This is a genomic window from Acetobacter tropicalis, from assembly GCF_001580915.1.
Lineage (GTDB): Bacteria > Pseudomonadota > Alphaproteobacteria > Acetobacterales > Acetobacteraceae > Acetobacter > Acetobacter tropicalis.
Genome location: NZ_LHZQ01000215.1, coordinates 1 through 84250, shown reverse-complemented (window position 1 = coordinate 84250; position 84250 = coordinate 1). Strand labels below are relative to the sequence as shown.

Annotated in this window: 75 protein-coding genes and 1 tRNA gene; 56 read left to right on the top strand and 20 right to left on the bottom strand. The window is 57.0% G+C overall.

The window, feature by feature from the left end; genetic code table 11:
* Positions 1–112 precede the first annotated feature (112 nt).
* From AD944_RS11895 to AD944_RS11825, 15 genes are all read left to right on the top strand, one after another.
* Positions 113–1480 (top strand): replication-associated recombination protein A, encoded by a 1368-nt coding sequence (locus AD944_RS11895; RefSeq protein WP_045542249.1) that lies wholly within the window; start codon positions 113–115, stop codon positions 1478–1480.
* Positions 1481–1490: 10 nt separating this feature from the next.
* On the top strand, positions 1491–2474 hold the full coding sequence (locus AD944_RS11890) for an RluA family pseudouridine synthase (RefSeq protein ID WP_006557539.1): 984 nt from the start codon (positions 1491–1493) through the stop codon (positions 2472–2474).
* Positions 2475–2507: 33 nt separating this feature from the next.
* Entirely contained in the window at positions 2508–4670 is a 2163-nt protein-coding gene (locus AD944_RS11885; RefSeq protein ID WP_045542248.1) for an AsmA family protein, read from the top strand.
* Positions 4667–5416, top strand: a complete 750-nt coding sequence (locus tag AD944_RS11880) for an ATP12 family chaperone protein (protein ID WP_045542247.1) — start codon at positions 4667–4669, stop codon at positions 5414–5416. The genes AD944_RS11885 and AD944_RS11880 overlap by 4 nt, the downstream gene beginning before the upstream one ends.
* A 144-nt stretch (positions 5417–5560) precedes the next feature.
* The gene (locus AD944_RS11875; protein WP_156105420.1) at positions 5561–5731 is read left to right on the top strand and encodes a hypothetical protein; all 171 of its coding nucleotides are present in this window, start codon (positions 5561–5563) and stop codon (positions 5729–5731) included.
* Positions 5732–5834: 103 nt separating this feature from the next.
* Positions 5835–6350, top strand: coding sequence for a Spy/CpxP family protein refolding chaperone (locus tag AD944_RS11870; protein ID WP_006557534.1), 516 nt, complete (start codon positions 5835–5837; stop codon positions 6348–6350).
* A gap of 115 nt (positions 6351–6465) precedes the next feature.
* Entirely contained in the window at positions 6466–7860 is a 1395-nt protein-coding gene (gene ffh / locus AD944_RS11865; RefSeq protein WP_035381070.1) for a signal recognition particle protein, read from the top strand.
* A gap of 46 nt (positions 7861–7906) precedes the next feature.
* Positions 7907–8257, top strand: a complete 351-nt coding sequence (gene rpsP, locus AD944_RS11860; RefSeq protein WP_006557532.1) for a 30S ribosomal protein S16 — start codon at positions 7907–7909, stop codon at positions 8255–8257.
* A gap of 28 nt (positions 8258–8285) precedes the next feature.
* Positions 8286–8828, top strand: coding sequence for a ribosome maturation factor RimM (rimM, locus tag AD944_RS11855; protein WP_045542246.1), 543 nt, complete (start codon positions 8286–8288; stop codon positions 8826–8828).
* Positions 8825–9574, top strand: a complete 750-nt coding sequence (gene trmD, locus AD944_RS11850; protein ID WP_045542245.1) for a tRNA (guanosine(37)-N1)-methyltransferase TrmD — start codon at positions 8825–8827, stop codon at positions 9572–9574. The genes rimM and trmD overlap by 4 nt, the downstream gene beginning before the upstream one ends.
* A gap of 14 nt (positions 9575–9588) precedes the next feature.
* Positions 9589–9978 carry a 50S ribosomal protein L19 gene (gene rplS / locus AD944_RS11845; RefSeq protein ID WP_006557529.1) on the top strand — a complete coding sequence of 130 codons (390 nt, stop codon included), beginning with the start codon at positions 9589–9591 and terminating at the stop codon, positions 9976–9978.
* A 252-nt stretch (positions 9979–10230) separates the two neighbouring features.
* On the top strand, positions 10231–11634 hold the full coding sequence (gene leuC, locus AD944_RS11840; protein ID WP_006557528.1) for a 3-isopropylmalate dehydratase large subunit: 1404 nt from the start codon (positions 10231–10233) through the stop codon (positions 11632–11634).
* Positions 11634–12257 (top strand): 3-isopropylmalate dehydratase small subunit, encoded by a 624-nt coding sequence (gene leuD / locus AD944_RS11835; RefSeq protein WP_006557527.1) that lies wholly within the window; start codon positions 11634–11636, stop codon positions 12255–12257. The genes leuC and leuD overlap by 1 nt, the downstream gene beginning before the upstream one ends.
* Positions 12258–12274: 17 nt before the next feature.
* Positions 12275–13393, top strand: coding sequence for a 3-isopropylmalate dehydrogenase (gene leuB, locus AD944_RS11830; protein ID WP_045542259.1), 1119 nt, complete (start codon positions 12275–12277; stop codon positions 13391–13393).
* A gap of 195 nt (positions 13394–13588) precedes the next feature.
* The gene (locus AD944_RS11825; protein ID WP_236709196.1) at positions 13589–15706 is read left to right on the top strand and encodes a prolyl oligopeptidase family serine peptidase; all 2118 of its coding nucleotides are present in this window, start codon (positions 13589–13591) and stop codon (positions 15704–15706) included.
* Positions 15707–15838: 132 nt separating this feature from the next.
* Here AD944_RS11825 and rpsU read toward each other — a convergent pair whose 3' ends face one another.
* Positions 15839–16042 carry a 30S ribosomal protein S21 gene (gene rpsU / locus AD944_RS11820; RefSeq protein ID WP_006557524.1) on the bottom strand — a complete coding sequence of 68 codons (204 nt, stop codon included), beginning with the start codon at positions 16040–16042 and terminating at the stop codon, positions 15839–15841.
* A 201-nt stretch (positions 16043–16243) separates the two neighbouring features.
* Between rpsU and def the strand changes: the two genes are divergently transcribed.
* Genes def through AD944_RS11795 form a run of 5 tightly spaced genes read left to right on the top strand, consistent with a single transcriptional unit; the run spans position 16244 to position 20109 of the window.
* A complete protein-coding gene (gene def / locus AD944_RS11815; RefSeq protein ID WP_035380931.1) occupies positions 16244–16774 on the top strand; it encodes a peptide deformylase in 531 nt (176 codons plus the stop codon).
* Positions 16771–17451 (top strand): ubiquinone biosynthesis protein COQ9, encoded by a 681-nt coding sequence (locus tag AD944_RS11810; RefSeq protein WP_045542244.1) that lies wholly within the window; start codon positions 16771–16773, stop codon positions 17449–17451. Before def ends, AD944_RS11810 begins: the two co-directional genes overlap by 4 nt.
* A 21-nt stretch (positions 17452–17472) precedes the next feature.
* Positions 17473–18000, top strand: a complete 528-nt coding sequence (locus AD944_RS11805; protein WP_045542243.1) for a MarR family winged helix-turn-helix transcriptional regulator — start codon at positions 17473–17475, stop codon at positions 17998–18000.
* Positions 17990–18724, top strand: a complete 735-nt coding sequence (locus AD944_RS11800) for a response regulator (RefSeq protein ID WP_035380925.1) — start codon at positions 17990–17992, stop codon at positions 18722–18724. The genes AD944_RS11805 and AD944_RS11800 overlap by 11 nt, the downstream gene beginning before the upstream one ends.
* A 5-nt stretch (positions 18725–18729) precedes the next feature.
* Entirely contained in the window at positions 18730–20109 is a 1380-nt protein-coding gene (locus AD944_RS11795; protein WP_035380923.1) for an ATP-binding protein, read from the top strand.
* 150 nt (positions 20110–20259) lie between these two features.
* On the opposite strand, the gene AD944_RS11790 is transcribed toward AD944_RS11795, so the two are convergent.
* The gene (locus AD944_RS11790; RefSeq protein ID WP_035380921.1) at positions 20260–20817 is read right to left on the bottom strand and encodes an outer membrane protein assembly factor BamE; all 558 of its coding nucleotides are present in this window, start codon (positions 20815–20817) and stop codon (positions 20260–20262) included.
* A gap of 281 nt (positions 20818–21098) precedes the next feature.
* Here AD944_RS11790 and AD944_RS11785 point away from each other — a divergent pair, with 281 nt between their 5' ends.
* The 7 genes from AD944_RS11785 (at position 21099) to AD944_RS11755 (ending at position 25718) form a co-directional block, all read left to right on the top strand.
* Entirely contained in the window at positions 21099–21653 is a 555-nt protein-coding gene (locus AD944_RS11785) for a YceD family protein (RefSeq protein WP_035380919.1), read from the top strand.
* Between the two features lie 162 nt (positions 21654–21815).
* On the top strand, positions 21816–22019 hold the full coding sequence (rpmF, locus tag AD944_RS11780; protein WP_035380917.1) for a 50S ribosomal protein L32: 204 nt from the start codon (positions 21816–21818) through the stop codon (positions 22017–22019).
* 81 nt (positions 22020–22100) lie between these two features.
* Positions 22101–23207: a phosphate acyltransferase PlsX gene (gene plsX / locus AD944_RS11775; protein WP_006557515.1), complete on the top strand. Its 1107-nt coding sequence runs from the start codon at positions 22101–22103 to the stop codon at positions 23205–23207.
* 65 nt (positions 23208–23272) lie between these two features.
* The gene (locus AD944_RS11770; protein ID WP_045542242.1) at positions 23273–24238 is read left to right on the top strand and encodes a beta-ketoacyl-ACP synthase III; all 966 of its coding nucleotides are present in this window, start codon (positions 23273–23275) and stop codon (positions 24236–24238) included.
* Positions 24239–24276: 38 nt separating this feature from the next.
* Positions 24277–24633 carry an integration host factor subunit alpha gene (locus tag AD944_RS11765; RefSeq protein WP_254906989.1) on the top strand — a complete coding sequence of 119 codons (357 nt, stop codon included), beginning with the start codon at positions 24277–24279 and terminating at the stop codon, positions 24631–24633.
* The gene (locus AD944_RS17490) at positions 24626–25582 is read left to right on the top strand and encodes a MerR family transcriptional regulator (protein ID WP_045542241.1); all 957 of its coding nucleotides are present in this window, start codon (positions 24626–24628) and stop codon (positions 25580–25582) included. The genes AD944_RS11765 and AD944_RS17490 overlap by 8 nt, the downstream gene beginning before the upstream one ends.
* A gap of 62 nt (positions 25583–25644) precedes the next feature.
* Positions 25645–25718: transfer RNA gene (locus AD944_RS11755), tRNA-Pro, on the top strand.
* 226 nt (positions 25719–25944) lie between these two features.
* Here AD944_RS11755 and AD944_RS11750 read toward each other — a convergent pair.
* On the bottom strand, positions 25945–27081 hold the full coding sequence (locus tag AD944_RS11750) for an AI-2E family transporter (protein ID WP_045542240.1): 1137 nt from the start codon (positions 27079–27081) through the stop codon (positions 25945–25947).
* A gap of 198 nt (positions 27082–27279) precedes the next feature.
* Here AD944_RS11750 and murJ point away from each other — a divergent pair, with 198 nt between their 5' ends.
* Both murJ and AD944_RS17270 read left to right on the top strand, forming a co-directional pair.
* On the top strand, positions 27280–28830 hold the full coding sequence (gene murJ, locus AD944_RS11745) for a murein biosynthesis integral membrane protein MurJ (protein WP_045542239.1): 1551 nt from the start codon (positions 27280–27282) through the stop codon (positions 28828–28830).
* Positions 28831–28858: 28 nt separating this feature from the next.
* The gene (locus AD944_RS17270; RefSeq protein WP_045542238.1) at positions 28859–30157 is read left to right on the top strand and encodes a UdgX family uracil-DNA binding protein; all 1299 of its coding nucleotides are present in this window, start codon (positions 28859–28861) and stop codon (positions 30155–30157) included.
* Here the strand turns inward: AD944_RS17270 and AD944_RS11735 are convergent.
* Together AD944_RS11735 and AD944_RS11730 are read right to left on the bottom strand one after the other, a co-directional pair.
* The gene (locus AD944_RS11735) at positions 30154–30444 is read right to left on the bottom strand and encodes an integration host factor subunit beta (RefSeq protein ID WP_035380904.1); all 291 of its coding nucleotides are present in this window, start codon (positions 30442–30444) and stop codon (positions 30154–30156) included. The two genes, AD944_RS17270 and AD944_RS11735, sit on opposite strands and share 4 nt — an antisense overlap.
* Positions 30445–30666: 222 nt before the next feature.
* Entirely contained in the window at positions 30667–31128 is a 462-nt protein-coding gene (locus AD944_RS11730) for a MucR family transcriptional regulator (protein ID WP_035380902.1), read from the bottom strand.
* Positions 31129–31528: 400 nt separating this feature from the next.
* Between AD944_RS11730 and AD944_RS11725 the strand changes: the two genes are divergently transcribed.
* On the top strand, positions 31529–32968 hold the full coding sequence (locus AD944_RS11725; protein WP_045542237.1) for a mannose-1-phosphate guanylyltransferase/mannose-6-phosphate isomerase: 1440 nt from the start codon (positions 31529–31531) through the stop codon (positions 32966–32968).
* Between the two features lie 79 nt (positions 32969–33047).
* Here AD944_RS11725 and AD944_RS11720 read toward each other — a convergent pair whose 3' ends face one another.
* Entirely contained in the window at positions 33048–33929 is an 882-nt protein-coding gene (locus tag AD944_RS11720; protein WP_045542236.1) for a LysR family transcriptional regulator, read from the bottom strand.
* A 104-nt stretch (positions 33930–34033) separates the two neighbouring features.
* Complete coding sequence (trxB, locus tag AD944_RS11715) at positions 34034–34984, bottom strand: thioredoxin-disulfide reductase (RefSeq protein WP_045542235.1); 951 nt, start codon at positions 34982–34984, stop codon at positions 34034–34036.
* A gap of 255 nt (positions 34985–35239) precedes the next feature.
* Here trxB and AD944_RS11710 point away from each other — a divergent pair, with 255 nt between their 5' ends.
* The 4 genes from AD944_RS11710 (at position 35240) to gshB (ending at position 39369) form a co-directional block, all read left to right on the top strand.
* Positions 35240–35665 (top strand): Lrp/AsnC family transcriptional regulator, encoded by a 426-nt coding sequence (locus AD944_RS11710; protein ID WP_262411384.1) that lies wholly within the window; start codon positions 35240–35242, stop codon positions 35663–35665.
* Complete coding sequence (locus AD944_RS11705; protein WP_082741207.1) at positions 35662–36783, top strand: glycosyltransferase; 1122 nt, start codon at positions 35662–35664, stop codon at positions 36781–36783. The genes AD944_RS11710 and AD944_RS11705 overlap by 4 nt, the downstream gene beginning before the upstream one ends.
* On the top strand, positions 36741–38264 hold the full coding sequence (locus AD944_RS11700) for a glycosyltransferase family 39 protein (protein ID WP_236709195.1): 1524 nt from the start codon (positions 36741–36743) through the stop codon (positions 38262–38264). The genes AD944_RS11705 and AD944_RS11700 overlap by 43 nt, the downstream gene beginning before the upstream one ends.
* A gap of 106 nt (positions 38265–38370) precedes the next feature.
* Positions 38371–39369, top strand: a complete 999-nt coding sequence (gshB, locus tag AD944_RS11695; protein WP_045542234.1) for a glutathione synthase — start codon at positions 38371–38373, stop codon at positions 39367–39369.
* Positions 39370–39376: 7 nt separating this feature from the next.
* Here gshB and AD944_RS11690 read toward each other — a convergent pair whose 3' ends face one another.
* Complete coding sequence (locus AD944_RS11690; RefSeq protein ID WP_045542233.1) at positions 39377–39595, bottom strand: hypothetical protein; 219 nt, start codon at positions 39593–39595, stop codon at positions 39377–39379.
* Positions 39596–39748: 153 nt separating this feature from the next.
* Here AD944_RS11690 and AD944_RS11685 point away from each other — a divergent pair, with 153 nt between their 5' ends.
* From AD944_RS11685 to AD944_RS17105, 4 genes are all read left to right on the top strand, one after another.
* On the top strand, positions 39749–40432 hold the full coding sequence (locus AD944_RS11685; RefSeq protein ID WP_035381063.1) for a class I SAM-dependent methyltransferase: 684 nt from the start codon (positions 39749–39751) through the stop codon (positions 40430–40432).
* A 203-nt stretch (positions 40433–40635) separates the two neighbouring features.
* Positions 40636–41883, top strand: a complete 1248-nt coding sequence (locus tag AD944_RS11680) for a heme-copper oxidase family protein (RefSeq protein ID WP_052427158.1) — start codon at positions 40636–40638, stop codon at positions 41881–41883.
* Positions 41880–42836 (top strand): heme o synthase, encoded by a 957-nt coding sequence (locus AD944_RS11675; RefSeq protein WP_045542232.1) that lies wholly within the window; start codon positions 41880–41882, stop codon positions 42834–42836. The genes AD944_RS11680 and AD944_RS11675 overlap by 4 nt, the downstream gene beginning before the upstream one ends.
* Positions 42836–42976: a hypothetical protein gene (locus AD944_RS17105; protein ID WP_169794918.1), complete on the top strand. Its 141-nt coding sequence runs from the start codon at positions 42836–42838 to the stop codon at positions 42974–42976. The genes AD944_RS11675 and AD944_RS17105 overlap by 1 nt, the downstream gene beginning before the upstream one ends.
* A 199-nt stretch (positions 42977–43175) precedes the next feature.
* Here the strand turns inward: AD944_RS17105 and AD944_RS11670 are convergent, their stop codons facing one another.
* From AD944_RS11670 to AD944_RS11640, 7 genes are all read right to left on the bottom strand, one after another.
* The gene (locus AD944_RS11670) at positions 43176–43373 is read right to left on the bottom strand and encodes a hypothetical protein (RefSeq protein ID WP_035380885.1); all 198 of its coding nucleotides are present in this window, start codon (positions 43371–43373) and stop codon (positions 43176–43178) included.
* A 100-nt stretch (positions 43374–43473) separates the two neighbouring features.
* Positions 43474–44436, bottom strand: coding sequence for a Tim44 domain-containing protein (locus tag AD944_RS11665; RefSeq protein ID WP_045542254.1), 963 nt, complete (start codon positions 44434–44436; stop codon positions 43474–43476).
* Positions 44437–44461: 25 nt separating this feature from the next.
* On the bottom strand, positions 44462–45802 hold the full coding sequence (locus AD944_RS11660; protein ID WP_045542231.1) for a TldD/PmbA family protein: 1341 nt from the start codon (positions 45800–45802) through the stop codon (positions 44462–44464).
* On the bottom strand, positions 45799–47064 hold the full coding sequence (locus tag AD944_RS11655; RefSeq protein WP_006559744.1) for a M16 family metallopeptidase: 1266 nt from the start codon (positions 47062–47064) through the stop codon (positions 45799–45801). Before AD944_RS11655 ends, AD944_RS11660 begins: the two co-directional genes overlap by 4 nt.
* 51 nt (positions 47065–47115) lie before the next feature.
* Positions 47116–48516, bottom strand: coding sequence for a threonine synthase (gene thrC, locus AD944_RS11650; protein ID WP_045542230.1), 1401 nt, complete (start codon positions 48514–48516; stop codon positions 47116–47118).
* A gap of 161 nt (positions 48517–48677) precedes the next feature.
* Positions 48678–49865, bottom strand: a complete 1188-nt coding sequence (locus AD944_RS11645) for an L-dopachrome tautomerase-related protein (RefSeq protein WP_082741206.1) — start codon at positions 49863–49865, stop codon at positions 48678–48680.
* Between the two features lie 95 nt (positions 49866–49960).
* Positions 49961–51466: a carboxypeptidase M32 gene (locus tag AD944_RS11640; RefSeq protein WP_045542229.1), complete on the bottom strand. Its 1506-nt coding sequence runs from the start codon at positions 51464–51466 to the stop codon at positions 49961–49963.
* A gap of 150 nt (positions 51467–51616) precedes the next feature.
* On the opposite strand from AD944_RS11640, the gene AD944_RS11635 reads away from it, so the two are divergent.
* Genes AD944_RS11635 through AD944_RS11625 form a run of 3 tightly spaced genes read left to right on the top strand, consistent with a single transcriptional unit; the run spans position 51617 to position 59216 of the window.
* Entirely contained in the window at positions 51617–53539 is a 1923-nt protein-coding gene (locus AD944_RS11635) for a tetratricopeptide repeat protein (protein WP_045542252.1), read from the top strand.
* A 7-nt stretch (positions 53540–53546) separates the two neighbouring features.
* Entirely contained in the window at positions 53547–56213 is a 2667-nt protein-coding gene (gene mutS / locus AD944_RS11630) for a DNA mismatch repair protein MutS (protein ID WP_045542228.1), read from the top strand.
* 51 nt (positions 56214–56264) lie between these two features.
* Positions 56265–59216 (top strand): [protein-PII] uridylyltransferase, encoded by a 2952-nt coding sequence (locus tag AD944_RS11625; protein WP_045542227.1) that lies wholly within the window; start codon positions 56265–56267, stop codon positions 59214–59216.
* A gap of 82 nt (positions 59217–59298) precedes the next feature.
* Here the strand turns inward: AD944_RS11625 and AD944_RS11620 are convergent, their stop codons facing one another.
* A complete protein-coding gene (locus AD944_RS11620; protein WP_045542226.1) occupies positions 59299–60177 on the bottom strand; it encodes an NUDIX hydrolase in 879 nt (292 codons plus the stop codon).
* A gap of 122 nt (positions 60178–60299) precedes the next feature.
* On the opposite strand from AD944_RS11620, the gene AD944_RS11615 reads away from it, so the two are divergent.
* The 5 genes from AD944_RS11615 (at position 60300) to AD944_RS11595 (ending at position 66692) form a co-directional block, all read left to right on the top strand.
* The gene (locus AD944_RS11615) at positions 60300–62138 is read left to right on the top strand and encodes an ABCB family ABC transporter ATP-binding protein/permease (protein WP_145912822.1); all 1839 of its coding nucleotides are present in this window, start codon (positions 60300–60302) and stop codon (positions 62136–62138) included.
* An 84-nt stretch (positions 62139–62222) separates the two neighbouring features.
* Complete coding sequence (locus AD944_RS11610) at positions 62223–62516, top strand: hypothetical protein (protein ID WP_035380876.1); 294 nt, start codon at positions 62223–62225, stop codon at positions 62514–62516.
* A gap of 113 nt (positions 62517–62629) precedes the next feature.
* Positions 62630–62935, top strand: coding sequence for a 50S ribosomal protein L28 (rpmB, locus tag AD944_RS11605; RefSeq protein WP_006558293.1), 306 nt, complete (start codon positions 62630–62632; stop codon positions 62933–62935).
* Positions 62936–63154: 219 nt separating this feature from the next.
* Positions 63155–65242, top strand: coding sequence for an elongation factor G (fusA, locus tag AD944_RS11600; RefSeq protein WP_035381054.1), 2088 nt, complete (start codon positions 63155–63157; stop codon positions 65240–65242).
* A gap of 169 nt (positions 65243–65411) precedes the next feature.
* Positions 65412–66692, top strand: coding sequence for a hypothetical protein (locus tag AD944_RS11595; RefSeq protein WP_145912821.1), 1281 nt, complete (start codon positions 65412–65414; stop codon positions 66690–66692).
* Positions 66693–66936: 244 nt separating this feature from the next.
* Here the strand turns inward: AD944_RS11595 and AD944_RS11590 are convergent, their stop codons facing one another.
* On the bottom strand, positions 66937–69081 hold the full coding sequence (locus tag AD944_RS11590) for an AsmA family protein (RefSeq protein WP_045542223.1): 2145 nt from the start codon (positions 69079–69081) through the stop codon (positions 66937–66939).
* A gap of 267 nt (positions 69082–69348) precedes the next feature.
* On the opposite strand from AD944_RS11590, the gene AD944_RS11585 reads away from it, so the two are divergent.
* Positions 69349–70404 carry an alpha/beta fold hydrolase gene (locus tag AD944_RS11585; RefSeq protein ID WP_052427157.1) on the top strand — a complete coding sequence of 352 codons (1056 nt, stop codon included), beginning with the start codon at positions 69349–69351 and terminating at the stop codon, positions 70402–70404.
* A gap of 89 nt (positions 70405–70493) precedes the next feature.
* Here AD944_RS11585 and AD944_RS11580 read toward each other — a convergent pair whose 3' ends face one another.
* A complete protein-coding gene (locus tag AD944_RS11580; RefSeq protein WP_045542222.1) occupies positions 70494–73268 on the bottom strand; it encodes a phosphoenolpyruvate carboxylase in 2775 nt (924 codons plus the stop codon).
* Positions 73269–73398: 130 nt separating this feature from the next.
* Between AD944_RS11580 and AD944_RS11575 the strand changes: the two genes are divergently transcribed.
* The 9 genes from AD944_RS11575 (at position 73399) to AD944_RS11535 (ending at position 81404) form a co-directional block, all read left to right on the top strand.
* Positions 73399–74697 carry a DUF445 domain-containing protein gene (locus AD944_RS11575; RefSeq protein ID WP_045542221.1) on the top strand — a complete coding sequence of 433 codons (1299 nt, stop codon included), beginning with the start codon at positions 73399–73401 and terminating at the stop codon, positions 74695–74697.
* 129 nt (positions 74698–74826) lie between these two features.
* Entirely contained in the window at positions 74827–75291 is a 465-nt protein-coding gene (locus tag AD944_RS11570) for an SUF system Fe-S cluster assembly regulator (protein WP_006558285.1), read from the top strand.
* 3 nt (positions 75292–75294) lie between these two features.
* Complete coding sequence (gene sufB, locus AD944_RS11565) at positions 75295–76785, top strand: Fe-S cluster assembly protein SufB (RefSeq protein WP_006558284.1); 1491 nt, start codon at positions 75295–75297, stop codon at positions 76783–76785.
* Between the two features lie 13 nt (positions 76786–76798).
* Entirely contained in the window at positions 76799–77569 is a 771-nt protein-coding gene (gene sufC / locus AD944_RS11560; protein WP_006558283.1) for a Fe-S cluster assembly ATPase SufC, read from the top strand.
* Positions 77566–78840, top strand: coding sequence for a Fe-S cluster assembly protein SufD (gene sufD, locus AD944_RS11555; RefSeq protein WP_045542220.1), 1275 nt, complete (start codon positions 77566–77568; stop codon positions 78838–78840). The genes sufC and sufD overlap by 4 nt, the downstream gene beginning before the upstream one ends.
* Positions 78841–78842: 2 nt before the next feature.
* Positions 78843–80093 (top strand): cysteine desulfurase, encoded by a 1251-nt coding sequence (locus AD944_RS11550; protein WP_045542219.1) that lies wholly within the window; start codon positions 78843–78845, stop codon positions 80091–80093.
* Between the two features lie 2 nt (positions 80094–80095).
* Positions 80096–80551 carry a Fe-S cluster assembly sulfur transfer protein SufU gene (gene sufU, locus AD944_RS11545; protein WP_035380863.1) on the top strand — a complete coding sequence of 152 codons (456 nt, stop codon included), beginning with the start codon at positions 80096–80098 and terminating at the stop codon, positions 80549–80551.
* A complete protein-coding gene (locus tag AD944_RS11540) occupies positions 80538–81017 on the top strand; it encodes an SUF system Fe-S cluster assembly protein (protein ID WP_006558279.1) in 480 nt (159 codons plus the stop codon). The genes sufU and AD944_RS11540 overlap by 14 nt, the downstream gene beginning before the upstream one ends.
* A gap of 18 nt (positions 81018–81035) precedes the next feature.
* On the top strand, positions 81036–81404 hold the full coding sequence (locus AD944_RS11535) for a HesB/IscA family protein (RefSeq protein WP_045542218.1): 369 nt from the start codon (positions 81036–81038) through the stop codon (positions 81402–81404).
* Here AD944_RS11535 and AD944_RS11530 read toward each other — a convergent pair.
* Together AD944_RS11530 and AD944_RS11525 are read right to left on the bottom strand one after the other, a co-directional pair.
* Positions 81352–82683, bottom strand: coding sequence for a class I SAM-dependent RNA methyltransferase (locus AD944_RS11530; protein WP_045542217.1), 1332 nt, complete (start codon positions 82681–82683; stop codon positions 81352–81354). The genes AD944_RS11535 and AD944_RS11530 overlap by 53 nt on opposite strands.
* 3 nt (positions 82684–82686) lie before the next feature.
* Positions 82687–84189, bottom strand: coding sequence for a DEAD/DEAH box helicase (locus AD944_RS11525; RefSeq protein WP_248845819.1), 1503 nt, complete (start codon positions 84187–84189; stop codon positions 82687–82689).
* Positions 84190–84250: the final 61 nt, after the last annotated feature.

Sequence of the window (84250 nt, the reverse complement as noted above, 5' to 3'; positions counted from 1 at the left end):
TCTCATTCAACGCCCGACTAAAAATGGGGGGATTACCGAATGACAAACTGCGTCGGCTGTTTGCAAAGCAGGGGCAGTAACGCGGACCAGGACAGAACAAGGCGATAAGGGTATGGCGGCACGGCGGACAACGCCCATGGCGGGAGATCTTTTTGGGGAAGATGCACCTCCGCCGAATTTTGATGCTGCCATGTCTGCCTCGGCACGTCCTGCCCCTAACCAACCGCTGGCGGACAGGCTTCGGCCCAACCGGCTGGAAGATGTGGTGGGGCAGGGCCATTTGCTGGGGCCGGATGGCAGCCTTACCCGCATGTTGGAACGAGGCTCTCTGGCCAGTCTGATTCTGTGGGGCGGCCCGGGTGTGGGGAAAACCACCATTGCCCGCCTTCTTGCACAGGCGGCAGGTTTGAAGTTTGTACAGCTTTCAGCCGTGTTTTCCGGCGTGGCAGACCTGAAAAAAGCGTTTGAAAATGCGCGGCGGCAGGCGGAATCCGGTGGCGGTACACTGCTGTTTGTAGATGAAATTCATCGTTTCAACCGTGCCCAGCAGGACGGGTTTCTGCCCGTGGTGGAAGACGGCACCATTGTGCTGGTCGGGGCGACAACCGAGAATCCGTCCTTTGCATTGAACTCGGCACTTTTGTCGCGCTGTCAGGTAATGGTGCTGAACCGGCTGGACGATTCCGCTATGGAAGCCCTGCTGGTGCGCGCAGAAGAGGAAACGGGTCGGCCGCTCCCCCTTACGGAAGAAGGCCGCGCCACATTGCGTGCCATGGCGGACGGGGATGGCCGTTATCTGCTGAACATGGTTGAGCAGCTTCTCAGCCTGAAAACGGAACAGCCGCTGGATGCGCAGGCACTCGCCCGGCTGCTGGCCAAGCGGGCCGTGTTGTATGACCGGGACCGTGAAGAACATTACAACCTGATTTCCGCCCTGCACAAATCTCTACGTGGGTCAGACCCCGATGCGGCGTTGTACTGGTTCGCCCGGATGCTGGAAGGCGGGGAGGACCCCCGTTATCTGGCCCGCCGGTTGACACGCTTTGCTGCGGAAGATGTTGGGATGGCAGACCCGCACGCCCTGCCATTGGCTATTGCCGCATGGGAAACGTACGAACGGCTTGGTTCGCCGGAGGGGGAACTGGCGCTGGCCCAGCTTGTGGTGCATCTGGCCACGGCCCCCAAATCAAACGCCGTTTATAAAGCTTATGGTGCGGTGCGCCGTGCCGCCAAGGCGACAGGCAGCCTGATGCCGCCAGCCCATATTCTGAATGCACCCACACGGCTGATGCAGGATATCGGCTACGGCAAGGGGTATGAATATGATCATGACGCGGAAGAAGGCTTCTCCGGCCAGAATTATTTTCCGGACGGGATGAAGCGTCAGACCTTCTATAATCCTACCGGCAGGGGGTATGAACGGGAGGTTCGGCACCGGCTTGAAACATGGGCCCGCTTGCGGGATCGGCGTCAGTCGTGAATATCGTGCCATGAGTGTTGTGATTCTGACCGTAAGCGAGGACGAGGCGGACATTCGCCTTGATCGCTATTTCCGCCGCCATTACCCGCATTTAACGCAGGGCGCGCTCCAGAAACTGTGCCGTACAGGGCAGATTCGGGTGGAGGGCAAACGTGTGGAGGCTTCTACACGCCTGCAACCGGGGCAGTCCGTGCGGGTGCCGCCTATCCCCAAGGCTGTTAAACCAGCGCCAGATACGCCTCGTCAGCTTGATGAACGACTGGTGCGTGAAATCAAGGGTATGGTCCTGTATCAGGACAAGCAGGTGATTGTGCTGAACAAGCCTGCCGGTCTGGCTGTGCAGGGTGGCCCCGGCATTACCAAGCATGTGGATATGATGCTGGATGGCCTGCGGGCGGAAGCGGATGATCCGCGCCCCCGGCTTGTGCATCGCATCGACAGGGATACCTCTGGCCTGCTGCTGCTGGCCCGGACTCCGGGTGTGGCCGCAAAGCTGGCGGAGGCGTTCCGTGGGCGCGATGTGAAAAAAACTTATTGGGCCGTTGTGGTCGGCCGTCCTGATCCGCTGGCTGGTGAAATTGATCAGCCTCTGGCCCGGCTGGGCGCGGGTGCCAATGCTATTATGGTGGCGGCAGACCGCAAGGATGAGGATGCGCAATATGCGCGCTCCACATACGAGGTGGTGGATGCCGCGGCGCGAAAGTTCTCGTGGCTGGCTCTTTCGCCGCTTACGGGCCGTACGCATCAGTTGCGCGTTCATTGCGAGTCCCTTGGCACGCCCATTCTGGGTGACCCGAAATATGGCGGTGCAACCGCGCATGTGGACGGGTTCAAGGATCAGCTTCATCTGCATGCCCGTGAACTGGACATGCCGCACCCTGCGGGAGGACGCCTGGTGGTCACAGCCGAATTGCCGCCGCATATGCGTGAGACCTTCCGTGCTCTGGGCTTTACGCCGGGTTCAACGCCCAAGCCTGTCCGCCGGGGCGGGTAAAGGGGCAGGGCTTCGCTATCAGGAGAGACGTCTATGCGGCTGAAATGGAAGCTGGGTCTGCTGGCCGGTGCTGCTGTGCTTCTGGTGGGGGGCGGCAGCGTTGTGTCCTCCATGCAGGATGCAAACTGGATGCGTGTCAGGCTGACCGAGGCAGTAGAAGCCCGGACGGGCCGCCATCTGGCCATTGACCATCTGCATGTCTGGATTTTGCCATTCCCTTGGGTGGAAGCCCGAGGTGTTCGGTTTTCCGGCGTGGAAGAGGGCGGGCCGGATATGCTCACCGCAGGCGAAATCCGCGCCCGGCTGGCGCTCATGCCGCTCTTTCATCATCGGATCGTGCTGAATGATGTAAGCATTATTGAGCCGCATATTTCTGTGCGGCGTTTGATGGATGGCCGGGCTGACTGGCATTTTACCCCCAGACCCGAGACCACGCAGGATACAACACCCGGCAAGCCGTCTTCTGGTTCCATGCACTGGAATCTGGGCGTGACAGGTGTGCATATCACCAAGGCTGATGTGCAATGGCAGGATATGCTGCGGCATCGGTCAGGATGGTTACCGCTTGATGTGGTTCGGGCCAGCAATCTTGAAGGCAGCAAGCCCGAGTTCGAGGTCAAGGCAAGCAAGGGCAAGGGGCAGTTCCTGCTGACCGCCCAAACAGGCCAGCTTCTGCCTGATGCAGCGCAGACTCTGCCAGTGCAGGCCAGAATGACCTTTACTGTAGATGGGCATCCTGCCGGGCTTGCGCATCTGGATGGCACTATTGCCGACCCTGATGGAAAGCGGACCTACACGCTGAACTTTGGCAGTTCGGTGGGGCAGCTTCAAACGCTGGAAACCTTCTTCCCGCACGCCGCGCTGCCAGACGGACAGAATATCTCCATTGATGCCATAATTGGTGGTCAGGGCGATCAGCCACAGGTGCAGGGACTGCATGTGCGCACGGGGCCGGTTGATGCCAGCCGTCTTGTGCCGGGGGCTGCGATAAGCCGCATGACCCTGGATGCCACCCGCCCGGAAGATCGGCTGGCCGTGCTGGTCGATGGCAAGCTGGGTGCGCAGGCGCTGGGCCTGCGGGGCACGGTTGGCACACTGGCGCAGATCACGGCGCTGGCGCTCAACCCAGAGCAGACCGATATGCCTGCGGATCTGATGATCATGGATGGGGCCTCCAGCCTTCGGGTGGCGGGTACCTTGGGCGGAGGTCGGTCCACGTTGGATGGCCATGGTGTGCTGGATCATCTGGCGTTGGGAGATGGCCGCCCCACCGTGGAAAATCTGAAGGTAGACGGCCATGTAGAGGCTGCGAATACCCTGGCGCTGGTGCATGAGCATGACGTGCAACAGGTTATCCGTGGGGTGACGGCGGCAGTGGATGTGCAGGCCCCGCAGGTGGTGTGGCGAGGGCTGACATGGACCCAGGTTTCCGCCCATGTCACCGTGCAGAACGGTAAACTGACGGCGGACCCGATCAAGGCAGAAGGCTCTGGCGTTCAGCAGTCAGGCCGATTTGCCTATGATGCCTCGGGCGCTGTGCCGCAGATTGATATGGCGGCGCACCCGGTGATGTTGCCGGTTGAATTTGTGCAGGAATGGACTGGTGCACCCGCGCTTCTGCAAGGCGTTATGACAGTGGTGGGGGCTGTATCTGTTCAGGGAACAGATGCCTCTACCCAGCGCCGGACAATCACGGGGCACATCGGCGCATCTGTTGTAGATGGTAGCATTGGTGGGCCGGCGTTGCGCACGCTTCTGGGGCCTAATGTGCCGCTTAAAGGAAAAATGCCCGTGCGCTGCTTTGGCACCCACATGCAGGTGGGTGATGGGGTGGCCCGAGTGGATATGCTGGGGCTGGAGAGTGATTTTCTCTCTCTGCATGGCCACGGGACTGTGGGGTTGGAAAATCAGGCGCTTGATCTGCATCTCTCGCCCCGCGTGGCGCTGGGGGGCGCATCCGCCGCATCTGACGTGCGGGTGACAGGTACATTTGCTGCCCCCGTGCCGCAGATGGACCCCACTTATGGCGGCCGTTATGGCATCAATATCGGTGGGGATGACGGCGGCGGGGATAATTGCCCAGCCCTGCTTTCCTCCGCACGGGAAGGGGGCGCAGGCCCGGCCCCTTCTGCGCCAAAGGCGGGGAAGGAAGGGAAGGTTATGAACATGTTGCGCGGGCTGGGATTGTTCAAGTGAGTGAAAATGCAAAGGCCGTAGCGGCATCGGCTGGGCGCAAGCGCTTCTGGAAGCAGGCCAGTGTGGTGCCCGATGGGACAGGCTACGCCGTGCAGCTTGACGGCAGGCCCGTAAGGTTGCCGGAGCGCACGCCGTTGCGGGTAGAAAGCCGGGCGCTGGCAGACGCGCTGGCAGAGGAATGGCAGGCAGCAGGTAAGGAAGCGGGGGGGCTCTTTCGGCCGGAAGATCTGCCGCTTACCGGTATCGTGGGGTCCATGCTTGAACGTATTCCCGCCCAACGGGAAGGGGTGGTGGAAAGCCTGCTCGCATACGCCGGGAGTGACCTGCTGTGCTATCGGGCCGAAAACTGGTCCGATCTGGCGCGGTTGCAGAAGGAGCAATGGACGCCGTGGCTGGACTGGTGCTGCAAGAGGTTTGATGCACCGCTTGAGGTTTCCGAGGGCATCATGCCCATCGCTCAGCCGGCAGAAACATTTAATGCACTGCGGCGCGTGCTTGAGCAGGCAACGCCAGCACAGCTTGCTGCGTTAAGTGTAGCCGTGCCGGCACTTGGCAGCCTTGTGCTGGGTCTGGCGTTGGTAGAACAGCAGGCCGATCCGGAAACACTGGTGGCATGCGCAACGCTTGATGAGCGTGCGCAGATGCAACGGTGGGGAGAAGATACGGAAATAACGGACCGTATCGCAGCGTTGGTACGTGAAGTGTCAGATGCAGCCCGGTTTCTGGCGTTGTCGCGCCAGAACTAACGGGGCAAAGCAGAGAGGCTTCGGCAATTTGTCGGTATTGCCATGAATTTGCCGCGGTGTGTTTCTAGATCGCATTAGGTCATGCAGCAGGAAGAATGAACGACCTGCAACTATGCTGTCATGTTGCCAGATAAGGAGAACGTGATGCGATCTGACTCTGATACAGACGATATGCTACGTCAGCGTATGTCATCATCCGGTGGAAAAGCGCGCGTGCAGGCGCGTGCCGCTCATCTTTTTGCAACCTGCGCCATGGGATCATGGTTTCTGCTTGGTATTATCCCGATAGTGGTTATTCTTTATTCCATGACGTAAAAAGCCTTTTGCTGGTTTATGATCGCTCGGCAAAGGGTATGCGCAGAACAATAGGCCTGCGGATGCGTGACGAACGGGATTTTCAGGAAAGGTTTGCAACCAGATGTCATACAAAAATGGATTTCTCGCTGCGGCTGCCGTGACAGGGCTTCTCTGCGCCGTGCTGCCTGCCTCCGCCAATGCCCGACCGCCCCATCCGCCCAAGGGTGCTCATGGTGGATCTTCGTTGTGGAGCGCGCAGGGTGGTCCTGACATGCTGGAAGGGATCAGCCTGACCAAGCAGCAGCGCAAGAAGATCGACGCCATTCTGAGCGATGCGCACGATCAGGATCAGACGGACAGCATCCGTAATGACATGGGGAAGCTCCATGAGCAGATCCAGGATCAGTTGACAACGCCGGGCCCGATCAACAAGGACCAGATCAACACCCTGCTTCAGCAGCAGGCCTCTTTGCGGGCCCAGCAGGAAGCCCGTCATCTTGATGTGGCCGAGCGTATTCATGATGTGCTGACAGATGATCAACTTGCGCAGATCAAGGCCCGTCAGACCAAAATCCGGGATCTGATGGAGCAGTTGCGAGAAGTGCAGCATCCGGAACCGACTGACGCCAGCAAGTAACAGACAGAAGTTTCTTGACTCATGGGAAGGGGTGGCTTAACCCCTTCCCCAATTCAGGACCGCCACCCCGCGAGTGTTCGCGCAGTGGCGCGTTTTCTTATGGGGTGGTACGCTATTGTTCGAGGCTCTCTCAGGCAGGCTTTCCGGAGTTTTTGATGGACTCGCCAAACGTGGCGCGCTGTCAGAAGCTGACGTTATGGAGGCAATGCGCGAGGTCCGTCTGGCTATGCTGGACGCAGACGTTGCGCTGCCTGTGGTCAAGGATTTCGTCAACAAGGTTAAAGAGCGTGCAGTGGGTGCGGAGGTGCTGGAAAGCATTTCCCCCGGTCAGGCCGTTGCCAAGATTGTCAATGATGCCCTGATTGATGCGCTGGGCGGCGCTGGTGCCGTCCCGCTCAATCTGAATGCCGTGCCGCCCGTGCCCATTTTGATGGTGGGTTTGCAGGGCTCTGGTAAAACCACCACATCCGGCAAGATCGCGCTGCGCCTGAAAACGCGTGAACGCAAGAAAGTGCTTCTGGCCTCTCTTGATACGCAGCGTCCTGCTGCGCAGTTGCAGTTGGCGCAGTTGGCAGAGCAGGCCGGTGTGCCGTCTCTGCCGATTGTCGCGGGCCAGACACCGGTTGAAATTGCGCATCGCGCGTTGGATACCGCCCGGCGTGAAGGGTTTGACGTTGTCATTCTCGACACCGCAGGCCGTCTGTCCATTGATGAAGCGCTGATGGAAGAAGTGCGGCAGGTTCGTGCTGTAACCCATCCCGCCGAAACGCTGCTGGTTGTGGATGCCATGACCGGGCAGGATGCCGTGAACACTGCCAAGGCCTTTAATGAGGCTGTTGGTGTGACCGGCGTTGTCATGACCCGTATGGATGGTGATGCGCGCGGTGGTGCCGCCCTGTCCATGAAGGCCATTACCGGCGCGCCAATCAAACTGACTGGCTCTGGCGAAAAGCTGGATGCGCTGGAAGAATTCCATCCCGAACGTGTTGCTGGCCGTATCCTCGGTCTGGGTGACATTGCCGGGTTGGTGGAAAAAGCGGCTGATACGCTGGATCATGAAGAAGGCGAACGCCTGGCCAAGAAGATGATGGCCGGCAAGTTCGATCTTGATGACTATGCGTCCCAGATTCGGCAGATCAACAAGCTGGGGTCTATCTCCGGCATTGTTGGCATGCTGCCCGGAATGGGAAAGCTGAAAGAGGCGCTGGGGGACAAGGATCTGGATACGTCCGTCCTCAAGAAGCACCTCGCCATTATTTCATCCATGACCAAGGGCGAGCGGAAGAAGCCTGCCATTATCAAGGCATCCCGCAAGAAGCGTATTGCCGCCGGGTCTGGAACCACGGTTCAGGAAGTCAACAAGCTGCTCAAGCAGTTTGATATGATGTCCGACATGATGAAGCGCTTTAACAAGCTGGGCGTGAAAGGTCTCATGCGCCAGGGAATGTCCGCGCTCATGCCTAAAGGAATGGGAGGAGGGCCGCCGGGTGGTGGCCGTCCCTTCCGCTAAGCGGCCTGTTTCTCTTTCAAGTTTTTCTGGGTTTGGAGTGATCTGAATGAGTGTTAAAATTCGTCTTGCCCGCGCAGGTGCAAAAAAGCGTCCGTACTACCACATTGTTGTGGCAGACAGCCGTTCCCCGCGTGATGGCCGTTTTATTGAAAAGGTTGGCGCGTACAACCCGATGCTGCCGTCTGACCACGCAGACCGCGTGCGTCTGGTGAACGAACGCATCACGCATTGGCTGTCTCAGGGCGCACAGCCTACGGACCGTGTGGCCCGCTTCCTGGGTAACGCTGGTCTGGCTCCGAAGCCTGCTTATGCAGAACAGCCCAAGCAGTCTGCGCCGAAGAAGAAGGCACAGGCTCGCGCAGAAGCTGCTGCCAAAGCTGCTGAAGCCGCTGCCTGAGTCTGAAAAGCACTGAGCAGACCGGATCATGCGTCCTGACCTTATCCTGATAGGTGTTGTAGGAAGACCCCATGGTGTGCGCGGCCTTGTGCGCGTGCACAGCTATGCGGATGATCCTGCGGCACTTGAGGGGTTCAAGGCTCTGGTGGATGATCAAGGCCGTAATTGGTCTTTGCGGTGGCGTGGGGCTGATGGTGTGGCCGAACTGCGTGATGCGCAGGGGCAGGCACTGGCGGACCGTACGGCAGCGCAAGGGGTGGTGAACACGCGTCTTTACGTTCCGCGCGATGCTCTGCCCGAGCCGGAAGAGGAAGAATTCTACCATGCTGATCTGATTGGCATGGAGGCACGGGAAAACGGACAGTCTCTGGGGCAGGTGGTCATGGTGCATGATTACGGTGCCGGAGCCAGTCTGGAGCTTGCCGGGGGGATGCTGGTTCCGTTTACGCGGGCTTGCGTGCCGGAGATTGATCAGGCCAACCGTGTTCTGACCGTTATCCGCCCTGTAGAGGTTGCGGGTGAAGAAGGACGTGGTGTCGGTAGCCCCAAAACGCCGGAGCCTTCAGCGTGAGCTGGCAGGCAACAATCCTGACACTGTTTCCGGAAATGTTTCCGGGGCCGTTGGGGTTGTCTCTGGCCGGGCGGGCGCTGGGTGGTGGTGTGTGGTCATGCCAGACGCATGATCTGCGCCAGCATGGTCTGGGGCGGCATCGTGCTGTTGATGATACGCCGTTTGGCGGTGGAGCAGGCATGGTGATCCGGGCGGATGTGGTTGATGCCGCACTGTCTGCCATTCAGGCTCCGGAAGGTGCGCCGCGCGTGTTTTTAACGCCCCGTGGCCGCCCTCTGCGTCAGCAGGACGTCAGTCGTTACGCGCAGGGGCCCGGTGTGGTGTTGCTGTGCGGGCGGTTTGAAGGCGTGGACGAGCGTGTGCTTGAAGCCCGGGGTATCGAACAGGTCTCCATCGGAGACTATGTTCTTTCCGGGGGTGAGACGGCTGCTCTGGTGTTGCTGGACGCATGTGTCCGGCTGTTGCCCGGTGTTATGGGAAGTGATGAAAGCGGCGTGGAGGAAAGTTTTTCCGACGGGCTGCTGGAATATCCCCATTACACCCGCCCTGCATCATGGGACGGGCGAGACGTGCCGGAAGTCCTGCTCTCTGGCAATCATGCGGCAATTGCGGCATGGCGGCAGAAACAGGCTGAAGAAATAACGCGGGAAAGACGGCCGGACCTGTGGTCTGCCTGGCTGGATCGCAGGGAAAGAAATGAGGCTGCTGCCGGAAGGTCCGGACAGTCAGGCCGAACTGGGGTTTGAGGAAGGATACGGATATGAACATTATTCAGCAGTATGAAGCTGCCGAAATCGCGCGTCTGACAGCTCAGCGCGCCGTGCCGGAATTTGCTGCGGGTGACACCGTTCGCGTTTCCGTTCGCGTTGTTGAAGGTGAACGCCAGCGTCTGCAGGCTTTTGAAGGTGTGGTGATTGCCCGCTCCAACAAGGGTCTGAACAGCAACTTCACCGTGCGCAAGATCTCCAATGGTGAAGGTGTGGAACGTGTGTTCCCGCTGTATGCGCCGACCATTGCTGAAATCAAGGTTGTGCGTCGCGGTAAAGTGCGTCGCGCGAAGCTGTACTACCTGCGTGGCCGTAGCGGTAAGTCTGCCCGTATTGCTGAACGTCCGCGTGACGTTGTGGCACCGGCTGCTGCTGCCAACTAAAAACAGGCTGACCAGCCTGCTGGCTGGTCTGACTTTTCAAAACCCGGTCGGGCCTGTGCCCGCCGGGTCTTTGCGATGCTGAGAAGATGAAGGCGCGGTTCTTTTCGTCTGTCAGATAGCTGTTTTGCCTTCCGTCCAGCATGCCGCATCATGGCTGGATGAACACCGCAGAAGCATAAGCCTTGCTCTGCTGGTTGTGGTATTGCAGATGCCTCTGCGCGAATCCGCACTGTTTCACGAAAGGGGAGGGCCATGGCGCCGCGTACGTTGTTCGACAAGATCTGGGACCACCATGTTGTCGAGACTCTGCCGGATGGCACCTCTATCCTTTATATTGACCGTCACCTCCTCCATGAAGTGACAAGCCCGCAGGCGTTTGAAGGCCTGCGTCTTGCTGGCCGCCGTCTGCGTCACCCGGAAATGACAGTTGCCGTTGTGGACCACAACGTGCCGACATCTGACCGCACGCAGCCGATTGAAGAGCCGGAAAGCCGCAATCAGATTGAAACGCTGGAACGGAACGTCAAGGAATTTGGCGTGCCGTATATTCCGCTGCTGTCCGCCAATCAGGGCATTGTGCACGTGGTCGGGCCGGAGCAGGGCATTTCCCTGCCGGGTATGACCATTGTGTGTGGGGACTCTCATACCTCAACCCACGGCGCCATGGGGGCGTTGGCCTTCGGCATCGGTACGTCCGAAGTTGAGCATGTCATGGCCACGCAGACCATTCTGCAGCGTCCCGCCAAGAACATGCGCGTGACTGTGGAAGGAACGCTGGGGGCTGGGGTTTCCGCCAAGGATGTTATGCTGGCCATTATCGGGCATATCGGCACGGCAGGCGGCACCGGGCATGTGATCGAGTTTGCCGGGTCTGCCATCCGCGGGCTGGATATGGCTGGCCGTATGACCATTTGCAACATGTCCATCGAGGCAGGGGCACGTGCTGGTCTGGTTGCGCCTGACGATGTGACGTTCGAATATGTGCGCGGTCGTCCGTTTGCCCCCAAAGGGGACGATTTTGAAAAGGCCGTGGCGTATTGGCGCACGCTTTCTTCAGATGAAGGCGCGCATTTTGATACGGAAGTGACGCTGCGGGCGGAAGATATCGCACCCAGCCTGACATGGGGCACCAGCCCGGAAACCGTGCTGCCCATTACCGCCACTGTGCCTGACCCTGCTCAGGAACCAGACGAAGCCAAGCGTGTCCAGATGCAGCGCATGCTGGACTATATGGGGCTGGAAGCTGGGCAGAAAATTGCCGGAACACCGGTTGATGTTGTTTTCATCGGCTCCTGCACCAACAGCCGGATTGAAGATCTGCGCGCAGCCGCTGAAGTGGCTGCAGGCCGCAAGGTGGCAGACGGTGTGCGGGCCATGATTGTGCCCGGCTCTGGTCTGGTGAAGCGGCAGGCGGAAGAGGAAGGTCTGGACAAGATCTTCCTTGATGCCGGGTTTGAATGGCGTGAGGCAGGATGCTCCATGTGTCTGGGTATGAACCCTGACCGGCTGACGCCGGGCCAGCGGTGTGCCTCCACCTCCAACCGTAATTTTGAAGGGCGTCAGGGACCCGGTGGGCGGACGCATCTGCTCTCTCCCGCCATGGCCGCGGCCGCGGCTGTTACAGGCTGCCTGACGGATGTAAGGGAGCTGGCATAATGGATAAGTTCACGGTTCTGTCTGCTGTGGCTGCGGCGCTGCCGGAAGCCAATATTGATACAGACAAGATCATCCCGGCCCGCTTCCTGAAAACCACGCGCCGCACGGGCCTTGGCAAACATGCGTTTGACAGCATGCGTTACCTGCCGGATGGCTCTGAAAATCCTGATTTTGTGTTGAACAAGCAGCCGTGGCGTCAGGCTGAAATTCTTGTCACGTATGACAATTTGGGTTGTGGTTCTTCACGCGAGCATGCGCCGTGGGCTCTGCTTGATTTTGGTATCCGTTGCGTTATTGCGCCCTCTTTCGCGGACATCTTTTTCAACAACTGCTTCAAGAACGGCATTCTGCCCATTCGCCTGCCGCGTGAGGTGTGTGATGCGCTGATGGCGGATGCCGCCATGGGCAGCAATGCAAAGCTGACGGTTGATCTGCCGCGTCAGGTTGTTATCCGTCCCGATGGGCAGGAAGTGCCGTTTGAGATTGATCCGTTCCGCAAGCATATGTTGCTGGAGGGGCTGGATGATATTGGTCAGACGCTTAAACATGAGGGTGAGATTGAAACCTTTGAAAGCAGCGTAGCCAAGGAACTGCCCTGGATGCCCAAAATTTCCTTCGATTGATGAGCTTGGAGAACCCCATGACTGCTCAGCCAGCCAAAAAGCTGCTTGTTCTGCCCGGAGACGGGATTGGCCCGGAAGTAATGCGCGAAGTCGGGCGTATCATCACATGGCTGGAAGAAAAGCGGGGGCTCTCTTTCGAGATTACAGAAGATCTGGTGGGTGGGGCTTCTCTGGCCGAATACGGTGAGCCCATCCGTGATGAAGTGATTGAAAAGGCACGCGCTGCGGATGCCGTGCTGTTCGGTTCCGTGGGTGACCCGCGCTGGAACCATGTGGGTTTTGAAAAGCGCCCTGAACTGGCGATCCTCAAGCTGCGTCAGGAACTGGCCCTGTTCGCCAATCTGCGCCCCGCCAAGGTGTTTGATGCTCTGGTGGACGCCAGTACCCTCAAACCCGATGTGGTGCGCGGGCTGGACATTATGATCGTGCGTGAAACCGTGGGGGGTATTTACTTCGGTAACCCGCGCGGGATTGAAACCCTGCCTGATGGCAGCAAGCGTGGGATCAATACGGAAGTTTATACCACATCAGAAATTGAGCGCGTTGCCCGTGTAGCCTTTGATCTGGCCCGCAAGCGCTCTGGCCGTGTCTGTTCCGTTGAAAAATGCAACGTGATGGAAAGCGGCCTGTTGTGGAAAGAGGTTGTGACAGACCTGCACACACGTGAATATCAGGATGTGGAGCTTTCCCACATGCTGGCTGATAACTGCGCCATGCAGTTGGTGCGTAACCCGCGCCAGTTTGATGTCATTGTTACCGGCAACCTGTTTGGGGATCTGCTGTCTGATCTGGCTTCCATGCTAACCGGCAGCCTGGGCATGCTGCCCTCCGCCACGCTGGGCGCGCCGGGCGCTAATGGCAAAACACCCGCACTGTATGAACCTATCCACGGCAGTGCGCCGGATATTGCCGGGCAGGGCATTGCCAACCCGATTGCGCAGATCCTCTCCTTCGCCATGTTGCTGCGTTATTCCTTTGATTTGCAGGAAGAAGGGCAGTTGATTGAAGATGCCGTCTCCAACGTACTGGCCAGTGGCCTGCGTACGGCGGACATCATGAGCGAAGGTATGGCCCGCGTTGGCACGTCCGTTATGGGTGAAGCCATTGTGCGTGAACTGGACAAGTTCCAGAAATAAAAGCGTTTGCTTTCCGGATATCACTCTGGAAGCATGAAAAACGGAAGGATAAAATGCCTTCCGTTTTCTATTCTCCCCTCTTTGTGTCATGGCCACAAGGAGGGTGCAGAACGGGAAGGCCAAGACAAATTGTCTTCTTTCCGATACAAAATAAAACCCGTTGAAATGTGACAGCAGAATAAGAGGACAGTCTTGATGCGTCTTGGACGTTGGATACTGACATGCGCGGCATCAGCGCTTGTTATGGCAGGGGCAGCAAGTCACGGGGTTGCTCAAACTGACGGGATGGGAAAAGACGCCTCTTTTCTGAATGACATTCACGGAGCAAAAGCGCTGGCCTGGGTCAGGGCGCAGAACCATCATACAACGTCAACTCTTGAAAAAGACAAGCGTTATCAAGGGTTCTATAAAAATACGCTATCAGTTCTTCAGGCGTCAGACCGCCTTGCCATGCCGGAGATTCTGGGCGGAGATATCTGGAATTTCTGGCAGGACGCACATCATCCTCATGGATTGTGGCGGATGACCAATCGGTCTTCCTATCTGACAAAGCAGCCAAAATGGCAGACCCGGTTGGATGTGGATGCTCTGGCAGCCAAGGAGCACATGAACTGGGTTTTTGAAGGGGCTGACTGCCTCGCCCCGGAAGATGAGCATTGTCTGGTAACGCTCTCTAACGGGGGCGAGGATGCCAACACCCTGCGCGAGTTCGATACAAAGACAGGGCAGTTTGTGCCCAACGGCTTTGTTTTTTCACGTTCCAAGCAGACGGCGGCGTGGGTTGATCAGGATACGATCCTGCTGGCGCGGGATTGGGATGGAAAAGGCACGACCCTCACGCCATCCGGTTATCCGTTTGTTGTGAAGAAGATGGTGCGCGGTGGCCCAGAAGGGCAGGCTGTTGAACTGTACCGGGGTGAGAAATCAGACATGATTGTCTCCCCCATGGTGCTGACGGATGGAGACGGCCATAAACTGGTTATAATCCAGCGCAACGTGACGTTTTTTGAAACTCATTATGCGGTGGTTGAAGGCGATAAACTGCGTTGGCTCGCCGTGCCCGCCAAAAGTGAAATTCATGGTCTGCTGAAGGGGCGTCTTGTTTTGTCCGTTCAGGAAGACTGGCATCCTCAGGGCTTGCCCGTGGTGCCAGCGGGCAGTCTGGTCTCCATAGACCCGGCAGCACCGGAGAACGGTGTGGAAGTTATTTTTACCCCCGGGCCGTCCCAATCCATTGATGAAGTGGGGGTGACCAAAAATACGGTTCTGGTCAGTCTGTTTGATAACGTGCGCGGTCGCGCCATGCGCTTTACGGAAATGCAGCCGGGGCGTCCATGGAATGGTGAGGCGCTGGATCTGCCAGACATGACCTCCATTCATATCGTGACGACAGATCACGCCTCAGATACCGCGTATCTGAGCGTGGAGGGATATCTTGAGCCCCAACAACTCTGGCTGGTGGATGAGACAACGGTTCCCCGTAAGGTGAAGGCAGCACCTGCGCGCTTCAATACGGCGGGCCTGACCACGGAGCAGTTCTGGGCGAAGTCCACAGATGGAACACGTATTCCTTATTTTGTGGTGCACAGAAAGAACATGAAACTGAGTGGGGCCAACCCCACGCTGCTGACAGCATATGGTGGTTTTCAGGTATCTTATACGCCCACCTATGCGCCGGAAATCGGCAAGCTGTGGCTGGAGCGCGGCGGTGTGTATGTTGTCGCCAATATCCGTGGCGGGGGGGAGTTTGGACCTGCTTGGCATGAAGCTGGCCGTAAATCAGGCAGACAGAGCGTTTATGATGATTTTGCCGCAGTGGGGCAGGATCTGGTTTCACGGAAAATAACCACGCCGCGTCACCTCGGTATTCGGGGGCGTTCTAATGGTGGTTTGCTGGCGGGTGTGCAGATGGTGCAGCATCCGGATATGTGGAACGCGGTGATTATTGGTGTGCCGCTGCTGGATATGGAACATTTTGAAACCATGTCTGCCGGGGCATCGTGGGCGGATGAATATGGGTCCATGTCCGTTCCTGCAGAGGCAGCTTTTCTTAAAAAGATATCACCCGTGCAGCATCTCAAGGCTGAGGTGACTTACCCCACACCATTTATTTTTACGGCCACGAGTGATGACAGGGTGGGGCCGGTTCATGCCCGCCGATTTGCGGCACGGCTGGAAGCTCTGGGCAAGCCGTTCTTCTATTATGAAGATATTGAGGGAGGTCATTCCGGTACAGTCAATGCGCCGGAAGTGGCCCATGAGCGTGCGTTGGAAGCCGTCTATCTGTCTCATCGGCTGATGGATGCACACTGAATGATCTGACAACTGGCCCCTGTCTTCCAAGGGGCCGGTTTGAGACAGTGGGGCAGAGAGGGTTTGCTCCATAAAGAAAAGGCCGGGCACCTTGCGGTGCACCGGCCTTTTTCTGGCGTATGAAGCGGAAGCTTAGAAGCCTTCGCGTTCCAGACGCTTGCGTTCCATTTTGCGAGCGCGGCGCACGGCCTCAGCAGACTCACGGGCTTTACGCTCGGACGGCTTTTCAAAATGACGACGCAGCTTCATTTCACGGAAGATCCCTTCGCGCTGCATTTTCTTTTTGAGTGCCTTGAGAGCCTGATCGACATTGTTGTCACGGACGAGAACGTGCACTTGGCCACTAACCCCTGTTTCAGAAAACCCGGATAACCCCGGTTTTGAAGTGATATGAAAAAAGAACCGATCCAGCACCAGCGCGCTGCCGATTCCTCTATTGGCGGCGTCTATAGCACGGGCTGATGTAAATACACAATTCGTTCTTGCTTCTTGCCAACAAACTCTTGTGACACAGTTCTTTCAGAAAGGGAGTGTGGAATGGCTGTACTGAAAATTGCCCGGATGGGGCATCCTGTGTTGCTGAAAAAGGCGGAGGAGGTGGAAGATGGCACCGCGCCAGATATTCAGCGCCTTATTGATGATATGATAGAAACATTGGCTGATGCTGGCGGTGTAGGGCTGGCCGCGCCACAAGTTCATGTTTCGAAAAGGCTTTTTCTCTATTCTGTTCCGGAAAGTCGGAGCGAAGGAGTGGACGATCCTGCCCTGGATGTGCAGGTGATCATCAATCCTGAGCTTGAACCGGTGGATGAAGAGATGATTCCGCGGTTTGAAGGATGCCTGTCCATTCCCGGATGGCGGGGCGAAGTGCCGCGTTACAAGCGGGTCCGCTATGCTGGTTACGACAGAACAGGAAATCGCGTGGAGGGTGTGGCCTCCGGATTCCGGGCGCATGTCATGCAGCATGAAATGGACCATCTGAACGGGATTCTCTATCCCATGCGGATGACGGATCTTGGCAAGTTGGGTTTTGAGGCCGAAATGGCGCGATATGGAGTGCGGGCATGAGCGGGTGGAGCGGGAAAGTGCAGCAGGCAGTGTCTCTGGCGGTAGCCGGGCTTGCAACGAGCAGCATGCCAGCTGCGATAGAACGGGACCCTGTGCGTGATACGGCCCTGAAAAAACTTGCCTCCGTTGCCGGAGAGCGGGGCTGGAGTCTCGCGGTACTGCGGGATGTCGCCGGGCCTGAGGCTGACCTGCTTTTTCCCGGCGGGCCTGTGGAAATGGTAGAGGCTTGGTCTGACCTGTGTGACCGGGACATGATTGCCGCCATGGCGGATACCGAGGAGCCTCGCCTCAGTCAGCGTGTCAAACAGGCGCTTCTGCTGCGGTTACCCGTTGATCCGGCCATGCGGAGTGGGGCGAAAACAGGTTTTGGCGTTCTGGCTGCGCCATGCGGTCGGGGTGCGCTTCGCCGTTCCCTGATGCGTACCGTGAATGCCATCTGGCAGGCGGCGCAGGACGATTCGTCGGGCATGACTTACATGACCAAGCGGCTCACTCTGGGCACGGTATATGGCGCGACGCTTCTCTACTGGCTCTCCCGTGGACAAAATGAGGCCGATCTGGCGGCGTTTGTTGAACGGCGTCTGGCCGGTGTGCTGCGGCTGGGCCGCCTTAAGGCGCGTCTGACCGGGGGCCTTCAGCCCGTCAGACAGCCCGAGCCTTATGCGACATCAGCCTGACAGACGCGCAGGAACAGCGGGATGAGTGGGTATCGTCCGAGTGATGACGCCGGGGCAGGACTCCTTTTTCTCAGGGAAGAACAGATTCGGCTGGCCCAGACCATGATGCTGTTGGCAGGGCGGGACATGGCGGAAGCCATGGAGCCGATTCTGGCGGAGCGGTCTCTGGGGCGGGCGCATTATCGGGTGTTGCAGGTGTTGGCTTTTAGCCCCGGTCTTTCTGTCAGCCGTCTGCAGGAGATTCTTGGCGTGACCAAGCAAAGCCTCGGGCGCACGCTGGGGGAGTTGACCGAACGGGGATATCTGGAAAGCGAGTCCTGCATGCGAGACCGGCGGCAGAGGCTTTTAAGGCTGAGCAAAGAAGGCCAGAGTGTTGAGGCGTGTTTGTTTGCCGTGGTGCGGCACCGGCTGGTTGCTGCGTATCGGGAAGCTGGTGGTGCTGCGGTGGAAGGGTTCCGCCGTGTGATGTGGGGCATGCTCTCTGAAAGCAGCCGCACATTGGTGGCTGAGGATGCCGCCGGACGAAAGAAGGGACGCCATGGTTCATAATCTGCGCGATGATATCATGCAGGAAGAAGGAATGGCGCCGCATGTGATTGTTGTGGATGATGATCCGCGACTGCGACGTTTGCTCCAACGTTACCTGTCCGAGCATGGATTTCGGATCAGCGTGGCGGCCAGTGCAGCAGAGGCACGCCAGGCGTTGGGGGGAATTCAGCCGGATGCCATGGTGTTGGACGTGACAATGCCGGGAGAAAACGGGCTCGAACTCACGCGGGCCTTGCGCGATACAGGGCAAGAATTTCCCATCCTGCTGCTGACAGCACGAGGTGAGCCGGCAGACCGTATTTCCGGGCTTGAAGCCGGTGCGGATGATTATTTAGGAAAGCCGTTTGAGCCTCGGGAACTTCTTTTGCGGCTCAAGGCCCATCTGCGGCGTCTGGCACCTGCGCCCGCCACCGATAATCTGCGGATTATCCGGCTGGGTGAACTGGAGTTTGATCCGGTGCGGGCGCTGCTTTCCGGCCCGGAAGGAAACATTCATCTCACGGGGGGAGAGGCTGCTCTGCTGTCCGTGCTTGCGCGTCGTCCCAACGAGGTTTTTACGCGAGACGAAATTGCCAGAGCACTTGATATGGCTGAAATTGGCGAACGGGCTGTAGATGTGCAGGTCACCCGTTTGCGTCGCCGTATCGAACCAGACCCACGTGAACCGCGCTTTCTGCATACCATTCGTGGGCGTGGCTATGTGTTGAAACCGGGTGTGCAATAAGGCTGATGAGCCGGAGAGCGCTCAGGCTGTTTCCGTCACGGATATGGAAATCCCGTCGGGTGGAGAAATCCATGCGGCGGGTTCTACCGCGTTCCCTGCTTGGCCGGTCGCTCCTGATTGTGTTCATTCCGCTGCTGGTAACGCAGGCAATTTCTCTGGAGCTGTTTTACGGAAACTTTCTCAAGGTTGTATCGCGCCGTCTGTCAGACAGTGTGAGTTCCGAAATTGTGCTTTCGCTCAATGCGTTGGAGCGGTTGCACAAACAAAGCGACAAGGAATGGTTTGTCGAACAGGCGCGTGACCACCTGCAACTGGTGGAAACCTGGCACGCGGGAGCCAAGCTGCGACGCATTGGTTTCAATCACGTACTGGGCCCGATGGATGAGGATCTGGCTCATGCGCTGGAAAGCGCCATCGACCATCCATTTTTTGTGAATTGGCGGAGTGATCCTCATACCGTGAAAATTTCCATCCAACTGAGTGATGGGGTGCTTGAGGTGGAAGCGCCCCGCAAACGGCTGGATATGGGGCAGATCTGGCTGTTTGTGGCATGGGCTTTAGGCAGTTCTCTGTTGCTGTTTATCATTGCCAGCCTGTTCATGCGTAATCAGGTGCGGGCTATCAGGCGGCTGGCGCATGCGGCCGAACAATTTGGTCTGGGACGGGATATCGGGCCCATCAAACCGGAAGGGGCGCAGGAAGTGCGTAAGGCTTCTGTAGCCTTCAACCGCATGCAGGACCGGATCTTCCGATTTGTGTCTCAACGGACAGGCGTTCTGGCTGGTGTATCGCACGATCTGCGCACACCGTTGACGCGCATTCGTCTCTCATTGGCCATGATGCCACGCACAGGGGTGGTGAAGGCGGAAGATCTGCGCGGGGATGTCGATGACATGATCGGTGATGTGGTTGAAATGGAACACATGATCGACAGTTATCTGGCGTTCGCACGCGGCGAGGGCGCTGAAACACCTCTGATGGTGGAATTTGCACCGTTTGTAGAAGACGTTGTGGCGGCGGCGCGGAGAGCGGGGGCACGGGTGCGGGCGGTGAGCGTGCAGAAAGGGCTGCACGTCATGATACGTCCGGACGCAGTGAGGCGTGCATTAACCAACCTGCTGGATAATGCACGCAGGCATGGCGGTGCGATAACAATAACAGCGCGCTCTGTAGCGGAAGGGGCGTGTATTCTGGTGGATGATGATGGTCCGGGCATCAGTCCGGAGCGGCGCGAAGCAGTTTTCCGGGCCTTTGAAAGCGGCCGGGGTGGCGGCACAGGTTTGGGCCTGACCATCTCCCGTGACATTGTCCGCGCCCATGGTGGAGAGATGGAACTGGATGTCTCCCCCTCAGGCGGACTGCGCGTGCGCATTCTCTTGCCATAAAAGGTGCAGGATATTTTGAGAGGCTGGGTGCTGACGGCTGAATAGGTCAGGCGTTCAGATTCACCGCTTTTGGAACTTCAGAATAATCCGGCAGCAGGGCGTTCTGTTTAGGAGAGCCCAAAAGACCCTCCTGTTAAACAGCCACTACTCTTAAAGCGTATTGCCGGAGCCAAAGTGGCCGGGGCCACTGTTGTTGCCCATCATGCCGTTGCCGGATGTGCTGCCGCCGCCCATCATGTTCTGCATAGGGTTGTAACGGCCCACGTTACCCAGAATCTGCTGAAGGATGTTGATGCTGGTGCCCGGGGTTGGCGTTACCTGGCTGATCATCGCCACGGGACGCGCATCCCGGCGGCTGAGGGTCCGCAGGCTTTCCAATGTACCGTTGCCACCAAACTTGAGAACAACAACCTGCTGTTTCTTGATGCCCGGAAAATCTATGGGGCGCAGATAGGTGGCCATGGAAATATAAATCCATGTGTTGTCGTCAAAGGCCCCCTTGGTCGTGGCGGAGCCGAGAAGATCGACCGCATCAGCCCGTGTGCTCGTGCCGGGAATAAGCTGATTGTAGTCATCAGCTTCAATCAGGGAGCCACGGGGGATAGGGGTGGGGCGGAACACATTGCAGCCAGAAAGAACGCACAGGGCTGCCAATAACCCGCACTTTGCGCGGACATTGGCAATTTTTCTTGAGCGTTGCGGCATCATGTCAGTAAAGCACCCCGGTTTGTGCAGTCACTCTAACGTGTCGAGATAAAAAAAGACAGGGCTGCCCACACGTAGGCACCTGCTTCTGTCGGATGCCCGAACAGGCGGAGGGCGTCAATTCCTGAATTCCATCATAGGGGTGTTTTACAGGAAAGCCCATGTTCCGCCCTTACGGAACGCAGGCTTTGTGATAGGGCTGTCAGTGTCTGTTCCCTGCAAATACAGCGGTGGCAGCGTGTTTGAATTAAACATCAGAGATGTCTTTGTTTCAGGAGGCTCCCATGGCCGCTAAACCGGAATTTTCCCGCCTGACGGCCGTACGCCGAATCGCGCCGGGAGGGCTGGATGTGACTGTTGAGGCAACACCTGAGGAATGCGAGCAGATTGCCGTGCGCCTCGGGTTGCCTGAAGTCAGCATGGTGCGGTGCAAATATCACCTGACCGCTACGGGGCGGGACTGCGTTACCGCGCACGGCGCACTGGCAGCCCGGTTCAAGCAGACCTGTGTAGTCACCCTTGAACCGTTTGAAGATGTTCTGGCAGGATCTTTTGTGGTGCAGTTTGTGCCTGCGGAAGATTTTGAAGAAAGTGCCGAGCCTGATCTGGAAGCGATTGATGAAATTCCTTATGAAGGAGACTCCATTGATCTTGGAGAAGCGGCTGTAGAGCAGTTTGCTCTGGATCTGGAGCCTTATCCTCACGCGCCGGATGCGGTTTTGCCCCCCGGACTTGTGATGACCGAGGAAGAGGCGGAGAAACGGGCGCAGGAAGAGGCGCGTGCCAGAGGAAACACGCCATTTTCCGCGCTTGAACAGTTGCGCCGTAAAGATAGCTGACCTGTTGGGGGCGGATTTCTTGCAGTGTTGCTTGCGAAAGGGGCAGCTCTCTGCTAGAGCCCGCCCTCAATCTGGTGATTAACCTGTTTTGTCTTGCTGGCGGCATGGCCTGAGTGTTGTGGCGCCGGTGGTCTTTAGATCTGTTTGGAGGGGCTCGGGCCCATGGCTGTACCCAAAAGAAAAACCTCGCCTTCACGTCGTGGCATGCGTCGCAGCCATGAAGCCCTGCGTGTGGAGGCCTATGCTGAATGCTCCAACTGTGGTGAGCTGAAGCGTCCGCACAACATTTGCAGCCACTGTGGTCATTATGATGGCCGTGAAGTGATTGCTGCGGGCAAAGCGCTGAAAGTCGCTGTGCGCGCCTGAAAATGAAAGTGCTCGTCTCTCCCTGAGGAGAGAGGGCACAATGCGAGGGTAAGGCATCTGCAGCATGGCAGAGAAGCAGGCATGAGCAAGAAAGAGAGTCCAGATATTTCCATTTCAGAACAGAGTGAGGTGTTCAGCCTTGCTGTTGATGGAATGGGAGGCGATGGAGCTCCTGATGTGGTTGTCGCTGGGCTTGCTATAGCTGCTGATCGTCATCCCGGCATGCGGGTGCTGCTAACAGGAGATGAAGCAAAGCTTCGTCCACTTTTGGCCAAGCACCCAAAGGCTGAGTCCATCTGCACCATCTGGCATACGGATGAGGCCGTGCCGATGGACATGAAGCCAACCGCCGCCCTGCGCGTGCGGAAATCTTCCATGCGTCTTGGCATGGATGCTGTGGCAAGCGGTCGGGCCAGAGGCGTTGTTTCCGCTGGTAACAGCGGGGCCATGCTGGCATTGGCCAAGATTGTGGTCAAAACCATGCCCGGCATTTCCCGTCCTGCCATGGCGGCCATCAGCCCCACAATCAAAGGCGACGTGGTCATGCTTGACCTCGGTGCCAATGTGGCGTGCGATTGGCGCAATCTGGTGGAATTTGCGGTGATGGGGGAAGCCTTTGCAAAGGCTGTTCTTGGTCTTCCCGCTCCACGGATCGGTCTCCTCAATATCGGTTCAGAGGAACTTAAAGGCGACGAGAAGCTGCGTATCGCTTCTGAAGTCCTGCGGGAAAGCCCGCTGGCGTCCCAGTTCCATGGCTTTATTGAAGGCCACGATATTACAGCCGGCACTACGGATGTTGTGGTGACGGACGGCTTTACAGGAAATGTCGCGCTGAAAACGGGGGAAGGGGTGCTGAAAATGGCAACCTCTCTTCTGCGTCAGGTTTTCAGTCGCGGTATTATCGCCAAGATTGGTTATCTTCTGGTTCGGCCCGGCCTTGAGCGGATGAAAGAGTGGCTTGATCCCCGCCGCTATAACGGAGCCGTGTTTGTTGGTCTGAACGGCGTGGTTGTAAAATCCCACGGCGGCACAGATGCGGAAGGCTTCGCCGCCGCAGTTGATGTTGCCATGGATATGGTCACCCACGGCTTCAATGATGGTATTCGCGAGCGTCTGACCCATATGGGGGCGCTTCTATCCCACCAGCAGGCTTCCATGGAACGTGAACCCGCCGTGACGGCGTCCTGACAGGATAGAATAGCACAGCATTGATGCCCGTGTGGTAGCCGGTGCTGGATAATGAAAGAGCAGAGATGGCGAGACGTTCGCTTCTGGTAGGGTTTGGTGGGTTCCTGCCAGATCGTGTCGTGACTAACGATGAACTGGCAGCCCAGCTTGATACATCCGATGACTGGATCAAAACCCGCACTGGCATAACCCAGCGTCATATTGCAGGGCCGAATGATACGGCAACCAGCATGGGTGCTCAGGCGGCCCGTCGTGCTTTGGATTATGCAGGCCTGACTCCGGCAGATATTGATGCGGTCATTGTTGGAACGTCCACGCCTGATCAGGCTTTCCCGGCTACGGCGGTCAGAATTCAGGCCGAACTGGGCATGCAGCAGGGATTCGGGTTTGACCTCGCGGCGGCCTGCTCCGGATTTATTTTTGCTCTTTCAACAGCAGATGCGTTTATACGCAGCGGCCAGGCCCGAAATGTGCTGGTGATTGGCAGCGAGGTTTATTCCCGTATTGTTGATTGGTCAGACCGCGGAACGTGTGTGCTGTTTGGCGATGGCGCCGGAGCTGTCGTTTTGTCTGGCACTGATGAGCCTGGTGAGGCTGGTCTCCTTTCCACCCATCTGCATTGTGATGGGACCGCAGGTGATCTGTTGTATGTGGACGGCGCCGTGGGTCGCCGGGAAATGAGCGGGCATCTAAAAATGAGCGGACGGGATGTGTTCCGCCACGCCGTGGCCAAGCTTTCTTCTTCCGTGGATGAAGCATTGAAAGCCGAAGGGCTGGAATATGGCGATGTCTCCTGGTTGGTGCCGCACCAGGCCAATATCCGTATCATCGAAGGGGTGGCGAAAAAGCTGAACCTTCCGCCAGAACGGGTGGTGATCACGGTTGACCGTCATGCTAATACGTCCGCGGCCTCGATTCCGCTGGCGCTGGATGAAGCCGTGAGGGACGGACGTATCCAGAAAGGCGATCTGGTGTTGATGGAAGCCTTGGGTGGCGGCCTCACATGGGGGTCTGCTCTGGCTCGTTTCTAGTTTTTGATCAGGGAAGGAGGAGTCGTCGTTCAGTTTGAATTGACGAGGTCCGCCAACATGTTACCTTCTCTTTTATGGAAACTGTCACGCGTGCATCTCTGGTAGAGCAGATCTATCAGCAGGTTGGGCTGTCCCGAAAAGAATCCGCTGTTCTTCTGGAAGATATTCTGGAAACGGTAATGGTAGCGCTTGAACAAGGTGAAAGCGTGAAAATTAGCGGCTTTGGCACTTTTTCTGTCAGACAGAAAGGCCAGCGCAGCGGGCGTAATCCCAAAACGGGTGAGGAAGTCCCAATTCTTCCACGTTCGGTTCTGGTCTTCCGCCCCAGCCAGCTTTTGCGGGCAGAAGTGAATCACGAATCTCTTGATGCAGGTGTGGATGACGATAATGACTGAAGGCACGTTTTCTTCACCGGAAGACTCGATTCCCACACAGTCTGAAGAAGACACTTTCTCCCGGTCAGAAAAAGGGCCTCTGGCGTTCCGGACAATCAGTGAAGTGGCAGATGAACTGCACGTTCCGCAGCATGTGCTTCGCTTCTGGGAAACACGGTTCGAACAGGTTCGTCCCCTCAAGCGCGGCGGGGGGCGTCGGTATTATCGTCCCGCAGATATTGAACTGCTGCGCTACATTGCAGATCTGCTTTACAGCAAAGGTTACACTGTAAAGGGTGTTCAGCGCCTTCTGCGCGAAGGGGCTCATACGGCGGCAGATGTGGCGGACGCCCCGCCGACAGAACCGACGCCCCAACCAGAAACGGTGCAGCCTGCTGCTGAAGAAGCGCCAGTGCTTCCAGTTTCCGCAGGTACAGACCTTTCGCAACAGGCTGAGCCAGTCTCTGTTGAGGTCGTGCTTGTCGAGGTCGTTGATGCTGCAGACGGTAGCGCAATAGCCGAAGAAGCTGAGGCCCCTGCCAGTGTGTCTGAACCCGAGAGGGATGAAACACCGCAGGATGCGATTGGCGTGGTCGAGACCAATGTGGATGATGCCGTTTCTGCTGAAGCTCTCCCTGCATTAGTTCCAGAACCCATATCAGACGAGATTGCCCTGCAGCATGATGTTTCGGCTTTAGAAAGCTTGGAAGGCGGTTCTGCTCAGGACCAGTCTGCTGGTGTGACGGAAGAAGACGTGGTGGCAGCGTTCGGTGCTGAAGAGCCTGCCTCGGTTGAACAAGGTGATGATGCAGTAGACACTACAGAAGCCTTGCCTGAGCCGGATGAAGTGTCCGTGCAGGGTGAGGGTCATAATGTTGTGCAACTGAAAAAGCAGAATACACGGCTGCGTAATGATCTGGCCGATATCCTGCTTGAACTGCAAGCATTGCGCAGTCGCCTTTCTGCATAAAAAACAGATCAGGTGGCTTGTGCGGATAGCATGAGGCTGCTAAAGACCTCACGCCAAGCAAACGGGCAGTAGCGCAGTCTGGTAGCGCATCAGTCTGGGGGACTGGGGGTCGTGGGTTCGAATCCCGCCTGCCCGATATCTTGTTTGCTGAAGGTTTTCTTAAAAATCAAAAAGCAATGCCGGGTGTTCAGTTAGTGGACACCCTTTTTTGTTGTCTACATAATCCTGTTGAAAACACGGGTACTATAGGCAGCGGTTGCTTTAATGCTCTGTTCTGCCTGTGCGGGCCTTTCTTTCGACCCGCTGTACCGCACGCATAGTATGTAACCTTCTTTGGCGATATGCGCTTGTTCACTGAGCCTTTATGCTGGCGGTAGGGGAGGCTCAGGCCGTTCGCTCCCAGTGGTCCAGCGCCGCCACAACAGGTCCAGAGCAGCCATGGCAGCGGGGCCGACGAACAACCCAAGAAGCCCCCACGTTTCGGCTCCTCCCAAAATACCCAACAGAACCCACAGAAACGGAAGTTTTGTGCTCCCGCCAATCAGAACGGGGCGCACAAAGTGGTCAGCAACAAAAATAACCACGGCACCTATGCAGAACGTGGCAATACCGGCCACGGAAGCGCCTTGTGCCAGAATAAGAAGAGACACCAACCCAACGGCAATCATGGCACAGAAGGGGATCATGGCAGCCACGGCGGTTATAACGCCGAACAACGCCGGGTGGGGGGCGCCACAAAGAAAATAGACAACGCCCATCAACAGCCCTTCGGCCATGCCGACCAGCACCAATCCCTGCACGGTGCCATGGATGGAGGCTACAATCTGGCGGGCTATGGTTTCTCCACGCTTGCCAAAGGCACGGCGAGAGGCAACGCGACATTGCCGGATAACGGAGACGCCATCTTTATAAAGAAAGAAAAGCGTGACGATGGAAAAACAGAACAGGGTGCCGCGGTGAGCAATCTGCGACCCTACGGCTTTGGTCAGGGCAACGCCTTTGCTGTCCAAAGCACCCGTCAGGCCGGAAACATCTTGCGGATTGGCAAGATGAGCCTGCCACCAGGAGGTAAGTGTCTGGCTTCCAAATGGTAGGTGAGAAACGGCCTGTGGCACCGGAACGCCAGATTGACGGGCCTTTTCCAGCCATGCCAGTGCGCTCTGTGCTTCTCCCACGGCTTCCAGCGTGATGAGCATCATGGGAATGACAAAAATCAGTGCCATGGCTGCTGTGAAAATAAACGGTAGCAAAAGCCCTTTTGCTGCCTGCGGCCATGCCCTGCGCGCCCGGGTGTAAAGTGGCCAGGTGGCGATGGCAAACACACAGCCCCAAACCAGCGCAGGCAGAAAACCGTGAATGGTGTAAAGAGCAATGGCTAGAATGAAAAACGCCAGAACAGCCCGCGCCACTTCCTGTCCTCGCCGAGACCGCTGACTGGGCTTGACGAGAACACAACGCGGCGACCCGGAAAGAGAGGGCAGGTTGTGATGATCTGGCATGAAGGGCGCGTCTCCTCGGGTAGCAAAAAAATCATGTTGCGCTGGGCAGATGGCGCGGTCGAGTAAGAATATAGGTATGCTCAGTGATCTGAGTAACATAATTGCTGCTTTTTGGTGCCGTATTGCGCTGAATATTTTGGCTTTGCCGCTTTAACTCCTCTATCTCTCTGCAACAGGCTCCTCTTATAAGCGGCAATCATGCTCAGAAATTTTCTTACAGTCGGCGGCTGGACCATGCTCAGCCGTATCCTAGGTCTGGTGCGCGACCAGCTTCTGGCTGCCTTCATGGGGGCCGGTGCCTTGCAGGATGCGTATCAGGTGGCATTCCGCCTGCCCAACATGTTTCGGCGGCTATTTGGGGAAGGCGCTTTTAACGCGGCCTTTGTTCCCCTGTTTTCCTCAGTTCTGGCGCAGGAAGGGGAAGAACCAGCACGTAATTTTGCACGGCGTGCGCTGGGGGTGATGCTGGCATGGCTGATTTTTCTGTGTGTGGTGGGGGAAGTCTTCATGCCGCAGGTTTTGCGGCTTATTGCTCCAGGTTTTTTGCAGACGGGTGATCGTTACGCTCTTGGTGTTAGCCTGAGCCGTATTACCTTTCCCTATCTGGTATTGATCTGTGCTGCGGCACTTGTGGCCGGGGTGCTGAATGGCCTGCATAAGTTCAGCATGGCTGCGGCGGCTTATCTGGCCTTCAATGTGGTCGGCATTGCCGCCATTCTGTTTGTTTCTCCATTTATGCCGAATGTGGCGTATGCCGCCGCGTGGGGCGTTACCGCTTCCGGGGTGGTGCAGTTAGGGTTGCTGCTTTGGTCGTGCCATCGGGCCGACTTTGGGCTTATGCCACTGTGGCCGCAACTTACACCGCGTATTCGGTTGCTGGTACGCCGTATGGTGCCGGGATTGGTAGGGAGCGGGGTAGGGCAGATCAATCTGACAATCGATACGATCATTGCCACCTTGTTGCCCGCTGGCAGCGTTTCTTTGATGTATTTTGCAGATCGTATCAATCAGTTACCCTTGGGGGTACTCGGGGCTGCGGCGGGCACCACACTTCTGCCAGTTCTCACCCGTCATCTTGCAGCGGGGGATCATGAAGCCGCCCGTGCCGCACAAAACCGTTCCATTGAATATGTCTTGCTGCTGACTCTTCCTGCGGTGGCAGGATTACTGGTTTTGGCAGGGCCAATTATGGTTGTGCTGTTTGGTCATGGTTCTTTCACGGAACATGATGCCCTACTTTCAGCGCAGGCGTTGCGGGCTTATGCCATTGGTCTGCCTGCGTTTGTGATGGTGAAAGTACTATCGCCTGCCTTTTTCGCGCGGGGAGACACGCGGACGCCAGTTTATGTGGGCATCAGCATTCTGGTCTTCAATTTTATTCTGAACCTGCTGTTCATGAAACCTCTTCTGCATGTCGGACCGCCGCTTGCCAGCAGTGTTGCAGCTTTTCTGAACGTAGCTTTTCTCTCGATTCTTCTGCTGCGACGCGATGCTTTGCAACTGGAGCCGAAAACTGGCCGCAATATGGTTCTGACAATCGGTGCTTCTGCATTAATGGCGGGTGGTCTGCTGTGCCTGAAGGTCGTTGTGGGTTTTCCATCTGGCTTACTGCTGCGCATGATCTGGCTGGGCAGCATGATTGTTCTGGGTGCAGTCCTTTACGGGGTGCTGATGCATGCCTTTGGTATTATTGATGGGGCAAGTGTTCTGGCACGTCTTCGGCGTCGTTTTGGGAAGAAGGGCGTTTAAAAGGGTGTCAGTATAGGAAAGGAAGAGCGTGACCCAAATTCTTCTGGCGCATCAGGTTGATCTGGCAACATGGCGGCGGGCTACGCGGTATCACGTGTTTGCAGGAACACGCCCAGAAGATATCACATGGCTGGTGCAGCCTTCGGAGGCGCTGTTTCATCCTTCCTCTACGGACCCACAGACACTCTTCTCCACACCTGATGAGGGTAAGGGAGGGCTTCTTCGTCTTCCGCGTCGTTTGGTCGAGCGGTTGGTGCTGGCAATTCAGGCACATGAGTCCGAGCGGTTTTCGTTGCTTTATCGGCTTGTTTTCCGTGTTGTGCATGAACAGTTGGATATTCGCGCTGCGGTGGGTGATCCTGATGTGGAACAACTGGACGCGCTGGCTGAGGTCGTTACTGAGGAAACTCATAGGTTCCGTGCTGATTTTGCGGCCACCTTTCGCCATGATAGGCGGGGTGCGTGGGCGTGCGAGCCCGCCCATTATATTATTGAGGCCAATGCCGCCTATTGTCTGGAGCGTGTTGCAGAGCCTTGGGCTGTGCAGGCGGGATATAGGCGAATGCAATGGGATGGGCGTATTATCCAGTTCGGCCCCGGTAGTGAAGAAGGGCAGAATGCTCCTCTTTCCTGGCAAAGAGATGGGGCGGGTGTGTGGCAAGGATATCCCAAAACTGTATTGCCTCCCACGGCAGATGAGGTCGCCAAAACGCGTACGCTGGACCAACTGGGTAGCGAAGCTATGGACTGCCGTGCCTGTGCTTTGTGGGAGCCTGCAACGCGAACAGTGTTTGGAGAGGGGCCGGTAACCGCGCGTGTCATGCTGGTAGGCGAGCAACCGGGAGATCAGGAAGATCTGGCTGGGCATCCTTTTGTAGGGCCAGCAGGGCAGGTGCTTGATCGGGCTTTACGAGAAGCAGAGATTGAACGGCCAGACGTGTATGTAACAAATGCCGTCAAGCATTTCCGGTTTGTATGGAGAAATACCCGGCGTCTGCATCAAAAACCTGACCAAGAGGCTGTTGACGCCTGTCGCATATGGTTGAACGCAGAACGACGTCTCATTCAGCCTATATTGGTTGTGATGATGGGCGTTACGGCGGCCCAAAGCCTGCTCAAACGTCCTGTCACGATTTCTCGTGAGCGATCACGTATTTTTCCGCTGGAAGATGGCAGCCATGGATTGGTAACCGTGCACCCATCCTATCTGCTTCGTTTACCGAATGAGGCAGACAAACAGCGCGAGTATCAGCGTTTTCTGGAAGATTTGCGGCAGGTGAAACGGTTTATGGAAGAGAGCCAGAGCACTCAGCCGAGTGTTCTTTAGCTTTCGCGCGCCTTGTTAATGCGGGCGTGCAGCTCTTTTCCTGTTTTGAAAAACGGAATGAACTTTTTGGAAACCTGAACCTGCTCCCCGGTCTTGGGGTTGCGGCCAACACGGGGATCGCGCTCCTTGATGGAAAACGCCCCGAATCCGCGAAGCTCTACACGGTTGTTATCGGCAAGACTTTTGGAAATGGCCCCAAATACAGTGTTGACGATAAGATTGATGTCTTTGAGCTGAAGGTGTGGATGCTTTCTCATGAGAGCAGCAATGAGCTCAGATTTCGTCATACTTACCTTCCGGACTCACTTATGATCTGACCACATTATGGAGTGGGTAATCTAGGCGCTCTCTTTTTTTCAGAGAATACCACCACCAAAACCAAAATGCGTATCCTGTGACATCAAACCAGATTACGCATTTAAGCTTTCACTATGGCGGTATTGTTCGTCAATACCTAAAAACCCCGTCAGCACGAACCAGAGGAGTGCTCACGGGGTTCTGTCCTATCCTCAGGCAGATGCTTTCTTGGTGCGACGACCGCGACCATTTGCATCTTCCCCTTCCGGAGTGGCGTGGATCTTGCGGCCGAGGCCAATTTCACGGGCCAGAGTGGAACGACGTTCCGCATAGTTTGGAGCAACCATGGGGTAATCGGCAGGCAGGCCCCAGCGTTCACGGTACTGTTCAGGGGTCATGCCGTAAGCGCTTTGCAGGTGGCGCTTAAGCATTTTCAGTTTTTTACCATCTTCCAGACAGATGATGTAGTCAGGGAAAACGGAGCGCTTGACCGGAACGGCAGGCTGAAGTTTTTCAGGTTCGCTGACCGGCTGATCCGCTGATTTCAGAGCCTGATAAACATCTTTTATCAGGGCTGGGATCGTTGCCGGGTCCGTTGCGTTATTGGAGACGTGGGCAGAAACAATTTCCGCAACCAGGTCGAGAATGATGGGGTAGCTCTGGTTCTCAGTCATGATGGATCCATTTTTATTTTATCGGCTGATATGCAGTAACACATACTATCAGTATTCTTGTTTGTGAATAGAAAATATTGAAATGGCGCTGAATAAAGCGTCTTTTCTTTATCGAGTAGCCATTTTGTGGGAAGGGCAAAGATAAACGTCAAGTAAAATAAACGTTTTGTAATCTCTGTTTCTGCGTGCTGTGGAAACGTCTGAAGAATGAGTAGTCATTTTTTGCAACCATAACCATCTGATCGGCGTTGTGCTGGTATTTTAAGGCAGGATGATCAGCTTTCATCAGGGGGCTATTAAGGCCGGTCTCAGGCTGTACGCTGTTTATCTTGAAGTTTGCCCGAGACAATGCTGAACAACAGTGGCGATTTGTCAGAACATAAAAACAAGGACTGTAAAAATGGGGCAGGGCGGTAAGACGGAATCAGGCATTGTGCCTGTCGTGTTGTCTGGTGGGACCGGGAGCCGTCTCTGGCCCATGTCTCGAGCCAGTTTTCCCAAGCAGCTCTGGGCATTACTGAGTGAGCGCAGCATGCTGCAGGAAACAGTCCTGCGGGGACATTCTGCTGGTTTTGCGCCCCCTGTTATTGTTTGCAATGAAGAACACCGTTTTCTTATTGCAGAGCAGTTGCGTGAAGTGATGGTTGAAAGACCAAGTATTCTGCTTGAGCCGGTAGGGCGTAATTCAGCCCCTGCCATTGCGGCGGCAGCTCTGCTGGTGGCCCAGACAAACCCGCAGGCCATTCTGTGGATGATGCCAGCGGATGCGGAAATCAAAAATCATCCTGCGCTGCAAACCGTTATGGAAAAAGCGGTTGAAGCTGCCCGGCTCGGGCGGATTGTCACATTCGGCATGACTCCCACACGCCCGGAAACGGGTTATGGCTATATTGAAAAAGGCGAGCCGCTGCCCGGAGTGGACGGAGCGTTTGTTATTCGTTCGTTTCGTGAAAAACCGTCGGCAGATGTAGCCAAAGGTTTTGTGGAGGATGGAAACTATTTCTGGAATTCAGGCATGTTCGTCTTCCGCGCGGATGTATTGCTGGAAGAGATGCACAAATATGCCCCGCAGGTGCTGGAGCATGTGCAGGCTGCTTTTGAAAAGCGAACAACGGATCTGGACTTTATCCGGCTTGATAAAGACGCGTTTGCTCAGGCACCGGATATTTCCATCGATTACGCCATTGCTGAAAAAACCGATGTTTCAGCCGTTATCCCGGCAGATCTGGGCTGGTCTGACGTAGGAAGTTGGGATGCCCTGTGGGATATCAGTAACAAGGATGCGGACAATAACGTTCTGATTGGGGATGTTCTGACGGAAGGAGCGCACGGGTGTTACGTTCGCTCGGAAGGGATGCTCACTGCTGTATCTGGTCTGGATGATGTGGTTGTGGTGGTGACGTCTGACGCAGTGCTGGTGACGCATAAAAGTCAGGCGCAGAACGTTAAGAAACTGGTGGATCAGTTGAAGCGGGACGGGCGCTCAGAAGCCTTTACGCACCAGAGATGTTACCGGCCCTGGGGGTTTTATGAAGGGTTGATCTGTAACGACCGTTTTCAGGTAAAGCGGATTGTGGTGAACCCCGGTGGCAAGCTTTCCTTGCAGAAACACTTCCATCGTTCCGAGCACTGGGTGGTAGTGGCGGGTGTGGCTCTGGTAACGCGGGATGAAGAGCAGCTTTTGCTGCGCGAAAATGAGAGTGTGTATTTGCCGCAGGGATGCACGCACCGGCTGGAAAATCCGGGAAAGATCCCATTGACGCTGATTGAGGTGCAATCAGGTGCATATTTGGGAGAAGACGATATTATCCGTATTGAAGACAGTTATAATAGAAACTGATAAATAAAAGCACAAATAACAAAAAAGCTCCCCCGAAGGGGAGCTTTTTTGGAAGGAAATGAAAGCAGAAACGCTGCTTTTAGCGGATTCCCAATTCGCTCATCAGGAAGTCACGGAACACGGCTACACGCTTGGAGCTCCGAAGCTCTTCCGGATAGACAAAATAGGCGTCCACTGTTGGCGTGGCAACTTCAGGAAGAATCTGAACCAGATCCGGAAATTCTTTTGCCGCGTAAGTGGGAATGGAGCCTATACCCAAGCCGGATGCGATGGCGGATGCCATGGCGGCCATGCTGTTGACTTCCAGCCGGGCCTGCTGCTTGGTACCATTGTGACGGATTGCTTCAGACAGCCAGTTGATATGCGCTACCGGCGGATGATGTTCTCCGAAAAGAACAAGCTGGTGTGTGCTGATATCTTCAATGGATTTGGGGGTGCCATACTTTTCTATATAAAGTGGGGCCGCAAAAATAGGCAGATGGAAATCCGCCAGATGCCGCTGAATGAGGTCAGGCTGGCGTGGGGCATGCATACGCACGGCCACATCGGCTTCTCTCATGCCAAGATCAAGATCGTTATCTTCCAGAATCAGGCAGATATCGATATCGGGATTGGCGGACATAAACTTGTGCAGCCGTGGCATAAGCCAGCAATTGCCAAAGCCTGTAGTGGTTGTAACCCGTAGCCGACCGGCTGCCTTTTCCTTGCTTTCGGTTAAAAGCGTTTGGGTCATTTCAAGTTTTGAAAAGACTTCGCGCACCGTCTTATGCAGCGTCTCGCCCTGTTCAGTGAGGATCAGTCCCCGGGCGTGGCGGTGAAAAAGAGGAACCTGAAGAACGTCCTCCAGAGCCGAAATCTGCCGAGAAACAGCAGATTGGCTCAGGTTCAGGACATCTCCAGCGTGGGTAAAGGAACCCGCTTCGGCTACAGCATGGAAAACCCGGAGTTTGTCCCAGTCCACGCATGCCTCCTGCAATATTGAATAAAGTGATTAACGGTATGAATTCATACCATTCGTTCATTACGTGCAGTAATTGTAAGGCGTGGTCAAGAGACCTGCTGTGATTAGTCCTGTATTTCAGCCAGATAGCGCTCGGCATCCAGCGCCGCCATGCAGCCGCTTCCCGCTGCCGTTACGGCCTGACGGTAGATCTTGTCCTGTACGTCGCCTGCGGCAAATACGCCGGGCACAGATGTGTGGGTCGAGCCGGGGGTGGTCAGAATATAGCCTTCGTCATCCAGTGAAAGCTGGTTTGCGAAAATGCCCGTGTTGGGAGAATGCCCAATAGCGATGAAAACACCATCCGTAGGATAAACGGTTGTTGTGTTGTCCTGTGTGTTGCGGAGCTTGATGCCCGAGACAACGGCTGGCGTGCCATCGGCCAGAATGTCCTCCACTACACTGTTCCAGATAATGGAAGTTTTCGGGTTGGCGAAGAAACGGTCCTGCAGGATTTTTTCAGCCCGCAGCGTATCGCGCCGGTGCACAAGGGTAACGTGTGCTGCGTGGTGCGTCAGATACAGGGCTTCTTCAACGGCAGTGTTGCCGCCGCCCACTACCACCACGTTTTTGCCACGGTAGAAAAACCCATCGCATGTTGCGCAGGCGGAAACACCAGCCCCTTGCAGACGCTTCTCACTGGGCAGGCCCAGCCATTTTGCCTGTGCACCGGTGGCGATAATCACGGACTTTGCAACATACTGCGTGCCGGAATCTCCCACCATCCGGAAAGGGGAGCCAGCTTGGAAATCCACCGATGTAATGATGTCGTGCTGAATACGGGCTCCCACATGTTCGGCTTGCGCCGCCATCTGTTCCATCAGCCACGGGCCTTGCACGGCCTCGGCAAAGCCGGGATAGTTTTCAACATCGGTCGTGATCATGAGCTGGCCACCAGGCTGAAGACCCGCCACAAGAACTGGCTTGAGATTTGCACGGGCTGCGTAAATGGCCGCCGTGTAGCCAGCAGGGCCAGCGCCAATAACCAGCAGTTCAGTTGTAATGGTCTCAGTCATTGTTCAGGCAGGCCTTCCTGGTGAATGTCAGTGTGAAGCAGCGCGTGGCACGCACCTTAATATTCCTGCTTGCGATATGGCGGGAGCCTTCCGTTTGGGCAAGAGGCGTAAGTGGTTTGCGAGCCATGCAGACGCATGGCATATACGGGGCAAGATGTTCAGGAAAAGGCTGCGGCGTAAAATGGAACAGATAAGGTGACAGAACTTGACGCTGTTGACCTGCGTATTGTGGCGGAACTGCAAGACGATGGCCGGATGACCAATGTGGAGCTGGCGCGGCGTGTGGGGATATCGGCCCCGCCGTGCCTGCGGCGCGTGCGGCGCCTGGAGGAACTGGGGGTTATTCGCGGCTACCACGCCGAGCCAGATGCCGGAATGCTGGGCTGGCCGATTACGTTTTTCGCGCTGATTGGTCTGGATAGCCAAAAAGAGGCCATTCTTTCCGCGTTTGAGCAGGAGCTGGCCCAGTGGCCGGAAGTGCGCGAATGCCACATGATTCGCGGTGGAGGTGATTTTCTGGTGCGCCTGATTGCGCGGGATGCCGCCCATGAAAACCAGTTGACCCGACGGCTGACCGAAGGACCACACGTTATCCGGGTGCAGACTTTGCAAACCATTCGCACAAGTCTGGAGAGAACCGGGGTGCCGCTCGTTGTCGGATCGGAAGGTAGTCGTCCGTGATTTCAGACGCTCCGGCATTGCCGGGCGCTGCGCGTGGCGGTCCTGACATCAGTGTCATTATTCCTTGCTATAATGAAGTCAGGAATATTGCGCCGTTGGTGGCGGCTCTGGATCGCGCGCTGGCTGGCCGCCATTGGGAAGTGGTGTTTGTGGATGACAATTCACCTGATGGCACCACGCAGGCCGTAAGGGCGCTTGCCCAAAAGGATGCGCGGGTGCGCGGCCTTTGCCGGGTTGGGCGGCGCGGCCTTTCCTCCGCAGTTATTGAAGGAGCTTTGTCGTCCTCCGCCCAGATTGTGGCGGTGATGGACGGAGACCTTCAGCACGACGACTCCCGTCTTGGCGCGCTGATTGACGCCGTGCAAAGCGGCGAGTGTGATATTGCTGTCGGAAGCCGCCACGTTGAAGGTGGCAACAATGCCGGACTGGCAAACGCATGGCGCCACGCGCTTTCTGACGGTGGAATAAAGCTGGCGCAGATGGTTCTGCCCGTCCGGTTAAGTGACCCGATGAGTGGCTTTTTCGCGTTACGGCAGGATGTGTTTGCGGCTGTTGCCCCACGCCTTTCCGGAACCGGGTTCAAGATTTTACTGGATCTTCTGCTGTCTTCTTCCAAGCCGTTGCGCGTGCAGGAAGTGCCCTGTGGGTTCCGGGCCAGACTTGCCGGTGAGAGCAAACTGGATGCGCTGGTCATGCTCCAGTTTCTGGCGCTGGTGTTGGACAAGCTTTGTCGTGGCTGGTTGCCATTGCGTTTTGTGGCATTCTGTCTGGTGGGTTCTGTAGGGGTTGGCGTCAATCTGGCGGTCATGCAGAGCATTCGCACCATGGGGGGCGATTTTCCCGTGGCGCAAGGGGTTGGCACAGTTGTCGCCATGATCCTCAATTTTGTGCTCGATAATAACATCACCTATCGGGATAAGCGCCTGCGTGGTCTTCGGTTTGTGGGTGGCCTACTGGCTTTCATGCTGGTGTGTTCCATAGGTGCGGTGGCCAACGTGGGCGTCGCGCAAATGCTGTTCCAGGCGCATGAGGGACTGACCCAAGCCAGTGTGGCGGGCGCCATTCTGGCGGTTGTATGGAACTATGCCGTCTCCTCTACCGTCGTCTGGCGCGTGTGAGCTTCTTCCCCATGCATCTGAAGTCTCCCTATTATGGGTGGGGGCTGGCACTGTTGGTGCTTACCGCCATCCGGATTGTCATGGGGGCTGTGGTGCCTCTCACGCCGGACGAAGCCTATTACCGCCTGTGGGCCTTGGCGCCTGCTGCCGGATATCTCGATCATCCTCCAATGGTGGCGGTGTTCATCAAGCTTGGTTTGTTGGTAGCAGGAGATAATGCCTGTGGCGTAAGGTTCTTGGGGCCTTTGTCCGCTGCAGTCGGCACGATTCTGCTGGCAATGGCAACGCGGGACTGGTTACAGCATCTGGCGGGTTACAGTGCGAAAGATGCTCAAAGAGCAGGGGTGCGTACCGCAGTTTTGCTGAACGGAACTGTAGCGCTTGGTGTTGGCACACTGTTGATGACGCCGGATACCCCCCTCCTGCTTTTCATGACGCTGATGGTGTGGAGTCTTGGGCGTCTTTGCGTAACCGGCAACGGTGCATGGTGGTTGCTGGTTGGGGCTGCCGTGGGGCTCGGGTTTGATAGCAAATACACAGCGCTTCTTCCCGCAGGCGGCATGGGGGTATGGCTTCTCGCTACTCAGGCGGGCAGGGGATGGTTGAAAACGTGGTGGCCATGGCTGGGCGGTGCTGTGGCCGCTGTGTGTGTCAGTCCGGTTGTCTGGTGGAATGCCTCGCATCACTGGGCCAGCTTCATGAAGCAGGGAGGCCGCACCGGAGACTGGCATCCTGCCAGAATGCTGACCTATTTCAGCGAGTTGGTGGGCGGACAGGTCGGGTTGATGTCCCCCGGTGTATTCCTGTTTTTTATCGGCGGCTGCGTGGTGCTGTGGAAACAGCGGGACTCGTTCTCGCGCCTGCTGCTGTGCATGATTTTGGTGCCACTGGCTGTATTTGTGCAGCATGCCGTAGGAGCGCGGGTGCAGGCAAACTGGCCTGTTGTTCTTTATCCGGCACTGGCCATGGCGGCGGCGCTGCCCCGTTGGCGCGGGTGGAAGGTCGCCAGCGGGGTGGGTATTGCCCTTGTGGCGCTGATTGTCATTCAGGCGGTGGCGTCCCCGCTTAAACTTTCTCCGCATTTGGACATGACATTACGCCAGATGGGGGGATGGCCGGATTTTGGCCGGATTGTTGTGGCGCACGTGCCTGCCGACTCTGTTCTGATTGCGGATGAATATGGTCTGGCTGCTGAACTGGCGTTTTATGCCCCTGTAGGCCGCCCGGTTGTGGCGGTTGAGCCCCGGTGGAGTCTGTTTACCTTTCCGAAGGCTGCGTGTGGGGAAGGATACCTCATCCGTAGTCGGCGGCGGCATGACATGCCGGATACCGCACTGTTCACAGTGCTTTCACAGGAACAGGATCTTGCGCGGGAACGTGATGGCGCGGTGGGTGAGCGATATGCGCTCTACCACGTGCGGACGCAGTGTGATGCCGCAGGCCATGGCCAGAATGCCGTTTTGCTGCCGTCTCGACACTAAAGAGAAAGAGACGTGCTTTCGTGCCTTGGACAGCCGGACAGAACAGCGATACGGTAACGGATAGTTATCTCATTTGACCCTGAAATTCTAAGGAAAGCGGGCGCGTATGTCATCTCCATTGAATGTTGCTGTCCAGATGGACCCCCTGGAGCATGTTGATATCAACGGAGATTCTACGTTCGCGTTGATGCTGGAGGCGCAGGGGCGCGGCCACAAGCTGTTTGTGTATGAAGTTCCGTCCCTGGCGCTTGGGGAGGGAACAACCTCGCCGGGTGGTGCAACCTCTGCCCATGTCAGCGCCTCCCTACGTTCTGTCACGGTGCGGCGGGAGCAGGGTAATCACGCCACGTTTGGCGAGCCTGTTCGTCGGTCCCTGGGGGAGATGGATGTGGTGCTGATGCGGCAGGACCCGCCATTTGATATGGCCTATATTACCGCAACCCATCTGCTGGACCACGTTCATGGGATTGGTGCAGACAAGGCTCTGGTGGTCAATGATCCGCGCTGGGTGCGGGATTCTCCTGAAAAACTGCTGGTAACGCATTTCCCACACCTCATGCCCCCTACGCTGGTCACATGGGATGTCGGGCAAATCCGGGCTTTTCGTGCGCATTGGCGGGATATCATTGTCAAACCGCTTTTCGGCAATGGCGGCAGTGGCATCTTTCGTATCAAGGAAGATGACCAGAATCTGAATGCTCTTCTGGAAATGCACTTTGCGCGCTCTCGTGAACCGTTGATGATTCAGCGTTACGAACCCGCCGTAAAGCAGGGGGACAAGCGCATTATTCTGGTTGATGGCCTGCCTGTAGGCGCGATTAACCGTGTGCCATCAGGAGATGATCACCGCTCCAACATGCATGTTGGGGGGGTGGCGCGCAAAGTGGCCCTGACAGAGCGAGACAAGGAGATCTGTGCTGCCATCGGGCCGTTCCTGAAGGAACACGGTCTGATTTTTGTGGGCATAGATGTGATTGGTGATTACCTGACGGAAATCAATGTGACTTCTCCTACCGGCCTTCAGGAACTGGAGCGTTTTGATGGCGTCAACGGAGCGGGTGCCATATGGGACTGCATTGAAGCAAAGCTGAAAAAGGGGGCCTGAAAAACGGTTAGGCTTCTTTGACCGGTTCGGATGCTTCCGGCTGTTGAGTGTTGGGCGCTGAAAAAGTCGGTTCCGCTCGGTCGGCAGCCTTGTCTTCCAGAGGGGGGAGGACGGTATCTTTGCCGAAGCGGTTGTCGAGCCAGCTAAAAATAGAGTCTCGGAAATAGAAAACGAAAATCGATGACCAGATAATAAGGCTGAGGACGGCAAGCAGGAATTCCAGCATGTCTCTTTTCTTCTAAAACAGTTCCAGGCAGACGGAAGGTAAGGGGACAATGGGCATGGAGACAAGGGCGCTTTTATGGCGCATTTTATTTAAAACAAAGGAAGATGCGTTGTGGCTCTTGAAGAAATTGCCGCCAGCGGGCAGAGAGAAACCATGAGTGACGTTCTCCACAAATGCTCGCCCGGTCAGGGTGAAGATCCGGCTCCGTCGCGTTCAGCGCTGGATGCCGAGGCCGTAAAGGTCGCTTACCGCCGGTGGGCAGGTGTGTATGACACCGTGTTTGGTGGCGTTTCTGGCTTTGGTCGCCGTCGAGCGGTTGAAGCTGTCAATGCCCTGCCCGGTACTGGCGTTCTTGAAGTTGGTGTTGGTACTGGGCTCGCTCTCCCGCACTATCGCAAGGACAAGCATATTACCGGCATTGATCTGTCTGGTGACATGCTGGCCCGTGCGCGTGAACGCGTACAGAAAGAGCATCTGAATAATGTCGATGCCCTTCTGGAAATGGATGCCGAAGAGACAACGTTCGAGGACGACTCCTTCGATATTGCTGTGGCCATGTTTGTGGCGTCCGTTGTACCGCATCCGCGCAGGCTGCTGCGTGAACTCAAACGGGTGGTCAAACCCGGCGGTCACATCCTGTTTGTAAACCACTTTCTGGCTCCCGGCGGTGTTCGTGGCGCTGTGGAACGTGGTATGGCGCGCGCGTCCCGTTCTCTGGGCTGGCATCCTGATTTTGCCATGGAATCCCTTCTGCCGCCGGAAGATCTGGTGCGGGCGAGAATTCAGCCAGTGCCACCGGCCGGCCTTTTTACCCTCGTCACGCTTGAAAACATCTGATCACACTTCCGTGCTGTCGCCCTTTCTACACAGGGCAGGGGCGATAGGCATGCGGAGCTAAATGGGTCGTTAAGCTACAGGAAAGCCGCTATAGAAGGGGCTCTCAGGGGGGCGTCTCGTCACCCGGAACACATCTGTTAAAGGCGTGGGGTGCGAACATGGCATCTGCTTGTGCGGAACAAGGCCAGAATAAGGGAAATAGCATGCTACGGCAGACTGCATCGGTTGATGGTGTAGGAGCAGGCTATCTGCTGGTTGCTGCTCTGGCAGGTCTGCTTGGAGGCGGTGTTTCTGCATTTCAGCAGCTTGGCATGGTGCCGCATACGGGTTTGTGGGCCGGAATTGAACAGGCTCATGGTGCTCTTATGCTGCTGTTTGTGGTTGTTCCAGCGCTGGTGTGTGGCTTTGGCACTTTGTGGCTGCCACGTGCTCTTCAGCGTGAAGGCACGGTTCTTCCCGGGCTGAATAAGCTTTCTCTGGCCAGTGTCTCAGCCGCAGGCGTGCTGATGGTGGCGTCTCCGTGGCAGACTGAAGCCGCTTTGTTGTGGTGCGTAGGCACCCTGCTGGCAGTGATGGTTGTTCTGGCTACCATTTTTGACAGCCGCGCCGATTCCGCTCCCCGCGCTCCGTTCTCTCCCTTTGTGTGGGGGGAAATGCTGGCGTCTGCCGTGCTTTTGCTTACGGTGCCGGTGTTGGCCGCCATTCTCAGCCATCAAGTGTGGAGTGGTGCCGCCTTTACGCCTTCTGTGCTGGATGGTTTTGCTGAGCCCATTATGCTGGTCACGCTGCTGGCCGGGTTTGGAATTGTTTTTGAAACAGGCGCAAAGGTTGCCCGTTTTTCTCCTTTTCCTGTTGCCGGGGTCATGAGTGCTTCTGCGGCTGCAGGGAGCATTCTATGGGTTAAAAGCGTTTTTGCGCACGGGCTGGCGGGGGCCGCGACTGTCGCCACCCTGCTGTCTGCCCAGACACTGGTGTTAAGTGCTGCTACTCTGGCTTCCGTATTGCTGGCTGCCTTGTGGATGGCGGGTACGTGGCGCGCAAGCATGACAGTCAAAATCCCCATGCTGTGGGGGCTTGGGTTTCTGGTTGTGGTCTCTACTGGCTGGATCAGCCAATTCATGCAGGGGGATGGTCTGCATTCCGCTCTACAGGTAGGCACACTTTATGCAGTGTTCTGCGGTCTGTATCTCTGGCGTGGAGAAGGGTGTGGCCGCTGGTATCCCACGCCTTTGGCTGCCGTGCAGTTCGGGTTGATGGCAGCAGGTACGGCGTTGGCAGTTCCCGCTCTTCCGGTCGCCTGTCAGATGTGGAGCGGCGGATTGCTCGGTGCTTCCGTGCTCTGTTTCCTGCTGACCATGGGTTTGAGCTTTGTGCAGAACCGTCCGATGGTCGAAAAAATAGCCGGAAAAGATGTTGCCTTTGAGCCTGAAGAAACAATGGTGCGGTCATGAGCGAGACAACAGCTCAGGTTTCTGCTTCTGGGCGGATACGTTTCAAGGCTGACCGTGTTGGCACTACTGCGAAAGACTGGGTGCAGCTCCTCAAACCACGGGTGATATCGCTGGTGGTGTTTACAGGGGCTGCTGGCATGATCATGGCCCCTGGGCATCTTTCGCTGTTTGAAGCTGCCGTGGCCATTCTATGTATATGCATGGCGTCTGGGGCCGCTGGTGCCATCAATATGTGGTATGACCGCGATATTGATGCCGTGATGCAACGCACCATCACCCGGCCTATTCCCGGTGGGCGTATTCCTGAACACGAAGCGCTGGCCTATGGCGTTGGCCTGTCCTGCCTGTCAGTCTGCCTCATGTGGATGGCAACCAATGCTTTGGCAGCGGGTATTCTTGCATTCTCCATTTTCTTTTACGCTGTCATTTATACCATGTGGCTTAAGCGCTCTACGCCACAGAATATTGTGATTGGCGGGGCAGCGGGTGCTTTTCCGCCGATGATCGGGTGGGCAGCGGCCACTGGCCATATGGCGGTGCTGCCGATTGTAATGTTTGGTATCGTGTTTTTCTGGACACCCCCGCATTTCTGGTCTCTCTCCCTGTATGCATGCAAGGATTATGGGCGGGCCGGAATTCCCATGCTGCCAGTGGTTAAAGGTGCCCGTCACACCCGCTGGAATATTTTTGTCTACACACTGGTGCTGCTGGCTATCTCTCTTATTCCGTCCATGCTGCATCTGTGTGGTTGGCTTTATACTGCTACGGCATTGGTTCTGGGGCTGGGCTTTGTTCTGTGTGCTATCCGTGTTCTGCGCGAACCGCAGGATGAAAACGGCGTAAGCCTGGCAGGAGATAAAGCGGCCCGTATTTCTTTCCGGTTTTCTCTGGCCTACCTATTTCTGCTGTTTTGCGGGTTGCTGGCAGACCATATGCTGCAAGGGTGGATTTGATGGAAACAACACAAATCACATTGAGCCAGGCTGAACTGGCTGAGAAGCAGCGCAGGCAGAATGAGCGTCTGAAGGCTATGGTCGGCTTCATGATTCTGATTGCCGGGGTCATGTATGGTCTGACCCTCACTCATCTTTAACAAAACTGCGATCTTGCAAAGACTGGAGAGATCGCTTTTTTTCTACCCTCTCAGAATGTCCTGTCTTCTTGAGATATCAGGGAGAGGGTTTTCAGGCTGACGTTCTGGGAGAGCAAAGACTTCGGGAAAGCTTTATATCCGACGTCTTAATTTTTTAAGAATTTCCCATAAAATATTTTGCCAGCTCACGGCGAGGAACTCAGGCTTTTTCTTTTTTAGAAGAGGTTCGGGCGGCATTGAGCACTGTATCCATTTGCACCTTAATGCCTTTTTCCTGAAGCTTCGTAATTTCTGCTTCTAGGTCCGCAACTTTTCGTTTGTTCCAGAAGTGCAGAAAAATGCTGAAGCCAGTGGCGGATACAGCCACAAGCAGGGTGACAATTTCAAGCGCAAGCATGGGGGGTGTCCTGCCAAAGGAATGAGGCCGTTAGGGGACGGGACAGAAGAAAAGCTCCCGGTTCACATGATCAGATGTGACCGGGAGGAAAATGCAGGTTTTAGCTGCGTGTCTGCTGAATACCGGAAAGCAGCCAGCGCCCGCCGCGAGACGGACGAGTGAAGGTCCACAATTCGGTTATTGTCACCGGTTCAGTGGAGCTGCCTTCAATAACCTGGCCGGTGGCGTTGGTTGTCAGATCAATTAGGCTGTAGCGCATGGCAACGGTCGCGTAATCCATGCCGCCTTCCTGCCACGCCTCCGCCAGATCGCCCTGAATGAAATGAACATCAGAGACAACATTGCGGGCCCCCTGAGCGGCCAGTGTTGCAAGCTGCTGATTGAAATAAGAGACCATCTCCGGCGTGGCCATCTGCTGCATGGCTGGAATATTCTGCTGGTTCCACGCAGTCTGGATATCCAGCAATGTCTGCTGGAAAGCCTGATAGTCACTGGTGGTAATAGGCAGAGTGCCGGATCTTGCTGCGGGCGTTCCGCCAGCGGAGGGAGGGGGAGAGCTGGTTCCCGGCGTAAAGCCCAGCCCGCCTCCGGCACTACTCGCCGTACGGTTGCCGGAGAACCGCCGCACCAGCCACATGATGATCCACACAACCAGAGCAATCTGGAGCATGAGACCGATCAGCCCGAAAAAGCTGTGAACCCCACCAAAGAATCCATGGCCGGACAGCAGCCCGAAAAGACCTGCGCCCAGCATCCCGCCAGCAAAGCCGGTCAGGAACGGGTGGCGCGGGCGCATGGCCTGATTGAACATACCCTGCTGATAAGGGGCCTGCGCCCCGTATCCACTTTGCCCGGGTGTGCGCGGCGTAATGGAACGATCCATCGGCGCAGCCCCGTAAGGCGTGGTGCGTGTGGGCGGGGGAGCGCTCCAGGTCCGGCTCCCGCGGCTGCCCATGGAGCCGCCTTGTCCGGGCCGCGCATCAGCATGATAAGCCAGTGGGCCACTGAGCAGGCTCACGGTCATCAAGGCGGCAAGAGCGGAAGAGAGAGTGCGCTTTTTCACGAGGTCTTGTGTCTCCAGACGGTCATCACGCCCCGGCAATACTCAGGGCTTCTACCCTTAATGTGGGGGCGTCGGTGCCAAAACGGAACTGTAAATCGTTCGCTAAAGTAAGGGACGCGAAAATTTCCAGCAGGTTCCCGGCTAGAGTGAACTCGGCTGCGGACTCGGCAACTTGGCCATCACGGATCATGAAGCCGGATGCGCCTCGGCTGTAGTCGCCCGTCAGACCATTGATGGAGGAGCCCATCATCTCGGTAATGAACAGCCCTTCCTTGATATCCGCCATCAACTCTTCCGGGCTGAGCGTGCCGGGACCAAAGGACAGATTGGTGGCAGAAGGGGAAGGCGGGCCAGACGTGCCACGTGCCGCGCGTCCGTTGCTTTCCAGGCCAAGATGGCGGGCGCTGCGCGTATCCAGTATCCACGTTTGCAGCACGCCGTCACGCACCAACTCCAATGGCGCCACAGGCATTGCTTCGCCGTCAAACGGACGAGAGCGCAGCCCACGGTGGCGCGTGGGATCATCCGTTATGGTGACGCCTTCAGCAAACAGACGCTGGCCCAGTTTTTCTTTCAGAAAAGACGTACCACGGGCGATGGAGGAACCATTGATGGCACCAATAAAATGCCCCAGAAAACTGTTGGCCACGCGCGGATGAAACACCACCGGGTAGCGGCCTGTACGGGGACGGACGGGATTAACGCGAGCTACCGCTTTTTCTCCGGCACTGCGGCCCAGAACAGCAGCGTTGTCCAGATCAGCCAGATGCACCGTGCCGTGGTAATCGTAATCGCGCTGCATGGTCTCACCTTTGCCCGCCAGCACGCAGACAGAGGTGGAATGGCGGGTGCGGGCATAAGTGCCTGCAAAATCCTGCGAGGTGACCAGCGCGATGTCCGTGCGCCCCCAGGATGCACTGCTACCAGCGCTGTTGGTCACGCCATTGACGGCCAGAGCAGCTTCTTCCCCCTCACGGGCGCGGGCCAGCAGGGCATTGGCATCAGGCTCGGCCGTATCGGTCAGGTCCAGCGTGTTGGAGGTAAGCGTGCCGGTAAGCGCGTGCGGGGCCAGACCGGCAAAACGGTCTTCAGGTAGCACACGGGCCATGGCAAGAGCCTGTTCCACCAAGCCATCAAACCGGCTGGGATCAAGCGTGGTGGTGGAAACAATGGCAGATTTCCGGCCTGTGAAGACACGCAGGCCCAGATCTGTTGTTTCTGATCGCTCCAGTTCTTCCGTAACCCGGTTACGGACCCCCGCGCCTATGGCGGTGCTGGAGACAAAGACTGCATCGGCAGCATCGGCTCCGGCAGTGCGCGCACGGCGGACAAGATCAGAGATCTTTTCGAGGGTTTGTGCGCTCATGCTGCAAGCTTCTCCGCAATGGTGTTCAGGGGCAGCACATGGCTGACCGGGCCAAGGGCGGCCAAGGTGGGCTGCTGGGTAAAGATACGGCCAGCCACGCGGCAGATATCAGCCGGGGTTACGGCTTCAACCCGTGCCACGGTTTCCGCAACCGGGATGATACGGCCAAAAAGCTGAAGCTGGCGTGCAATCTGCTCACACCGGCTGCCTGTGCTTTCCAGAGACATCAGCAGGGAGGCTTTCAACTGTGCCCGTGCCCGGAGCAATTCATCCTGCCCGACCGAAAGCTGGACCTTGCGGAGTTCTTCCAAGGTTACAGGCACCAACTCGGCACACTGTTTTTCACCCGTGCCCGCGTAAATGCCGAACAGGCCGCCATCAATGAAGGGGGCGCTGAAGGAATAGACGGAATAAACCAGCCCACGTTTTTCCCGGATTTCCTGAAACAGGCGGGAGGACATGCCGCCGCCCAGAACCATGGAAAGTAGCAGTGTGGCGTAATAATCCGGGTCATTATACCCGACGGACGGGAAGCCCAGAACCACATGGGCCTGATCCAGATCCTTTTCCTGACGGAATTCGCCTCCACCATAAAGCGAGGGTGGGGTTGGGATCTGTGATGTCAGCGGCAGGTCTGCAAAATGGCGCTGCACGCGTTCTACAACGTCTTCATGGTGCAGGTTGCCAGCAGCCGCCACCACCATGTTTTCAGCCGTATAATGTGTGCGCATGTAGGACATGAGCGTATCACGGCTCATGGACTGGATCAGATCTTCCGTACCCAGCGTGGGGCGGCCCATGGGCTGGTCAGGGAAGGCTGTGGCCTGAAAATGGTCAAACACCACATCATCCGGCGTATCATTTGCCTGGCCGATTTCCTGAAGGATCACGCCGCGTTCCCGCTCGATCTCAGTCGGATCAAAGGTGGAGTGGGTAAGGATATCACCAATGATATCAACGCCCAGATCCATGTTTTCCTTCAGCAGCTTGACGTAGAAGGCTGTCTGTTCCCGCGCGGTGTAGGCGTTGATATGGCCGCCCACATTTTCAATTTCTTCCGCAATCTGCAGGGCGGAGCGGCTTGTGGTGCCTTTGAACGCCATGTGTTCCAGAAAGTGGGACACACCATTTTCTTCCGCCGTTTCATCGCGCGTGCCGGTGGACACATACGCCCCGAATGAGACGGTTTCTACCCGTTCCATTCGTTCAGTTACAATGGTCAGGCCGGAGGGCAGACGGGTCAGATTGATCGGGTCAGTCATTCTTGTCCTGAAAGGAAAGGCCGCGGGGAGGCGGCCTGAAAAAGAAAGAAATTATGCAGCGTTAGACAGAACAGCGGCGCGCACCGCATCTTTTACGGCATCTGGCGTGGCCGGAACGGTGCGATACCGTTCCTCGCGCGAGAAAAGGTCTTCCAGATGCACGGGCAGGGCGGGATGAATCCCTGTTGCCGCAACCATGGCATCCGGGAATTTGGCCGGGTGAGCGGTTGCCATGGCCACCATAGGAACACCTGGTTCACGGAAGCGTCGGCCTGCGGCAATGCCAATGGCGCTGTGCGGGTCTGCCAGATAGTTGGAACGCTGGTGCAGGGTCCTGATTTCGGTTTCCGTCCCTGCATCGTCAAGGGCCAGACCGGAAAAGAGTTCTCGCGCCGTATTCCATGCTTCAGGCGGGACGTCCATGTGCCCGCTGGTGCGGAAGGTGGTCATGATCCGGGCGCAGGCTTCGGCATCACGTCCCAGCAGCTCAAACAGCAGCCGTTCAAAGTTGGAAGAAACCTGAATGTCCATGGAGGGCGAGAGGCTGGGAACAACCTCTTTCATGGTCATGTCATTCGCGTTCAGGAAGCGGGTCAGAATATCGTTGCGGTTGGAGCCTACGCACAGATGGCGCACGGGCAGGCCCATCTTGCGTGCAGTCCATGCGGCCAGAATGTTGCCGAAGTTCCCTGTGGGCACGGCAAAAGAGACTTCCCGTTCCGGCGCGCCGAAGTTCAGGGCGGCATACACATAGTAGGGCACCTGCGCGGCGATACGGGCCCAGTTGATGGAATTGACGGCGGAAAGATGCATGTCCTGCCGGAAAGGCGCATCGGCAAAGCAGGCTTTGACCAGATCCTGACAATCATCAAACGTGCCTTCAACGGCCAGATTGGTGATATTGGCGTCCAGAACGGTGGTCATCTGGCGGCGCTGTACCTCGGAGGTACGACCCTTGGGGTGCAGAATGACCACGGAAAGCCGTTTGCGTCCGCGGCAGGCTTCAATAGCAGCCGATCCGGTATCCCCTGATGTTGCGCCCACAATGGTGACGTGGCTGTCACGCTGGGTCAGCACATGTTCAAACAACTGGCCCAGCACCTGCATGGCCATGTCTTTGAAGGCCAGCGTGGGGCCGTGGAACAATTCCTGCACAAACAGGCCATCTTCCACCTGTGTCAGTGGCACAATGGCGGGATGGTCAAACCCGGCATAAGCCTGTGCGCACAGGCGGCGCAGGGTGGCTTCATCAATATCGTCCCCCACAAACGGCGCCAGAACACGGGCTGCCAGTTCAGGGTAGGGCAGCCCACGCATGGCCTGCCATTCTGACAGGGAGAATGAGGGCCAGGTTTCCGGTAGATACAGGCCGCCATCTTCGGCCAGACCTGCCAGCAGGACATCGGAAAACGAAAGAGCGGGAGCCTTCCCCCGGGTCGAAATATAGCGCATGCGCGGGTTATACCCTGAATAAAGAGTGGCGCGAAGTAGGCTTCTGCACTGTTTGCGTCACCCTTTTGCGGGCTGGCATGACGCCACACTCTTCCCGACCTCAGAGCAAGGTCGGAACAGAGAGAAGCGCGAGACGGCAGGAGGCGTGAAACCTGCTGCGCTTACGTGGGTGGCGAGGTGGTGGGCAGCGTCAGTTTGTAAACGGTTACCGGCCATTCGACTGAGGATTTTCCGTTCTGGAAGGCTGCCGTGTGGTTCAGCTGGGCGGCAGGAACATACAGATGGCCGGTTGTGTCCAGACCAGGTGTGGCGGGCCATTTCAGGCGTGGGTCGGTTATCAAACGCCGTGGAATACGGCCTATTGTATAGCTGAGAATGCTGCCGGTGCTGATATCTGACCAGTATAGTGTGCCGTCCGGCCCGATGGTCATGCCACCCAGAGACGGCGTTTTATACCACTGCGTCACGCTTTCTTCCATGGCGGCAGGGGTGACATCCGGGTCTGTGAAAATGGTTGTTTCCACTCGGGAGAGGTAGCCACCGGGGGGCTGCACCACAATCCATTTTCCGTCCGGGCTGACGGCGATCATGCTGGAGTCAATGGCCAGCAGATTTCCGTTTGCCGTGGTAACCGGGCCACTGGGCGTCATGATGGGGCGTGTCGCGCTGATGGCGGGATGCCGGTCCAGAAAACGGTGGGCGGAGGCGGAGGGAAGGTCAATCACCAGCACACCCGCAACGCCAGAATCGGCCACATAGGCCGTGTTTTCGTGCACGGCCACGCCCGAGAGAACGCTGTCCTTGTGCAGGGCCGAGGCTTCAATGGGCACAACACGCACCACGGTATTCTGTCTGGTATCAATCTGGATCAGTTTGGCCGGGGCAACAGCAGCGGCTTTATGATTGGGCATGCCACTATCCAGCACCCATAAGGTGCCATCTGCCAGAAGGGTCATGCCCGCAATGGAGACAATGCGTTTGCTGGCATCGCCGTCTTCCGCGTTCCATGCGGCATCAGGATAAGGCGCAAAACTGCCATCTGCAGAGCGCACGGACAACTGTGGTCCGGTATTGCCTACCCAGATTGGGGCTTCCAGCAGCGCACGGCCATCCGGCAGCATGACCACCGCATCCCAAACCTGTTTGTCAGATTGCGTGAACGGTTCCAGCGCGGAGGCAGGAAGCTCCGCCACTTTGGGCATATGCACAGCAAGAGCCGGACGTGCCGGCTGCAACAGCGTGAGGCTGACGGTGGCGAGGGCAGCCAGAACGACACGGCCTGCCGTGCGGGATGAGGGCTGAACGGAGCAGAGATCAGGGAGCGCCTTATGGCGTGTCGGCAGAAGCATGGGTGTAGTCTCAGCCTGTTTTGATGTCTCCCACAACCGCATTCTTCGCATGGCGCACGGGAGCACAGCGAAGAAGCGGCTGGAGACGCAGAGACTCAGGCGTCTGGTGCATGATCCAGATAGCGGCGGCGCACGTGTGCCAGATAGGCATCTGCGCTGAGAGGGGTACCCGTTGCTGCCCGGATGATCTCCGGCATGGACGCACTGCTGGCGCGGCTGTGCACATTGGTACGCAGCCATTGCATCAGCGGCGCAAAATTGCCCTGTGCGATGGCAGGAGCCAGGCTGGCATCCTGCTGATACGCGGCCGTGCGCAACTGTGCGGATGCCAGAGCACCAAGAGCATAACAGGGGAAGTAACCAAACAGCCCCTCGGGCCAGTGGATGTCCTGCAAACAACCTCGCCGGTCATCGGGCACACTCAGGCCCAGGAGACTGTGGATTCCGTCATTGAAAGCGGCAGGCAGATCATGCAGCGCAAGATCTCCCTTTATCATCGCTTTTTCGAGGTCATAGCGGATGAGAATATGGGCCGGGTAAGTCACTTCATCCGCGTCTACCCGGATCAGGCCCGGCTGAACGTGGGTCAGCAGACGGTGCAGATTGTCTGGCTGCCATGATGGGGTGGTTTCTGCTACATCAAAAGTCTGACGCAATAGAGGGGCGACCCACTCAACAAACGCGCGGGATCGGCAGACCTGCATTTCAATCATCAGGGACTGGCTTTCATGCACGGTCATACCTGCGGCCTGTCCTACAGGTTGCGAGAGCCAGTTCTGCGGCAAGCCCTGTTCATACATGGCGTGCCCGGTTTCATGCAGCACACCCATCATGGCCGGAATGAAGTCTTCTTCTTCATACCGGGTAGTCAGGCGTACATCGTGGGTGGCCCCTCCGCAGAAGGGGTGAGCACTCACGTCCAGCCGCCCACGGGTCATGTCAAACCCAAGTTGCTGCATCAGCCTGCGCCCGAGAGCCTCCTGCCGTGCAATGGGGAACGGACCTTCAAGGGGAATGCTGGCAGGCAAGGAAGTCTGTTTTTCCAGCACCGCGGCAATCAGGCCGGGCAGTTCCGTGCGCAGGCGGGCAAAAATGGGGTCAATATCTGTCTGCCGCGTGCCGGGATCAAACGAATCCAGCAAGGCATCGTAGGGGGAAAGGCCCAGAGCAGCCCCCTTGGCCTCTCCTACTTGTCGGGTGAGGTTGAGCACTTCGGTCAGATGCGGCAGAAAACCGGCAAAGTCACTGTTCTGCCGGGCTTCGCGCCACGCCATCTCACTCCGCGTTGTGGCTTGGGTGCAGGCTTCCACCAGATCGCCCGGCAGGGCCGTGGCGTGGGTATGAACGCGGCGCATTTCGGCCAGATTGGCGCGTCGCCATAGGTCCTCACCAGCGTCGGCCTCGGCCAGAAGGTCGGCCATTTCCGGTGCTGTCAGGATTTCATGACGCAATCCTTCCAGAATGGCCAGATTATCCGCACGGCGGTCTGCCGTGCCGTGGGGCATCATCACTTCCTTGTCCCAGCACAGGATGCCAAGGGCATCGCTCAGGGAGGAAAGACGGGCAAAGTGGCGCTCAAGGCTCTGATAGGCTTTATTCATGGGACCGGATCATAAATCAGGAACCTGTCGGACGGAATGACCTGAGCATGACAAACAGGTTCTGCTGGCAGCAAACGTGGCTCAGACAAAAGGGGGCCGTTCGTTGTGTATGATCCACACTCTGTTTTATCCAAGGTGCTACCATTTTTCATGCCTCAAAGCTCAGAGACCACTACAGCCCCTTCTGTTTCTGTCGCTCTGGCTTTGTTGGCTGGGGGCAATGCCGAAAGGGCTGCAGAGATGCTGCGGAGCCTCCTGCGTGCGAACAGTCAGGATGCCGAAGCCTGGCATGCCATGGCCTGCGTTGCGCGGGCAGGGGGTGATGCTCAGTCTGCTGTAGGGTTGGCAGGGCGGGCCATTCACATCACGCCAGAACCGCATTTTCACATTACACTGGGGTTGGCGCTGTTGGCCTTGGGGCATGTGGAACCTGCCCGAGCGGCTGTGCATGTTGCTGTGCTTGGGACACCGCGAGACCCTCGCGCGCATCAGGCCATGGCAGAGATTCTGGAAGCGCAGGGCAGGCTGGTGGATGCAGGGCAGGCTTTACGTAATGCCCTGCGGCTTCGGCCGCTGGAGGCTGCACGACATCTGGAGCTTGCGGCTTTTCTGGCGCGACATGGGCAGACAGCGGAGGCTTTGCAGATTTCTGAAAACGCTGTGGCGCTCGCGCCGCAGGATATCTTCACGCAAAACCAGCATGCTCTGCTGCTGGAGCGGGCAGGTCGCACGGCGCAGGCGGAGCCTTACTTTGCGGCGGTTGCCACGGCCTTGCCGCATGATGCCGCAGCACTTGCAAACTATGGGGCGGCTTTGTTCGCCACAGGCGCGTTTGATCAGGCACGCTCTGTTTTGCTGGAGTCGGCAGCCCGCAATCCCAACGCGGCAGAAACGCGCAGCAATCTGGGGTTGGTGCTCATGGCATTGGGAGCTTTGCCTCAAGCGGAGCAAGAACTGGGTGCCGCTTGCAGGTTAAGGCCGGTGGATGCGCGATTGGCCGTAAACTACGGCACCGTTCTGGCCGATTTGGGACGACGTGAGGAAGCTGAGACCATGTTCCGGCACAGCATGACTTCTGCGGCATCTGAACAGGACAAGGCGCGGGCTACGTTCAATCTTGGCACACTCCTACTGGCGGAAGGGCACTTTCAGGAAGGATGGAAACGGTTTGAGGCGCGCAAGCAGATCTTGCCAGCAGGCCGGACTGAAAACCTGCCGTCATGGGACGGTCAACCTCAGCAGGCTCCGGTGCTGCTCTACGCCGAGCAAGGGCTGGGGGATACGGTGCAGTTCCTTCGGTATGTCCTCCCGGCTGCCTCACGGGCTCCTGTGATTCTGGCGGTACCAGAAAGTTTGCAGGCATTGGTGAGCGCAACAGCTTATGCCCGGCAGACAGGTGTCACAGTGCTGCCTGCAGGAGCGAAAGCGCGGGAGTATGGGGCGGTGGCCGCATGCTCCCTGCTGAGCCTCCCGCATGTGCTGGGGCTGGCTATGCCCTTGTCGTGGCAGACTGTTTGTGACCCCGCTTCTCTGGCTGGCGCGGAACAAAAAACGGATGATGCCGCTCTGAAGGTTGGTCTGTGCTGGTCTGGTAACCCTGATTACCGATTTGATCGCCGTCGCTCTCTTGCGCCTGATGGGCTGATGCCATTGGCTGAGGTGGAGGGTGTCACTTTTCAGTCCCTCCAGAAGCAGGGGGAGGCACCCTCTTTTCCAATCCTGCCGTTGCCGGAGGGGGATATGTTGGTAACCGCCCGTGTTATGGCGGGGCTGGATGTGGTGATTACGGTGGATACGGTTATTGTCCATCTGGCAGGCATGATGGGAAAGCCCGTCTGGTTGCTCAACCGTTTTGGTGGAGACTGGCGATGGGAAAAAGGATCGACCGCGATAGGCGCAGACGGTCAGCCTCATAATCTCTGGTACCCGAGTCTGCGTGTATTCGGGCAATCCGAGCCAAGGGAAGGAGCCTCTCCGTGGCAGCAGCCAGTCGAGGCCGTAACGCAGGCCTTGCGCGCTCTTGTGCGCGAGAGTGCAGGAAGGCGGTTGCTCCGCCAGAAGACGCCCTTATGATAATGGGATGAAACGTTATTCTCCTGAGGGCGCCACCCCCGCCATGGCGCAATGGTTTGCGCTGAAGGCGGAAAATCCTGAAGCCCTGCTGTTTTTTCGCATGGGCGATTTTTACGAACTGTTTTTTGACGATGCGACAGCCGCAGCCGCAGCGCTGGATATCGCGCTGACAGCACGCGGCACCCATGCTGGTGAGCCAATCTCCATGTGCGGTGTGCCGGTTGCAGCGGCTCCCGCCTATCTGGCGCGCCTGATTCGCCGGGGCTTCCGTGTGGCTGTGGCCGAACAGACGGAGGCGCCGCGCAAGGGGAAAGGCGCGGCCAAAGGCCCATTGGCGCGTGCTGTGGTGCGGGTTGTCACCCCCGGCACGTTGACGGAAGATGAACTGCTGGAACCCGGCCGTTCCAATCTGCTGCTGGCGCTGGTGGAAGGTCCGGCCTCCACAGGCCGAGGCCGCAAAGGCAAGGGCGCGGAAAAAGCTCAGAAAGTGCAGGCGGATACGCCGCTTGGGGCTGCGTGGATTGATGTGTCCACAGGTTTGTTTGAAACGGCAAGTGTAACGCAGGCTTCCCTTGCAGGTCTGCTCGGGCGGTTGGACCCGGCAGAAATTCTGGCCCCAGCCGATCTGGCGCTGGGAGATTTTGACGCCTGTCGTGCGCCGGAGGTTCTGGTGCCGGGGGTAGAAGCCGCCCGCCAACGGCTGGCGTCCGCATTTGATGTCGCCAGCGTAGATGCGTTCGGCACATTTTCGGATGAGGAAGCCATGGCCGCCGCCGTGGCCGTGGATTACGTGCAGCGCAGTCAGGCCGGAAAGCTGCCCCGGTTGACGCACCCTACACCGCAGACGGATGGTGGTATTCTGGGTATAGATCCGGCCACCCGCGCCAGCCTTGATCTGCTGCGCGCGCGTGATGGCGGGATGGAACACACGCTGTTCTCCGCAGTGAACCAGACCGTAACCGCCGCAGGTGCGCGGCTGATGGCGGAATGGCTTTCGGCTCCTCTCACCGATGTTGGTCGTATTGCAGCCCGTCAGGACGGTTGGTGCTGGCTGCGGGACTCCGCCAGTTGTCGCACGGCGTTGCGGGATGCCCTGAAAAAAGCGCCGGATGTTGCGCGCGCCTTAGGGCGGCTGTCTCTGGGGCGCGGGCAACCGCGTGATCTTTCTGCCATTCGGGATGCCCTGCACGCGGCGCGGGCAGCCGCAGCAGCTTTGGGTGATGTCTCTCGCCTGCCGCCCTATCTGTCGAAAGCAGCGGCAAGCCTTGGCGGGGCACAGGAACTGGAGGCTGAACTTGTTCGGGCGCTGGCGGAAGATCTCCCGGCCCGATTGGATGATGGTGGCGTGATTGCAGCAGGCTATGATGGAGAGCTGGATGGCTACCGTGGTCTGCGTGACAATTCCCGCCGTGTTGTGGCCGGGTTACAGACCGAATATGCCAGCCGCTACGGCGTGGCGAGTCTGAAAATCAAACATCATGCCCAGCTTGGCTATGTGATTGAGGTCCCCGTAGGGGCAAGCAGCCGCATGAAAGACCGGGATGATCTGATGTTCCGGCAAGGCACGGCCAGCAATGCCCGTTTCTCCACGGAAGAACTGGCTGGGCTGGATGCCCGTATTGCCGAAGCTGCCGAGCGGGCTGCGGCACGTGAAAAGGCGGTTTTCAATGCGTTGGTAGAGGCCATTCTGGCGGAGCAGACCCTACCGGTTCTGGCTAAGGCACTGGCTGTTCTGGATGTGATGCAGTCCTGCGCCATGCTGGCGGCTGGCGGAAGCTGGTGCCGCCCCGATGTGACAGATGATACCGCGTTTGATCTTCAGGCCTGCCGCCATCCGGTCGTGGAATCTGCTCTACCCAAAGGCACGCGCTTTACGCCCAACGGCTGTGATCTTTCTCCCAATCGGCGCGTGATGTTGCTGACCGGGCCGAACATGGCCGGTAAATCCACTTTTTTGCGGCAGACAGCCCTTGCGGTGATTCTGGCACAGGGCGGTTTTCCTGTGGCGGCGGAAAAAGCCACCATTGGCGTGGTAGACCAGCTTTTCTCTCGTGTTGGGGCATCGGATGATCTGGCGCGGGGCCGCTCCACCTTCATGGTGGAAATGACGGAAACAGCCGCCATTCTCAATCAGGCTGGGCCACGGTCTCTTGTGGTGGTGGATGAGATCGGGCGTGGTACTGCCACGCTGGATGGACTGGCCATTGCGTGGTCCGTGCTGGAGGCTCTGCATTCAACAGTGCGCTGCCGTGCAATTTTTGCAACGCATTTCCACGAACTGGCCGATCTTGTGGATACTCTGCCACGATTGGCTCCGCACACCATGGCGGTGCGGGAATGGCGCGGGCAGATCGTTTTTCTGCACGAAGTCCTTGTGGGATCAGCAAAAAAAAGCTGGGGTGTACATGTGGCGCGCTTGGCGGGTGTGCCTGCATCCGTTGTGGACAGGGCCGGGCGGCTATTGAAGGAACTGGAACGCGAGCATGCGACAGGTCCCAAGCCGTTACCCTTGTTCGACACGCAGAAGATATTACCGCATGAAGAAGAAAATACGTTAAGAAAGCGTTTGTCAGAGGTTGATCCAGATACCCTTACACCACGTGCGGCGCTGGATATTCTGTACGAGCTTCATAAGCAGGCCGTTCAGGAAGAAAGCAGTCCCGTTAACGGGTAATGTGGATCTCCACTAAATAAAGACCGTCCTCAGGAGCAGAATCCGACCCCAATGTCGACTTCCCCCGCACCAGCTGCCTCCGGGCAGCCCGATGTCACCGCACTGGCTCTCCTTACTCCGGAGGGGCTGGCGGCTTGCCTTGCCCGGGAATTGAGGGACGCCACACCAGAAGACGCGGCTATTCCACCGCGTGATGAAGCCGTTGCCATTTTTCGTCGGCATCTGGGGCGCTATCAGGCGGATGTCCGCAGCCGGTTTGAGCAGCATGTGCTCAAGGGCACAGGGGCGGCCAAGCTGATTGCCGCGTTTACGGATGTGATGCTCCGCAGCATTGTCGATCTGGCTTTGCGGGCCACAGGGCAAGCGAATGGGGCTGAAGAAAAAGAAGCGGATCATCGTCCAGCGGGCCGTCTGGTTGTAGCGGCCACCGGGGGGTATGGACGCGGACTTCTTGCCCCGTTCAGCGACATTGATCTTCTGTTTCTGACAGAAGAAGATAATGTGGAAGCTGCCCATCGGCTGGTGGAATATGTGCTCTATTTCCTGTGGGATCTGGGCTTAAAGGTCGGGCATGCTACGCGCACCATAAGCGAGTGTATTGAAGAAGCGCGTAAGGACAGCACGGTGCGTACGGCTCTGCTGGATGCGCGCTTGTTGACGGGTGATGCCGCGCTCTTCGCCATGTTTGAAGCGCGTTACATTGTGGCGTGTGTGGAAGCAGGGCCTGCTGGCTTTATTCAGGACAAACGGCGTGAGCGGCTGGAACGGCACCGCCGGTTTGGAGACAGCCCTTATCTGGTCGAGCCCAATATCAAGGAAGGGCGCGGCGGGCTGCGTGATCTGCAAACGCTCTACTGGATGTGCCGCAACACGTTTGGCACCCGCCATGTGACAGACCTGCTGGCTCCAGACTTTATCTGGATGGGGATTCTGACCGAGCAGGAAGCCGCCCGTGCGCGCCGCTCGTGGGATTTCCTGTGGACGGTGCGGTTGCACCTTCACTACGTGGCCGGGCGAGCCGAAGAACGCCTGACCTTTGATATGCAGCCCGTTATTGGCGCGCGTATGGGCTATACCCGTCACGGTCGCCAGAACGGTGTTGAGCGCTTCATGCGCCATTACTTCCTGACTGCGCGTGAAGTTATGCGGCTGACCCATGTGCTTGAACCAGCCGTGCTGCGGCAGGCACAAGGACCGGTTGCCACGGCTGCCAAGCCGGATGAGGCCATGCGGGAAGCAGGCTTTACGTTGCTGGATGGGCAAATTCTGCCCGAACGGGGTATCTCGTTCGATCAGGAACCCATCAGAATGATGCAGTTGCTGGACTGGGCGCGCCTGCGGCGCAGACCGCTGCATCCTCTGGCCCGGCATCAGTTGATCCGCTGGGAGCGTCGGGCTGTTGCGTTGCGTGATGACCCGGAAGCGGCGCGTATTTTTCTGGATTTGCTGTGCGGGGAAACAACTTCTCTCGAACCCCCACGTCGCCGGAAGGAAGCTGCCGTGCCGGAGGGAGAGGTGGCTGCCACGGCTGTTCCCTCTTATGAGCAACCCACACCACCCGGTCACGCCCATTGGCTGCATATCCTTAATGAAACCGGTATTTTTGGTCGTCTTATCCCAGATTGGGCCCGTATTGTGGGCCAGATGCAGTTTGATACCTATCATGTGTTTACCGTGGATGAGCACACGATAGAGGCCGTCCGCATCATGGATGAAGTGGCCTCTGGCCGCATGGCGGATGAAATTCCGGTTGCGTATGAGTTGGTAAAGGGGCTGCATTCCCGCCGGGCGCTCTATATGGCCGTGCTGCTGCATGACATTGCCAAGGGCCGGGGTGGCGATCATTCGGAGATTGGTTCGGAAATAGCCGCCGATCTCTGCCCTCGGCTGGGGATGTCTGGCGAGGAAACGGAAACGGTTTCCTGGCTTGTGCTGCATCATCTGCTGCTGAGCCATACTGCGTTCCAGCGCGATATTGATGACCCCAAAACCATTCTGGACGTTGCGGATATCGTGCAGTCACCGGAACGGCTGCGCCTGCTGTTGCTGCTGACCATTGTGGATATGCGCGCCGTCAGTTCCCGCGTGTGGAACGCGTGGAAAGCCACGCTACTGCGGGAGCTTTATGTGCGCGTGGCAGAAGTGCTGGCGGGCGGGCTGGCCACAACCGAGCGCGATGTGCGCGTACGCCATGCCAAGGAAATAACGGCTGAAATTCTGGCCGAAGACGGGGTGCCGGAAAGTGACATCAACCGCTTTCTTGATCTGGGCTATGCCGGTTACTGGCTCTCCTTCGATCATGAGACACACAAACGCCATGCCCGTCTGATCCGCGAGGCTGATGCCAAGGATGCGCCGCTGACGGTTGAGGTGCTGCCTCTGCCTGCGCGCGGGGTGACGGAAGTGACCGTCTATACCATCGACGTTCCCGGCCTGTTTTCCAAAATTGCCGGGGCATTGGCGTTGGCCGGCGCATCCATTGTGGATGCGCGTATTCATACCATGATGCACGGCATGGCACTGGATACCTTCTGGATTCAGGATACGGCAGGCAGCGCGTATGAAGAAACGCATCGGCTTGCGCGTCTGTCTTCCCTTATTGAACAGGCCTTGAGCGGTCAGCTTGATATCGGGACGGAAATTGCCCGGGCCGGGTTTGGCCATATGCCGCTGCGGATGCGGGCCATCCATGTGCCGCCGCGTGTGGTGATCGATAACGGGGCATCCAACACGTACACCGTGATCGAGATTAACGGGCGGGACCGCCCCGGCCTGCTGCATGACGTTACAGCGGCCATGAGCGAGGAAAACCTTCAGATCGCCTCTGCCCATATTACCACTTATGGCGTGCGGGCTGTTGACGTTTTCTATGTGAAAGATCTGTTCGGGCTTAAAATTACAGACAAGAAGCGGCTGGACGAAATCCGTGACCGTTTGCTGTCCTGCATGAAAGCGGCCGAAGCAGAAGCCAAGGCGCTGCTGGACGCGCGCCTGTCCGCCTGAGTGGTAGCATAAGACTGTATAAAAAAGGGCAGTAGCACCCGGATGAGTGCACTGCCCTTTTTCATGAGGTTTGGCTGCCGTTTCAGGCGGGTACTGTGACATGCTCCTTGCCCGGACTCGCCGGGGAGAGGCCACGCGCCAGCCCGTCCTGCAAGGCACGGCCCTCGGCGGAGTGCAGGTCAATCAGTCCATGGCGTAGGAAGAGATCAATCAGCACGAGGTTCACGTTGAATTTGAACTCGTCGGTGTCCCGCACCAGTGCGAACACATCTTCCAGCTTCATCAGGCTGAAGGATTCCACTTCTCCGTCAGCCGCAACGGGCTCAAAGCTTTCCGGCAGAAACAGATCATAGCAATACAGGATATCGCGCCGCAGCCCTTCAGGACGGTTGAGAGCGTAGAGAATCCGCCCCACTTCCTTGGCGTGTGCGGCCAGTTCCGGGCCAATGCTCGCTTCTTCAGCCGCTTCTTTCAGCAAAGCCTCAGCAGGGGAATGGCCCGCTGGCACCCCGCCTGCCACCAGATGGTCCAGCTTGCCGGGGTCCAAGCGCTTGTTGCGGGCGCGGCGGCCTGTCCACAGATAAAGTCCGTCCGATTTGCGGACCAGCCCGTTCATATGCACACCGATTGCCACCAAACCGAACAGTGGCAGGGCCCCCCGGTCAATACGGGCAATCACAGGCTGGTCCAGATCAGTCATCACATCAAACAGTTCATGATGTGATCGGTAAAACCCTTCCTGAGCCAGTTTTTCCCCCAGCGCTTCCAGTTCCGCCGGGTTGGCAAGGGCAAATCCCTTGGTGCGGGAGCCGAGACCTTCCTGCTCAAGCCGATCGGCGATGGCCGGATCAATCCAGCCAGCCGGTTTGCCGCCAAGCGAGAAAGGAAAACGGTCTCCGGGCACGACGGCGGTGTTGCACAGCCTGAGATGACGAAGAAAAGGCATATCGTCGGACGGCATTCAGAATCCTGTCGTGCTGGTGAAGAAAAAAGAGGATTACGCAACTTTATATCTGGTCTGCGCGCGGCAGTGGCAAGGTGCAGCGGGGTTGCAAAATACGGAAGGCATGTCACATCCGGCTTATGTCACCTCGTCAACGTCGTATTTCCGGGCCGCCAGAACAGTCGGCTTCCGTCACGCTCTCTCGTCTCTTGCCGTATCTCTGGCCCCGTGAAAACCGGAGCCTGCGGTGGCGCGTCATTCTGGTCCTGCTGGTCATGGTGGGGGGAGAACTGGCGACCCTTGCCGTGCCTCTGGCCTACAGCAAGGTGGTGGACCGGCTTTCCCATCACCAGAGTCTGGCCTTGGCGCCTGTTGCCCTGATTATCGGATACGGGTTGGTCAGGCTGGTTTCGGCCGCCCTGACCAACCTGCGCGATTCCCTTTTTGCCCCTGTGCGCTTCCGCGTGGCACGGCAGACCGCCTTCCGCAGCTTTGAGCATATGCACAAGCTTTCCCTGCGCTTCCATCTTGACCGCCGCACCGGTGGCGTGACCCGTGCCATTGAACGCGGCACGGAAGGGGTGGAAACCCTGTTGCGCATGGGCATGTCTCTTTCCCCCACCATCTTGCAGGCCCTGTTGGTGGCTGTGGTGATCTGGCGGGTGTTTGACTGGCGCTATGTGGTGCTGATCGGGGTGATGATCGCCGCTTATATTGGCTTTACGGTGAAGTTCACCGCATGGCGTCTGGGCATCCGCCGCGAGATGAACGAAACGAATAGTGAAGCAACCGGCAAGGCGCTGGATAGCCTGCTGAATTATGAAACCGTCAAGTATTTTGGCAACGAGGCCCATGAGGCAAAACGGTATGATAACGCACAGGCCCGTTATGAGCAGGCGGCCCGCAAGACCCAGTATTCCCTTGGCCTGCTGAACTTTGGGCAGGCCGCCATTATTGCGGTTGCTCTCACGCTTATCATGCTGCTGGCCGGACGGGATGTGGAAGCCGGGCGAATCAGCGTGGGGCAGTTCGTGATGGTGAACACCTATCTGCTGCAGCTTTATGGGCCACTGAATTTTCTGGGGTCTGTCTATTCAGCCATACGCACCGCCATGGTTGATCTGGAGCACATGTTTGGGCTGGTGGAAGAAGATGTGGAGGTCGCTGATTCTCTTCATCCGCTGCCCATTGCCGCGCACCTTCAGGATTCGGACGCCGCAGAAGTGGAATTCCGGGATGTGCGTTTTGGATACGGCCCAGAACGCGAGATTTTGCATGGGGTCAGCTTTGTTGCCCAACCTGGCAAGAAACTGGCGATTGTGGGTTCCACAGGGGCTGGCAAATCAACCATCAGCCGCTTGCTGTTCCGGTTTTATGATGTCTGGTCCGGCGCGGTGATGGTGGACGGTCATGATGTCCGGGCCTATCGGCAGGCAGATCTGCGCGCGGCCATTGGTGTGGTGCCGCAGGATACCGTCCTGTTTAACGAGACCATAGGCTACAACATTGCCTATGGTCGCCTTGATGCAAGCCCGAGCGCGGTGGAGCAGGCAGCACGGCTGGCCCAGATTCACGATTTCATCATGTCCCTGCCTGAGGGGTATAATACGCAGGTGGGCGAGCGTGGGTTGAAGCTTTCTGGCGGTGAAAAGCAGCGCGTGGCCATTGCCCGAACGATTTTGAAAGACCCACGCGTTCTTGTGCTTGACGAGGCCACAAGCGCGTTGGACACACATACCGAACAGGAGATTCAGGTTGCTCTGAAAACCGTCTCCGCACGGCGCACCACACTTGTGATTGCTCACCGACTGTCCACCATTGTGGACGCGGATGAGATTCTGGTGATGGGGCAGGGGCGTGTGCTTGAACGTGGCACGCATGAGGCCCTGCTTGCCGCAGGAGGGCACTATGCAGCCATGTGGGCTGCTCAGGGTGCGGAAGGTGTTACAGAGCGTCTGGCAGAGGCTGTGTCCCGCTAGGGAGACGGCCCGCATGGAGACGAATCGCAAGGCGGCGGGAAGGCTCGGCGTATCCTTGCTAGGAAAGAAAAGGATGAAGATTTCATGACGGATACGGCAGGAAATACACCCGCGTCTGGCACTACTCCCGAAGTGCCAGATGATCTGGCCCGGTGCGCTGTGGTCATTGAAAGTGCGGTTGAGCACCTGATCAAGGAAAAGCAGCCCCCGCTGGCTATTGCCTCAGCCTTGCTGGGTGGTTCGCTGGGTTTGCTTGCGCGCAGCATGGACAAGGATACCATTCTGCGCATTCTTGATTCAGCCGCTCAGAGTGTGCGCTCAGGGGATGTTCATGCTTCCATGGCCGGAGAAAACGGCCCTGAAAGCGAGAAAGCCTGAGGTCAACCCTTGACGGAAGGCCGTGGCTCAGCCATAAGCCGCGCCAATCCTGAATGTGGTCGCCGGGCAAAATCTGTCTCGGCCCTCTGTTTCTATTAGACAAGGATGAGACAATGTCCCGTCGCTGCCAGATTACCGGCAAAGGCGTGCTGACCGGCAATAACGTCAGCCATGCCAACAACAAATCCCGTCGTCGTTTCCTGCCTAACCTGCAGGAAGCGTCCCTGACCTCTGAAACGCTGGGCACTGCTGTGCGTATGCGTGTCAGCACCCGCGGCCTGCGCACCATTGAGCACAATGGTGGCCTTGACGCCTTCCTGACCAGCACGCCTAACCGCAAGCTGCCGGAAGAAGCACAGGTGATCAAACGCCGTGTGCTGCGCGTTCAGGCCAAAAAGCAGGCTGCTGCTGGCGCCTGATTCAGGGGTTCTGCCTAATTCTGCAGTTTCCGGACCTGTCATGATCTGACCGGCCCGGTTTCTGTGGTTCAGGCGTCTGGCAGGGTGTCAGCGCCTTACGTCTATCGGCCGGTTTCCGGCAGCCGGGCTATCTGGGTTTCTCAGGTGCCAGCACGGTGTTCGGCGGCCACAGGCGCGAAGGAAATTCCATCGCGCCTGACCTGTTTTCTGGAGGTTTTCGTGTCCGCCAAATCCGAACTGTCAAAGATCCGCAATATCGGGATCACCGCGCATATTGACGCGGGCAAGACAACCACGACTGAACGTATCCTTTACTACACCGGCGTGTCTCACAAAATTGGTGAAGTGCACGAAGGCAACACCACCACTGACTACATGGCCCAGGAACGTGAACGCGGTATCACGATTACCTCCGCTGCCGTGACCTGTGTGTGGAACGACCACCGCATCAACATCATCGATACCCCCGGACACATCGACTTCAACATCGAAGTGAACCGTTCGCTGCGCGTGCTCGATGGTGCCGTGTTCATCATTGAAGGTGTGGCCGGTGTTCAGCCGCAGTCTGAAACCAACTGGCGTCTGGCTGACCGCTATAAGGTGCCGCGCATCATCTTCATCAACAAGCTGGACCGTACCGGTGCAGACTTCTACCGTGCATTCGACACGCTGAAAGAAAAGCTGGATATCGTTGCTATCCCGCTGCAACTGCCGATTGGTGCGGAAGACCAGTTCCTCGGCGTTGTGGACCTTGTTGAAATGAAGGCCATCGTCTGGGAAGGCGGTGAACTGGGCGCGAAGTTCCATGATGAGGAAATTCCGGCTGATCTGAAGGAAAAGGCTGCTGAAGCCCGCCAGAACCTGCTCGACACCGCTCTGGCTGTCGATGACAAGGCTATGGAAGAGTACTTCGAAAACGGCGATGTTTCTGTTGAAACCCTGAAGCGCTGCATCAAGAAGGGTGCCATCTCCGGCGAATTCCGTCCGGTTCTGTGTGGCACGGCCTTCAAGAACAAAGGCGTTCAGCCGCTTCTTGACGCCATTATCGATTACCTGCCGGCTCCTGATGACGTTGAAGGCATTCGTTGCGCTCCGCCGGAAGGTGAAGAAGAAAACGAAAACGCCCAGCCCATCATCCCGGTCGACCCCGATGGCAAGTTTGCTGGTCTTGCGTTCAAGATCATCAACGACAAATACGGCACGCTGACCTTTGTGCGCGTCTATCGTGGCGTTCTGAAAACGGGTGATACCGTGCTGAACACCACCAAAGGCCACAAGGAACGTATTGGCCGTATCTATCAGATGCATGCTGACAAGCGTGAAGAACTGACTGAAGTTCACGCTGGTGATATTGCTGCGTTTGTTGGCCTGAAAGACAGCCAGACGGGTGATACGCTGGCAGATCCGGCTGATCCGGTTATCCTTGAACGCATGACCTTCCCGGTTCCGGTTATCGACATCTCTGTTGAACCGAAAACGAAGGACGCCGTGGAAAAGATGACACTGGCCCTACAGAAGCTGGCTGGTGAAGATCCTTCCCTGCAGTTGAAGACCGATCAGGAAACCGGTCAGACCATTCTGTCCGGTATGGGTGAACTGCACCTCGACATCATCATCGACCGTCTGCGTCGTGAATATGGCGTGGATGCAAACGTTGGTGCGCCGCAGGTGGCGTATCGTGAAACCATCACCAAGCCGCATACTGAAACCTACACCCACAAGAAGCAGTCTGGTGGTTCCGGTCAGTTCGCTGAAGTGAAGATTGCTTTCGAACCGCTTGAACGGAACGAAGACATCCAGTTTGAAAATAAGGTTGTCGGCGGCACCGTGCCGAAGGAATACATTCCTGCGGTTGAAAAAGGTATTCGCGTTCAGTCTTCCACGGGTGTTCTGGCAGGCTTCCAGACGGTGGACTTCAAGTTCACGCTGCTTGACGGTAAGTACCATGACGTTGACTCGTCCGCTCTGGCGTTCGAAATCGCGGCAAAGGCATGTTTCCGTGAAGGCATGAAGCATGCTGGTCCGGTTATTCTTGAACCGATCATGGATGTGGAAGTAACCACCCCGAACGATCACGTTGGTGACGTGGTGGGTGATATCAACCGCCGTCGTGGCATGATCCAGAGCCAGGAAACGTCTGGTTCCACGGTTATGGTGCGTGCTCATGTGCCGCTGAAAGAAATGTTCGGTTACATTTCTCACCTGCGTTCCATGACGAAGGGTCGTGCATCCTTCACCATGCAGTTCCATCACTACGATCCGGTGCCGCGCAACGTGGCAGAAGAAATCATGGCTCAGTCCAAGTAATCTTCTTTCTGGTGACAGAGTTTCAGAAAAGCCGCTCCATTTGGAGCGGCTTTTTTTGTATCTGCATTACCTGCTGTTTCTTTTCCATTGTCAGAACAGGATGTTCCTGGTTGTGAGAGTCTTCGCTTCCCAAAAAATCCTTTTCCTATTTGCATGGCTTAGCGTCCTGTTGGTGTTGGCGCTTTATGCTGGACTGACACCTCTGGCCCGCTGGCAGGGGGATGAATACGGTCTTGGAGTAATGCTGCGTGAGCAGGGGTTGGCCGGGGTGCTTGGGCGGATCACATCCTGGAGCCCCAGGCCGATAGGGGAGATGGTAAGCGCCAGTTACCTCTGGCTGGCAGACTGGCATGGCACCCCTCTTGTCGCTCCGTTTCTGCTGGCTGTGTGGGGTGGGGCAGTGGCTCTTCTCTGGTGGGCGGGAAGAGTGAGCCATCAGGCAAAAGCCGGACTTCTGGCCTGTGTTCTACTCGCTGTTTCTTTGCTGCTCTGCGGGCAGGCAGAAATGTTTTACTGGCCCATGGGAGCCGCCAGCTATGTGCCATGCTGGGCCACATTGGCGGCGGCAAGTATCCTGCACAGAGGCGATGCCACCAGACACCGTTGGGTCATGGTGTTTGTGTTGGTAGCTGCCGCATGGAGTCAGGAGGCCGGGGCCTTGACCGTGCTGATTTATACCATGGCTTGCATGGTGCTGTACGGAGTGCGCACGTCCCGTTATGGACGGGCCATGTGTTTCCCATTTCTGGCGGCTGCGTTTGTCGTTTTGGTGAATGCAACGCATCGGCTGGGCACCAAAAGCGAAGTGTTTGATCCAGCCAGTGGCCTGGGGGGGCACTGGATGCCCAGCATGCTGAAAGCAACGCGCAGTTTCCTGTTCGAAATCCTGCACATTCCCGGCTTGTCTTTGTGGGTGTCTCTTGCAGTGATCGTTTTTCTGCTGATTTTTATGCTGGGCCAAAACCGGGAGGTTCCTCGGAATCGCGCCTGCTGGTTGTGGATCGGTGCCTTGTTGGGCGGAGCCTATAGCACCATTGTGCTCGGCTATTATGAGTTCGGTACATTATGCTGCACTCGCCACAACAACCTGCGTGAGGCCGCCTATTTTCTGGCTCTTGTAACATTGGGCGGTGTAACGGTTTCCAGCCGTATGCGTGCCGTTACGTATGGAGCGTTGATTGCTGCTCTTGCCTGCCTGCTGGCTTACAGGCTGCCTGACATCAGGGCGGATTGGCAGATGCGGCAGCAGGTCATCGCAGATCGGGCAGATACATGGCAGTCCGGACATGGGGCAGGTCAGGCAATGACCCTCTACATGCCGCCAACAGGCCATGTGACCAATTCAGATTCCCTTATGACAGGGGAGTTTGATCTGGCCACAGCGCCTTGGTGGGTGGAGGGAATCCTGCATTATTTCCATAAACAGCATCTGACTTTAGTGTGGCGCTAAGACACCAGTTTGAGATGTGCTTCTTGATGATCTGATAGAGGATCTAAAAATCCTTCTTTTTTCGATCACATTACACTCGTAACCCGTTGATAATTGCAAAAGGCAGAAAGTCTGGAGAGAGGTTTTTCAAAACCTTCATTTGATGCTTCGTTGTTGTTTTTATTAGTGGTTAAGGAAGCCCTCGCACTTTCTGGGTCACCCCCTGTTCAGCAGAAGGAATGACCCAGCATACAAAGTGGTTTGTCTATTTCTTGAGCTTTGCCTCCCATGCGGCCCGTACTTCCGCAGGTGTCATGTGTTTCTGCCCTGTTTTCTTGTTCTGGCTGGAGACTGCTTTCTTGCCGTCAACCGTGCGGGTTTTGGTGGAAGAAGGTACCTTTTGTTTCCCCGCCGAACCACGGGCATGGGAAAGGGCTCCGGGAGCAATGCCGGCAGCGGGATTAGTATTTACTTCCTGAACAGCGCGGCTGCACAGAGATTTGTCGCCTACGCCAATCTGAATGGTTGGAAGCAAGGCAAGCGGGGGAAAGACAAATCCAAGTCCGGTCGCTGCGGCGGCGCGGCCAAGAATTTCAGCGCCGGGAAGAACAGTGGGGGATTTAATGGGGCCGGTAATATGAAATGCGCCGGGTAGTGACGCGATTGTCGGCTTCTGTGAACGCGTGGTCAGGGCGTAATCCAGCTTGTTCGTGCGGAAATTGATGGTGCCTTTGCCAAGTGTGCGGGCTTCTCCGGTTTCAAGCAGCAGGGTATTGGTTGAAACAATGCCGTTCCTGAGCGGCATATCCGCAATAAAGCAGCGGATATCTGTATGGGACGGCAAGCCCAGTGCGCTGAGAACGGCGTTCGCTAGCTGCAGGCCCAGCACATTGGGCAGGATGGCGGTAATATCTCCCCCCTGATCCAGAACCAGCGTAAGGCCGCCATTGCCGGCCGCCATCAGCGAGGCAATGGAATTGCCCTTTGCCTTGAGGGTCATATGGCCGCCAATAATACCCTGTGCTTTTGAATCGGCGGTGGCCTGCATGATGCGCGAAAGGTCAATGCGGGCAAAATCAATCCGCGCCGTGGTATCAAACAGCTTGCCGTCTGGTTTCAGCGTAGCGGAACTGGCCAGAGTGCCCTGTCCAACCGCAAAATTCAGGCGTTTCAGATCAATGGCGCCATCAGTAACAAAAAATTCGGCGTCAATATTATCAAGCGGCACTTTCTGATTTTCGATATGCGCCCCACGATAGGTGACGTGTGCGTTCACGGCATTCAGTTTAGGAATATTGATGGGGGTATCAGGCAGCACCGTATTGCTTTTGGCTTCCGCTTTTTCTTCGGCCTTTGTCTTGTTTGGCTTCGCGCCAATAAAGCCACCCAGATCAACAAGGTTCACTTGTTTGGAATGGAGGTTTGCCTGCACAGACATGGGCTTTTCATGAGGGTTGACCTCAATGGTGCCTCCAATGTCACTGGTGCCCATCTTGCCTTCAAAATCCTTGAAAACAATATGATCGCGGGCATAGTTCAGGGTGCCAGCAATGCTGTAGGCGGGGGTGCGGGGAATGGGCACGCCGGTCAGCGGATACAGTAAGGACATATCTGGCCCGGCAAAATGCAGTTTAAGCCGAGCCCCGCCGAGTGTGAGTGGGTGAACAACGTCCCCTTTCAGGGTAGCCGTCGTGGGGCCATTTTGTACAAACAGATCAACCGGATAAGGCTCTTTATCCGCAACAAAGGAAAGAACGGTTCCGCCTACAAAACGCGCCGTAATAGGCTGCTGAGCGTAACGTCCTTTGGCGGTGAGGCGCAGTGAGCCGCGGTTATTGCCCTCTGGCCGCGTGGTTTCCACTCCCATCTGCATGTCAGCCTGTAAGGGATCATGCCGAACATGCAACGCACCATTGGTAATGCGTAACTCCCCGATATCAGGGAGGCTACTGGCTTGATCCGTCTTCTTCTCGTTTGCCGGCGCGGGTTTGCCATCTTCAGTGAAGGTATAATTGTTTTCGCCGTTCTTGCGGGCGAGAATGTCTGCCTTGGGGTCTGTAAGGGCTATGAGGGGGATATGAAGTGCGCGATGCCACAGGTAGGACCAGACATCAACTGAAACGGCAAGTTCCTTGGACTCAGCAAACAGATTTTTTTCCTGAGCAAAGGTCTTTGGTTGCTCAATCTTGAGGTTTTCCACCCGAATGGTCGTGACGCGCCCGAGCGCAACATGCAGATGCTCAATGGTGGTCTTGCGATGAAGCATTGCACTGGCACGGGAATTGACCAATGGGACAAACCAGTCCCAAGACCAGAATATAATCAGTAGAATAATGGCCAGCAGGAAGGAGCCTAACCCTATCAGCACTGGATGCGATTTTGCGCGTGTCTGAGGGGGTGTTTCAGTCATAGTGGAGGCTCCTTGCAGGCGTGAAGCGAGAAAAAGATAAAAAATCAAAATATTCGAGGGATAAGGAGGTTTATCCCGGCGTTGCATCTATATGACAAGGCAAACGCTACGTTTGGCTGAGGGGTTCCGGTTGCTGACTCGTGTGGCGCGTTATGGATGCCAGAGAACGGTGGCAGGTAAGGTGTCTTTATAAAAAAGACACTGGCCCTGATTGTGGAAGGTCGCTTAATCTTGAGCAGGAGAGCCTGTCGGCAGGAGAGGTAGAAAGTGGCGGAAAAAACAGAGCGGCCTGCATCCCAGTCAGGAGAAAACCAGCACGGGCAATCCCTTGCAGTCGTGGGCGGAGAAGCGGAAAGAAAGGGCGATTTCCGCCTTTTAGACCGCAGACAGGCATTGCGGCGGCTTTTGACGACAAGCCTGGGTGCGGCGGGAGTAATGGCAGCGCAGCGCGCGTATGCGCAGCAAATGTCTCTTCCATTGGCATCGTCTTCTCCAGATAGATTGCCTCCCATTAATGGCGTGTATGATTGGCATGCGCTGCCTCCCACGCCCACCCCACTGGAGAACGAGGCTGGTGGGCAGCAGGTGGATACAGGGTTTGTGCCCGGGCAGGGGCGTGCCCAGATCTATTTTGTCTCTGCCGGGCAAGGTGTTCCGGTGATCCTGTTGCATGATGGTCTGGCCCATTCTGACTACATGAGTGATCTTGCCCGCTCTCTGTTGCGGGCGCGGTGCCGCGTGGTGGTGATGGATGCACGGGGCCACGGCCGTAGTACCATGGGAACACTGCCATTAAGTTATGATCTTCTGGCCGATGATGTGGTCACGTTGATGGCCTATCTCCGGCTTCGGAACGCCGCCTTTGTGGGGTGGGGAGATGGAGCCGTACAAGCCATGAATGTAGCTATGAGACATCCGGGCACGGTTTCACGGGTTTTCGCATTTGCGCCCCGCATGACACCTGATGGACTGCTGGCCTCAGGCGAGAATGCACAGGCGATCAAGTCTTTCATGGGCCGTGCAAAAGCAGACTATAAACGTTTGTCACGGTCGGGCAGTTTTTCAGATCTTCGAGATGATTTGCGGGCTTTGCATCGGCAGGCTCCGCAGTGGACCAATGCGGATCTTGTGCGCATTACAGCACCATTATGGGCTGTTGCGGCGGATCATGATGAAGTGGTGGACCGCACACAGGTGGAGCAGATTGCCGCTGCAATTGAAAATGCCGGTCTCGCTATACTGCCTTCTACCAGTCATTTTGCGTTGCTGCAGAATCCTCTTTTGTTTTCTCTGTCCGTGGAAAGTTTTCTGGGTGGTCGTTAGGCATGTAGGAAGATGGTTGAATGAAAAAAGCCCCCGGATTTTCCGGGGGCTTTTTTCTTTGTAAGAAAACGGTGTGAGAGGCGGGCTGTTCAGCCAAAGGCTCCAATATCGTGCATGACTGCGACACTGATTTCACGAACAAGTTCAAAAATCTCGCGCATGGGAATAAAAATTTCCCGATGTTCACGAATATAGATGCTTTCTTCCCGTGGGCCGCGGGGTTCATAAAAATCAAGGTCTGACGCGGCAGTGCCGGAAGGAAAAATATGATCCATTTCTTTCAAAACAGCCGGAATTTCCAGACACAGGATCTGCTGCATCATGGCCTCCCGGTTAAAGCCGCTGCGCGGCATGAAGAAAGGAATCCGGCACGCCAGAAGCCAGATACGTTCAATAAGCGCGATACGCACCGCATGAAGCACCCGGAGGCGGTCTGATCCATGAGGTGCATCTTCCCATGCTTCACGTAGGGCAAGATGATCAGCCTGAATCCGGCGGAACATGGCTTGCAGATCGGCGGAGAAATTCAGCTTTTCCAGATCTTTCATAAGGGAAAGGAAAGCCGCACGCCGCGCTTTGGATGGCTCTGCTGTGGCGCGGTCCAGCCAGAAGCCTGGGTCCAAAAGCTGAATGACACATTTCAGAACGCGATCATCAGAACTGGCGAGTGCGTGCTGTGCAAAATCAAGCGCTCTATGAAAACGTGGGCTGGAGGTATTGAACGTTTCAAATGTATCCGGATGCCTGCGGGCAGCGGAACCCAGCCCCTGCAAAGTGTTTGCACACCAGCCTAGCTGTTGCAGAATGGCGTTGTTGGGTATGGCGCGTAGCTGGCTGGGATGGCTCAGGCGGGACCCTGTGGCAGATTCCGCACTTTGCCGGGCTGGAGGACGAGACCCAGTGCGATCTATAAGAGCCGGGCCAAAAGCCCCCAGTAGGGCAGCATATCCGGGGTCCGCCACCAGAGCCGTCATGCCTTCAGAAATACTGGAAAAGAAATCGGCGGAGAAGTCGGGCTGTTCATAAACCGGGTCGCTTGCTGAACTCAGCGGTGTGAAAAGATTTTCCGCAATGGACGCAATGGTTGCTCCGGCCAGTTCCGGGGTTCCAAACAGAAGGTAGCCATCGCCTCCCTGAAAAGCCGTTTCTTCCCGACAGATAATGCCAGTTTCGGAAAATTTCTCCCGCACATATGGGGGTGAGAGATAATGCAATCTGTCCGCCATCCGGAAAGGATGGGCGCCACGGCCAATGCTCTCGCCGTGAGTATCAAAGAAAATAACTGTAACATCTTGCAGGTTCCACAAAACAAGCTGTTCGTGGATTTTCAGGCGAAGTCGCTCGATCAGGTTTGTTGCGGCAAGTTGGCCGATATAACGGCCAGAATCAGAATAGCCGAACTGGAAGCTTATGCGGCCCGTGCGGCGTATATAGTCTCGCCAGGAGGGGGAGCGCAGTGCTTCTTCTACAATACGCTCACCATTTGCCAGAGCGTCTTCAGTTTCAAATAGAGGGGAAATTTCGATCTTGTCTGCAATGCCAAAATGCGTTGCAGCCCAAAGGGCAGCAAGCAGGGTGTAACCCGTTTCCGTTTCCGCAATCAGGAAGCGTACTGGCGTATCAGCATCAATATGCTTGATGATCTGGGCAATGGTCATCATCAGGCGCCCGGCTGTGGCTGGGTCGGACAGGAGTGCACCGAAATCCACCGCCACCGGCGTAACCTGTGTCAGCGCTTCATTGACACGGTTTAACAGCGCCCTGCGATGTGCCGGGTTGCCGGGATCATCACGAAGATTCAGTTTCTGGCGCACAAAATTATGAATTTGCGTGGCGTTCAGGCGCACGTGTGTGTGCGCCAGTGCCAGACCATGCGCCAGAAAACCCGCGCGGGCGACGGCCAGAGGCAATTGAGCCTGTGGTTCTGCGGCAGCAATGGCGTCCTGTAGGTCCGTTGCTAGTTCTGAAGCGCTTTGCAGGGCTGTTGCGTGGTGGTTGACCAACAGATCTGCAAACCGGGCAACTGCCTGCGGGTCCGGGCTGGCGGGCGTTGCTTCAATCTGTTCGTTCACAATGCTGATGGCCCGGCTCAGACGGGCCTGAAGGGCAGGCGCAGAGGCACCGCTTACCGTGAGCTGCTGTGCCAGCCGTTCAAGCTGAAATAGCTTCATGCTTAGGCGCAGGCGCAGCGTATCCCACCAACCAATATCCGTACGACCGTCAGTATCATACCCCACCCAACTGGTGACAATAATGGGTTGCGGGGCAAGTGTGTGCCAGCTTTCGGGCCAGCGCTTTCTGGCGGCAGACAGCAACTGGGCCGTGAACAGATCAATGGCGTCCCGTGCACGGGCAATGGCCTGCGTGGCCAGATCAAATTCTTCATTAAGAGTAGGCGGCGCACTTCGCCGATGCGTTTCAAAGTAAGGGGCTTTGTCCGGCAGCACGGGTTGAGAAGCGCACTCTGCCAGCGCGGCATAGACATCATTATTAACAGCAAAGGTGGGGTGAGCCGTAAAAACCGCCGCAAACCGGGTTGGGGAGACTGCTTGGGTAAAGGCTTCTGGGGTATTGGCAGGCAGATTTGCCAGAAGGGTTTCCACACACATCTTTAGTCTCTGGTGTGTGGCGTCCTGTCCTGCGCCACCTACATAGCGGTGTAGTCGCCCCGCCCGCCGTAAAAAAGCGGCATCCCGCAAGGTGCGTACCAGCTCGGCAATGTCCTCATGGCCTAATCTGCCATCGTCCAGCGCCATTCCAACCATGTGCGCCATGGCCATAACAGGGTTGGAGGCATCATCGGCATCCCTCCGTATGGTTGTCAGGAGGGAGGCAAGAGCAGGCGGAAAAGAACTATAGTCCATGAGGCGTCGTCCACTGTTTGGCAATTATTTATGAGGTAACCGACCAGCTTACAGTTTCATGTCTGCTCATTGCCCGCAACTGCTTCACACACTCTTGGGGTGAGGGATGGAGAGTGCTATCCAAGATGTCATGACGTCATACCCTCAGAATGATAGCGATCTTGCTGCCCGAAAAACCCTGAAACGCTACCAGCGTGCCGCAACAGGCCTGCTGGTTTTCATGGGTGGGCTTACGGTTGTCGGTTATGCTGCACCTGCTGCCGGATGGGTGAAGGATGGAGTCTGGCTGGAAATGCTGCGTGCCGGGGCGCGGGCAGGCGTGGTTGGTGGTCTGGCGGACTGGTTTGCCGTTGTGGCGCTGTTTCGGCACCCCATGGGGCTGCCTATTCCGCATACCGCGATTCTGCCGGCCCAGAAGGAGCGGCTTGGCCGGGCGTTGGGGCGCTTTGTCTCCGGGCAGGTCTTTACAGAAAAAGAAGTCTCCAACGTGCTGGGGCAGGTGGACGTGCCCAGCTTTCTGGCGAACATGCTGGATGATCCGGCGGTAAGGGAGACTATAACGCGGTCACTGCTTTCTTCCATGCCGCAGATGCTGGACCGGCTGGAAGATGGCCGTGCCAGCGGGGCCATTGGCAAGGTGTTTCCCCGTCTGCTGGGCGGAAGCAATCTGGCTCCCATTGTGGCCAAGGCTCTGCGCAGTCTGGTGGATGATGATCGGCATCAGGAAGTGCTGTCTTATCTGCTGGGGCAGATCAAGGATGGTTTGCAGGCAAAGGAAGGCGCTTTGCGCACCATGATTGAAGACAGGGTGCGGGAGCAGGGAGGACGTATTCTCGGGTGGGCCATTGGCGGCTCCATTGCGACCCGTGTGCTGATGGCGGCCAGCAAGGAACTGGAACGGGTAGACCCCCAGAACTCTACGCTGCGTGAGGGCTTTACTACCTGGGTGCGTGGGCAGATTGACCGTATTGAAACAGATCCGGAACGCGGGAAGGAAATTTCTCAGGCTGTTCTGGGGGTTCTGTCGCACGAGAGTGTGGTGGTCTGGTGGGCTGATATATGGCAGCGCTTCCGCAGACTGGTGGAAGCCGATGTGGAAGACCCCAATGGCCGCATTGCCTCTATTGTTGAGGAGGCTCTTTCCCGCATGGCCACGCAGGCACGGCATGATCCGGTGCTGCGCAAACGCATTATGGATGGCGTTACCAAAGCCACCTTCAAGACGCTCCCTTTTGTAAGGGAGCGTATGGCAGACTTCATCGCGCGTGTGGTGGCTGGCTGGGACGCCGTGCAGATTGCGGAAAAGCTGGAGCTGCGCGTGGGCAAGGACCTTCAATACGTGCGCTTCAATGGAACGTTGGTCGGATTCGGGGTGGGAGCGCTGCTGTTTGCCGTTCTGCGCCTGTTGTTCGGGCTGAATGCACAATAGAGGCATGGATGGCTCATCACGTTCGCGCGCCTTGGATATATGCGTTCGTTTTGGGTTGACGTTTGGTGTCCTTGGCTCCATGTGTCTGAAACAGGACCTGACAGGTCTCCAATCAGGTGATGCAGGATAATGCTGAAACTTTCCCGGCTGGCTGACTATGCGGTCGTTATACTTGTGAACCTTGGTGAGCAGGATGGCGTTGTAACCTCTCCTGCGCTGGCGGCTGAAACCGGCGTGCCGGAACCAACTGTGGCCAAGGTGCTCAAGGTTTTATCGGCCCACAAATTTGTTTTGTCCCAGCGGGGGGCAAAAGGCGGTTATCGGCTGGCGCGTCCGCTGTCCGAGATTTCCGTGGCCAGTGTCATTGCCGCAGTGGATGGCAAGATTGCGCTCACCGCGTGTGTGGATGGTGGAGAATGTGATACCGGCGTGTCCTGCGGGATGTGCGGGACATGGGACACCATCAACCAGGCCATTCGGGACACTCTGGAGGCCATTTCGTTGGAAACGATGCGTCAGAAAAGCGGGTGCGGTTCTACGTTCCTGAAACCGAATGTGCAGACCTGCGCCAATGCAGAACGTGAGGGGGCTTGAGTTATGCCAGCAGTAACCGAAACGCGTGAAGCAGTCGAAAAACTGGGGCAGTCCTCCTATAAATGGGGGTTCGAGACCGACATTGACATGGATCTCGCCCCCAAGGGCCTGAATGAAGACACCATCCGCCTGATCTCAGCCCGCAAGGAAGAACCGGAATGGTTGCTAGAATGGCGGCTTGCGGCCTTTAGCGCGTGGCAGCAGATGGAAGAGCCCAAATGGGCCAAGGTCGCGTATCCTCCCATTGATTACCAGGATGCGCATTACTACGCCGCACCCCGGAAGAAGCCCGGCCCCAAATCGTTAGAAGAAGTTGATCCGGAACTGCTGCGGACCTACGAGAAGCTGGGTATTCCGTTGCATGAACAGGCACTTCTGGCCGGTGTGGAATTGCCGGAAGGTGAAACGGCCCGCCCGCCTGTGGCGGTGGACGCGGTGTTTGACAGTGTTTCTGTGGTCACCACCTTCCGCAAGACGCTTGAAGAAGCCGGTGTGATTTTCTGCCCCATTTCCGAGGCCGTGAAAGAGCACCCGGATCTTGTGCGTAAATACCTGGGCACCGTGGTTCCTGCCGGGGACAATTTCTATGCGGCCCTGAACTCCGCCGTGTTTACGGATGGCTCCTTTGTATACGTGCCCAAAGGGGTGCGGTGCCCGATGGAGCTTTCCACCTACTTCCGGATCAATGCCCGTAACACCGGGCAGTTTGAACGCACGCTGATTGTGGTGGAAGATGGGGCATCCGTCTCTTACCTGGAAGGCTGTACAGCCCCCATGCGGGACGAGAACCAGCTTCACGCAGCAGTGGTGGAACTGGTGGCCATGGAAGATGCCTCCATCAAATATTCCACGGTGCAGAACTGGTATCCGGGCGATGAAAATGGCCGGGGCGGCATTTATAACTTTGTGACCAAACGTGGAGCATGCCGTGGTGCGCGCTCCAAGATTTCCTGGACACAGGTTGAAACAGGTTCCGCTATCACATGGAAATACCCGTCCTGTATTCTGCAGGGCGAAGGGTCTGTGGGTGAGTTCTATTCAGTTGCGGTTACAAACAACCATCAGCAGGCTGATACGGGCACCAAGATGATCCATATCGGGCGCAACACGCGCTCGACCATCATCGCCAAGACCATCAGTGCCGGGCAGTCTGACAGCACATATCGCGGATTGGTGCGGGTATTGCCCAAGGCGTATGGTGCGCGCAATTTCACGCAGTGTGACAGCCTTCTGATTGGTGACCGCTGTGGTGCGCACACCGTGCCTTATATTGAAAACCGCAACATGGGCGCGCGTATCGAACACGAAGCAACAACCTCCAAGATCTCGGAAGATCAGCTTTTCTACTGCCGTCAGCGCGGCTTGTCGGAAGAAGATGCAGTCGGGCTGATTGTGAACGGGTTCTGCCGGGATGTGCTGAAAGAGCTGCCCATGGAATTTGCGGTTGAAGCTCAGAAATTGTTGCAGATCAGCCTTGAAGGCAGCGTAGGGTAAGGAGGGGCAAGACATGACCCAGTTTTTGGATATTTCCGGTCTGTGTGCCCGGATTGATGCTGACGGGCAGGAAAAGGAAATTCTGCGGGGTGTGGATCTGAGCATCCCGCCGGGTGAGGTCCATGCCATCATGGGGCCGAATGGCTCCGGCAAGTCCACGCTCTCCTACGTGCTTGCTGGCCGTGAAGATTATGAGGTGACTGCGGGCAGCGTGACTTTCCAAGGCAAGGATCTGCTGGAAATGGAGCCCGAAGAGCGGGCTGCAGCCGGTCTGTTCCTGGCGTTTCAGTCTCCCATCGAACTGCCGGGCGTAAACAACGCCAACTTCCTTCGGACTGCGGTTAACGCCGTGCGTCGTGCTCGCGGGCAGGAAGAGCTGGATGCTGTCGCTTTCCTGAAAACGGCACGTGAGGCGGCAAAGGCCCTTTCCATGGCGCCGGACATGTTGAAGCGGAACGTGAATGTCGGCTTCTCCGGTGGTGAAAAGAAGCGCAATGAAGTCTTGCAGATGACTCTTCTGCAGCCATCTTTCGCCATTCTGGATGAAACAGATAGCGGGCTGGACGTGGACGCCCTGCGTATCGTGGCAGAAGGTGTGAACCGCCTGCGTTCCCCGGACTTTTCTGCACTGGTTATTACCCACCATCAGCGCTTGCTGGATTATCTGGTGCCAGACCGCATTCACGTGATGGCCAAAGGGCGGATCATCCATTCTGGTGGTCCTGAACTGGCCAAGCAGATTGATAGTGAAGGCTATACCCGGTTTCTTGCGGAGGCGGCGTGAACGCAATTATCAAACAGCCCTCAGCAACCCTTGTGCCGTTCAAGGCGCGTCTTGACGCGATAACAGATCCGGCACGGAAAGCTGCTTTGGGCGCTCTGCACAGGAGCGGTCTGCCTGATCGCCGTGTAGAGGCATGGAAATACACCAGCCTGCGTTTTCTGAATGAAACCCCGCTTGTTGCTCCGTCAGAAGAGTTTGATGCGGCACAGGCCCGTGCCGAACTTGATCGGCTGGGACTGACAGCGGGAGAAGGTGCTGATCTTCCGCGGCTGGTCTTTGTGAATGGGCGTTACGCGCCTGATCTGTCCGTTCCGCCCCAGAATGTGGGTCTGTCTTTCTTCGGCAAGACGGAAGCGTTTGGAACCTTATCCAGCCCGGATCGTGATGCACTGACAGCCCTGAATGCGGCCTTGGCGACGGATGGTGCTGAAATCACGGTCGCGGCGGGGGTGGATGCGGGCCGGGTGCTGCTGGTTTCTCTCGGATTGGCTGATGAGCCCGTTTCTTTCCACCCGCGCCATAGCGTGACGGTTGAAGAAGGTGCGCGCCTGTCCCTTATCTGTGTTCAGGGTGGGCAGGGGCGTTATCTGCACAATCCGGTCATGGAACTTTCGGTTGCGGCAAACGCCACGCTGAATCATGTCACAGTCCAGACCGAAAGTGACGACGCCGCCTGTCTGGCGACGTTGTATGCCCAGATTGAAGAACGAGGCTCATACGACAGTTTTGTTCTGGGGCTGGGTGCCGCTCTTTCCCGGCACGAAGTCCATGCCCGGCTGAACGCCCCCCATGCGGAAGTGCATGTGAATGGCGCGCAGCGCTTGCTGGGGCGTCAGGTGGGGGATGTGACGAGTGTCATTACCCATGCTGCACCCGATTGCCGCTCCCGTCAGACGGTGCGGAATGTGCTGGATGGGCAGTCTCGCGGTGTGTTTCAGGGGAAAGTGCTGGTTGAGCGTATTGCCCAGAAGACCGATGGCTATCAGATGAATCAGGCGCTTCTGCTTTCCGAGCAGGCCGAGATTGATGCCAAGCCGGAGCTGGAAATTTACGCTGATGATGTCAAATGCAGCCATGGGGCCACCGTTGGCGCGCTGGATGACGAACAGATGTTCTATCTGCGCAGCCGCGGCGTGCCCGAAGCAGAAGCTCGGCAGATCCTGATTCACGCTTTTCTGGCGGAAGCTCTGGCTCTGATTCCGGATGCTATGGCACAGACCTTGGCAGCGCACATTATGGAAATTCGCTTTCCGGTAACGGGAGAGGAATAACAATGTCTGCGATTTTGGAAAAAGGGCCGGTGCATCAGTTTGATAGTGCTGCCATCCGCCAGCAGTTCCCCATCCTTGCGCAGAAAGTGCATGATCGGCCGCTGGTGTTTCTTGATAGTGCTGCCTCGGCCCAGAAGCCAAACGCTGTTATTGACTGCATGGCTGACACCATGCGGACCCAGTATGCCAACATCCATCGCGGTCTGCATTGGATGAGCGAACGCACGACCGAAGCGTATGAAGGCGTGCGGGATCAGGTGGCGGCTTTTCTGAACGCGCCGTCTCGTGAAGAAATTGTTTTTACGCGCAACAGCACGGAAGCCATCAATCTGGTGGCGTATTCCTTCGGTGCGCTGCTCAAGCCTGGTCAGGCTGTTGTGATTTCCGAAATGGAACATCACGCCAATCTGGTGCCATGGCAGATGCTGCGGGACCGCGCTGGCATAGAACTCCGCATTGCCCCCATTACGGATGAGGGCGATCTGGATCTTGATGCGTTGCAGGACATTCTGTCCGATGGGCAGGTTGCTCTTGTGGCCATTACCCATATGTCCAACGTGCTGGGCAGCGTGACACCAGCGCGTCAGATTGCCGATATGGCGCATGCCGCCGGGGCGCAGGTCCTTTTTGATGGCAGCCAGTTTGTGGTCCATCGCAAAACGGACGTTCAGGCTCTGGGCGCTGATTTCTATACCTTCACCGGCCATAAACTCTATGGGCCCACGGGTATTGGCATTTTGTGGGCACGCAAGGCCCTGCTGGATGCCATGCCGCCGTTCATGGGCGGGGGAGACATGATCTCCACTGTCACGTTCGAGCGCTCCACCTGGGCGCATGTGCCGCACAAGTTTGAGGCGGGTACGCCTGCCATTATCGAGGCCATTGGCCTTGGGGCGGCTATTTCCTGGGTTGAAAAAGTCGGCATGGAAGCCATTACGGCTCACGAGGCCGCGTTGACCTCCTATGCCCTGACCCGACTGGCTGATGTGCCGGGTCTGAACGTAATTGGCGCACCAAAGGACCGTGGCGGCGTTATCTCTTTCACCATGGATGATGTCCACCCGCATGATATCGCCACCCTGCTCGACAGGAACGGTGTTGCAGTGCGTGCAGGGCACCATTGTGCGGAGCCGTTAATGCGCCGCCTTGGTTTGACCGCCACCGCGCGGGCCAGTTTTGGCATCTATACCGTGCAGGAAGAAATTGACGTGCTGGCGGATACGCTGGTGCGGATCAGGAACTTTTTTGTGTGACCATGCCGGTGGATAGCGGCGCGCTCTATGATCGCCTGATTGTTGAGCGCGCTCGCAAACCTCTTTTTGCCGGACGGCTGGAAAACCCCGAAAAGATCGGGGAAGGCAAAAATCCGCTCTGCGGAGATAAAACGCGGGTGGAACTTCAGCTTGATCAGGACCATATCAGTCTGGTTCGGCATCACACCCGCGGCTGCGCCATCTGTCTGGCGGCAGCGGATCTGATGGCCGAGCGGATAACGGGCCTGAACATTGCTCAGGCTGAAGGGGTGGGGCGTCAGTTTTCCGCCATGCTGGTGGAGAAGGATGGTCAGCCTGCAACAAGTGCAACCGCAGGAACGCCCGCTCTGGAGCAGCTTGAAGCCTTTGCTCCGCTGCGAGCGCATCGGGCTCGTATCCGGTGTGCGGAACTACCGTGGGTCGCTTTAAAGGAGGCGCTTTCTCATGTCGACGTCTGAAAAGCTGCATGCTCCTGACGTGCTGGAAACAAATCATGCCGTGGATTCAGTTTCTCAGGAGGTGCTGGATGAAGACCGGCAGCCGGATGAGGCTGAAAAGCCGCGTGTAGAAAGCTGGACCCCGGATGGCGTGGCCCCTGAAGCTGCCAGCTCTCCGGAGGGCGCAGCATCTGAAGACGCCGTTATCGAAGCAATCGCCACGGTGCATGATCCGGAAATTCCGGTGAACATTTATGAACTTGGGCTGATTTACGCCATTGATCTGTATGACGATGGCCGCGTGAAAATTGAAATGACACTCACCGCTCCAAACTGCCCCAGCGCGCAGGAACTGCCTGTGCAGGTAAAGGAAGCGGTGGAGAAGGTTCCCGGCGTGACCTCAGCCGATGTTGAAGTGGTGTGGGACCCACCATGGGATATGTCACGCATGAGTGATGAAGCCCGTCTCGCCTTGAATATGTTCTGAACAGGAAAGGACGGAACGATGTCTCAGACCACAGTTGCGTCACCTGCCAAAAGGGCTCTGCCTCCGCTCATGCGTCTGAGCGATGCAGCGGCACGGCAACTTACCCACCTGTACAAAACAGCCCATGCGGGCCAGTTGCTTCGCATTTCCGTCAGCACCAAAGGGTGCTCAGGCAAAGCCTACGATATGGAATTTGTGGATGCGCCAACTGCTGGGGATGAAGTGATCAAGGACAAGGACGTCACCTTGCTGGTGGATCGCAAGGCGACACTATTCCTGATCGGGTCGGAAATGGACTTTCAGCAGTCGGACTTTGAAGAAGGGTTTGTGTTTATCAACCCGAACGAGAAAGGCCGCTGCGGCTGCGGCGAGAGCTTTCATGTGTGAAGCCGCATACGGCTTCCACCTCGGCTGACCATAAAAACTGGTCAATCACACTAATGCTGCTCAAGCTGTAGCCAGCAGAAAATAGCACTGTTGCATCTTTTGCCAGTGCGGCCGGGTTACAGCTTACATAGACAACGGATTTGGGCTTGCCTGCGGCAATTTGCGTCATTTGCAATTTGGCGCCAGCGTGGGGTGGGTCCAGCACAACGGCGGTGGCCGTGTTGAGCGTCTTCCCCATGATGGGCCGTCGGTTCAGATCCCGACATTCCGCAGTCACGCGTGTGCCGCCTGTAGCCGCTTGCAGGCATGAGGCTGCGGCTGCATGCCCTTCATAGGCGAGGACGCGTGCACGGCTGGCTAAGGGAAAGCTGAGCGTTCCACACCCTGCATACAGCTCAATAAGAGTATCGCGTTTACCCAATTTTTTGGGGAGAGCCGCTATGACGCTCTCCTGAATCCATGCCTCACTCTCTGCGGTGGCCTGTAGAAAGGCACCGGTAGGAGGAGCAACCGTTGCTGAGCCAAAGCTGTGGCGTACGCTACCGCGTTGGGCCACGTTTTCAGGTTCCGCATTGCTTGATACGGACCGCCAACTGATGCGGGGGATGGAAAGCGAATCGGCAAATGCCGCCAGCCTGGTTCGATCGCCGGTAGAAAGCGGCCCATCAGTGGCGAGAAGCACGTCCATCCCCGATTCCAGAAGATTGATGTGCAGATCTCCGGCCTGCCGCAAGCCTTCTAGGCTACGCAGCACCTGACGGAAAGCGGGGAGGGCGTTCACCACTGTTGGATGCAGCACGGAGCACTCGGTCAAATCCACCACGGCGTGGCTACTGCGCGCATGAAGGCCCAGAAGAATATCCTTCCCATTCCGGCGGATGGCCAGATCAGCCCGCCGTCGGGAATGGGATTTCACCTGATGCTGTTCTGCTGTGGGAAGCGTTTGGAAGCCGGCTTTTTTTAACGCGGCGTGAACACGCTCACTCTTCCATGCCAGCAAGGCAGGAAGTGCCATATGCTGAAGTGTACACCCCCCACAATTGCCAAAAAGAGGGCAAGGTGGGTCAACACGGTCAGGAGACTGCGTCAGGATTTCTTTGAGTGTCCAGCGACCACCCTTATCCTGCGTCAGACGAACCAGTTCTCCTGGCAGGGTATAGGGTACATGCACCGCGCTGCCATCGGACAGAGAGGCAACTCCATCCCCCTGAGCCCCCAGAGACCGAATGGAGACATCAAGGGTTGTAGACTCATCATGAGCCGCTGTTGATTGGGTCACGAGTTAATGCAGCTTTACAGCTTCTTCCTCGGTGACAGAGACATCACCCGTCGGTGCTGGCAGATCAGCCAGCACGGTGGTGCGACGTGGTAGAAGCATGAAAGACGGCACATCCTTGCCAAAGCCGACCACTTCACCGGCAGGCATGGGGGGCGCTTCATCACGCACACGGCGTTCCCGCTGTGGTTTGGGAGCATTGGCGCGCGGAGTCTGTTCTGCGGGAGGAGTAGGCCGGTTGCTGGCCCGTTCCTGTTCCGGAGCGGCGTCACGCGCAGCTGGAGCCCGATTGCGGTTCCGGTTGCCAGACTGGCTTTCTGCCCGACCTTCACGGCCCTGCCGGTCTTTGTCCCGCCGGTTGTTATTGCGGGGAGGACGTTTTTCCTCAGACCATTCCAACTGTTCAATTCCGTCCAGTTCAAGGCGCGGAATCGGTTTGCCAGTCAGGGTTTCAATGGCTTCAGCCAGAGCTTTGTCATAGGGCGTGGCCAAGCTGTAGGCGTGGCCTTCGCGCCCGGCGCGTCCGGTGCGGCCTATACGGTGCACGTAATCTTCCGCATGGAACGGCAGATCAAAGTTGAACACGTGGGACAGGCCACCAATGTCAATGCCGCGTGCCGCAACATCGGAGCAGACCAGAACCTTCAGTTCGCCACTTTTGAATTTTTCCAGCGTTGCAAAGCGCACGGACTGGAGCAGATCTCCATGCAGAGCGCCCACGGCAAAACCATGTTTGGTGAGCGACCGCGTCAGAACATCCACATCCCGTTTACGGTTACAGAACACAATAGCGTTCTGCATTCCCGGGTCACGCAGCAGGCGGCGCAGGGTTTCACGCTTGTTGTATTCATCCACAATCACCAGACCTGCTTCAATGGTCGTGGCAACAGAAGAGGCGCGGGAAACCGTTATCTCTTTTGGCGTATGCAGGAAGGCATCAGCCAGTTGCCGAATGGCCGGTGCCATGGTGGCGGAGAAGAACAGCGTCTGCCTATTGGCAGGCAGCAGCCCTACAATTTTCTCAATGTCGGGGATGAAACCCATGTCCAGCATGCGGTCGGCTTCATCAATCACCAGAATCCGTGTCTGGTTCAGCAGAAGCCCACCACGCTCAAACAGGTCAAGCAGGCGGCCCGGCGTTGCAATCAGAACATCCACGCCACGGTTCAGCACTTCCTTCTGATCCGCCATGCTTTCACCGCCAATCAGCAGTGCATGGGTCAGCTTCAGATATTTGCCATACTGAACAAAGTTCTCTGCAACCTGCAGGGCCAGTTCGCGGGTGGGCTCCAGAATCAGGGAGCGCGGCATGCGGGCACGGGCTCTCGAGTCGGAGAGGATTTCAAGCATCGGCAGCGTGAAGGATGCCGTTTTCCCGGTGCCCGTCTGCGCTACCCCCAGTACGTCCCGCGCCATCAGAATGGCCGGGATCGCCTGTTCCTGAATGGGGGTGGGATGCGTGTATCCCATATCTGCAATGGCCTGCAGGATAGGCTGGGAGAGTTCCAGATCAGCAAAAGTCGTTTTTTTGTCAGCCTCAGCCTCAGCCTCAGCCTCAGCCTCAGCCTCA

Coding starts and splice junctions, on each gene's coding strand:
- AD944_RS11810 (WP_045542244.1), top strand. CDS start 16,771: ATGAGCGGGTGGAGCGGGAAAGTGCAGCAGGCAGTGTCTCTGGCGGTA.
- AD944_RS11870 (WP_006557534.1), top strand. CDS start 5,835: ATGTCATACAAAAATGGATTTCTCGCTGCGGCTGCCGTGACAGGGCTT.
- thrC (WP_045542230.1), bottom strand. CDS start 48,516: ATGCGCTATATTTCGACCCGGGGGAAGGCTCCCGCTCTTTCGTTTTCC.
- AD944_RS11535 (WP_045542218.1), top strand. CDS start 81,036: ATGTCTCAGACCACAGTTGCGTCACCTGCCAAAAGGGCTCTGCCTCCG.
- def (WP_035380931.1), top strand. CDS start 16,244: ATGGCTGTACTGAAAATTGCCCGGATGGGGCATCCTGTGTTGCTGAAA.
- AD944_RS11710 (WP_262411384.1), top strand. CDS start 35,240: ATGACCAATGTGGAGCTGGCGCGGCGTGTGGGGATATCGGCCCCGCCG.
- AD944_RS11620 (WP_045542226.1), bottom strand. CDS start 60,177: ATGCCGTCCGACGATATGCCTTTTCTTCGTCATCTCAGGCTGTGCAAC.
- AD944_RS11770 (WP_045542242.1), top strand. CDS start 23,273: ATGGCGAGACGTTCGCTTCTGGTAGGGTTTGGTGGGTTCCTGCCAGAT.
- AD944_RS11615 (WP_145912822.1), top strand. CDS start 60,300: ATGTCACCTCGTCAACGTCGTATTTCCGGGCCGCCAGAACAGTCGGCT.
- murJ (WP_045542239.1), top strand. CDS start 27,280: ATGCTCAGAAATTTTCTTACAGTCGGCGGCTGGACCATGCTCAGCCGT.
- AD944_RS11875 (WP_156105420.1), top strand. CDS start 5,561: ATGCGATCTGACTCTGATACAGACGATATGCTACGTCAGCGTATGTCA.
- AD944_RS11785 (WP_035380919.1), top strand. CDS start 21,099: ATGGCCGCTAAACCGGAATTTTCCCGCCTGACGGCCGTACGCCGAATC.
- AD944_RS11800 (WP_035380925.1), top strand. CDS start 17,990: ATGGTTCATAATCTGCGCGATGATATCATGCAGGAAGAAGGAATGGCG.
- sufU (WP_035380863.1), top strand. CDS start 80,096: ATGCCGGTGGATAGCGGCGCGCTCTATGATCGCCTGATTGTTGAGCGC.
- AD944_RS11795 (WP_035380923.1), top strand. CDS start 18,730: ATGAGCCGGAGAGCGCTCAGGCTGTTTCCGTCACGGATATGGAAATCC.
- sufC (WP_006558283.1), top strand. CDS start 76,799: ATGACCCAGTTTTTGGATATTTCCGGTCTGTGTGCCCGGATTGATGCT.
- AD944_RS11625 (WP_045542227.1), top strand. CDS start 56,265: ATGTCGACTTCCCCCGCACCAGCTGCCTCCGGGCAGCCCGATGTCACC.
- AD944_RS17105 (WP_169794918.1), top strand. CDS start 42,836: ATGGAAACAACACAAATCACATTGAGCCAGGCTGAACTGGCTGAGAAG.
- AD944_RS11685 (WP_035381063.1), top strand. CDS start 39,749: ATGAGTGACGTTCTCCACAAATGCTCGCCCGGTCAGGGTGAAGATCCG.
- AD944_RS11540 (WP_006558279.1), top strand. CDS start 80,538: ATGTCGACGTCTGAAAAGCTGCATGCTCCTGACGTGCTGGAAACAAAT.
- AD944_RS11885 (WP_045542248.1), top strand. CDS start 2,508: ATGCGGCTGAAATGGAAGCTGGGTCTGCTGGCCGGTGCTGCTGTGCTT.
- trxB (WP_045542235.1), bottom strand. CDS start 34,984: ATGACTGAGACCATTACAACTGAACTGCTGGTTATTGGCGCTGGCCCT.
- AD944_RS11890 (WP_006557539.1), top strand. CDS start 1,491: ATGAGTGTTGTGATTCTGACCGTAAGCGAGGACGAGGCGGACATTCGC.
- rplS (WP_006557529.1), top strand. CDS start 9,589: ATGAACATTATTCAGCAGTATGAAGCTGCCGAAATCGCGCGTCTGACA.
- plsX (WP_006557515.1), top strand. CDS start 22,101: ATGAGCAAGAAAGAGAGTCCAGATATTTCCATTTCAGAACAGAGTGAG.
- AD944_RS11825 (WP_236709196.1), top strand. CDS start 13,589: ATGCGTCTTGGACGTTGGATACTGACATGCGCGGCATCAGCGCTTGTT.
- AD944_RS11575 (WP_045542221.1), top strand. CDS start 73,399: ATGACGTCATACCCTCAGAATGATAGCGATCTTGCTGCCCGAAAAACC.
- leuD (WP_006557527.1), top strand. CDS start 11,634: ATGGATAAGTTCACGGTTCTGTCTGCTGTGGCTGCGGCGCTGCCGGAA.
- AD944_RS11660 (WP_045542231.1), bottom strand. CDS start 45,802: ATGAGCGCACAAACCCTCGAAAAGATCTCTGATCTTGTCCGCCGTGCG.
- AD944_RS11790 (WP_035380921.1), bottom strand. CDS start 20,817: ATGATGCCGCAACGCTCAAGAAAAATTGCCAATGTCCGCGCAAAGTGC.
- AD944_RS11730 (WP_035380902.1), bottom strand. CDS start 31,128: ATGACTGAGAACCAGAGCTACCCCATCATTCTCGACCTGGTTGCGGAA.
- AD944_RS11640 (WP_045542229.1), bottom strand. CDS start 51,466: ATGAATAAAGCCTATCAGAGCCTTGAGCGCCACTTTGCCCGTCTTTCC.
- AD944_RS11895 (WP_045542249.1), top strand. CDS start 113: ATGGCGGCACGGCGGACAACGCCCATGGCGGGAGATCTTTTTGGGGAA.
- AD944_RS17490 (WP_045542241.1), top strand. CDS start 24,626: ATGACTGAAGGCACGTTTTCTTCACCGGAAGACTCGATTCCCACACAG.
- AD944_RS11675 (WP_045542232.1), top strand. CDS start 41,880: ATGAGCGAGACAACAGCTCAGGTTTCTGCTTCTGGGCGGATACGTTTC.
- AD944_RS11550 (WP_045542219.1), top strand. CDS start 78,843: ATGTCTGCGATTTTGGAAAAAGGGCCGGTGCATCAGTTTGATAGTGCT.
- sufB (WP_006558284.1), top strand. CDS start 75,295: ATGCCAGCAGTAACCGAAACGCGTGAAGCAGTCGAAAAACTGGGGCAG.
- AD944_RS11580 (WP_045542222.1), bottom strand. CDS start 73,268: ATGGACTATAGTTCTTTTCCGCCTGCTCTTGCCTCCCTCCTGACAACC.
- AD944_RS11690 (WP_045542233.1), bottom strand. CDS start 39,595: ATGCTGGAATTCCTGCTTGCCGTCCTCAGCCTTATTATCTGGTCATCG.
- AD944_RS11570 (WP_006558285.1), top strand. CDS start 74,827: ATGCTGAAACTTTCCCGGCTGGCTGACTATGCGGTCGTTATACTTGTG.
- AD944_RS11670 (WP_035380885.1), bottom strand. CDS start 43,373: ATGCTTGCGCTTGAAATTGTCACCCTGCTTGTGGCTGTATCCGCCACT.
- gshB (WP_045542234.1), top strand. CDS start 38,371: ATGTCATCTCCATTGAATGTTGCTGTCCAGATGGACCCCCTGGAGCAT.
- AD944_RS11700 (WP_236709195.1), top strand. CDS start 36,741: ATGGAACTATGCCGTCTCCTCTACCGTCGTCTGGCGCGTGTGAGCTTC.
- rpsP (WP_006557532.1), top strand. CDS start 7,907: ATGAGTGTTAAAATTCGTCTTGCCCGCGCAGGTGCAAAAAAGCGTCCG.
- AD944_RS11635 (WP_045542252.1), top strand. CDS start 51,617: ATGCCTCAAAGCTCAGAGACCACTACAGCCCCTTCTGTTTCTGTCGCT.
- AD944_RS11680 (WP_052427158.1), top strand. CDS start 40,636: ATGCTACGGCAGACTGCATCGGTTGATGGTGTAGGAGCAGGCTATCTG.
- AD944_RS11655 (WP_006559744.1), bottom strand. CDS start 47,064: ATGACTGACCCGATCAATCTGACCCGTCTGCCCTCCGGCCTGACCATT.
- AD944_RS11725 (WP_045542237.1), top strand. CDS start 31,529: ATGGGGCAGGGCGGTAAGACGGAATCAGGCATTGTGCCTGTCGTGTTG.
- AD944_RS11610 (WP_035380876.1), top strand. CDS start 62,223: ATGACGGATACGGCAGGAAATACACCCGCGTCTGGCACTACTCCCGAA.
- AD944_RS11735 (WP_035380904.1), bottom strand. CDS start 30,444: ATGACGAAATCTGAGCTCATTGCTGCTCTCATGAGAAAGCATCCACAC.
- AD944_RS11805 (WP_045542243.1), top strand. CDS start 17,473: ATGAGTGGGTATCGTCCGAGTGATGACGCCGGGGCAGGACTCCTTTTT.
- leuC (WP_006557528.1), top strand. CDS start 10,231: ATGGCGCCGCGTACGTTGTTCGACAAGATCTGGGACCACCATGTTGTC.
- AD944_RS11750 (WP_045542240.1), bottom strand. CDS start 27,081: ATGCCAGATCATCACAACCTGCCCTCTCTTTCCGGGTCGCCGCGTTGT.
- AD944_RS11645 (WP_082741206.1), bottom strand. CDS start 49,865: ATGCTTCTGCCGACACGCCATAAGGCGCTCCCTGATCTCTGCTCCGTT.
- AD944_RS11590 (WP_045542223.1), bottom strand. CDS start 69,081: ATGACTGAAACACCCCCTCAGACACGCGCAAAATCGCATCCAGTGCTG.
- mutS (WP_045542228.1), top strand. CDS start 53,547: ATGAAACGTTATTCTCCTGAGGGCGCCACCCCCGCCATGGCGCAATGG.
- rpmF (WP_035380917.1), top strand. CDS start 21,816: ATGGCTGTACCCAAAAGAAAAACCTCGCCTTCACGTCGTGGCATGCGT.
- rpmB (WP_006558293.1), top strand. CDS start 62,630: ATGTCCCGTCGCTGCCAGATTACCGGCAAAGGCGTGCTGACCGGCAAT.
- leuB (WP_045542259.1), top strand. CDS start 12,275: ATGACTGCTCAGCCAGCCAAAAAGCTGCTTGTTCTGCCCGGAGACGGG.
- rimM (WP_045542246.1), top strand. CDS start 8,286: ATGCGTCCTGACCTTATCCTGATAGGTGTTGTAGGAAGACCCCATGGT.